The organism is Mesorhizobium sp. M0139, from assembly GCF_040322455.1.
Lineage (GTDB): Bacteria > Pseudomonadota > Alphaproteobacteria > Rhizobiales > Rhizobiaceae > Mesorhizobium.
In genome coordinates this window covers 109,846-223,058 of record NZ_JAMYTN010000001.1, presented here as the reverse complement: position 1 = coordinate 223,058, position 113,213 = coordinate 109,846, and the positions used below count along the sequence as shown (strand labels likewise).

Genomic DNA, 113,213 nt, shown 5'->3' with positions numbered 1-113,213 from the left:
GTCGTGCACCGCCTTCGGCGTCTTGGCCATGGTGTCGTCGAGCTTCAGCGCGGCGAACGAGGCATAGCCGAGCAGCCTGGCCTTTTCGGCGCGCAATTTCAGCATGTCGCGCACCACTGCGGTGTTGTCGCTGGCGCCGCCATTCTGGCCGCGCATGGTGAAGGCGCGGAAAGCGGTCTCGCGCAGATCGCGGCGTTCAGAAAAGGTCGTGAACGGCTCATAGATTGAGCGCGACAAAGTGACGGCGTAGCGGCCCTTCTGGCCGCGCGTCTCGGCGGCTTCGGCCATCGAACTCTTCACGAAGTCCGGAAGGCCGGCAAGATCAGCCTCGTCGAGGAACAGCGCCCAGTCGCGCTCGTCGGCCAGCACGTTCTGGCCGAAAGTGGTGCCGAGCGAGGACAACTCCTCGCTGATGTTGGCCAGCCGCTTCTTGCCGTCGGCGTCGAGTTTTGCGCCCGATCGCACAAAGCCTTTCCAGGTCTTCTCCAGCACCCGCAGCGTCTCGACGTCGAGTTTTAGCGTCTCCCGGCGCTGGTAGAGGTCGTCGATGCGGGCAAACAGTTTCTCGTTCATCGAGATCGCCGAGAAATGCCGCGACATCTTCGGCGAGATCTCACGCTCCAGCGCCTGGATCGCATCGTTGGTGTGGGCGCCGGCCCGGCACCAGAAGATCGACGAGACATGGTCGAGCGGCTCACCGGCGAGCTCGAGGGCTGCCAGCGTATTCTCGATGGTCGGCGCATCCTTGTTGCCGGCGATCGCATCGATTTCGGCCTCATGTGCCTTCAGCGCCGCGTCGAACACCGAGGAGAAATCGTCGTCGCCGATGCTGGCAAAATCCGGCAGGCCGAGCGGCCCTTGCCATTTGGTCAGCGGATGGGCGGCGAGATCGACGGTTTTCGTGGACGGCATGGGGGATCTTTCGGTGATTGGCGGAGCTTGCTGACCGATGTAGGGCGATGACTGGCGCGGCGCAACAGCGCGGCCGTTCAAGCCCGCGTCAGAAGCCGTCGCAATTTTCCGCGATCGCCGCTTGCGAACTGGCGGTGATGCGGTTGCCGGTGACGGCGAACGTTTCCTGCATCAGCATGTCATTGTTGGGGAAATCATAGCAGGCGATGACCGTGGTGACGCCGGCCTCGCTCTTTTCGACGCGATGCCGGATTGCGGCGCCGGCGACCGCGCCCTTCCATTCGTCGATCGACGCGATGAACTCCTGCTTCGACTGTACGACGCCGAGATCGTCGAGCTTGATGCGGACATCGTCGGCGAGCAGGTCCGACAATTCGGTGCGATCGGCGACCAGCAGCGCCGAATACCAGCGGTCGATAATGGCGCCGTCATCGGAGCGGAAGGGACGAGCGAAATCAGCAGCGCCGCTACCGCGAAAGCGATCGCAGGCCAAACCCGCATTCTTGCCTCCTCTTATTTGACCATGCCCTTATCCGAAAACCGGTTCCCACTTTTCGGGATCATGGGTCTACGTCAAATCCGGCCGCTCGAAGTCGCCGGTGTCCTTGTTCATCACCCAGAGCTCGCCGGTCGAGATGTCGAACCAGGCGCCATGCAGCGACAGCCGCCCCTTGCCTTCGAGGATGGAGACGCAAGGGAAGGTCCTGAGATTGGCGATCGAATAGCGGATGGAAATCCGCTCCAGCGCCGTCTGCCGTTCGGTTGCCGTCATGAACGTGCTGGACGAAACGGTTTCGGCCGCCGGCGCGATCAGGCTCATCCATTTGCCGATGAAGTCGCCGGGCGACAGCGGCGCCGAATTGGTGTCGAGCGCGGCGCGGATGCCGCCGCAGCGGCCATGGCCCATCACTACGATGTTTTTCACCTTCAGGCTCTGCACGGCGAATTCGAGCGCGGCCGAGGTCGAGTGGAACTCGCCGTCCGGCGCATAGGGCGGCACCAGATTGCCGACATTGCGCAGGACGAACAGTTCGCCCGGACCGGCGTCGAAGATCGCCTCGGGGGCAGAGCGGGAATCGCAGCAGGCAACGATCATGGTTTCGGGCGCCTGCCCTTCGCGGGCGAGCTCGCGATAGCGTCCGCTCTCGGTGAGATAGCGGCCATTCATGAAGTTGCGGTAGCCGGTCCAAAGATGTTCGGGGAGATGGGGCATGGGCTAGGGATGAAGCCTTTCGGGGTTAGCGACGGCAGCTCATTTCAAGTTAGAAAGGCTCTAACGGCAAATGCCCGTCGCGGGCAATGCCGAATTGCGGATGGCTTCGTCGCAAATCGCCATGCCGCACGCATGGCTCGCCGCTTGCCTCACGCCCAGATCGCCAGGGGAATGCCCAAACGGTCGGCAAGCGGCGGGTCGGGAAACGGCTTTGCCTCGCCGCCGGCAATGCGTCCGGCAATCAGCATCATCGCTGCGGCGTCGAGGAAATCGTCGGCGGCAGCACCGCGTTGCGGCGGCTGGTCGAGGAAAGCTCTGGTATAGCCGTGCCGGCAGAGCAGTGCCTTGCGCTCTTCCATCCCGGCAGGATTGACTGCGCCCTTGATCTTCTTCGGCAGCGTCATCGGTTTTTCGCCGTTCAGCCGGCAGAAGGCCACTTCGGGGTGCGATTCGAAGACGCGGCGGCGCAGTTCCGGACGCATAATCAGCAGCGCGTCGATCTCGCGGATCTTGGCAAAGATGCCGAAGGCTTGGATCGAGACGCCGCGTGGCGGATCGGAGGTCGCCTTGGCCACCTCGCTGGCGCGCCGATGCGCCTCATACCAAGCCTCGACCGTGGTGAAGTCGCTGATGTCGGCGTAGAGGGCCGCGCGGGACGGGATAGAGAAGACGCTGGATTGCCGTGCTCCGAGCATTGGCCGTACCAAGGTCTCCGGCCCGCGCCCGCCTCTTTGCGAGACGTCCGGCAGGCCGATCGGCATGTCGACGGCCACTGTCGCATCGGCGGGCAAGGCGTCGAGCAGGGCCGCAAAGCTGGGAAAGACGCGGACTGACGGCGCGGCATCCAGATCGCGGCGGACGGCGATCCAGCCGGCCTTGCAGCCGTCTACGCCGACGACCACGGTCGAGGTCACGCCCGGCGGTCCCGCCCCGGATGCGTGAGGTGGCGCAGCTGCACCATCGCCATCGGATGCGACAGGCTCTGGGCATCGGTTTCAAGCTGCAACTCGTCGCCGCCACGCTTGGCGGTTCGCGCCAGGATTTCGTAGACGGCGGCGGTGGTCGATTGCAGCGCCTTGATCGGCGGCTGCCCCGACAGGATGCGGGCGAGGTAGACGGCCGCAGTCAGGTCGCCGAGGCCATTCGGCGGCTTGTCGATGAGGCGGTGTTCGGCCAGCAGCGCCTGGGTGCCGTCAAGCAGCAGATTGCCGGTGCCGCCGGTCATCATCGACTGTGCCGACGTCACCAGCATTGTTGACGGTCCGGCATGGAGGGCGGCCGAGATCACCGATTTCAGATCGGGCAAAGGCGCGCCGGCCATCCACTCCAGCTCATAGCGGTTGGGGGTGGCGATGTCGGCGATCGGCATCAGCCGGTCGCGTATCGCGGCGGCCGTCGGCTCGGGCACATAGAGCCCGCCGGAATCGCCCATCACCGGATCGCATATATAGATCGCGTCCGGCGTCTTGGCCTTGACCGCCGCAACCAGCGAGGCGACGGCCTCGGCCTGGCCGGCCTCGCCGAGATAGCCCGACAGCACCGCGCCCACCTCGCCCAGCCAGGGCGCGCGCTCGAGATCGGCCATCAGCGCCTTGAACTGGTCGAGCGGCGGCACGATGCGCGTGGCGCGGCCATGGCCCGGATGCCAGGGCAGGATGACCGTCGGCACCGCCCACACCGGAAAGCCCAGCGTCTCCAGCGCAAACACGGCGGCGCGGTTACCGACCGAGCCGCGGGCGACATGGCTGGAAATGACGATGACCGCGCGCGGCGCGTCGGCTTTTTCGCTGTTCATGGAAAATCCTAGATACGGATAATTTTTCGTTGAATCGTCATCCTAATCTATCTCTTTGGTTGGAGCATGATCTCCGGACAAAACGGTTCCCGCTTGTCCGAGAAAACCGGTTCCCACTTTTCAGGATCATGCTCTAGCTGCCCCGGGAGACGTAGTACACGAGCCAGATCAAAAGGCCGAGGGCGACGATGAGCCCAAGTGCGCGACCGATGCGGGTGCCCCAGACCTCGATCGGATCGGATCGGTCGGCCTCGGCTGCGGTAACATGATCGCGGGCGCCTTTCGCTGCCCGTGACACCAGCGATGCGCCGCCAAGGCCGCCCTCGTTCGCCACGCGCTCAATAATGCGGCGCGATTCGCTGTCATCGTCGCGGCGTTCCGCCATGATCCTGTCCTGTTTGCCGGCAACCATATCGTGTTCGCGCGATCAATCACAGGGCCTCGCCGGCGCATGAATGCGCGCCAGGAATGCGCGCCAGCGGCAGACATTTTCTTGAGCGCGGATTGTGCTAATGCTTCGCATGCAACTTCTGTCGAGGGACCTCACCATGTTTGCCCAGCGCCTTGCCTTCCCTTTCCGCAGTCTGCCGGCCGTGCTGATGATGGCCGTCGTGCTGCCTCTGCTCGCCGGCTGCGGCTTCAACACCATCCCGACGGCGGAGGAAAACGCCAAGGCGGCATGGAGCGAGGTGCTGAACCAGTATCAGCGTCGGTCCGACCTCATTCCCAATTTGGTCGAGACGGTGAAGGGCTATGCCTCGCATGAAAAGGACACGCTCGATGCGGTGGTCGAAGCGCGCGCCAAGGCGACGCAGATCACGGTGACGCCGGAAACGCTGAAGGACCCCGAAGCGCTCAAGAAGTTCCAGGATGCGCAATCAGGGCTGACCAGCGCGCTGTCGCGGCTGATCGCGGTGTCGGAGGCCTATCCCGACCTCAAGGCCAACCAGAATTTCCTGGCGCTGCAGGCGCAACTCGAAGGCACCGAGAACCGTATCGCCGTGGCGCGGCGCGACTACATCCTGGCGGTCAAGGATTACAATCTGACGCTGAGGACCTTTCCGTCGGTGCTATGGGCAACCTTCTGGTTCCGCAGCAACGAGCCCTTCGCCAACTTCACCGTCGAAGAAGACAAGATGCAGCCGCCGAAGGTCGATTTCGGCACGAAGCAGGGCGGGTGATGACGTCTGGGTGAGCTTGGCCTTTGCCAGCCTTGCGTTCCTTCACACCCCCCTCTGTCCTGCCGGACATCTCCCCCTCAAGGGGGGAGATCAGCTGTCTTCTGTCCTTGCGCCAAATATCAGCGTTGCCGGCTGAGCGTCGGCAGCGAGATTGCCAATCTCCCCCCTCGAGGGGGAGATGTCCGGCAGGACAGAGGGGGACGCGAAGGAACGCCAACCTTGGTGTTCTTCTCGCCTTTTTGGCCGTCTTCCTGCCCCTCACCGCCTTCGCCGCCGACCTCCCCGCGCTGACCGGCCGCGTCGTCGACAATGCCGGGATCATCGATGCAGGCACCAAAGCCGCGCTCACCCAGAAACTCGCCGACTTCGAGACCAGAGGCTCCGACCAGATCGTCGTCGCAACCATCCCCAGCCTCGACGGCGAGGAGATTGAGCCTTACGCCAACCGGCTGTTCCGCTTCTGGAAGCTCGGCCAGGCCAAGGAAAACAACGGCGTGCTGCTGCTGGTGGCGCCGAACGACCGCAAGATGCGCATCGAGGTCGGCTATGGGCTGGAAGGCACGCTGACCGATTTGCACACCAAGCTGATCATCGAAAACGACATGGTGCCGGCGTTCCGCGCCGGCGATTTCTCCGGGGGCATTTCCAAGGCCGTCGACGACATGGTGATGGTGCTGGAAGGCAATCCGGAGGAATTGGAGGCGCGCGGCGAGCGCAACCAGAAGCCGCCCATCAATACCGACAATCTGTTCTTCGGCGTCTTCATCAGCATCTGGGCAATCATCTTCTTCGGCAGCATGGCCGCCTCCATCCTGCCGCCGATCTTCGGCCAAAAACTCGGTCCCGGCCGCTATCGCTGGCTCGGCATGACATTCGAGCCGCACAAGCGGTCATCCAGCGGCGGCTGGTCTTCGGGCGGGGGCGGCTGGTCGTCGGGTTCAAGCGGTGGTGGCGGCTTTTCCGGCGGCGGCGGTTCGTCCGGCGGCGGCGGCTCCTCGGGAAGCTGGTGACGAGATGACAACACGCATCGCCAATCCCTGGCATGGCCGCTTCGCCACGATGACCGGCGCTGCCTTGCTGGTCTTGCTCGTCAGCTTCGCGGCGCTGGCGGCGGAACTGCCCGCCCTCACCGGTCGTGTCGTCGACAATGCAGGCATCATCGACGCTGCGACCGAGGCGGCGCTGACGCAGAAGCTGGCCGATTTCGAGACCAAAGGCTCCGACCAGATCGTCGTCGCGACGGTTCCCAGCCTCGACGGCGAGGAGATCGAGCCTTACGCCACCCGGCTGTTCAACGCTTGGAAGCTCGGCCAGAAGGCCAAGAACAATGGCGTGCTTCTGCTGGTGGCCGTGAACGACCGCAAGATGCGCATCGAGGTCGGCTACGGGCTGGAAGCCACGCTCACCAACCAGCACGCCACACGGATCATTGAAGGCATGGTGCCGGCCTTCCGCGCCGGGGATTTCTCCGGCGGTATTTCCAAAGCGGTCGACGACATGATCATGGTGATTGAGGACAGTCATGGTGGTTGAGGGGAACTGGTGACGGCATGACAGTACGCGTCTTCAATCCGCCAAGACCTGGCCGCGCAGCCGCGACGATCGGCATCGCCCTGTTGACGATGCTCACCATGCTGTTTGTAGCCTTGGCGGCAGACCTGCCGGCACTCACCGGGCGGGTGGTCGACAATGCCGGTATTATCGACGCCGCGACCAAGGCGGCACTGACGCAGAAGCTCGCGGATTTCGAGACCAAAGGCTCCGACCAGATCGTCGTCGCCACGATCAACAGCCTCGACGGCGAGGAGATCGAACCCTACGCCAACCGGCTGTTCCGCTTTTGGAAACTCGGCCAGGCCGGCGAAAACAACGGCGTGCTTCTGCTGGTGGCCAAGAACGACCACAAGATGCGCATCGAGGTCGGCTACGGGCTGGAAGGCACGCTGACCGACCTGCACACCAAACTGATCATCGAAAACGACATGGTGCCGGCGTTCCGCGCCGGTGATTTCTCCGGCGGCATTTCCAAGGCCGTCGACGACATGGTCATGGTGCTGGAAGGCAACCCGGAAGAGCTGGAGGCGCGCGGCAAGCGCAACCCGGCCGACCGCAGCACGCCCATCGATCCCGTCGTCGCGGTCTTCCTGATCCTGTGGGCGGCGATGTTCTTCGGCGGCCTGGCGATGGCCTTCCTGCCGCCGATCTTCGGCACCAAGCTGTCGCCGGGCGTGTATAAATGGCTGGGCATGACCTTTCGCTACGGCCAGGGGCCGAGCGGATCGTCCTCGGGCTCCAGCAGCTGGACAACAAGTTCGTCGTCGGGCAGCGGATGGTCATCGGGAAGTTCGGGCAGCAGCTGGTCTTCGGGCTCAAGCAGCGGCGGCGGGTTTTCAGGCGGCGGCGGTTCGTCTGGCGGTGGCGGGTCTTCAGGGAGCTGGTGAGAGAAGATGGCAACACGACCGATCAGCCCACAGGACCATGAGCGCATCGCCACCGCGATCCGCGCGGCCGAGGCCAAAACCGACGGCGAGATCTACTGCGTCGTTGCGCATGCCAGCGACGGCTATTTCTTTCCCGCCGCCTTCATGGCGACATCAGGCATGCTGATTGCCAGCCTCGCCGTCGCTTATGGGCTGGAAGCCTGGTGGCTGTCGATCCGGCTGCCGCATTTCGTCATTGTCCAACTGCTGGCACTGGCCTCGGTGTTGGTGCTTTTGTGGGCGCTGCCGGGCTTGCGCATCCATCTGGTGCCGCGCCGGCAGCGTTATCAGGCGGCACATCACAATGCGCTCAGGCAGTTCCTCGCCCGCAATGTCCACCGCACCACGGCGCGCACCGGCGTGTTGGTCTTCGTGTCGATCGCCGAGCGTTATGCCGATGTGGTCGCCGATTCGGGCATCGACAGCAAGGTCGGCCAGCATGTCTGGGACGGCGTGGTGCGCGATCTCCTGCAGCATGCCGGTGACGACCGGCTCGCCGACGGCTTCGTCAAGGCGATCGGGCAGGTCGGCGCGGTGCTGGCCGAGCATTTCCCGGTGACGTCGGGCGATGCCAATGAACTGGACGATCATCTCGTCGAGATCTGAAAAGCCAGCACGCGCTACCCGGACGGACGCCTGACCGCGCCGGCTGGGTGCGTTTCCAGGCAGGCTTTGCCCATTGTCAGCAGTGTCGCGATCGGCTGTGAGAAAGCGGTCGGCGGGCTGACCTCGACTCTTGCAAATGGCCGATGCGGGTTTATGGTTAACAAATCATGAATACGCTGAGCATCGACATCAGGAAAGCCGAACCGCGCGACGCTGGCGCCATTGCGGACGTGCACCAGCAGGCTTGGGAGGGCGCCTATTCCGGCATCATCCCGCATCGCTCGCTGACCTCGATGATCAACCGCCGCGGCGCCGACTGGTGGGCCAACGCCATCCGCCGCGCCGCCACCGTTCTGGTGGTCGAGATCGGCGGCACCATCGCCGGCTATGCCACGATCGGCAAGAACCGCGCCCGCGAGCTGAAGCAACAGGGCGAAATCTACGAACTTTACCTGCGTCCGGAATATCAAGGCATCGGGCTCGGCAGCCGGCTGTTCAAGGCGGCGCGGGCGCGGCTTGCCGACCACGGGCTGAAGGGAATGGTGGTGTGGGCGCTGGAAGACAACCAGAACGCACTTTCCTTCTATGCCGGCGCGGGTGGCCGTGACGTCGCCGAAGGAGTCGAGATTTTCGAGCAGAGGGCGCTCAAGAAGGTCGCCTTCGTCTGGGAATGACCGGCCTCGGTTACAAATCATCATAAACCGTGCGCTTCCGTTAGCGCTTCGCACCAATCGCCGCATTGCACCATGCCGCGCCGCCCGCTATCGATCTTGGACATCGAGAGAGGGATTTAAGCCATGCGAATCGAAGCCATAGCCATCGGAAAGAACCCGCCCGAGGACATCAACGTCATCATCGAGGTGCCGATCGGCGGCGAGCCGATCAAGTACGAGATGGACAAGGAGGCCGGCACGCTGTTCGTCGACCGTTTCCTACATACGTCGATGCGCTACCCCGGCAATTACGGTTTCGTGCCGCACACGCTGTCGGGCGACGGCGACCCGATCGACGTGCTGGTCTGCAACACGCGCGCGCTGGTGCCGGGCTGCGTCATCAATGTGCGACCGATCGGCGTGCTGGTGATGGAAGACAATGCCGGCCAGGACGAGAAGGTCATTGCCGTGCCGTCGCCGAAGCTGACGCTGCGCTACGAAAACGTCACCGAATACACGCAGCTGCCCGAGATCACCCGCGACCAGGTCCAGCACTTTTTCGAGCACTACAAGGATCTCGAGCCCGGCAAATGGGTCAAGATCGAAGGCTGGCACGATTCCAAATACGCCAAGAAGATGATCGTCGACGCGATCGCACGGGCGAAGGCGGCAAAGTAGCGCCGAGAGAGGCCTGCGTCTCGTTCAAGTAAGCGGCAAACGCCAGCGAGGCACCCCCCTCTGGCCTGCCGGCCATCTCCCCCTCAAGGGGGGAGATCGGATGTCGCAACGGCTTTCGTCAATTTTCAGCGCCGAAAGAAAAAGCGCCGCCAGCGAAGCTGCCAATCTCCCCCCTTGAGGGGGAGATGCCCGGCAGGGCAGAGGGGGGTGCCTTGCACCCACGTGGCTAGTTATCCACCCTGCCAAAAGCCGGGACGTTGCCGATGACGGTGTGCTTGTCCTTGCCACAGGCGAAACTCTTCGCCTTTTCGTCCGCCAGCTTGCGCGCCTGGTCGTTGGCCTGCGGGTTGCCGGTGGCCAGCACGAGGCCGATGGTGCAGCCGTCGCGGGCTTCCATCTGGGCGACCTTGGCGACGAGCAGCACTTCGGTGGGCTTGTTCTCGTCCTCGGGATTGCTGATCGAGCGGCGGTGGATGACGGCAAAGGGAACGGCAACGTCGCCCTTGGTCTCGATGCGCCATTCGACCCTGGCGCCGGACGAGTTGAAGCCGGAAAAGCTCTCCCAGACCGAGGTCATCTCGCCGCCGGGCGGAAACCCGTAGAACAGCGATTCACGCGCATCGTCATAGGCGATCAGCACGGGATAGCCGCGATAGCCGGAGCAGGCGAGTTCGGCCCAGTCGCCGTCACCTTCCTCGGCCTGCGCATAGGTGACGCAATCCTTTTGCGAGTCGAGGTCGGTGTAGACGCTGGATATTCCGTCGGCATGGGCGACCTGGCAGAGGCCGGCAAGGGCAAGCGAGAGCAGAAGAGCGCGCATGGCGAATAATCCCTGTGGTTATTTCGCTATCGGGCTCTGAGCCTCGCAAAAAAATATAGCGCGTACAAAGCGGAAAACGAAGCGGCTGCAACGAACGCCTGGTAGTCCATCCAGCAGATTGCGAGGAGTGACGCGCAGGCGGCAAGCAGGACGACGGGAACAAAAACATCCAGGTATAAAAATACCAAAGCGACTGCGCTTATCGACGCGATCAGAATGCGCGCCGTTTGGGTAATGCCGTGTGCCTTGCCGTCGAAATACATCCCAACATACATCGCAACCGATGCGACCAAAAACAGAAAAAGCACTCTGCGCAGAACGGCCTCCTTGACCCTGTGCTCGTTCAGGTCGAAGACCGTGGCAATATCCCTCTTTTCCTCGTGCGAGATCAACGCCAGGTCGCCCCGCTTCATGTAATTGATCCCGAACATTTTTTTGAGATCGTCCAAAATCGTCTGAGCAATGTTCAAGTCGGTACCTGCGATTCTGTTTTGATCGCTGACATGACAGCGATATTGCTTGCGGTTGGAATGGATCGCAAGAGGTCTATTTCTTCAAGCTCGCCTCGATCAGCAGGTCGGCGTTGCGGGCGACCGCTGCCGCCGGGCCGCCGAGGCCGAAGAGCTGGCCACTGATATAGGCGCCTTCGATCAACAGCAGCAGGCCGTCGCCGAGCGTCTCAGGGTCTTTAGCGCCCATCGCTGCGGCCATCGCGCGCAGGCGGTGGCGCAACTCCTGCTTGTTGGCCTCGCTGACGACGCGCGCCGGATGGCCATGTTCGGGATATTCCACCGCCGCGTTGGTCATGCCGCAGCCGCGATAGTCCGGCCTTTGCGTGCGCTTGCCGACGCGAGTCAGGAAAGCCCTGAGCTGTGCCCGCGGGTCGCCGGGATGGGCAGCCACGGCTTCGTCGAAACGCTCCCAATACTCACGGTCATATTGCCTGAGATAGGAAGCGGCGAGCTCGTCCTTGGAGGGAAAGCTGCGGTAGAGGCTGGGCTTGGTGACGCCGGCGCGCTTGACGATCTCGTCGACGCCGATCGCCCGGATGCCGCGGCGGTAGAACAGGTCGTAGGCCACGTCGAGGATTTTCTTGGCAGCCTTGGGCGGTGCGGCTGCATGACCGTCCTTGATGGTCAGTTCAATATTTTTGTCCGTTGGCATGGTATGACTCGATTGACGTGTTACCGATCGGTACGTATACATGTCCTCACCCTGCAACGTACCGGTCAGTAACATGATAGCTCAATCCCGTCCCTTTGGCCAGCGCTACGCTTTCGTCGTGGTTGGCGTCATCTTCCTTTGCCTGTTGATCGCGGCCGGGCTTCGTTCCGCACCCTCGGTGATGATGCTGCCGTTGGATAAAAGCTTCGGCTGGGGGCGCGATACGGTTTCGATTGCCGCTGCGATCGGCATCTTCCTTTACGGCCTGACCGGGCCGTTTGCCGCCGCATTGATGGAGCGTATCGGCTTGCGCCGCACGCTGCTTGCCTCGCTTGTGATCATGTCGGGCTCGACCGCGCTCAGCCTACTGATGACCGAGCCCTGGCACCTGTTCCTCACCTGGGGCGTGTTTTCAGGCATCGGCTCCGGCGCGGTCGCCACCGTGCTCGGCGCCACCATCGTCAACCGCTGGTTCAAGACCAATCGCGGCTTGGTGATGGGGCTGATGTCGGCCTCCAGCGCCACCGGCCTGTTGGTGTTCCTGCCGCTGCTGGCATCGCTCGCCCAGTCGGGCGGCTGGCAGCCCGTCGCTATCGCCGTCTCGATCGCCACCGCCTGTCTTCTGCCGCTGGTCTGGCTGTTGGTTCCGGAGCGTCCCGCTTCGATCGGCATGGTGCGCTATGGCGCCGGGGCGGATGACGTGCCGCCGGTATCGCCGGCATCGCAAGGCAATTTCCTGGCGCATACGCTGAACACGCTACGCCGCGCTGCCCGCACCCGCGTCTTCTGGTATCTGTTCGCCACGTTCTTCATCTGCGGCTTCACCACCAACGGGCTGGTCGGCACGCATCTGATCTCCTTCTGCGGCGACATGGGCATCCCCGAGGTACAGGCCGCGGGCCTGCTGTCGCTTATGGGCATTTTCGACCTGATCGGGACGACGCTCTCGGGCTGGCTCACCGACCGTTTCGACCCGCGCAAGCTGCTCGGCGTCTACTACGGCATTCGCGGCCTGGCGCTGATCTATCTGCCCTATTCCGGCTTCTCGGCGACCAGCCTGATCATCTTCGCGGTGCTCTACGGTCTCGACTGGATCGCCACCGTGCCGCCGACGCTCAGGCTCGCCAACGAGGCCTTCGGTGACCGCAGCGGCCCGATCGTGTTCGGCTGGATCGTAGCCGGCCACCAAGTCGGCGCCGCCACCGCCGCCGCCTTCGGCGGCACCATGCGCGAATTGCAGGGCAATTACGAACTGGCTTTCCTGATCGCCGGCATGACGGCGATCGTGGCTGCGTGTCTGTCGCTGCTGATCAATACGAGCAGGCCGGCTTTCGATCCGGAGCCGCAAGCGGCGTAGGGCGCGGTACTAATCTCCCCCTGGTGACGCTCGATCCGGTGCGGTCGGCGTAAGCCTTTGGGTCGGTGCGAAGGATCGCTACGCCTGGAATGGGCAGCCGTCAGTCCGGGTAGCAAACCGTCGGAATCTTCGGCCACACCGCGCTGTCGCAGCCGGCAACCTGCTGCCTCTGCTTGAAAGAGGCGCTGACCGGGCCGGTGACCACGGGGTCGACGCCATCAGGGGCGTCGGCAAACATCTGCTCGGCCGTCCGGTCGGACGACGAGGCCGGATTGGCTTCCTTCACCGTGGCGGCCGATTGAGCGGCATTCGCCGCCAGCACGGCAGCGAATGCGACCGAAGCGATGAGGGGCCAAAATCGGTTGAGTTTGTCGGTCATGAATTTCGAACTACCCGGGCCCAGAAAGGTTCCCGCCTTGGTTAACAAAACCATCTCACACCGAGATGCTTAAGATTTGATGAGTATTTGGTGGTGCGCCTCCTCTTTCGCAATTGCGAAAAACCCTGTATGAGCCGCGCAACCGAAAGAGGCGGCGCCTTCTGGCCTGCTGCCTGCAACGCTCCCGAGACCACAAAATGAAAATTCGTAATATCGCGATCATCGCGCACGTCGACCATGGAAAAACCACCCTCGTCGACCAATTGCTGCGGCAATCCGGTTCCTTCCGCGACAATCAGCGCGTCGCCGAGCGCGCCATGGATTCCAACGACCTCGAAAAGGAACGCGGCATCACCATCCTGGCCAAGGCGACCTCGGTCGACTGGAAGGACACCCGCATCAACATCGTCGACACACCCGGCCACGCCGATTTCGGCGGTGAGGTCGAGCGCATCCTGTCGATGGTGGATTCGGCGATCGTGCTGGTCGACGCCGCCGAAGGCCCGATGCCGCAGACCAAGTTCGTCGTCGGCAAGGCGCTCAAGGTCGGCCTGAAGCCGATCGTCGTCATCAACAAGATCGACCGTCCGGACGCCCGTCACGTCGAGGTGGTCAACGAGGTGTTCGACCTGTTTGCAGCGCTTGACGCCACCGACGAGCAGCTCGACTTCCCGATCCTCTACGGTTCTGGCCGCGATGGCTGGGTCTCGGAAAATCCGGAAGGCCCGAAGGACCAGGGCCTGGCGCCGCTGTTCGACCTCGTCATCAAGCATGTGCCGGAGCCGACCGTTCATCCCGGCCCGTTCCGCATGATCGGCACCATCCTGGAAGCCAATCCCTTCCTCGGCCGCATCATTACCGGCCGTATCGAGAGCGGCACGCTGAAGTCCAACCAGGCGGTCAAGGTGCTCCACCATGACGGCACGCAGATCGAAACCGGGCGCATCTCCAAGATTCTCGCGTTCCGTGGCCTCGAGCGCCAGCCGATCGAAGAGGCGCAGGCGGGTGACATCGTCGCCATTGCCGGCCTGTCCAAAGGCACCGTCGCCGACACGTTCTGCGACCTGGCGGTGACCGAGGCGTTGCATGCGCAACCGATCGATCCGCCAACCGTGACCATGTCTTTCCTGGTCAACGATTCGCCGCTCGCCGGCACTGAAGGCGACAAGGTGACCAGCCGCGTCATCCGCGACCGCCTGCTGCGCGAAGCCGAAGGCAATGTCGCGCTCAAGATCGAGGAATCGCCTGACAAGGATTCGTTCTTCGTTTCCGGCCGTGGCGAATTGCAATTGGCCGTGCTGATCGAGACGATGCGCCGCGAAGGCTTTGAAATCGCCGTGTCGCGTCCGCGCGTCGTCATGCAGAAGGGCGAGAACGGTGAATTGCTGGAGCCGGTCGAGGAAGTCGTCATCGACGTCGACGAGGAGCACGCCGGCATCGTCGTGCAGAAGATGTCGGAGCGCAAGGCCGAGATGGTCGAGCTGCGGCCTTCGGGCGGCAACCGTCAGCGCATCGTCTTCCACGCGCCGACGCGCGGACTGATCGGCTACCAGTCGGAACTGTTGACCGACACGCGCGGCACCGCCGTGATGAACCGGCTGTTCCACGCCTACCAGCCCTACAAGGGCGAACTGCCGGGCCGCACCAACGGCGTGCTGATCTCCAACGAACAGGGCGAGGCAGTGGCCTATGCCATGTGGAACCTCGAAGACCGCGGCCCGATGGTCATCGACCCGGGCGTCAAGGTCTATCAGGGCATGATCATCGGCATCCATAGCCGTGACAACGACCTCGAAGTGAACGTGCTGAAGGGCAAGAAGCTGACCAACATCCGCGCCGCCGGCAAGGATGAGGCGGTCAAGCTGACGCCGCCGATCCGCATGACGCTGGAGCGCGCGCTGGCCTGGATCCAGGACGACGAGCTGGTCGAGGTGACGCCGAAGACCATTCGGCTCCGCAAGCTCTATCTCGACCCGAACGAGCGCAAGCGCTTCGAGAAGTCGGCCAAGGTTGTGGGCGCGGCGTAATCGTCTGATTGTCTAAATTCGAGAGGGGCGAAGCACCGGTGCTTCGCCCCTCTTGTCATTCACCCACGGCAGCCGAAATGATGGCTTCACGATCCGGCTCGTCGGCCAGGTCAATGCGAATCGCCGTGCCGTCGCGGGCCGGCTTGCGCAAAGCTCTGGCGCCTTCGGGAACAACAACCAGCAATCGTTTCTCCTCCAGCGCCTGAAGCCTTGATCGGGAGATGCCGAGTTCGCCGGCGAGCAGACGGTCGAGCCGCAGCGATGTCGGCATTTCCAGCCCAAGCCTGATTTCAAGCGCGGCTGCGGGTCGGCCTTCGCCGCCGAGCCGGTGTTTGTGAACGGCGACATCGGGAAACTCCTCGACGCGGCCGACCCGGTTTCGCAAAGCCACGACATCGAAGGCATGGCGGCGGGCGAGGGCCGGATCGTTGCTTTCGAGCGCTGCCAGCAGCGCGGGTTCGATGTCGCGGCGGTTGCAGCGTTCGAAGATGCCGAAATTCCACGAATTGTCGCAGTCGATGCAGCGATAGATCAGCCAGACATCAATGCGTTTGCCATTGGCGTTGACGCGGAATTTGCCGCTGCAGCGATAGGCTTTCACGACGCTGCAGCGGTTGCAGTGGACCAGGGGTCGAGGCGCGATTTCGGGCGTGATTGCCCAGTGGATAGCGAGATGTTGGGACAAGCCGGAAGACCTTCCAGTGTGGAAGTTCTTCAGGTCGGCAATGGCGAGATGCCCATGCGGGCACGGCGTGGCGAGAGCTAGCTATGTCGGAAATCAGCTGTCACGGGCGGCAAAGCGCGCGACAACGGTTCAGCAGTGCCAAACCGGTCTCGAACCGCCGCCTGAGGAACACGTGAAATGGAGCAGGCACCGCTTAATGCGGCGCCCTGCCAAGTGTGATCAGGGGAGTTGGCGAGACCGGCGGTTACTGAGGCAAAATGAAGCTCGAAATGAATGTCGGGACGGTTCTTCTAGCGGCAAGACGCCGAGCGGGCAAGGTTCATAGGGTGTCTCGCCCTGCTCAGGCGAAGGCGATCTGTACCTTCATCGATTTGTTGCGGTCGCCGGCGATCTCGAAAGCCGCAACCGCCTCGTCCATCGGATAGATGCCGGTCAGCAGCGGCTTGACGTCGACGCGACGGTTGTTGATCAGATCGACGGCCAGCGCGAACTCGTCGTGGAAACGGAAGGAGCCGCGCATTTCGATCTCCTTGGCGACGATGAGATTCTGAGGCAGCGACATGTCGCCGCCTAGGCCGAGCTGCACGAGCACCCCGCGCGGCTTCAGCACATCGAGCCCGGCTCGCACCGCGCGCTCATCGCCGGAGCATTCGAACATGACGTCGAAACTGCCCTTCTCGACATTGTAGCCAGCGAGCTTGTCGGCATATGTGGCGACATTGATGGTGCGGTCGGCGCCGATCTCGTTGGCCTTGGCCAGAACCGCGTCCATGACATCGGTGACGACGATCTCACGCGCGCCGTGGACACGTGCGGCAAGGATGCTGAGCGCACCGATCGGCCCGCAGCCGGTGACCAAGACCCGCTTGCCGAGCAGCGAGCCGGCGCGGTTGACGGCATGCAGCGTTACCGCGAACGGCTCGGCAAAGGCGGCTTCGTTGATGGAGACATGGTCGGCGATCTTGTGGCACTGCCAGGCCTCGGCGGCGAGGCACTGGCGGAAGGCGCCCTGTATATGTGGCATCGGCATGGCGCTGCCGTAGAATCGCATGTTGAGGCATTGGTTCTGCACGCCCTGCAGGCAGTACCGGCACGCATTGCAGGGCCGGCTGGGCGAAATCGCAACGCGGTCGCCGACGGCAAGGCTGGAAACGCCGGCGCCAAGCGCCTTCACCGTGCCAGCGACCTCATGTCCCAGAATCATCGGCTCGCGCAGGCGCACCACGCCGAAGCCGCCATGATTGTAATAGTGCAGGTCCGAGCCGCAGATGCCGCCGGCCTCGACCGATATTTCGACCTGTCCGGTGCCCAGCACGCCCGGATCGGTCTCTTCGATGCGCAGGTCTTTTGCCGCGTGGATGACGATTGATTTCATAGCCGCGATCCTTTCTCAAACCACTGGCGCGGGCAAGGTCCGGCCGCTGAAATTTGCCGCGTCGGCTGGCCCATCAGGCTGCAGGATGCCAAATCGCCAGCGATCGGATATCCTTTGCCACCCAACGCTCGAAGGGCTCCGTCATGCACCTCACCTCGCTCCTGATCTTCGCCGCCGCTCTCTTCGTTGCCGCCGGCTCGCCCGGCCCGTCGATCGCAGCCCTTGTCGCCCGCGTCATCTCGAAAGGCTTTCGCGACGTATTCCCGTTCCTGCTCGCCATGTGGATCGGCGAGGCCATCTGGCTGTCGCTGGCGGTGTTCGGGCTGGCGGTCGTGGCGCAGACCTTCCATTTCGCCTTCGTCGTCGTGAAATGGATCGGCGTCGCTTACCTCGCCTACCTCGCCTTCAAGATGTGGACCGCACCTGTCGACGCAAAAGAAGGCGAGATGCCGCGCGAGGATTCGCCGGCAAAACTGTTCTTTGCCGGCATGGCGGTGACGCTCGGCAATCCCAAGATCATGATGTTCTATCTGGCGCTGCTGCCGACGATCATCGACCTCGCTTCGGTGAGTGTCATCGGCTGGGTCGAACTGACGGCGACGATGGCGGTGGTTCTGATCGCCATCGATCTCGCCTGGGTCGTCGCGGCCTCACAGGCGCGCAAGCTGCTCAAAAGCAGGCGCGCCATGAAGATCGCCAACCGAATCAGCGCCACGACGATGGCCGGCGCTGCCGGGGCCATCGCGGCGCGTTGACCTCTCCTACGAGGAGAAGGAAACTTTCACCTCGCCATGGCGTGGTATTCGTCGTTCGGCCGCATGTCGATGGCCGCCGCCACGCGGTTCGACATGTTGAAGAAGGCGGCGGTCGAGGCGATGTCCCAGATGTCGCGGTTGGTGAAGCCGGCGTTGCGCAGTGCTTCCCTGTCCGCCTCGACGATCTTTGCCGGCTCTTCCGTCAGCTTGACGGCTAATTCGAGCATCGCCGTCTGTTTCGGTGAAAGATTGGCAGCGCGGAAGTTCATCACCATCATCTCGCCGAGAGCCGGATCGCCGGAGAGCTGGCGCACCGCCGCGCCATGCGCGGTCAGGCAATAATAGCAGTGGTTGATCGAGGAAACGACGACCGCGATCATCTCCCGTTCCAGCTTCGACAGGCCGGATTCACCCAGCATCAGATCATTGTAGGTGTCGGTAAAGGCGCGCAGCTTCTTCTCGTCGAAGGCATAGGCAAGAAGCACGTTGGGAACCAGGCCGAGCTTTTCCTCGCATTTGGCGAAATAGGCTTTTGTCGCCTCGCTCAGTTCCGCGATACCGAGGTCAAGTGCGCTGATTTTGCCGGACATGGGGTCTCGCTCCTGGTTCACCGCCGCCTGACCGTCGAATTCCTGTAATTCTTATCGAGCCGTCAAACCTTTGTCGCCAAACAGCGGTCATCTGCTACCATAGTCGTAAAAGCATGTGACGGGAGGACAACATGGCGAGCGTGAAATCCGCAGCTAAGCCGAAGAAAACAGCCACTGCCGGGGTGAAACCCGACGGGAAGCCGGCCAGGCTCGCCGACTATCTGCTGGCCCGCGCGCCGGCCGAAGACATTGCCGCCTATGACGCCGCCGACCTGGAGCGCGCCGCCGACCTGGCAGGACGTGCGGTCGCCGCCCACAAGAAGGGCCAAAGTGTCGTCGCCGTCGATGCCGGGTCGGGCGTCTCCCGCGAGGGCCGCCCGATGACGATCATCACCGTCGTCAACGACAACATGCCGTTCCTGTTCGATTCGATCCTCGGCGAGATCACAGAAACTGCCGGCGAACCGACTTTGGTCACCCATCCGGTCATCGTCGTGCGTCACGGCAAGGCCGGCGTCGACGAGATCCTCGGCGACGGCAGCGCCCTCAAGGACGATGGCAATCACGACCGCCTGAGCGTCGTCCATGTCCATATTCCGCGCCTGACGGCGGAGCAGGCCGACGCGCTGGCCGACCGCCTGCGCAAGATGCTCAACCAGGTGCGCGCCGCCGTCAGCGACTGGAAGCCGATGCTCGCCCGTCTCGATCAGGCGATTTCCGAATTCCGCTATTCCGCCGTGCCGCTCGACAAGAAGAGCGTTGCCGAGGCCATCGCCTTCCTTGAATGGCTGCGCGACGACAATTTCACTTTCCTTGGCATGCGCGAGTTCAAATATTCCGGCGGCGCGGAGAGCGGCAATCTGGAGCGCGCCGACAAACCCGGTCTCGGCATCCTCGCCGACCCGGATGTGCTGGTGCTCCGGCGCGGCACCGAGGCGGTGACGACGACGCCCGAAATCCGCGCCTTCCTGCATGGGCCGGAGCCGCTGATCGTCACCAAGGCCAACGCCAAGTCGCTGGTGCACCGCCGCATTTATCTCGATTATATCGGCGTCAAAACCTACACCGCCAAGGGCACGCTTGCCGGCGAGTTGCGCATGGTCGGCCTGTTCACCTCGACTGCCTACACGCGCTCGGTGATGAAAATCCCGTATCTTAGGTCAAAGGCCGAGACCATCATCGCCAAGTCCGGCTTCGACCGGCACGACCATTCCGGCAAGGCACTGATCAACGTTCTGGAGAGCTATCCGCGCGACGAACTGTTCCAGGTGCCGGTGCCGATCCTGAAGAAGCACGCCGCGGCCATTCTCGGCCTGGTCGAGCGGCCGCGGGTGCGGGCGCTGGTGCGCGCCGACCAGTTCGACCGCTTCGTCTCGATCCTCGTCTTCGTGCCGCGCGACCGCTATGACAGCGTCGTGCGCGAGAAGATCGGCACCTATCTCAAGACCGTCTTCGAAGGCCGTTTGTCGGCTTACTATCCGGCTTTCCCCGAGGGCGGGCTGGCGCGTGTGCATTTCATCATCGGCCGCTCCGGCGGCAAGACGCCGAAGGTCGAGCAGGCGGCGATCGAAGCGGCGATCCGCGATATCGTGCGAACCTGGGACGACGCGCTGGCCGAAGCCGCGGAAGCCGTCGGCGGCGATCCATCGCTGAAGGCGATCGCCGCGCGTCTGCCTGAGAGCTATCGCGATTCCTTCAGCGCGGCCGTCGCGCTGAAGGATGCGGGGCGCATCGCCGGCATCAGCACCGCCAACCCGATCGCCATCGACTATTACCGCCATGCCGAGCAGAAACCGCATCAGGCAGCGCTGAAGATCTACCACCACGGCAGCCCGGTAGCGCTGTCGCGTCGCGTGCCGGTGCTGGAAAACATCGGCTTCCGCGTCATCAGCGAGCGCACCTTCGAAGTTGGCGAGGACGGCGGCGACACCGTCTTCGTCCACGACATGGAGTTGGAGAACAGCTACGGCAAGCCGATCGACCTCAGCGATGGCGGCGCGCTGTTCGAGGACGCGTTCCTGTCGGTCTGGCGCGGCGACATCGACAATGACAGCTATAACGGGCTTGCCCAGACCGCCGGCCTGTGGTCGGGCGAAGTCAGCATTCTGCGCGCCTATGGCCGCTACCTGCAGCAAGCCGGTATCCCGCAGAGCCAGGATTTCATCGCGGCCGCGCTCAACCGCTATCCCGACATTGCGCGCGGCCTGCATGCACTGTTCGTCGCTCGTCTCGGCCCGACCGCCGAGACGGAAGGCGTCGTCGCCGCCAAGCACCTCAAGGCCAAGATCAAGGACGCGCTGGAGGAAGTCCCCAACATTGATGACGACACCATCATCCGCCGCTATCTCAACCTGATCGAAGCCTCGTTGCGCACCAACCATTTCGTTGCGGGAACGAAGGAGCGGGGCCAGTCACTGGCGATCAAGCTCGATTCGCAGGCGGTCGAAGGATTGCCGGCGCCGCGGCCGTGGCGCGAGATCTTCGTCTACGGTTCCGAGGTCGAAGGCGTGCATCTGCGCTTCGGCCCGGTTGCGCGCGGCGGCCTGCGCTGGTCGGACCGCGCCCAGGATTACCGCACCGAGGTGCTCGGCCTGGTGAAGGCGCAACAGGTCAAGAACGCCGTCATCGTGCCGGTCGGCGCCAAGGGCGGCTTCTATCCGAAGAAGCTGCCGATGAGCGCCGGCCGCGACGCCATCTTCGAGGCCGGCACCTCGGCCTACAAGAATTTCGTTTCCAGCCTGCTGTCGATCACCGACAACATCGGCCTCGATGGCGTCATACCCCCAGCCGGTGTCGTCAGGCGCGATCCTGACGACCCCTACTTTGTCGTCGCCGCCGACAAGGGCACGGCAACCTTCTCCGACACCGCCAATGCCATTTCGGAGAAACACGGTTTCTGGCTCGACGATGCCTTCGCCAGCGGCGGCTCGGCCGGCTACGACCACAAGAAGATGGGCATCACCGCCAAGGGTGCCTGGGAAGCAGTCAAGCGGCATTTCCGCGAGATCAACCGCGACATCCAGACCACCCCCTTCACCGTCGTCGGCGTCGGCGACATGTCGGGCGACGTGTTCGGCAACGGCATGCTCTTGTCGCCGCAGACCAGGCTGATCGCCGCCTTCGACCATCGCGACATCTTCATCGATCCCGATCCAGACAGGGTGGCGTCGATGGCGGAGCGCGAGCGCATGTTCGCGCTGCCGCGTTCGTCCTGGCAGGACTATGACAAGACCAAGCTGTCGGAAGGCGGCGTCATCGTCTCGCGCAGCCAGAAGTCGATCACGCTGCCTGCGGCAGCGGCGGCGGCGATTGGCCTCGCCAAGACCACCGCGACACCGGCCGAGATCATGACCGCCATCCTCAAGGCGAACGTCGACCTTCTGTGGTTCGGCGGCATCGGCACGTATTTACGGGCCTCGGGCGAAACCAATGCCGAAGTCGGCGACCGCGCCAATGACGCCATCCGCATCACCGCGCTCGATGTGCGGGCCAAAGTGATCGGTGAGGGCGCCAATCTCGGCGTCACGCAGCGTGCCCGCATCGAATTCGGCATGAATGGCGGTCGCTGCAACTCCGATGCCATCGACAATTCCGGCGGCGTCAACTGCTCCGACGTCGAGGTCAACATCAAGATCGCGCTGGCGTCCGCCATGCGCAAGGGATCGCTGACCCGGCCGGCGCGCAACAAGCTGCTGGCCGAGATGACCGACGAGGTCGCCGGCCTCGTGCTGTCCAACAATTACGAACAGACGCTGGCGCTTTCCATCGCCCGCAAGCGCGGCCTTGCCGACATTGCGCACCAGAGCCGGTTCATGGCGGCGCTGGAGGCTCGGGGCCTGCTCGACCGCGCTGTCGAGACGCTGCCGTCGCCGGCCGCCCTTGCCGAGCGCGAGGCGCGTGGCGAGCCGCTGACCCGGGCGGAGCTTGGCGTGCTGCTCGCCTATGCCAAGATCGTGCTGTTTTCCGACATCGTCGCCAGCGACGTGCCTGACGACGCGCATTTCGACCGCGATCTGATGGGCTATTTCCCTGACCGGATGGCGAAGAAATATGCGGCCGAGATCCATGGCCACCGGCTGCGCCGCGAAATCATCGCCCGCGTCGTCGCCAACGATCTCGTCAATCGCGGCGGACCGTCATTCGTCAACCGGCTGCAGGAAGCCACGGGGCGCAGCGCGGCCGACGTGGTGCGCACCTTCGCCGTGGTGCGCGACGGCTTCGCGTTGCCGGCGCTCTATCGGGAGATCGATGCGCTGGACAGCCACATCGACGGCCAGGCGCAGCTCGATCTCTACCAGTCCGTCAGCCGGCTTATCTTCGTGACCAGCGGCTGGTATCTGAAGAACGATGCCGGCACCGCAGCGCTCGGCCAGCGCATTGCCGAACTGCAAGAGGCGCGCATGGCGCTGGAGCCGAAGCTGCTCTCACTGCTGCCGGCCTTCTCGCGCGAGCGGGTCGAGGAGCGGCGGCACGGCCTCTTCAAGGCCGGCGCCCCGGAAAAGCTCGCCGGGCAGCTGGCAATGGCCGATGTGGCGGGACTGATCCCCGACATCGCACTGACGGCGCGGACGGCCAATGCCGACGTCGTCGCCTCGGCCAAGGCGTTCTTCGCCGTCAGCGATGCCTTCCGCATTCCGCGCGTCGAAGAGGCGGCGCGTTCAATCACGCCGTCGGACTATTACGACCAGCTGGCGCTGTCGCGCGCCACCGACACGATCGGCGCGGCGCGGCGCGGCATTGCGGTGGCGGCTCTCGCCGGCCATGCCGGGACGGCGGATCCTGTGGCGGCCTGGCTGGAAGCCGGCGGCGAGCGCGTGGCGCGCATTCGCGAGCGGCTGCAGGCGCTGACCGAAGGCGGGGATATCACCGTGTCCAGGCTGTCGGTGGCTTCGGGGTTGATGAGCGATCTGACGGGGATGTGAACATCTCCGAAACGCCGGCGCCGCCCTCATTGCCCTGCCGGGCATTTCTCTCCGTATAGTGACGAGGAGAAAGGGCGGGCCGTAGCCTTGGCGCCCTTGTTGCAACGCTGGCGACTAGCGAAATCATCGATGAGAGCAACCCTCTCCCCGTCACCATTCGGGGAGAGGATGCTGGCAGGCAGGTGAGGGGCAGCGCGAATCTTTGGCGGTTTGCATGAGCATTCGAAACATGCAGACATGGCATCCGACAAGCGCGGTGTCCCGGGGGAATCATCATGGCGGCGGTAGAAACAGTGCAGCGGGCATCCGGGCGCGGCATCTGGGGATGGATGTTCTTCGACTGGGCGGCGCAGCCGTTTTTCACCGTCGTCACCACCTTCATCTTCGGGCCTTATTTCGTCTCGCGCATGGCGAGCGATCCGGTCTCAGGCCAGGCGGCCTGGGGCTACGGCATCGCTGTTGCGGGCCTGGTCATTGCCGTGCTGTCGCCCATCCTCGGCTCGATTGCCGACCAGACCGGGCCGCGCAAGCCGTGGATTGCGTTCTTCGCCTCGATCAAGATCATCAGCCTTTGCCTGCTATGGTTCGCCGCTCCCGGCTCGAACCTTTTCCTGGTGGTGCTGTTCTTTTCTCTGGCTTCGGTCGCGGCGGAATTCTCGACCGTGTTCAACGATTCGATGATGCCGCGCCTGGTGCCGAAGAGCGAGATCGGCCACGTCTCCAACATTGCCTGGGGACTTGGTTATCTCGGCGGCATGATCGCGCTGATCTTTGTCGTCGCCTGTCTGGCGGGTTCGCCGGAGACCGGCAAGACGATCATCGGCATCGACCCGCTCTTTGGGCTCGACCCGAAACTCGGCGAGGACGCGCGCGCCACCGGGCCGCTGTCGGCCGGCTGGTATTTCCTGTTCATCCTGCCGATGTTCTTCTTCACGCCAGACGCCATCAAAGGCATTCCGATCGGGCCGGCGGTGCGCGAGGGGCTGTCGGAACTGAAGTCGACGCTGACTGAAGTGCGCCGGCGCAAAGGCATCTTCCGCTTCCTTGTCGCCCGCATGATTTATCAGGACGGCGTCAATGCGCTGCTCGCTTTGGGCGGCACCTTTGCGGCAGCGATGTTCCACTGGTCGATCACCGAGATCGGCATGTTCGGCATCATCCTCAACGTCGTCGCCATCGTCGGCTGCCTGGTTGCCGCATGGCTGGACACCGCGCTTGGCTCCAAGACCATCGTGATGATTTCGCTCGTCCTGCTCAGCATCGCCACCATCGGCATCGTTTCGACCGGGCCAGGCTACACGTTGTTCGGCGCCTGGATGATGCCGGGAGCCGATAGTGGCGGCCTGTTCGGCACGGCGGCGGAAAAGGCCTACATTTTCTATGGCCTGCTGATAGGGCTGGCGTTCGGACCGGTGCAGGCGTCGTCACGCTCCTACATGGCGCGCAGCGTCACCGCAGCCGAGTCCGGCCGCTATTTCGGCATCTATGCGCTGGCCGGACGGGCGACGAGTTTCCTGGCGCCGTTCATGGTGGCGTCGATCACGCTCGCCAGCGGCTCGGCGCGGCTCGGCATGGCGGCCATCGTGCTGTTCCTGGGCGTTGGGATCGCGATATTGATCTGGACGCCGTACCCGGCGGATCAGCCGGTGGAATAGCGCCGCACTTTTCCTTCTCCCCTTGTGGGAAAAGGCAGAGGCGCTCAATGCCTGAAATGCCTCACGCCGGTAAACACCATGGCGATGCCATGCGCGTCGGCAGCGGCGATAACGTCGTCGTCGCGCATCGAGCCGCCGGGCTGGATCACCGCCGTGGCGCCGGCTTCGATCGCGGATATGAGCCCGTCGGCGAAAGGGAAGAAAGCGTCGGAGGCGACCACCGAGCCCTTGGTCAACGGCTCCGCGAGGCCAGCTGCTTCCGCCGCGTCGAGCGCCTTGCGGGCGGCGATGCGCGAGGAATCGACGCGGCTCATCTGGCCGGCGCCGATGCCGACCGTGGCGCCGTCCTTGGCGTAAACGATGGCGTTCGACTTGACGTGCTTGGCGATGCGGAAAGCGAATTTGAGGTCGGCCATCTCGGCCGCCGTCGGTGCGCGCCTGGTCACCACCTTCAGTTCGAGATCGTCGACCACCGCGTTGTCGCGGCCCTGGACGAGCATGCCGCCGGCGACGGATTTCACAGTGATGCCGCCGGCGTGCGGATCGGGGAGACCGCCGGTGACCAGCAGGCGCAAATTCTTTTTGGCGGCGACGATGCGGACAGCGTCCTCCGACGCGTTCGGCGCGATGATCACCTCGGTGAAGGTTTTTACGATCTCCTGCGCTGCTTCGGCATCGAGGATGCGGTTCATGGCGACGATACCGCCAAAAGCCGAAACCGGGTCGCAGGCCAGCGCTCTCGCATAGGCAGCAGCCAGCGAAGCGTCCTCGGCGACGCCGCACGGGTTGGCGTGCTTGATGATGGCAACGGCGGCGCAGCGGTTGGGATCGAACTCGCCGACCAGCTCGAAGGCGGCATCGGTGTCGTTGATGTTGTTGTAGGATAGCTGCTTGCCCTGCAACTGGCGAGCCGTGGCGACCCCCGGCCGCTTGTCGCCATTGACGTAGAAGCCGGCGCTCTGATGCGGGTTCTCGCCATAGCGCATGACGCTTTCCAGCCTGCCGCCGAAGGCGCGCCAGGTCGGGTGCTCGATCTCAAGCGTTTCGGCGAACCAGCCGGAGATCGCCGCATCGTAGCTGGCGGTGCGGGCAAAGGCCTTGGCCGCCAGCTTCCGGCGGAAGTCCAGCGACAGCGAGCCGATGTTCATCTCCAGCGCGTTCAGCACCGAGGCGTAGTCGCCGGGATCGGTGACGATGGCGACATAGGCGTGATTCTTGGCCGAAGCGCGGATCATCGCCGGGCCGCCAATGTCGATGTTCTCGACAACAGCGGCATAGTCGGCGCCGGAGCGGCGGACCTCCTCGAACGGGTAGAGATTGGAGACGAGCAGATCGATCGGCTCGATGCCGTGATCGTGCATCGCCTTGGCGTGTTCGGGATCGTCGCGCACGCCGAGCAGCGCGCCGTGCACCGACGGGTGCAGCGTCTTGACGCGGCCGTCCATGATCTCGGGAAAGCCGGTCAGTTCCGAGACGTCACGCACCGCCAGCCCCGCCTCGGCGATCGCCTTTGCCGTGCCTCCGGTCGACACCAGCTCGACGCCGGCCGCGACCAGCCCTTTGGCGAAGTCGATCAGGCCGGTCTTGTCGAAGACGGAAAGCAGGGCGCGGCGGACCGGAACGAGGTCGGGTGCCGGAATGTTCTTAGCGGCGACGGCCATGGGCTGGCGGCCTTTCAGGGCTGATTGGAGAGCGTTGCCGGGCCGTAGCACATGAGGTCAGGAAATCAAGCCGGAAGCTCGATCAAGCCGGCGCCGGCAACGGCGCTCAGCTGTTCTCGGGATAGCCGGCGATGCCGGTGCGCGTGAGCTGCCAATGCACCTCGGCGATCTCCGAGGCCTTGAAGGCGAGCACGATCTGGCGGCTGCGGCGTGGGCCGCCAAGGCCGGCGAAATAGATCGATTCCTCGACCTCCGGCACCACTTCGGTGCAGGTGAACACCCAGGTGTCGGCCTGGTCGGCGGTCAGCACCAGGCGGTCATGCTCGTCCTGCAAAAGGTTGATATCAGGGTGGATGTGGAAGCGCACCACGACGAAGTCGCGGCCATTGTTGCGGATCGCCGCACCGCCCGGGCGGAGGAAGCGATCCCTGCCGGCGAGCACATTGCCCTCGCTCGACAGTTTCAGCTCGCGCTCATGCAGGAAGCCAAAGCGCTGCATATAGCCGTCATGGCGGGCGATGAAGCCTTGCGTGCCCTTCTGGTCGATGCGCTTGCAAGGCACATGCTGCGGGCCGCCGAGCAAGGGTGAGCCGAGCAGGTCGTTGACGCGCAGCGAATGGGAAAACCGCGCCGACGAAGTGTCGTTGATGGTGGCGGTCGAATGCGCTGCGGTGGCACGGGCCAGCGGCCGGAATTCGGCGGCGCCATAGGTGTCGATGCCGGCATTGACGATATAATGCTGGCGGCCGGACGAGAGTTCGAAGGCCAGGCACCCGGCATGCGCGGCGTTGGACACATCGACGGCCGGCGACGGGCCGGTATCGGCAATCACCGTAACGCCGCCCATACACAGCCGCTCATAGCCGGAATGCGGCGCGTGCAGCAGCGGCGCGCCGGCGGTGTCGTCGTGGCGCAAGATGGTGGCTATACGGTCGTGGATGGTGGCGCCCATGCCGTTGAAGCGGGCCAGGCTGCCATCCTGATGGCGGAAGAAGCGCAGCGCCGGCAGCATGCGGTCGATGGCGCCCATCAGGGCTGCCGGTGGCGTTTCGGCCTGGTTAGCATAGGTCTGGCGCAGCGGCAGGAGATCGGCGAGCAGTTCGAGAACCGCCATCGGGTTGCGCGAAATATGGCCGCCGTCGGGAAGGATCTGGCGGTCGAGTTCTTCCGCCAGGTTGCGGGTGGCGCCGCGCAGTGCCGAGGCCGGCGCCGGCAGCGACAGCGCGGCGAAGGCAAGCGCGATGCGAGCGCGCAGCCTGTCCTTGCCGTCCGGCATTTCGCGCGCCATCGAGCGGAGATAGCGGATCTGCACGGCGAGCGATTTCAGGAAGGCGCGATAGAACGGAAATTCGGCCCCTTGTAGGACAACCGAGGAGTGTTGCAACCAGGCAATGACTCGCTTGGCGGTGGTGCCGGGCTCCCAGGCTATGCCGGAAATCTGGTTGCCATGCATGGCGATCCAGTCGGAGACAAGCGCGCGTGCATTGGCGGCGGCCAGCTCGGTGCCGGCGGCGCGCATATGGCGCAGCCAACGAAAGCCGTGCAGCGTCTTCACCCAGCCGCGATTGGCGACATCGATCTGGAATGGCGATTTGCCGCCGGTCTCGACGAGGTGTCCCGACAGCGGATAGCGGCCATAGTAGATCTCGAGCGCGATCTGCGGATCGGCGAGCCTGAGGTCGGGCGGTGCAATCAGGACGCGTTCGGGCGTGCGCCCGGAATAGCGCCAGCGATAAACTGGCCCTGCGCGAAGGCGCCGGCGCGTCTTGCGCCAAAACTCCTTAGCGACAAGCGTCCACAGACGTGTCGTGCTGCCGGCAGCCAGTGCCAAAACCCCTCCTCGTCGCCTGGAGATAGAGCATGCTGTCGTCCGAAAACCGCGTCGCAGGTTTCGGCATCATGTTCCGGTACCCCAGCACAAGCTTATATGATTCAAGAACTTATGCGAAGTCCAATTCCGCCGACGTGAAGCGCCTCACGCTGCCGGCCACCGACCCACCCCGAAAAAAGTCAAGTGCTTCGCGGGGTTAAGCCTGGCAATCCGGCACTCACTTGCGGTTGTGGCGAGACCGAAATTCGCTGGGCGAACAGCTTTCGCGGTCGCGAAACAGACGGGAGAAATAGAAGGCGTCGTGGATGCCGACGGCGGCCGCAATGGACTCGATGGGCGAATCGGAGGCGGCCAGCATCTGTTTGGCGCGGTCGAGCCTCGTGCGCAGTTGGAAGGCCTTGGGCGACATGCCGGCTGCCCGCGCAAATCTGCGCCGCAAGGTTGCCGGCGACATCGAGAATTTCGCGGCGAAGGCATCGAGATCCACCGGGTCGCACGCGCAGCGGCGCAATTCGTCGATGATGGGCTGCATGTCAGCGGCATCCTGGAGGCTGGGGTTTCGTTGACGGTTGTTCCAATCCATTGCCTGGCGGGCGGCACGCACGACGATGCGATGCATCGTGGCGGCGGCTTCTGCCTGGCTCAGCATCGTATCGAGCGACAGCTCACCATGCAGCCTGTCGAACAGCCGCTGCATTTTGCCGAGGTCGCGCAAGGGGACGACAGGGGCGTCCTCGGCAATCAGCCGCAGCCGGGTGAAATCGCGTATCAAGGCGCCGTCGAAGAGCGCCCAGCGTTCGAGCCAGCCCGATGCGTCCGGCCCGTAGGAATGCATCCTCCCGGGAAGCAGCCAGAACAGGGCCGGCGCTTGGATCGTCTGCATGCCGGCAGTCCTGGTTTCAAGCCAGCCTTGACCGTTCTCAATCAGCACCACGGCGAATTCCGGCAATTTGCGCGCTTGGATCGCCTGCGTGACGCGATGCCGACCAATCCCTGTAACCGACAGGCCGCCGGCCGCGGCCGGTGCGGATCTGTAGAGTGCGTAAGAGAGATCGTTCATGAGCGAAAAGTCCATGGCTTCGTTACGTCCATGGGCGAGTGTGCAAACAGTATGGCATTTCCAGCTAAGGATGGAAAATCGCAGGTGGCTGAAATGTCAAGCTCAACAGGTGGCATGCAACGACGGAGTCCTGTTGCGTCAATCGATCTGAACGCCAACGGCAAGACATTATCGATGGCGCCGAACCGGTTGGGTCATCTCGTGCCAACCGACGCCGGGATCGGCATCGATGCCATTCGAGGCCTCCTTGCCGAGCAAGGCTATGTCTGGCTGAAAGGTATCCTGCCGCGCCGCGACGTCATAGATTTTCGCGGCTGGGTGTTTTCGTATCTGGCCGACACCGGCTTGCTGCAGCCCGGGTCCGATCCCGCGCTTGGCCTGGCGGCCGGCACGTTCGACCGTCAGCTCGCCGATCGCCGGTTGATGGCGCTGGTTCGCTCCACCGCCTATGAAGGGTTCTGCGCACAGCCCCGGATGGCCCGGCTGATGGATGCGTTCGTCGGCGGGCTGTCCTATTTGCACAAGCGCAAGATCATGCGCTTCACCCAACCGGGCACCACCGTGGCGACGCCGGCGCATTACGATCTCGTCTATCTTCGCGGCGGCACCAGCCGCATCGTCACGGCCTGGATCCCGATCGGCGACGTTCCCGTCGACATGGGCGGCCTGGTTTATCTCGAGGGATCGCACGCCATCGGCCTCGACATGGAGGCCCGGTTCGCCAGGGACAATGCCGGGCTGAGCCCGCAGGAGCGCATCAGCGCCTACAACAGGAACATGAGCGAGGGCGGCTGGGTGTCGAAGGACCTGCCCGACATGGCGGAGCGGTTCGATACACGCTGGCTGATCGCGGACTTCGAGGCCGGCGATGTCGTCCTCCACTCGCCCTACATGATCCACGCCTCGACGACCAACCAGAGTGCGGAGGGGCGTATCCGGCTCTCCACCGATATCCGCTACCAGAATGTCGATGATGAGATCGATGCAAGGTGGGGGAAGCACTGGTCCCTGGACGACATGCTTTAGGGGGCGCAGCCGTTCGGGATTAGTCGAGGCATTCGCACTTCGTCATCCCAGGGCGAAGCAGGAGCGAAGCTCCGTCGCGGAGGCCCTGGGATCCATTCCGTGACCTTGGCCGTGGGTTGCAGCGGAGCAGAATTCTGCGTCGTAGCGGCGCTCATGTGTCGCGGCATGGCATCCTCGGGTCTGCGCTGCGTCGCTACGCTCCTTGCTCCGCCCGTGGATGACGAAGTCACGAAGGGCTGCGGCTCTGCCGACAAAATCCTAGGCGACACGTCGCATGCGGGCGGCGAAGAAGCCGTCCAGGCCGGAAACCCCTGGCGAACCAAGGTCAAGATCGGCGGGTGTGGTGCGCAGCGTGCCTTGCGGGGTCAGGAAGGCGTCGATGCCAGCGATTTCGCCGGGCTGCAGCGGATCGTCGGCGACGGTCTTGTTGCCGGCCAGAAAGGCGCGATACAGATCCTCGCCTTCGATCGGGTCCAGCGAACAGTTGGAAAAAACAATCCGGCCGCCCGGTTTGACCAAAGTGACGGCGCGGGCGAGCAGCTTTGCTTGCAGATCGGCTAGCTTTTCGACGTCGGCTACCGTCTTGGTCCATGGCACGTCCGGGTGGCGCCGAACCGTGCCGGTGGAAGAGCAGGGCGCGTCGAGCAGGACGGCGTCGAAAAGCTCCGCCGGCTGGTATTTCAGCAGATCGGCCTGCACGATCTCGGCGGACAGCCCAAGCCGTTCGAGGTTCTGCGTCAGCCGCGCCAGCCGGTTCTTCGAGGTGTCCAAGGCGGTGACTTTGGCGCCGGCAAGGATAAGCTGAGCGGTCTTGCCGCCGGGGGCGGCGCAGAGGTCGGCGACGCGTAATCCTTTGACATCGCCGAACAGCCGCGCCGGAAAACTGGCGGCGGCGTCCTGGACCCACCATGCGCCTTCGCTGAAGCCCGGCAGTTCGGTGACGGAGGCGCTGAGCTTTTCCACTCGCACCGTGCCGGTCGGCAGCACGATGCCGCCGAACTTTTCGGCCCACAATTCGGGATCGGCCTTGACCGTGAAATCGACCGGCGCCTCAACGCGATGCGCCGCCAGGATCTGTCTGGTCATCTCGGCGCCATAGGCGGCCTTCAGCCGGTCGGAGAACCATTTTGGCGCCTCGTCGGTGGCGGCAAGAGCTGCCGGCAGTTCGGTCTCCTTGGCGCGCACCAAAGTGCGCAGCACGCCATTAACGAGGCCGGAAAAGCGCTGCGTGCGTGGGTCCGACTTGGCGTGGGTCACAGCCAAATCGACGGCGGCGCTGTCGGGGATGTCGAGGAACAGGATCTGCGCCGCCGCAACATGCAGGATGTGCGACAAAGCTGTGGCGTTGGGCGGCAGCGGCTTTTCAAGGCGGCGGGCGAGGAGCCCGGCAATGGTCATGCGGTAGCGCAGCGCGGTCACCAGTATGGCGCGCACCAGGCCGCGGTCGCGCAGGTCGAGCACCTTGTATTGCGGATGGCCGTTCTCGTGGTCCGTCAGCCCGTCGAGCGGCGTTTTGGCGTCGATAACGGCGGCCAGGAGCCGCGCCGCTGCCTTGCGCGCGGCGAGGCCGGCGACGAATTCGTCCGAGCTGTTTTCGCGAACGCCTGAATGTGCGGGCCGGGGTCTGGCGCCGCTCACGACCACGGACCTTTGGGTCCGGTCGGGTTGCGGCCCCACGGATTGGCTTTCGGCTTGGCCGGTTTGGTCGGCGGCGTGGGTTGTGCTGCCTTGCCCCACGGGCCTTGCTCGACATCGGCCGGGAATTCTTCTGTTTGCTCTGGCGTCGGCGCCTGGCGCGGCGCCGGCTGGCGGCCTGCCATGTCGCGCGCCATCGCCTGCAGCGCGGCGATGCGGTTGTCGGTATTCGGGTGGGTCGAAAACAGGCTGTCCATGCGCTCGCCGTGAAGGGGATTGATGATGAAGAGATGCGCGGTCGCGGGATTGCGTTCGGCATCCTGGTTGCGGATGCGTTCGGCGCCGCGGGCGATCTTGTCAAGCGCCGATGCCAGCCAAAGCGGATTTCCAACGATTTCGGCGCCGCGCCGGTCGGCCTCGTATTCGCGCGTGCGGCTGACCGCCATCTGCACGATCATGGCGGCGAAGGGTGCGACCAGCATCGCCACCAGCACGCCGACAAAGCCGAACGGGTTGTTGTTGTCGCGGCTGCCGCCGAAGAAGAAGGCGACATTGCCGAGCATCGAGATGGCGCCGGCGAGTGTCGCGACAATGGTCATGGTCAGCGTGTCTCGATGCTGGATGTGGGCCAGCTCATGCGCCATGACTGCCGCCACCTCCTCATGCGACAGGCGCTCCAGCAGCCCGGTCGAGGCCGCGACCGCGGCGTTCTCGGGATTGCGGCCGGTGGCGAAGGCGTTCGGCTGCGGATTGTCGATCAGATAAGTCTTGGGCATCGGCAGGCCGGCCTGCTTGGCCAACGCCTCGACGATGGCGTGGAATTCGGGCGCGTTCTTCGCGTTGACCTCGACGGCGCGGTTCATCGACAGCACCATCTTGTCGGCATTCCAGTAGCTGAACAGATTGGTGCCCGCGGCGACCAGGAAGGCGATCATCATGCCGCCGGTGCCGCCGATCAGAAAGCCGACGCCCATGAACAGCGCCGTCATCGCGGCCAGAAGCATGGTGGTGCGTAGCGTGCTCATCATCTGCTCCCTGTGCGGCCGTGGCAAAAAAAGGTCGATCGGGGTGAACTCATGGCTATATGATGGGAAACGCCGCCCTTCGTTTCAATCCGCCCGGACTATCGCATGACCGACCAACCCAGCAAAGCCGATGCCGACCGGGAGAAGGACCTGACGCCGGCGGCCAGCCGAGCGCTGGCTGAAGCCGAGGCGCGCCGTGAAGCGTATCGCCAGAAGGAAGCTGCGCTGCCGAAGGAAATCGGCGGCCGCGGCGGCAAGGAACCCGGCCGCTACGGCGACTGGGAAGTGAAGGGACTGGCTAGCGATTTCTAGGGGTTCAGGAACGGAAGAACTGGGGAACTGGTGAACTGAAGAGTTGAAGAAAAAGGCGCATAGCAGTTCTCCAGTCCTCCAGTCCTCCAGTCCTCCAGTCCTCCAGTCCTCCAGTCCTCCAGTTCCTCAGGCCGCGCTGTGCTGTGCCCCCAGCGTCATCCAGCCGCTGTCATCGATGGCGATGGAGACGGTTTCGTAGCCGCCAATCGAGTTGTGCTGAGTCGTCATTGGATGCTGGTGAGTGGCGCTGATCACCATCACCGACGCGCCCGCTGCTTCCGCCGCCGCGATACCGGCCGGTGCGTCCTCGAAGACCAGACAGTCGCCGATGTCGACGCCGAGCCGTTTTGCCGCCAGCAGGAAACAGTCGGGCGCCGGTTTGCCGTGCGACACATCCTCGGCCGCGACCACCAAGGCGGGAACCGGGATGCCGGCGGCCCGCATGCGCAGCAGCGCCAACGGGCGCGGCGCGGAGGTGACGATCGCCCAGCGCTCGGCCGGCAGCGCGTTGAGAAACCGTACTGCGCCGGCGATCGGCAGCACGCCTTCGACATCGTCCGACTCGGCCTGCAACAGCACAAACGCCTCATGAACAGGGTCGACGCCGGGAAGCGCCAGCCTGGTGATGGTCTCGACCGCCCGCACGCCATGGATCGTCGGCAGGAAGGCTTCGACGTCGAGACCGTGCTTAAGCGCCCACGCCGCCCAGACGCGCTCGGCCGAGGCGATCGAATTGAGCACCGTGCCATCCATATCGAACAGGAACGCGGCGAATTTTCTGCCTGCAAACATCAGATTTTCCACGGGGTTAGGGATCGTTTCGGGAGGGTCGAAACATGTCGGGCGACCGTAACGTCGCCACGCCTGCCTGGGAAGCCGCGGGAGAGCCTTTTCGATAGTTCCAGGGAACCATGGTCCCGCCTCTGGCGTTTTGAGCATACTGTTTTCCACGGGATCGAAGGGGCAATCATTGTGCTGATCCGGCTCGGCTACGAAATCGCCATTGAATGCGTCGGCGCCACGCCGGTCATCTCGCTGCTTGATATCCACAGGGATCGTCAGGCCGACATCAAACGGCAGACGCGCGTGCTGACGTCGCCTTCAGTGCCGAGCAAGGTCTATCACGATCTGTTCGGCAATACCTGCCGCCGCTTCACCGCACCCGCCGGCAGTTTCCGCATTCTCTATGACGCAGCCGTCGAGGACAGCGGCGAGCCTGACGCGGTCAACACGCTGGCCAGGGAGGTGCCGGTGGCGGAACTGCCGGACGATGTGCTCGGCTACCTCCTCGGCAGCCGCTATTGCGAGACCGATCATCTGAGCAGTCTGGCCTGGCAGCTTTTCGGCCATGTTCCCTCTGGCTGGGCGCGGGTGCAGGCGATCGTCGACTATGTCCACAACCGGCTGTCCTTCGGCTATGGCTATGCGCGGTCGACGCGCACCGCGGCCCAGGCGCATGAGGAGCAGGTTGGCGTATGCCGCGACTTCGCCCATCTGGCGATCACGCTCTGCCGCTGCATGAACATCCCGGCCCGCTACGTGAACGGCTATCTCGGCGACATCGGCGTGCCGGCAGATCCGGCGCCGATGGATTTTTCAGCCTGGATGGAAGTGTTCCTCGAGGGCAAATGGTATACGTTCGACCCGCGTCATAATCGTCCGAGGATAGGCCGCGTCGTCATCGCGCGGGGTCGTGATGCCACGGATGTGCCGCTGCTGCACAGCTTCGGCCCGCATCAGCTCTCGCTGTTCAAGGTCTGGACCTATGAGCAGGAAGGCAATCTGTTCAACCCGCCCTATCACGGCGTCGACAAGACCGTCAGTGCGCGGATGCTGGCGTGACCGGATTCTGATCCGCTTCGACACACAATCCGGAAATGGAAAAGGCCGCCGCTTCTTGACGAAGCCGGCGGCCTTCCGTGTTTCCGTCCGTGGCGCGGCCAATGGCGGCGACCGAGGTCACCCGCCGCGCTTATCGCGCCTTAACGGGAAGACTGCTTCCCGAAAGTGCAATCCGCTGAGGCCACGTTCTGGAAAACGAAATCACTCGACATCGGATCACCTCCTTTCGATTTGTTGAACACGTCCAGATGATGGGGTGCGTTGCAGCAAAAAACAAGATGCCGATTTGAAATAGCTGGCGAGCCGCCTTTTGCGCCGGGTTGCGAAGAGCCGCGAGGGCGGGCAAAATCCATGCAAGGTGGATTGTCAGGACTCGGGAGGATTGCCATGGAGGCAGCCGAGAAGGCCGCGCGCATCGTGCGAACGGTGATCGAAACGCTGAAGCCGGGTTTTGCGGTCAAGCTGTGGACCGGCGAGCGGATCGGTCCCGCCACCGGGCCCGTGCTCACCATCAACGACCAGGACATCGTCTGGCAGGTGGTGAAGCGGCCATCGTTGTCGACGCTGATCGAGATGTGGATCTCCAAGACGATAGACATCGAAAATGGGACGATTTTCGATTTCTACGCACTGCCGTCGCAAGGCAAGCTCAGGACCAAGCTCAAGTCGCTGCCGAAGCTGGCGATCCTGCGCGACCTGCCGGCGGTGCTCCTGTCACGCAAGCAGATGAGTGCACGCACCGATCTGTCGGGTCGCAACCCCTATGTCAGCGGGTCGAGCCAGGAGGCGATCCAGCATCACTACGACATTTCGAATGCCTTTTACCGGCTCTTCCTCGACGAGCGCATGGTCTACAGCTGCGGCTACTTTAAGGATTTCGCCGATGGCATCGACCAGGCGCAGGCCGACAAGCTCGACCATATCTGCCGCAAGCTCAGGCTGAAGCCGGGCGAAAAGCTGCTGGACATCGGCTGCGGCTGGGGTGCCATGCTGATCCATGCGGCCAAAAATTACGGCGTCGTCGGCCATGGCGTGTCGCTGTCGCAGGCGCAGACCGATCTCGCCCGCGAGCGCATCCGCGCCGAAGGGCTGCAGGACCGCATCACCATCGAAATCAAATCCTATACGGAGCTCAAAGGCTCCTTCGACAAGATATCGTCGATCGGCATGTTCGAGCATCTCGGCCTCGCCAACCACGCCACCTATTTCAAGACCATCCATCGCTTGCTGAAGCCCGGCGGCATCTATCTGCACCACGCCATCACCAGGCGCAGCAAGGGCGACTTGAAGAAAACCTTGCGCAAGGGGCCGGAGTTCAAGGCGCTGCTCAAATACATTTTCCCAGGCGGCGAACTCGACACGATCGGCATGACGCTGGGCAATCTGGAGGCGCATGGCTTCCTGGTCTACGACGTCGAGAATCTGCGCGAGCACTATGCGCGCACCTGCCGGCTGTGGGCCGAGCGGCTACAGGCTCGCTTCGACGAGGCGGTCGCCGAAGTCGGCGAGGCCAAGGCACGGCTGTGGCTGCTTTATCTCACCGGCTGCTCGATCACCTTCGAGCGCGCCTCGGCGCAGATTTTTCAGACCGTCGTCACCAAACGCGCACGCGGGCCGAGCGGGCTGCCGCCGACACGGGCGGATCTGTATCGGTAGAGATAGGATTCGGGGCCGAACCCCACGCTTTCCAAGGTCTGCGATTCGCTGCCTCGCGGTAGAGGCCTACACGAACCGCATCGGCGCGCCGATCTCGACGCGGGCAGGCCTGTCCACAGTGCAATAGACGCCAAGATTGTGCGCGTTGTGGCGGACCAGATTGCGCAGGATGCCGGGATCGTGGTCGAAGCCGTCCTGGCTGATGATGGTGAAGCCGCAGCGGCGGCACGGCTCCGAGACGGTCACCAGCAGATCGCCGATGGCGAGCTTGCGGCCAATCCATTCGGTCTCGGGAAACGAGCCTTTGACCGCCGCCATGTCGACGACGATGTTGGGGCGGAAGCGGCGCGGATCGGGAATGCCTTCGGGGTGCAGCGCCTTGAGCCGCGCCAGCGATGCGGTGGTCAAGAGATGGATCGGCGCTTTGCGGTAGCGCGCCGCGGTGAGCGGGCCGGTGTAGCCGGGAGCGTTGTCCTGGCTGAACGGCCTGATCGAGGCGGCGAAGCCGAGATAGGCCGAGATGGCTTGGTCGCATTCCACACCCGGCACTGCCAGCCAGTCGCCGTCGGGAACGGCGATCTCCAGCTTGCGGTCCTTGCTCAGCCGGGTGCGGATGCGCGGCACCTTGTGCCACTTGGCGTCGCGGTCGGGCCGCGCGATCTCATTGTCCGAGACATCGACAAGGCCGAACAGCCGGTCGCCGTCGATGGTTTCAAGGCCGACCGAAATGGCGTCCTGGCGTTCGCCGGCAAGCGAACTTGCGGGGTAACGCCAGAGCTCCGTGACTGCGCCCAGTGCAGCCATCAAATCCCCTCAGCCCTTCTTGTTCTGGCGGTTGGCGATCAGATCATCGACCACGGCCGGATCGGCCAGTGTCGAGGTATCGCCGAGCGCGGAAAAATCGTCCTCGGCGATCTTGCGCAGGATACGGCGCATGATCTTGCCGGAGCGGGTTTTCGGCAGTCCGGGCGCGAATTGCAGCTTGTCGGGCGAGGCGATGGCGCCGATCTCCTTGCGGACATGGGCCACGAGCTCCTTGCGCAGTTCCTCGCTCGGCTCCACGCCTTTCATCAAGGTAACGTAGCTGTAGATGCCCTGGCCCTTGATGTCGTGGGGATAGCCGACGACAGCTGCTTCCGACACCTTCTCATGGCTGACGAGCGCCGATTCGACCTCGGCCGTTCCCATGCGGTGGCCGGAAACGTTGATGACGTCGTCGACGCGGCCGGTGATCCAGTAATAGCCGTCGGCGTCGCGGCGACAGCCGTCACCGGTGAAGTATTTGCCCTTGTAGGTGGAGAAATAGGTCTGCACGAAGCGGTCATGATCGCCATAGACCGTGCGCATCTGGCCGGGCCAGGAATCGGCGATGCAGAGATTGCCGTCGGCCGCCCCTTCCAGCACCCTACCTTCGCCGTCGACCAGCTGCGGCCTGATGCCGAAGAAGGGCCGCGTCGCCGAACCAGCCTTGAGGTCGGTGGCGCCGGGCAGCGGCGTGATCAGGATGCCGCCGGTCTCGGTCTGCCACCAGGTGTCGACGATCGGCACCTTGCCGTTGCCGACGATGTTGAAATACCACTCCCAGGCTTCCGGATTGATCGGTTCGCCGACCGAGCCCAGCACGCGCAGCGACTTGCGCGAGGTCTTCTTCACCGGTTCGTCGCCGGCGCCCATCAGCGCGCGCAGCGCCGTCGGCGCGGTGTAGAAGATGTTGACCTTGTGCTTGTCGATGACTTCCCAGAAGCGCGACTGCGAGGGGTAGTTCGGCACGCCCTCGAACATCAGCGTGGTGGCGCCGTTGGCGAGCGGGCCATAGACGATATAGCTGTGGCCGGTGACCCAACCGACATCGGCGGTGCACCAGTAGATATCGCCATCATGGTAGTCGAAGACATATTGGTGGGTCATCGCGACATAGACGAGATAGCCGGCGGTGGTGTGCAGCACTCCCTTCGGCTTGCCGGTCGAGCCTGAGGTATAGAGGATGAACAGCGGATCCTCGGCCTTCATCTTCTCCGGCTTGCAGTCGCCTTTCACCGTGGCGATCTCGTCATGGTACCAGATGTCGCGTCCCTGGACCCAGCCGGTCTTGCCGCCGGTGCGACGAACGACGACCACCTTATCGACCTTGGTGCCGGCCTTGGCGGCGATTTCGATCGCTCTGTCGGTGTTTTCCTTCAGCGGGATCGGCTTGCCGCCGCGCAGGCCTTCGTCGGCGGTGATGACGAAGGTCGACTTGCAGTCATCGATGCGGCCGGCCAGCGCGTCCGGTGAAAAGCCGCCGAAGACGATCGAGTGGATGGCGCCGATGCGGGTGCAAGCCAGCATCGCGTAGGCCGCTTCCGGGATCATCGGCATGTAGATGGTGACGCGGTCGCCCTTCCTGACGCCGTGCTTCTTCATCACATTGGCGAGCCGGCAGACATGCTCGTAGAGCTCGTTATAGGTGATCTTCTTGTCGTCGTAGGGATTGTCGCCTTCCCAGATGATGGCTGTCTGGTTGCCGCGCTTCTTCAAATGGCGGTCGATGCAGTTGTAGGAGACGTTGGTTTCGCCGTCCTCGAACCATTTGATCGAGACCTTGCCCTCGAAGGAGGTGTTCTTGACCTTGCTGAACGGCTTGAACCAGTCGATGCGCTTGCCGTGCTTGCCCCAGAACTTGTCCGGATTCTTCACGCTGTCGGCATACCATTTGAGGTAGGTGTCGTTGTCGATCAGCGCATTCTTCTTCCACGCCGGCTGGACGCGGTGGATCTTCACCTCGGACATGTCTTCACTTTCCTCCCAAACCACCCCGCCGGCTTGACCACAGCCAAGATCACGGCGACGCAGCCGCGAATTCGGCGGCATTATTAACAGTTCCGCGCTGACGGCAACATTAGACGTTGGATTCGCGTGGCGCGATGCCGCAGCTCCCGTTTCGGTTGTATCAGCACTCGGCAGCGGTCGCTGCTAACTGCATGTTTTCGTGCATAAAACCCGACTGGGATCAGGAAAATCATAGACAGTTAAGGAACGGCGCGCACAATTCGGTGTTGGGAGGAATGGAGAATCAACTAGGCCAAGGGGCTGTCATGCGCGATCATTCCGAAATGGACCTGATGCTCAAGGGGTATGGCCTGACCACGGCCAAGATTCTGTACCATTTTCCCGACCACCCGCATCTGCTGCAGAGCTTCATCTGGCAGGATTACGATCTGGCGCCGAAGTTTCCGGTGCTGATCAAGTTCATCGAGTTCTGGAAGGCCAGGCTCGACGGGCCGCTGCATTCGATCAGCTACACGCACCAGAAGCTGATCGCGCCGAACGAATGGCGGAAGGTGGATGGGGAGTTCGTGCTGCACTGAGCGGCAGTATAGCTGATCTCCCCCGCAAGGGGGGAGATTGGCAGCTTCAACGTCGTGCGATCACACCGCAGGCGGGTTCAGTCGGGCGAAACCTTCCTGGCGGCGATAAGGGAAGTACGGGTAGGGCGCGGTCACTTCGCTTGCGGCGTCGAGCTTTTTGACCTGCTCCGGCGTCAATGCCCAGCCGACGGCGCCGAGGTTCTGGCGCAGCTGTTCCTCGTTGCGGGCGCCGATGATGACCGAGGACACGGTCGGGCGCCGCAACAGCCAGTTGATGGCGATCTGCGGCACGGTCTTGCCGGTCTCTTCAGCCATCGCATCAAGCGCATCCATGACCCGGTAGAGATGTTGGTCCGCGACCGGCGGGCCGAAATCGGCGGTGTCGTGCAGCCGGCTCTTTTCCGGCAGGGGCTGGCCGCGGCGGATCTTGCCGGTCAGGCGGCCCCAGCCGAGCGGGCTCCACACCAGCGCGCCGATGCCCTGGTCGATACCGAGCGGCATCAGCTCCCATTCATAGTCGCGACCGACCAGCGAGTAGTAGACCTGATGCGCGGCGTAGCGCGGATAAGCATGCTTGTCAGCTTCCGCCAGCGATTTCATCACCTGCCAGCCGGAGAAGTTGGAGACGCCGACATAGCGCAGCTTGCCGGCGCGCACGAGGTCGTCCAGCGTCGACAACACCTCCTCGATCGGCGTGCCGGCATCGAAGGCGTGCAGCTGCAACAGGTCGATGTAATCGGTGCCCATGCGCTTCAGGGCGGCGTCGACGGCTTTGATCAGCCGCGAGCGCGACGAGCCGTAGTCGGCCGGTCTGTCGCCCATCGGCAGCGAAGTCTTGGTCGAGATCAGCACCGCGTCGCGGCGGCCTTTGATGGCTTCGCCAAGCACTTCCTCGGAGGCGCCGTTCGAATAGACATCGGCGGTGTCGAACAGATTGACGCCGGCCTCGAGGCAGATGTCGATCAGCCGCCGCGCTTCCTTGGCATCGCTGTTGCCCCAGGCCCCGAACAGCGGCCCGGAGCCGCCGAAAGTGCCGGCGCCGAAAGAGAGTGCGGGCACTTTCAGGCCCGATGCGCCGAGACGTCGATAATCCATTTTATGCTCCTTGATGATGTCGAAGAAGGATTGCGCGTGATGCTCATGACTGGGCGCAGACCGGCACCCCGATTGTGGGGGCGCGATCGAGGCGCAGCGCCAGGGCAGCGACGCCAAGAGCCGCGACCGGCAGCAAAGCGGCGATCCAGGTTAGTGAGCCGAGGCCGAGGTCATGGGCAATCACCGCGCCGCCAAGCCAAGCGCCGGCGGCATTGCCGAGGTTGAAGGCGGCGATGTTGAAGGACGAGGCGAGGCTCTGGCCCGCGCCTTGCGCCTTTTCCAGCACCCACATCTGCAGCGGCGCCACGGTGGCGAAGGCGGCGGCACCAAGCAGGCCGACATAGATGACGGCCAGGATTTGGCTGTGGACGGCGAAGGTCATTGTGGCCAGCACCAACGCCAGCACCACGAGGCTGCCGAGCACCGCCGGCACCAGCCAGCGGTCGGCGACCTTGCCGCCAAGCAGATTGCCGGCGATAAGACCGCCACCGAAGACGAGCAGGATCGGCGACACGGCGGCTTCCCCAAAACCGGTGATCTCGGTGAGCAGCGGGGCGATGTAGGTGAAGACGGCGAAGACGCCGGCATAGCCGAGCACGGTGGTGGCGAGGCCGAGCAGCACCGGCGTGCGGCGCAGCACTGCGAGGTCGGCGCGCAGATTGGTCTTCTCGGGCGCTTCCTTGCTGCGCGGCACCAGAAGCAGGATGACGGCAAAGGCTGCCAAGCCGACCAGGGTTACGGCCCAGAAGGTGGCGCGCCAGCCGAAGGTCTGGCCGAGCCAAGTGCCGAAGGGCACGCCGAGGATGTTGGCGATAGTCAGGCCGGTGAACATCAGCGCGATCGCCGAGGCTTTCTTGTTGGGCGCGACCAGGCCGGTGGCGACCACCGAGCCGACGCCAAAGAAAGTGCCATGGGCAAAGGCGGTGATGATGCGGGCGCCCATCAGCGTCCAGTAGTCGGGGGCGATCGCACAGGCGAGGTTGCCGAGCGTGAAGATCGCCATAAGGGCCAGAAGGACGGTCTTGCGGGGCCAGTTGCCGGTGGCGATGGTCAAAAGCGGCGCGCCGATGACGACGCCCAACGCGTAGCCCGAAATCAACTGGCCGGCGGCCGAGATCGAGACTCCGAGATCTTTGCTGACATCGATCAGCAGCCCCATGATGACGAATTCGGTGACACCGATGCCGAAGGCGCCGGCAGCGAGGGCGTAGAGAGCAAGAGGCATGGCGGTTTCCAGTTCGAACTCGATGAACGCGACCAGACCCGCGCCCCGACCGCAGAGATCGTGTTGCCATGCCTTGTGAACCAGACTTGCCTTGGGCATATTTCCTGTGAAATAGATTCACAAATGGCCAGACCCGATATCAACCGTTCCGGCGAGATCGAAGTGTTCGTCCGCGTCGTCGAGGCGGGCAGTTTCTCGGCTGCGGCTCGTTCGCTGCGTATGACACCGTCGGCGGTGAGCAAGCTGATCGCGCGACTGGAGGCAAGGCTCGGCGCGCGGCTGGTCACGCGCTCGACGCGCAAGCTGCAGCTGACGCCGGAAGGGACGGCGTTCTATGACAGCGGGGTGCGCATCCTGGCCGATATGGCGGCGGCCGAGCGCGAGGCGGCCGTGGGTGCCGCGCCGCGCGGACGGCTGCGCGTCAACTCCTATGTGCCCTTCGGGGTGCATCGGCTGATCCCGCTGCTGCCTGATTTCCTCGAACGCTACCCCGGGATTTCGGTCGATCTGGTGCTGACCGACAGCGTCATCGATTTGATGGCTGAGCGTGCCGACGTCGCCATCCGCGCCGGGCCGCTCGGCGAGTCGCGGCTGGTGGCGCGCAAGCTCGGGCAAAGCCGGATGACAGTCGTTGCCGCACCGTCCTATCTCAAGACGCATGGCACGCCGCTGGTTCCAGCAGATCTCGACCGGCACAATCGCATGGCTTTCGGCTTTGTCCGGCATGTCGATGGCTGGTCGTTTGTCGATGCAACCGGGAACGCCGTCATGGTGCCGATCACCGGAAACACGCTGGTCGGCGATGGCGAGTCGATGCGGTTGATGGCGGTCGGCGGCGCCGGCATCGCCCGGCTGGCACACTGGCATGTGGCCGATGACATCGCGGCGGGGCGGCTGACGGCGCTGCTGGAGGATTTCAATCCGGGCGACGAGGAGCCTACCCACGCCGTCTATGTCGGCCAGGGCCGGCATTTGCCCGCACGGGTGCGGGCGTTTCTCGACTTTCTGGTCGAGAGCGTGCGGATGAGCTGAAAAGACGTTGGGGAGCCAGATGACCCCCCAAGCATCAGGCGACAGCGATGACTATTTCTTCGGGGTGAACGGCGCCGGGCGGCGACCGGCGCCCTGACGCTCCAGCATCCAGCCGGGATATTCGGCCGGCAGCGCGCTGACCTCATCCAGTTTGGCGAGATCGTCGGCGTCGAGCTTCACCTCGGCCGCGGCTAGGTTCTGCTCGAGCTGCTCCATGCGGCTGGCGCCGATGATGACGCTCATGACGAAAGGTTTGGCCAGGACATAACCGAGCGCGACCGTAGCGACGCTGACATCGTGCTTTTTGGCGATGTCGCGCATGACGGCGACGGCTGCCCAGGCGCGGTCCTCATCGACCGGCGGGAAGTTGAAGGCGGCGCGGCGGCCCTCGCCATTGCCGGGCGCGCCGGGACCGTATTTGCCCGACAGCAGGCCGCCGGCCATCGGCGACCAGACCATCAGGCCGAGCTTTTCCTCGTTGATGAGCGGCACGATCTCACGCTCGAGATCGCGGCCGGCGATCGAGTAATAGGACTGGATGGTCTCGAAGCGGGAGAACCCCTTGCGCTCGGCAATGCCCAGAGCCTTGGCGATGCGCCATGCCTGCCAGTTGGAGACGCCGACATAGCGAACCTTGCCGCTGGCAACCAGGTCATCAAGTGCCCGTAGCGTCTCGTCGATCGGCGTCACCGTATCGGTGCCGTGCAACTGATAGAGGTCGATATGGTCGAGCTGCAGCCGCTCCAGGCTGCCCTCGACCGAATCCATGATGTGGCCTCGCGAAGAGCCGCGCTCGTTCGGGCCCTGGCCCATGGCGCCATGCACCTTGGTGGCAATGACGACGTCCGAGCGCTTGACGCCGAGATCCCTGAGCGACTGGCCGAGCAGGCGCTCGGACTGGCCGAAGGAGTAGACGTCGGCGGTGTCGAAGAAATTGACGCCGGCGGCGATCGAACGGCCAACGATGTCGTTGACGCCCTTCTGGTCGAGGCTGGCGATCAGACCCCATTGGGCATTCTCGCCGGCGGCGCCGAAGGTCATTGTGCCGAGGCAGAGTTCGGAGACGAACATCCCCGTATTTCCGAGTTGATTGTAGCGCATGGTGGCAGCTCCAGAAGATTTGGTGATTACGCAAAGCAAATAGGAACGGTACGTTTCGTTTCCAGTGGTGGCGTAATCGACCGAATGCATCTGGCCCCATAGAACTCGTCAACCGTGGCGAGATGCGCGAGGCGATGTTTGTGTCGAAAATCTATCAGAATTCCACGGGTCGGATCATCGTCTCTGAGCGGCGGTTGACCTCCTCGACGAAATCGTCGTCCCATGCGGGACCGGAGAGGAGATATTCCGCAAGCGAAGGCTTTGCGCCGATCAGTTGGTCATAGTCATCAGGAGACAACACGACGGCAGCTGGCTTTCCGCGCAAGGTGATGGTTTGCGGCCCTTCTTCGCGCGCCTGTCGCACAAGCTTCGAAAGATTGTTTCGTGCGTCCCTGAGGTGCCAGTCCAAGAAGAATAGTCCTCGCTAACTCGGCCGGATGTGCTCGATACATTAGCTCGAAAAATCGGGGATCGACAGGTGTCTCGCGAAGCCGACGACTACCGGCTCCCAAAAATCGCCGAGCCGACCCGGACGCTGGTGGCGCCGAAGGCGATCGCGGTCTCGTAGTCGCCGGACATGCCCATCGACAGTTTGGCGACGCCGGCCTCCTTGCCGAGCTTTTCCAGCAGGGCGAAATGCGGGCCGGGATTCTCGTCCGCCGGCGGGATGCACATCAGGCCTTCGATGGCGAGGCCGTGGACATCGCGGCAGCGGGCAACGAAGGCAACGGCGTCGCGCGGCTCGATGCCGGCCTTTTGCGGCTCCGAGCCGGTATTGACCTGGACATAGAGTTTTGGTGCACGGCCTTGCCTAGCGATCTCCTTGGCGAGTTCGGCGGCGATCTTCTCGCGGTCGACGGTCTCGATGACGTCGGCGAGCGCGACGGCTTCCTTCGCCTTGTTCGACTGCAGCGGGCCGATCAGATGCAGCTCGATGTCGGGGAATTCAGTTTTCAGCGCCGGCCATTTGCCTTGCGCCTCCTGCACCCGGTTTTCGCCAAAGACGCGCTGGCCGGCCTCGATGACCGGGCGGATGGCGTCGGCCTCAAAAGTCTTCGACACAGCAACCAGCGTCACGGAGCCGGCGTCGCGGCCGGCCTCGCGCTCGGCGGCAGCGATCCTCGTCCTGACGGCGAAAAACTGTTCGACGGCGCTCGCCATGCCTATATCCTGCCTGTCTTTCTAGCCCTCGCCGGCTCACCGCAGTTGACGGGTCCGGCAATCCATGGTGAACACCGCCACGACATTTACCTTGGCCACCGGGCCTTGTCCGGCGGTCTGCGCCTGCTTTTAAGTGAAAATCATCCGATGGCAACCGAACGATACAATCCGCGCGCGTCAGAGCCCAAATGGCAGAAGGCCTGGGCCGAAAAGAAGCTGTTCGAAGCGCAGAACGACGACCCGAAGCCGAAATACTACGTGCTGGAGATGTTCCCCTATCCCTCGGGGAAGATCCATATCGGCCACACCCGCAACTACACGATGGGCGACGTGGTGGCGCGCTACAAGCGGGCCAAGGGTTTCAACGTGCTGCACCCTATGGGCTGGGACGCTTTCGGCATGCCGGCCGAAAATGCGGCGATGCAGAACAAGGTCCATCCCAAGGAATGGACCTACGCCAACATCGCCGCCATGCGCGAACAGCTCAAGATGATGGGCCTGTCGCTGGACTGGACGCGTGAGTTCGCCACCTGCGACGTCGACTATTACCACCGCCAGCAGATGCTGTTCCTCGATTTCGTCGAAAAGGGGCTGGTGACGCGCAAATCCTCCAAGGTCAACTGGGACCCGGAGGACATGACGGTGCTCGCCAACGAGCAGGTCATCGACGGCCGTGGCTGGCGCTCGGGCGCGCTGGTCGAACAGCGCGAGCTGACGCAGTGGTTCTTCAAGATCACCGACTACGCGCAGGACCTGCTGGACTCGCTGAATGGTCTCGGCGAGTGGCCGGAAAAGGTCAAGCTGATGCAGCAGAACTGGATCGGCCGCTCGGAAGGGCTGCTGATCCGCTGGCCGCTGGCCGCTCCGGTTGGCGATGCGAAGGAACTGGAGGTCTACACGACCAGGCCCGACACCATTTTCGGCGCGTCGTTCATGGCGGTTGCCGCCGACCATCCGCTGGCCAGGAAGGCCGCCGAGACCAATCTCGATCTGGCCAAGTTCATCGACGAAATCAGGCATATGGGCACGTCGGTGGCCGCACTGGAGACGGCCGAGAAGAAAGGTTTCGACACCGGCATCCGCGTCGTGCATCCGTTCGACGACTCGTGGACCCTGCCGGTCTATGTCGCGAATTTCGTTTTGATGGAATACGGCACCGGCGCCATATTCGGCTGCCCGTCGGGCGACCAGCGCGACCTCGACTTCGCCAACAGATACGGCCTGCCGGTGATCCCGGTGGTGATGCCGGAAGATGCCGACGCCAAGACCTTCCATATCACGGAAGAGGCCTATGTCGATGACGGCGTGATGATCAATTCGCGCTTTCTCGACGGCATGAAGCCGGAGCAGGCGTTCGACGAGGTCGCAAAGCTGCTGGAGCAGAAGACCATCGGCGGTCGGCCAATGGCGGAGCGCAAGGTGAACTTCCGCTTGCGCGACTGGGGCATTTCGCGTCAGCGCTACTGGGGCTGCCCGATCCCGATGATCCATTGCGAGGATTGCGGCGTCGTGCCGGTGCCGAAGGCCGACCTGCCGGTCAAGCTGCCCGACGACATCGAGTTCGACCGTCCCGGCAATCCGCTCGACCGCCACCCGACCTGGCGGCATGTGAAGTGCCCGCAATGCGGCAAGGATGCGCGCCGCGAGACCGACACGATGGACACGTTCGTCGATTCGTCCTGGTATTTCGCGCGCTTCACCGCGCCCTGGGCCAATGAGCCGACGGAGCCGAAGGCTGCCGATGACTGGCTGGCCGTCGACCAGTATATTGGCGGCATCGAGCACGCGATCCTCCATCTGCTCTATTCGCGCTTCTTCACCCGCGCCATGCGCGCGACCGGGCATCTCGACCTGGCCGAGCCGTTCAAGGGCCTGTTCACGCAAGGCATGGTGGTGCATGAGACCTACCGCGTCGGCGGAGCGTCGAACAATGGCCGCTGGCTGTCGCCGGCTGAGGTCAGGATCGAGGATGTCGGCGGCAAGCGCCGCGCCATCGAGATCGCCACCGGCGAAGAGGCGGCGATCGGCTCGCTCGAAAAGATGTCGAAGTCGAAGAAGAACACGGTGAGCCCGGAAGACATCACCGATGGCTACGGCGCCGATACAGCGCGCTGGTTCATGCTGTCGGATTCGCCGCCAGAGCGAGACGTGGAGTGGACCGACGACGGTGCCGCCGGCGCGCATCGCTTCATCCAGCGCATCTGGCGCCTGGTGTCGATCGCCGCCGAGACGCTCGACGGTGTCAAGCCGCAGGCGGCGAAGGAGGGCGAGGCGAGTGCCGTTTCCAAGGCCGCGCACAAGATCCTGAAGGCCATCGGCGAGGATATCGAGAAGCTCGGCTTCAACCGCGCGATCGCGCGCATCTACGAACTGGCCAATGCGCTGACCACGCCGCTCAACGACGTCGCCGAGGGCAAGGCCGACGCCGCGCTCAAAGGCGCCTGCCGCGAGGCGGTGGAGATCCTGGTGCATGTCGTCGCGCCGGTCATGCCGCATCTGGCTGAAGAGTGCTGGCACACGCTCGGCGGCACCGATCTGGTCGCCGAACGGCCATGGCCGGTCTACGACCCGGCGCTGGTGGTCGACAACGAGATCGTGCTGCCGGTTCAGGTCAACGGCAAGAAGCGCGGCGATTTGACAATTGCCCGCGACGCGGACCAAGGTGCGGTCGAAAAAGCGGTTCTGGCTCTCGACTTCGTGCAGAAAGCGCTGGAAGGTAAGGCGCCCCGCAAGGTGATCATCGTGCCGCAGAGGATCGTCAATGTCGTTGCCTGATTTCAAAAAGACGGGGCTTGACTTCGGAAAGACGACGCATGTGCTGCGCCGCACCGCGCTCTGCGGGCTGGTGGCCTCGATGACGCTGGTTTCGGCCTGCACGGTCAGGCCGCTCTATTCGAGCGCGCCGCTGACGGCAGGCTCGACTGTCAGCGCGTCGGCGGAGCTCGCCTCGATTGCGGTCAAGCCGGTCAAGACCCGCTATGCCCAGCAGGTCCGCAACAATCTGATCTTCGCCTTCGGCCAGGGTGCCGGCGAGACGACGGCACCGGTCTACATGCTCGATCTCGGTGTCACCGAACTGGTCGAATCGGCCGCGGTGGTGCAGATTCAGACCGACGAAGACGAGCCGACGGCAGGCACGGTGACGCTGACCGCAAACTATGTGCTGACCGATGCCAGGACCGGCGTGGTGATCGCCACCGGCAAGCGGTCGATCCCATCATCTTTCGACAAGCCGACGCAGGAGTTCGCCTCCTACCGGGCGCAGCTCGACGCCGAGAACCGCGCCGCACGCGAACTGGCTGAAATGGTGAGCCTGTCGGTCGCCCAGGACTTGGTCAGGCACGTCAAGAAGGCCTGAGCGTTTCCTAGCCTTGCCAACTCGACTTTAGCAGTCCGCAATAAAAAGGCCGGTTTCCCGGCCTTTTTGTATCGAACCCGATCTCAGCCGATCTTCTGGCCGGTCTTGGCCCAGTCGGCAGCGAACTGATCCAGGCCCTTGTCGGTCAACGGGTGCTTGACCAGCGCCTTCAGCGTCGCCGCCGGTGCGGTAACGACATCGGCGCCGATCAGGGCTGCCTGCTTGACGTGGTTCACGGTGCGAACCGATGCGACGAGGATCTCGGTGTCGAAATCGTAATTGTCGTAGATCTGCCGGATCTCCTGGATCAGCTCCATGCCGTCCGCGCCGGTATCGTCGACGCGGCCGACGAAGGGCGAGATGAACGAGGCGCCGGCCTTGGCCGCCAGCAGCGCCTGGTTGGCCGAGAAGCACAGCGTTACATTGACCATGCGGTTCATCTCGGTGCGGATCGTCTTGCAGGCGCGCAGGCCGTCGAGCGTCAGCGGCACTTTGATGCAGACATTGTCGGCGATCTTGGCCAGGATGTTGGCCTCGGCCATCATGTCCTTGTATTCGACCGCAACAACCTCGGCCGAAACCGGGCCCCTGACGATGTCGCAGATCTGCTTGGTGACCTCGGCGATCTTGCCGCCGGATTTCAGGATCAGCGAGGGATTGGTGGTCACGCCGTCGAGCAGCCCCAGGTCGTTCAGTTCCTTGATGTCCTTGATGTCAGCGGTGTCGACAAAAAATTTCATGGGGGTCTCCTGAAAGATTTCCATGTGCATGCCATGCACATTCGGGTTGCCCTTTGATCTAGACCAAAGTCGGGGCAAGGTCACGCCCGATGATCGAAGATTCGCCCTTTGTCGCAGCCGCGCCGGTGCTGGTGCCGATGCCCGCCGAACGGCCCTACACCTACGCTGTGCCTGCCGGCGTGCGCGTGGTGCCGGGCTCGATCGTGCGCGTGCCGCTCGGTCCGCGCCAGGTTGCCGGCATCGTCTGGGATGGTGCGGTCGAGAATATCGACGCCAAAAAGCTGCGCCCGATCGAACAGGTCTTCGACTGCCCGCCGATCGACCGCGGCATGCGCCGCTTTGTCGACTGGCTGGCGCAGTACACGCTGTCGCCGCCCGGCATGGTGGCGCGCATGCTGTTGCGTGCGCCGGAGGCGTTCGATCCCGAACCATGGATCGAGGGCCTGCAGCGGACCCTCGTCACGCCCGACCGGATGACGGATGCCAGGACGCGCGTGCTGGAGACGGCGGAAGGGGGGCTTGCCTGGACGCGATCCGGCCTGGCGCACGCGGCGGGCGTGTCGTCGACGGTGGTCGAGGGGCTCAAGGCGCAAGGCGTGTTCGAGACGGTGATGATCCCGCCTCGACCGGTGGTCGCCGCGCCCGATCCCTCCTACGCCATGCCGGAGCTGATGCCGGACCAGGCAGACGCGGCCGCCATGCTGCGCGCCAATGTCGCGGCCGCTGCTTTCAACGTCACGCTGCTCGACGGCGTCACCGGCTCGGGCAAGACGGAAGTTTATTTCGAGGCGGTGGCGGCAGCCCTCGACCAGGGCAGGCAGGTGTTGATCCTGCTGCCGGAGATCGCGCTGACGCATGCCTTCCTCGAACGCTTCCAGCAGCGTTTCGGCGCCAAGCCGGCGGAATGGCATTCCGACCTGCCGCCCCGAATGCGCGAAAAGGTCTGGCGACAGGTGGCGGAAGGCGGCGTGCGCGTCGTTGCCGGGGCGCGTTCGGCGCTGTTCCTGCCGTTCCGCGAGCTCGGGCTGATCGTCGTCGACGAGGAGCACGACCCCGCCTACAAGCAGGAGGATCGCGTCTTCTACAATGCGCGCGACATGGCGGTGGTGCGCGGCCATATCAGCGGCTTCCCGGTGGTGCTGGCGTCGGCGACGCCATCGGTCGAAAGCCGGGTCAATGCGCAGCAGGGCCGCTACAGCAGGGCGGTGCTGTCGGCGCGCTTTGCCGAAGCCGCGCTTCCCGATCTCAAGACGATCGACATGCGGCGCGCGCCGCCGGCCCGCGGCGGCTTTCTGTCGCCGCTGCTGATCGACCAGATGCAACGTACGCTGGAGAAGAAGGAGCAGTCGCTGCTGTTCCTCAACCGGCGCGGCTATGCGCCGCTGACGCTGTGCCGTGTCTGCGGCCACCGCTTCGGCTGCCCGGTTTGTTCGGCCTGGCTGGTCGAGCACCGCTTTCGCGGCCAACTCGTCTGCCATCATTGCGGGCACAATGAGAAGCGGCCGGAGGCTTGCCCGGAATGCGGCACGCTCGACCATCTGGTCGCCTGCGGGCCTGGCGTCGAGCGGATAGCTGAAGAAGTCGTGGCGCATTTCCCCGACGCGCGCACGATCGTCCTGTCATCCGATTTGATGGGTGGAGTGCGCCGGCTGCGGCTGGAGCTCGAGGCCATTGCCAATGGCGAGGCCGACATCGTCATCGGCACGCAGCTGGTCGCCAAGGGCCATAACTTTCCCAACATGACGCTGGTCGGTGTCGTCGATGCCGATCTCGGCCTCGCCAATGGCGATCCCCGCGCCGCTGAGCGCACCTTCCAGTTGCTCAGCCAGGTGACCGGCCGCGCCGGCCGCACCGGCAAGAAGAGCCTCGGCCTGCTGCAGACTTTCCAGCCGGACCATCCGGTGATGCGGGCGATCGTCTCGGGCGATGCCGAGGCCTTTTACGAACGCGAGATCACTGAGCGCGAACGGGCAGCCCTGCCGCCCTTCGGCAGGCTTGCCGGCGTCATCGTCAGTGCGGTGACGCGGGCCGAGGCCGAAGGCCACGCGCGCGGCCTGCGCCGTGCAGCACCCCAGGCCAGCGACCTGTTCGTGCTCGGTCCGGCCGAGGCGCCGCTGTCGCTGCTCGGTGGGCGCCATCGTTTCCGTTTGCTGATCCAGGGTGAAAAGCGCGCCGACATCCAAGGCTTCATCCGCACCATGCTGGCCGAAGGGCCGAAGCAGCGCGGCTCGGTCCGCGTGCAGGTCGACATCGATCCGCAGAGCTTCTTGTAAGCACAAAGGCTGACGCCGCCGCCGGCCGCCCGTAAGCCGTTTGTCAAGAAAACTCAGCATCTTAGTGCCGGCTAAAATGCGCGCCGTTCATGTACCCGGCTCTCATCGGTTCGCTGACTAATCCTGATTTGAAAAGCCACAAAATAAATGTTGACTCGTTTTATCATGAATTATAACTGGGCCTTTCCGCTCTGGCGCTGGGGACCAGGGCATGGATGGGGACAGCATGCGCAGATTTTTCAGTACGCTTCTTTGGTCATCGGCTTTGGGTTCGTCGATTATGGCAGGCGCGGCATTTGCCCAGGAAGCCGCTCCGACGGACCAGCAGGGAGCCACCGTGCTCGATCAGATCCTGGTCACCGGCCGCAATGAAAGGTCCATTTCCAGCGTTGCCCAGTCCGTTCAGGTCGTGGAACGGCAACAGGTCGAGGAAGCCGCGCAGGAAAACATCGACGCCGCGACCCTGATCAGCCGCATCGTCCCCGGCTACGCGCCACGCAACCAGACCATTTCGGGCGCCTCGGAAACCTTCCGCGGCCGCAGCGTGCTGATCATGGTCGACGGTGTGCCACGCAACACGCCGCTGCGGGACGTGTCACGCATCCTGTCGATGATCGACCTGAATTCGGTCGAGCGCATCGAAGTCATCAACGGCGCTTCCAGCCTTTATGGCGCCGGCGCCACCGGCGGCACGATCAACTTCATCACCAAACGCGGCGACAGCGACAAGCCGAAGGTGACGGTGCGCACCGGCGTCACCGCCTTCACCGAGAACCCCGGCAAATCGGCCGAGCCAAGCACCAGTGTCTCGGTCGAGGGCAAGAAAGGCGATTTCGACTATTTCTTCTCGGCGTCCGGTGATCTGTCGCGCCGCACCTATGACGGCCACGGCAACGAGATGGCTTCGGACGCCATGCTTGGGCAAGGCGGCGGCGACCGCACCGGCACGGGCAATCTCTTCGGCGTGGCCGGCTACCAGTTCGATTCCAGGCGCTTCGAGGCCAGCGTCGACTGGACCTATGCCAACCAGAAGCCGGACTGGTTCACCGATTACACGACCAATCCCGTCTCCCCGGATTTCGGCGATCCCTATGAAGGCAAGCCGCTGAAGGAAGATTCGAAATATCTGACCGCCAAATACACCGACAGCGACTTCGCGCTCGGAAACCTCGAGGTCAAGGCGTTCTACAACGACATCTTCAAGCAGTCGCCCTTTACCAAATTCTCGGCCGTCAACAGCCAGGTGTATTTACCGACGAACCCGACGCGGCCGGTGATCCTGCCGCCGGGTACGGACCCGACCGCCGACTTCAACCAGACGGCGCTGCAATCGCGGCGCAGCGGCGTCAACCTGACCGTCAACACGCCGATGAACTTTATCACTCAGGGCAGCACGCTGACCTGGGGCGCCGACTACGTCTTCGATGCCACCGATCAGCAGCTGACCAACGGTCAGGACGCCATCTCGCCCACGACCCAGAACTCGGTTGCCTTGTTTGCGCAAGGCGAAATTCCGGTGACGGATCGCTTTCGCATCAGCGGCGGCGCGCGCTACGACCAGTTTTATCTCAATGTTGAAGACTTCACCCGGCCTGCCGCTGCCGTTCTGCTCGGCCGCAACATTATCGGCCTGCCGGCGATCCGGGTGACCGGCGGCTCGTTCGACTACGACGCCGTCACCTTCAACGCCGGCGCCGTCTACGACCTGACCGAAAGGATGCAGCTTTTCGGCAATTTCTCGCAAGGCTACAGCCTGACCGACATTGGCGGCTTCACCCGCCGGGCCGGGTTGAACTCCAACGCCGAAACCTGCGACGCCTATGGCACCGCCATCCGGCCGCTGCTGCCATGCACCAACGCGCCGGATTACGCGATCAGCTATGCCGATATCGCGCCTGAACCCCAGCTGGTGAACACCTGGGAAGCCGGTCTGCGCGGCGATTGGGGCGACTATCGCGGCGGCGTCAGCACCTATCTGTCGACCTCGGACAACGGCGTCAGCTACGACATCTTCAACAACCGGGTATCGCAGCAGAAGGAACGTATCTGGGGCGTCGAAGCCAATCTCGAGGCAGACCTCAGCGGCATGTTCACGCTGGGCGGATCGGTCGGCTATATCGAAGGCAAATACGATGCGGATCACGACGGCCACATCGAAGCTAACGAATATCTGCCCAACAACCGTGTCCCCTCGACCTACAAGGGCCTGGTCTATCTCACCACCCGTTTCGAGAACGAGCTGACCCTGCGCAGCGAGTTGGAGCTGTTTTCCGGACGCGACCGCATCGCCACCCAGGAACTGGACGGTGCAGCACTGGTCAATCTCGCCGTCTCGACGACGTTCGGCAATGAAAGCGTGCTGAACCTTGCCGTGCGCAATGTGTTCGACACCTACTACATCAACCCTTCCGCATCGGCGACCCGCGGCGCCGACGTTCCGGGTCTGGGACGTTCGGTTGCGTTGTCCTATCAGATCACATTCTGAGGGGCGGCGGTGGCGGTGTCTCTCCAACGAAACGGTGCATTAGTCTCGCTGCTGGCAGAAGCGCCAGCCGATCCGGCGGATGGCGCGCGCTATATCGAGGCGCTCGGCCGCCTTTCGCAGGAACGGGAGCCGTTCGTGCTCCTGGTCGATATCCGCATCGAGATCGCGCTGAGCGACGCCCAGCGCAAGGCGCAAAACCTCTGGTACAAGGCGGAACGCGAGCAGCTCGAAAAAGCCTGCCGCGCCTGTGCGCTGGTGCGCACCGCCGTCGACGAGAACATGCAGCGCATCTGGCAAAGCCTGTTCGGCTTTCCAGTGCTCGTCACCCGCAGCCGGGCGGAGGCCGGCGCCTTCCTGAACGGTTACGCACCGAAGGACTATGTCAAATGAGCGCCGACGCAGACCGGCCGGCGCCCGCCGGGCTTTCGCGCCTGCGGCTTTTCGTCGTTCTCGCCTGCCTTTATCTGGCGCAGGCCATCCCGAGCTATCTGTTTGCCGCGGCGATCCCGCCGATCCTGCGCGAGCAGGGCGTGTCGCGCACCGCCATTGGCTTGATGGCGCTGCTGATGCTGCCGCTGGTGCTGAAATTCCTATGGGCGCCGCTGGTCGACCGCTTTCGGCCAATGGCCCGCGCCCATCGCGCCGGCTGGGTCATCATCACCCAGATCGGCGTCATCGCCGGCATCGCCGCCATGCTTTGGATCGAGCCGACCGATGTCGCCGGTATCTTTGCCGTCGGCCTTGTCGTGAGCCTGTTGATGTCGACCCAGGACATCGCCACCGACGGCTACGCGGCCAAATATCTCGACCCGAAGGACAGGCCGATCGGCAATGCGATCCAGGGCGGCGCCGTCGCGCTCGGCGTCGTTCTCGGCGGCACGCTCGGCCTGTTGGTTTATCATCATGCCGGCTGGCAAACCATGGTGGCCATGGTGGCCGCGCTGTCCGTCATCCCGCTGTTTGCTGCCTTCGCCATGCGCGAGACCGATCCCGTCGCCAGCGCGCTGCAGGCGGCCATCGACCGCCCCTCGATCCTGCGTTTCCTGCGCCGGCCCGAGGCACGCCAGATCCTGTGGATCGCGCTCATCTACCGCGCCAGCGAGGGGCTGGTGAAGTCGATGGAAGGCTCCTATCTCGTCGATGCCGGCGTGCCGCTCGACATCATCGGTTATCTCTCGGGCGGCGCCGCGCTCACCGTCGGGCTCGGCGGCTCGGCGCTGGCGGCATGGCTGCTGCACAAAAGGGGCGCCGCCTCGGTGCTCGGCCTGCTCGGCGCGCTGCGCACCATCTGCTTCCTGATCTTTGCACTGCATGCTTTCGGCGCTATCGCCGGCTTCTGGCCGATCTTCGGCGCCTCGTTCCTGCAGACGCTGGTGCGCTACATGGAGATCGTGGCGCTCTACAGCCTGTTCATGGCCGTGACGTCGTCGGACCAGCCGGGCACCGACTTCACCATCCTGTCCTGCGCCCAGCTTATCGTCTACCTCGTCGGCTCCATGCTTGCCGGGCGCCTCGCCGACATGCTCGGCTACTCCGCGCTGTTCACCCTGGCGACCGTGCTGTCGGGCATAGCCGTGGTGGCGACCTATCGCATGTTGAATGCCCATTTCTCCGATACCGCAAAAGCCCAACCGGGTACTCCGATGCCGCCATTGCCGGAGGTCGCCGAATGAGCGCGGTCTTCCTAACGCCCGGTCTCACGAACCATGGCAGCGAGACAGGCGGCGGCCAGCGCCAACGCCGCGCAGCCAGCCAGTGGCGCAAAAGGCCAGAGCGTGAAGGCGAAGCCGCCGGCCAATGCGCCGATGCTCTGGCCGAGCACATGGGTGCTGGTGAGCCAGCCGGCCGCCGCGCCCTGCTCGCCGGGCTCCAGGCGCTTCATCAGCCAGGCGGTGTAGCCGGGTGTCGCCAGGGCAATGCCGGCCGCCGCCACCACCAGAGACACTGCCGAGGCAACATGGCTGGCCGTGACGGCCAGCGCCGTCATGCCGACGCAAACCATGAGACAGCCGACGACGACGCTGTTGCGCTCCGCCAGCCGCAGGCGCGCCATGAGCAGTCCCTGGACCAAAACCATGACGATGGCGACCAGCATCAGGGCCAGGCCGGTCACCGTCGTGGCCTGCGTCGCACCAAGGCCAAAACGCTGCTGGGCCATCGGGCCGAGCATCATCTGCACCTGTCCGAAGCCGAGCGTCAGGCACAAGCCCATCGCCAGGCAAGGCAGAGCGCGGCGATCGAAGGGCGATATTCCACGGCCGACGTCGGCTGCCTTGCCGTCGCTCCGTCCGCCGGCTTCCCCTTTGCCCGGCGCGAGCCACAGCAACAGCGGGCTGAACAGGAACAGGATGGGCGGCAGCAGCGGCGACAGGACGGCAGCCGTTGCCGCCAGCGCACCGGCCAGCCGCCCCATGCTGACGCCGGCTCCAAGCAGTCCCAGCGCCGCCTGTCGCCTGTCATCGGCAACCGAGCGGCTGGCCCAGACCTGCGCCGTCGGCATGACGCCGGACGCGGCAAAACCGTACACGGTTCGCGAAAGCATCAGCAAAGCGATGCCGAGCGCGGCTCCCATGCCGGCTATCAGCAGAATGGCGAACACCGTCTGGCCGGCCAGCATGGCGAGGCCGAGCAAGCGCAGCAGCCTGGCATGGCCAAGCCGCTCGCCCATGCGACCCCACAGCGGCGAGCCGACCAGAAAGGCCGCCGCGCCGACAGCAGTTGCCGCGCCGATAGCAAACGTGTCGAGCCTCAGCCGCTCCATCACCAGGGGAACGAGCGATACGAAGGCCGACTGGCCGAAGCCGATTGCCGAGACCGCGATCGCCAGGCGGCGCAGAAGCGAAGATCGATTTTTCATACCGGTCGTCATAAGACCAAGCTTATTTCTTGTTTAGAACAGTTAATCAACACAAATGTTTAAAGACGACAATGTATAAACGTAAATGCATTCAGTATTATTAGGATTTATGGGGATGCACATGGAACAAGTAAAACCTGAATCTTCCTCAGCATTAAGCCCGTTACTCAACGCGTTGCTGCGTGAATGGGATGGCTGGGAATTCGTCAACGCCAGGCAAACCGGGCTGTTTCGGCCGCAGGCAGCCGTGCTGCGTCTGAATTTCCCTGCCTCGCGCGCGGCGGTGCTCGTCGAGGCGCGGCATCGCTCGAAGGTTGGTTACCACGATTTAGCGATGCCGCTCTGGCGCCTCGATATTAGTAACGAGGGGGCCGATTGCGAAGCGACCGAGATCGACCTTTTCAGCCTTTTGGCGCCCTGGCGGATCCCGACATTGCCGGCCGGGCGACAGCGAAAAGCCGACTGACCTTCCTGCGCCGCAGCCTGGCCAGCATCGCCGCAATCGCTGACGCGACTGCGGCGCGTGGATCGTCGCGGCCCTTCTCCGAAGGCGATCCTGATTTCATCGACGCCGAAAGCGCCCTGCGCTTCGGCCATGCCGTGCATCCGGCGCCGATGAGTCGCGAAGAGTTCACGCACACGGATTCCGCGCGCTTCGGGCATGAATACTGCAATGCGTTCAAACTGCGCTGGTGGGCCGTCGACCCGACCATCCTCACTGGGGGCAGCGTCGAGCCACTAGATGTCACCGAGATGGTCCGCGGGCTTGCCGCCAGCGATCCGCAGCTGCTTGCTCGGGCTGGCAAGCAACAGGGCAAGGTTCTCGTTCCGATGCATCCGTGGCAGGCCGTACGGCTCATGCTGGAAGACCGCGTCGAGCGCCTGTTTTGCGCCGGCCGTATCGTCGATGTTGGGCTCGGCGGACCAGCGTGGCAGGCCACGACCTCGCTGCGCACGGTTCATTCAGCTGAAGCCGAGTGGATGCTGAAATTCTCGCTCAGCCTGCGCCTGACCAATTCCAGGCGCATCGTCGAGGAGCATGAGTGCCGGCGCGGCCTTTCGGTCCACCGGCTGGTCAAGGGCAAGCTTGGCGATGCCTTGCAGCGGCGCTGCCCGACCATGACGGTGCTGGGTGAGCCGGCCTGGTTCGGCTTGCGCGACGAAGACGGCCGGCTGATGACGGACACCATCGTCTCGTTCCGCGAAAACCCGTTTCGCGGCACGGGCAGTCCGCCGGCTGCCGTTCTCGGCGCGCTTTGCGAGCGCCATCCCGGCCGTACCGAAAGCCATCTGTCCGACCTGGTCCACCGTATCGCCCGCGACGAGAAGCGACCTGTCGAGGAAACGGCGCGTTTCTGGTTCGAGCGTTTCCTCGAAACTGCCATCGTGCCGTTTATTGTGGCCTTCTCGGAATTCGGCCTGTTGTTCGGCGCCCATCAGCAAAACCTCGTCGTCGGCCTCGCCGGCGGCTGGCCGAATGCGCTCTATTTTCGCGACTGCCAGGGCACCGGTTATGTCGAGGAATTCCTGCCCAGGCTGCGCGAATTCGTGCCCGAGGCTGGTCAGGCGGGCGATCATGTCTTCCCAGCGGAAGCGGCCGCGAAGCTGTTCGGCTACTATCTGGTCGTCAATGGCGCTTTCGCCGCCGTCGCAGCCCTTGCGGCCGCTGGCCTCACCAACGAAAACGATCTGCTGGCGATATTCCGCCGCTCGCTCGAGCGGCTGGCCGCCACGCCGATGGCTGACCGGTCCTGCGTCGACTATTTGCTCAACGCGCCGACGCTCGCCGCCAAGGGCAATTTCCTGATCGCGCTGCGCGACATCAATGAGAACACCGAAGTGACCGACCCGCTGGCAGGTTACGTCGAGCTTCCGAACCCCCTGCATGTGAGAGAATACGCATGAACATCGAGGCTGCGAAAAACTGGTCACCCGCCACCGTCGCCGGCAACGAAGGATGGCAGCATCTGGCCTCGGCCGCGGAGCCGCTCGCCATCCGTGCCGGCGATGGCCATGTCAGCCTGGTCAACGCTGAGGGAACAGCGGTGGGACAGGCCCGCATCTCCGACGCGGATGGCCGCCTGCTCATCGACGATGTCGCGTTCATTGGCGGCCGCCTCGACCAACCGCAAATCCTGGCAGGTCTCGTCGACGCCGCGCTGCGCCTGCATCCTTCCTTCGACTGCGCCTTCCTGCCGGCGGCCAAGACGCTGTGGCCGGTTTCGGCGCTGGCCACCGAAACGGTTCCGGGTGAACCGGAATGCGCCGTCATCCATCGGTCGGTCCTGCGCCAGCTGCCGCTGCTGTGGCGCAGCCAGGCCTCGCATGTCACCTATCCGGCATTGACGACCGCTATCGGCCCGGAAGACCGGCTGCCGCCATTGCGCCAACCGCGCCCCTGCGGCCCGATGTACGAACGCTGGATTCCGGAAATCGGCCTCACCGTGTCGCTGCGGCCGATCGACCGCCGGACCGATCTCGACCTCTTCCATCGCTGGATGAACGATGGCCGCGTCGCCTTCTTCTGGGAACTTGCCCAGAGCCATGAGGATCTCGACAAATATCTCGCCGAGCAGGAAAGCGATCCGCATATTTTCGGCGTCATCGCCAGCTTCGACGGCGAGCCGACCGGCTATTTCGAGTTCTACTGGGCCAAGGAGGACCGGCTCGGGCCCTATTATGAGCCGCTCGACTGGGACCGCGGCTGGCATGGGCTGATCGGCAATATGCGCCATCTCGGCCGGCCGAAGACGCTGTCACTGTTCCGCTCCGTCACCCACTATCTGTTCCTCGACGAGCCGCGCACGCAGCGCGTCGTCGGCGAGCCACGCGCCGCGCACCAGAAGATGCTGAGCTATTGCGCCGGCGCCGCCTACGACAAGGTCAAGGAGTTCGACTTCCCGCACAAGCGCGCGGCGCTGGTCTGCTGCGAACGCGAGCGCTTCTTCCGCGAGGTGCCGCTGTGACGGTGCAGCAACCGATTGCCAAAGCGGGGGAGGCGACACGCTGGGCCGCGATCAACCGCGACGCCGTCGCCAAGGCCATTTCCGAACTGACCTTCGAGGAGTGCCTGTCGCCGCGCGAGCTTTCGCCCGGCCGATGGGAGCTGACGCCCGGCCCCGGCGTGACCTATCGCTTTGCCGCGACGCGGCGCCTGTGGGGCCAGATCGCCGTCCGTCCGGAGACGCTGACTCGCGACGCCGGCATCGAGCTGCCGGTCGACGATGCGGTCGCCTTCTTCGCCGACGCGCGCGAGACGCTCGGCATGTCGCCGGCAACATTCTGCACCTATGCGAAGGAGCTTTACAACACGCTGATGGCCGACATGCGGATCGCCAAGGCACGCGGCAATCGACCGGCCGCCGATCTAGCCGCGCTGCCGGATACCGAGTTGCAGGCATTGCTCGACGGCCATCCGAAGGCCCCTGCCAACAAGGGACGGCTTGGCTGGGGACGGGACGACTTCGAGCGCTACGCGCCAGAATCGGCCACCGCATTCCAGCTCTTCTGGCTTGCCGCCGCCAGCGATCGCTGCCTGCTGGCGCTTGACTGCGGGCTCGACGAAGAGGCGCTGCTGCAGGCCGCACTCGGCGACTACGAGCGCGCAAGGCTCGAAGCGGCTTTCAGCGCCGCCGGGATCTCGCGATCGACGCATAGGCTGCTGCCGGTCCACCCCTGGCAGTGGCAGGCGATGATCGCCTCGCAATATGGTAGCGAGATCGCCGCCGGCCGGCTGGTGCCGCTTGGCCAGTTCGGCGATCCGTTCCTGCCCTTGCAGTCGCTGCGCACGCTTGCCAATGTGGCACGGCCCGAGGCGCTGCACGTCAAGCTGCCGCTGACCGTCCTCAACACCTCAGCGTGGCGCGGCGTGCCGGGCAAATACATGGCGATCGGCGCCGATCTGTCGCGCTGGCTGGCCACGGTGGCGGCCGCGGACCCGGTGCTCAAGGACGTCAAGGTGCTGAAGGAAGTCGCCGGCGCCTTCTATCCGCATCCGCACTATACCGGCGTTGAAGGCGCGCCCTATCAGTTTTGCGAGATGCTGGGCGCCATATGGCGCGAAAGCCCCGAAAAGGATCTGACAGCGGGCCAGCGGCCGATGATGATGGGCGCCCTGCCGCAGCGCGACGCCCACGGCAGGCCGATCGCCAGCGCCCTGATGGAGCAGTCCGGCCTTGGTCCGGAGGCATGGCTCGATCGCCTGTTCTCCACGGCCTTCGTGCCGCTCTACCACTTCATGTGCCGTTACGGCGTCGGCTTCATCGCCCATGGCCAGAACGTCACCATCATCCTCGACGGAGCGACGCCTCTCGGCGTGGCGGTCAAGGATTTCCAGGGCGACCTCGATCTCGTCGACCAGCCGTTTCCCGAACTGGCCGGCCTCGACCCCAAAATCCTGTCGACGCTGAAGCGCCGGCCCCCGGCACATCTTCTCCAGCATCTGCAAACGGGACACATCGTCAGCGTTCTGCGTTTCCTGTCCGAGGCGCTGGCCGCCTATGACCGCTTCGACGAGAGGACTTTCTACGCCATCCTGGCCGGCGCCATCCGGCGCTACCAGGCGCAGAACCCGGATCTGTCGGAACGGTTCGCGCTCTTCGATCTGTTTGCTCCGAAGATCCCACGCATCGCCATCAACAAGGTGCGCTTCGCCATCGGCTACGGTGACAGCGGCGAACGCCCTCTGCCCGACCTCGGCACACCGCTCGACAATCCGCTTAACCCCGAGTCAGCCCGGCGATCTCCCATCAGCCCAGCCAGCTCCATAAGGAGTTCGCCATGACCCATACGCTTGACCTCGCAGGCATCGGCATCGGGCCGTTCAATCTCAGCCTCGCCGCCCATCTCGATGCGGTGGACGGCGTCGAAGCGCGCTTCTTCGATCGGGCGACGCGGCTCGAATGGCACCCGGGTATGATGCTGCCGGGCGTCGAACTGCAGACATCCTTCCTCAAGGATCTCGTCACCGCGACGCATCCGACCAGCCCATGGTCGTTCATGTCCTATCTGGTCGCGCAGAAGCGGTTCTATGAATTCCTCAACGCGGATTTCTCAGCCATCCCGCGGCCGGAATTCGCCCGCTATCTTGGATGGGTCGGCGAGAACTTGTCTTCGCTGCGCTTCGCCAGCGCCGTCGACCGGATCGACTTCGACGGAACGAATTTCAGGCTGCGTATCGGCCGCGAGCAGGTGAACGCGCGCAATCTCGCCATTGCCGTCGGGCTGGTGCCCAACATCCCCGCCTGGGCGCGGGCGGCGGCCTCCGATCAATGCTTCCACAACGCCCAGGCCGCCAACCGCCTCGATCGCCTGAGCGGACAGCGTGTCGCCGTGATCGGCGGTGGCCAGAGCGGCGCCGAAGTGCTTCTGCATCTGATCTCCTCCGACCGCTTCGCCGGCCGCGAAATCGAGTGGATCTCGATGCGGCCGAATTTCCTGCCACTGGACGACTCGCCTTTCACCGACGAACTCTTCACGCCGGGCTATGTCGAAAACTTCCATCGGTTGCCGCAAGGGCGGCGCGAGACGATCCTGGAACAGCAACTGCTTGCCGGTGACGGCGCATCGACGAGCACGCTGAAGGCGATCTATCGCCAGCTTTACACGCTGCGGCACCTCTCGGAGGAAACGACGGCGGTCAACATGACGCCGCACCGCGAAGTGCTGAACGTGACGCGGGAAGGCAGCGAATACCGGCTGATCATGCGCAACGGCTTCGACGGCGCCATCGAGACGCGCACCGTCGATGCGGTGGTTCTGGCCACCGGCTATGCCTTTGCCATTCCTGATTGCATGGCACCGCTCATGAACAGGATCGCGCTGGACGAGCGCGGTCATTACAGGCTCAACGCCAGCTTCGAGGTCGAATGGGACGGGCCCGACGACCGCCGGATCTACGCACTCAATGCCGGCCGGCTCAGCCATGGCATAGCCGAGCCGCAGCTCAGCCTGATGGCTTGGCGCAGCGCCAAGATCGTCAATTCGCTGCTCGGGCGGGCACAGTTCGATCTCGATCTGCCCGATCCGCCGGTTGCCTGGAGTTCAAGGCACACGACACAAAGCCTGCATCATCTCGGCGCCAATGCGAGGATGACCGAATCGGGCGCGCGGTGATGTTTGTGGAGGCGGGCCGAAGAGCGTGGTACGGCGCGCGTTAAGATTGACATCGACCCGTAAAGCTTTTCTGTGAGAGAGATCGTTCGGTCCTGCTGGAGGCTCAGCGCATGAAAACCCTTGGCCTTATCGGCGGCATGAGCTGGGAATCGACGGCGATCTATTATCGCCTGCTCAACGAGATCGTGCGCGAGCGGCTGAGCGGGCTGCATTCGGCAAAGCTGTTGCTCTATTCCTTCGACTTCGCCGAAATCGCCGACCGGCAGCATCATGGCGACTGGGACAGTGCGGGCGTGCTGCTGGCGGATGCGGCGCGCAAGCTGGAGGCGGGCGGCGCAGAGGGGCTTTTGATCTGCACCAACACCATGCACAAGCTCGCCGACCGGGTGCAGGCGGCGGTGTCGATCCCGCTTATCCACATTGCCGACGCCACGGCCGTCGCGGTCAAGGGCGCCGGCGTCAAGCGGCCGGCGCTGCTGGCGACCCGCTTCACCATGGAGCAGGATTTCTACAAGGGCCGGCTGACGGAGAAATACGGGCTGCAGCCCGTGGTGCCGGACCAGGCCGGGCGCGACATGGTGCACCAGGTAATCTACGACGAGCTCTGCCGGGGCATCGTCAACGCGGCATCGAAGGCGGCCTATATCGACGAGGTCGCCCGTCTGCGGCGCGATGAGAAGATCGATGGCGTCATCATGGGCTGCACCGAGATCACCATGTTGATTGGCGAGCGCGATTTCGACATTCCGGTGTTCGACACCACGCGCATCCATGCCGAGGCGGCGGTCGCATTCATGCTGCCCTGAAGGGTCAAAAAAAGCATCAGGGCTGGGCAGCCACGGCGACATTGCCGCTGCCGGCCACTTTCAGCTTCCATCGATCTGCTTCCGTGCCGGCCAGATTGAGGTGCTTGGTCAGGAAATAAAGGCGATCGGTGTCGGGGCCTTTGGCTGTGCAAAACCGGTCCTGCAGATAGGAGGGAGGCGTCGCCTGATAATACAGGTTGGCCACGATGCTGGCCGGACGCGCGCGCGGCCTAAACAGCCTTCCGCTCCTTCACGAATTGCGTGCCAAAACTGCCGCGCGCTTGACTTCTTTTTGCAGCGACATTCAATACATCCGGCATTGCTGTGAGGGGATGAAAGCAAGATGGAATTTGCGTTTCCGTGGCCGACCAGCCAGGGCGAATGGCTGGCTTGGTCTAGCGCCGTCGTCACCTTGGCGCTCGGTCTGCTGTTTTTCCTCGCGCCAGGGCTGGCATTTCGGATTCTGCGGCTGCAGGTCCGGCCCGAAAGGGCAGCGGCAATCGCGGAAGGGCGCGGCCGCATGTCGGGCTTCTATCTCGGCGTCAGCCTGTGCTGCATTCTGTTGGCGCAGCCGTGGCTCTATATGGCACTCGGCTTTTCCTGGCTGTTCACCGCTTTTGGCCGTTTGCTGTCGATGATGTCGGACGGCGCCAACACGCCTTTCAACTGGGCGTCGATCGTCGTCGAACTCGTCCTGGCCGCGTTGCCGCTTGCCTTCGTCTTCGGCTTTCTGCCCTGAATCGGCAGCCAATCCAAAGGCTTCAGTTGAACTCTGCGGCCGGATGCGACAATAGTGCCCGAAAAGCATGCGGGACGACGCATTGCGGTCTTAAAATGCCTGTGCTAGACGGCAATCGACTTTCGGCCGGGGATAGCGGAAGCCGCGCCTCCGTGCTTGGAAAAACTTAGTAAGGTCAAAGATTTAGCCAGAGTTTTTGCTCGCGCCAACAATCTGCGGCCCCTCAGACAAGAGAAAAGACGGTCCGTGGCTCAATCGTCATCGCCAATCTCAGGTGTCGCAGAACGCTACGCGGGTTCGCTGTTCGAACTTGCGCGGCAGTCGAATTCGGTGGCCAAGGTCGAGGCCGACCTCAACAGTTTCGCCAAGATGCTGGATGACAGCGCCGACCTGACGCGCCTCATCAACAGCCCGGTGTTCTCCAGCGAGGACCAGGCCAAGGCAATCGCGTCGATCGCCGACAAAGCCGGCATCACCGGCCTGACCGGCAATTTTCTGCGCGTCGTCGCCCGCAACCGCCGGCTCTTCGCGGTGCCCGGCATGATCAAGGCTTTTCGCAAGATCGCCGCCGAACAGCGCGGTGAGACATCAGCCGAGGTCACTTCGGCGCATGAACTGACGGCTGCCCAGCAGACCGAACTCAAGGCCGCGCTGAAAGGCGTCGCCGGCAAGGACGTGGCCATCACTGTTACCGTCGATCCGTCGCTGCTCGGCGGGCTGGTGGTCAAGATGGGCTCGCGCCAGATCGATACGTCGCTCAAAACCAAACTCAATTCGCTCAAGCTTGCACTGAAAGAGGTCGGCTGATGGACATCCGCGCCGCGGAAATTTCCGCAATTCTCAAAGACCAGATCAAGAATTTCGGCAAGGAGGCCGAGGTCTCCGAAGTCGGCCAGGTGCTGTCCGTCGGTGACGGTATCGCTCGCGTCTACGGCCTCGACAATGTCCAGGCCGGCGAAATGGTCGAATTCCCCGGCGGCATCCGCGGCATGGCGCTCAACCTCGAAGCCGACAATGTCGGCGTCGTCATCTTCGGCGCCGACCGCGACATCAAGGAAGGCGACATCGTCAAACGCACCGGCGCCATCGTCGATACGCCTGTCGGCATGGGCCTGCTCGGCCGCGTCGTCGACGCGCTCGGGAATCCGATCGACGGCAAGGGCCCGATCAAGGCGACCGAACGCAAACGCGTCGACGTCAAGGCGCCAGGCATCATCCCGCGCAAGTCGGTCAACGAGCCGATGTCGACCGGCCTCAAGGCCATCGATGCGCTGATCCCGGTTGGCCGCGGCCAGCGCGAGCTGGTCATCGGCGATCGCCAGACCGGCAAGACCGCGATCATCCTCGACACGATGCTCAACCAGAAGGCCGTGCACGACAACGGGCCAGAAAAGGAAAAGCTCTACTGCGTCTACGTCGCCATCGGGCAGAAGCGCTCGACGGTCGCGCAGTTCGTGAAGGTTCTCGAAGAGCGCGGCGCGCTTGAATATTCGATCATCGTCGCCGCCACCGCTTCCGATCCGGCGCCGATGCAGTTCCTGGCGCCGTTCACCGGCGCCACCATGGGCGAATATTTCCGCGACAACGGCATGCATGCGCTGATCAGCTATGACGATCTGTCGAAGCAGGCCGTCGCCTATCGCCAGATGTCGCTCTTGCTGCGCCGCCCGCCGGGTCGCGAAGCCTATCCGGGCGACGTGTTCTACCTGCATTCGCGCCTGCTCGAGCGCGCCGCCAAGCTCAACGACGATCTGGGTGGCGGTTCGCTGACCGCGCTGCCGATCATCGAGACGCAGGCCAACGACGTGTCGGCCTACATCCCGACCAACGTGATCTCGATCACCGACGGCCAGATCTTCCTCGAAACCAACCTGTTCTTCCAGGGCATCCGTCCGGCGGTCAACGTCGGCCTGTCGGTGTCGCGCGTCGGTTCGTCGGCGCAAATCAAGGCGATGAAGCAGGTCGCCGGCTCGATCAAGGGCGAGCTCGCGCAGTACCGCGAAATGGCTGCGTTCGCGCAGTTCGGCTCCGATCTCGACGCCGCCACGCAGCGCCTGCTCAACCGCGGCTCGCGCCTGACCGAACTGTTGAAGCAGCCGCAGTTCTCGCCCCTCAAGGTCGAGGAGCAGGTCACGGTGATCTTCGCCGGCGTCAACGGCTATCTCGACAAGCTGGCGCTGAACCAGGTCGGCAAGTTCGAGCACGGCCTGCTCAGCCATATGCGCTCGGCCGGCAAGGACGTGCTGGACGGCATCCGCAAGGAAAAGGCGCTGTCGGACGATCTGCGCGCCAAGCTGAAGGCCGAGATCGACGCCTTCGCCAAGACCTTCGCTTGAGAAGAAGCCGGACGCTCGGGATCAGGTTTGAAGCATGCCTTCATTAAAAGACCTTCGTAACCGTATCGCCTCGGTCAAGGCGACGCAGAAGATCACCAAGGCGATGCAGATGGTCGCCGCGGCGAAGCTGCGCCGCGCGCAGGAAGCAGCGGAGGCGGCGCGTCCCTATTCCGAGCGGATGGGTGCGGTGCTGGCCAATATCACGCAGGCGATCGGCGGCGGCGGCGATGCCCCGGCGCTGATGACCGGCACCGGCAAGGACGATGTGCATCTGCTCGTCGTCTGCACCGCCGAGCGCGGCCTGTGCGGCGGCTTCAACTCGCAGATCGCACGTCTGGCCCGCGACCATATCCGCCGGCTTCTGGCCGACGGCAAGCAGGTCAAGATCATCTGCGTCGGCAAGAAGGGTTTCGACATTCTGCGCCGAGACTATGCCTCGCTGATTATCGACCGCGTCGACCTGCGCGATGTCAAGAAGCTCGGCTTCGTCAATGCCGATGCGATCGCCCGTAAGATCATCCATCTGTTCGGCGAAGGCGGCTTCGATATCTGCACGCTGTTTTATTCGCAGTTCAAGTCGGTGATCAGCCAGATTCCGACCGCGCAGCAGATCATTCCTGCCGGCGTGGCTTCCGCTCCCGCCGAAGCGACCGCCGGTGGCAATGCCGTCTACGAATACGAGCCGGAGCCGGGCGAGATCCTCACCGACCTCATTCCGCGCAACATCTCGGTCCAGGTCTTCCGCGCGCTGCTCGAAAACGCAGCCGGCGAGATGGGCGCCAAAATGAGCGCCATGGACAATGCAACGCGCAATGCCGGCGACATGATCAACAAACTGTCGATCACCTATAACCGCCAGCGGCAGGCGCAGATCACCAAGGAACTGATCGAAATCATTTCGGGCGCCGAAGCGCTCTAGGCGCGACCGCCAGGAGGTCATCGACCTTCTGATGGAGCGTGAGAAACAAAGGACGAGAAGGGTAAAGACGATGGCGAAAGCAGCGACCCCCGCGAAGACGGCCCCCAAGGCGGCCGCAAAGGCTCCGGCAGCAGCGGCGAAGGCCGCTCCGGCCAAGAAGGCGGCCGCGCCCGCCAAGGCCGCGGCCCCGGCAGTGAAGACGACGAGCGTTGCCGTCAAGAAGACCGGCGCCATCGGCAAGGTTCGCCAGGTCATCGGCGCCGTCGTCGACGTGCAGTTCGGCGATCATCTGCCGGCCATTTTGAACGCCATCGAAACCTCCAATGTCGGCAACCGCCTGGTGCTCGAAGTTGCCCAGCATCTGGGCGAAAACACCGTGCGCTGTATCGCCATGGATTCCACCGAAGGCCTGGTTCGCGGCCAGGACGTCTATGACACCGGCGCGCCGATCACCGTTCCGGTCGGCCCGGGCATGCTCGGCCGCATCATCAACGTCATCGGCGAGCCGGTCGACGAAGAAGGCCCGGTCGACGGCATCGAGATGCGCGCCATCCACCAGCCGGCGCCTACCTATGTCGAACAGTCGACGGAAGCGCAGATCCTGATCACCGGCATCAAGGTGCTCGACCTTCTGGCGCCCTACGCCCGCGGAGGCAAGATCGGCCTGTTCGGCGGCGCCGGCGTCGGCAAGACGGTTCTGATCCAGGAGCTGATCAACAACGTCGCCAAGGCGCATGGCGGCTTCTCGGTCTTCGCCGGCGTCGGCGAGCGCACCCGCGAGGGCAACGATCTTTATCACGAGTTCATCGAGTCCGGCGTCAACAAGAAGGGCGGCGGCGAAGGCTCCAAGGCGGCACTGGTCTATGGCCAGATGAACGAGCCGCCGGGCGCGCGTGCCCGCGTCGGCCTGACCGGCCTGACGGTCGCCGAATATTTCCGCGACCAGGGCCAGGACGTACTGTTCTTCGTCGACAACATCTTCCGCTTCACGCAGGCCGGTTCTGAAGTGTCGGCGCTGCTCGGCCGTATTCCTTCGGCCGTGGGTTACCAGCCAACGCTGGCCACCGACATGGGTGCGCTGCAGGAACGCATCACCACAACGACCAAGGGTTCGATCACTTCGGTGCAGGCGATCTACGTGCCGGCCGACGATTTGACCGACCCGGCGCCTGCGACCTCGTTCGCCCACCTGGACGCGACGACCGTGCTCAACCGCGCGATCTCGGAAAAGGGCATCTACCCCGCCGTCGATCCGCTCGACTCGACCTCGCGCATGCTCGATCCGCTGGTCGTCGGCGAGGAGCACTATGCCGTCGCCCGCCAGGTGCAGTCGATCCTCCAGCGCTATAAGTCGCTGCAGGACATTATCGCCATCCTTGGCATGGATGAGCTGTCGGAAGAGGACAAGCAGACGGTGGCCCGCGCCCGCAAGATCGAGCGCTTCCTGTCGCAGCCGTTCTTCGTCGCCGAAGTGTTTACGGGTGCGCCGGGCAAGCTGGTCGACCTCGCCGACACAATCAAGGGCTTCAAGGGCCTCTGTAACGGCGACTACGATCACCTGCCGGAAGCCGCCTTCTACATGGTCGGCGGCATCGACGAAGCGGTCGAGAAGGCTCAGCGCCTGGCGGCTGAAGCAGCGTAATCAAGGCAATAGGGAGTAGTCAGTAGTCAGTAGTGAATAGCGGCCGGGTGATCAGGACAGCTGTCCTCTCCCTACTCCCTACTCACTATTCCCTACTCACTAAATTGACATGGCTGAAGCTTTCAAGTTCGAACTGGTCTCGCCGGAGCGCCTCCTGGTTTCCGAGCAGGTCGAGTCCGTCGTCATTCCAGGCGCCGAAGGTGAAATGACAGTCATGGCGCACCATGCGCCGGTCATGACCACGATCAAGCCGGGCGTCGTCACGCTGAAGACCGCCGGCGGCAAGGAAGAGCGCTATGTGGTGTTCGGCGGCTTTGCCGACATCGTTCCGGCCGGTTGCACGCTGCTGGCCGAATCGGCGGTTGCTGTCGGCGATATCGACCGCGCCGATCTCGCCCGCCGCATCCAGGAAGCCAAGGAAGACGCCGCCGACGCCAAGGACGATCAGTCCCGCAGCAAGGCGGAGCAGTTCCTTAGCCAGCTTACCACGCTCGAAGGCGCGCTGCTGCCGGCGTAAGCCGCAGAATGACTTGAAGAAAAGGCCGGGCTCAGCCCGGCTTTTTTGTTGCGGCCGCCATCCTGGATCGTCTCGCATAGGCGCAGGGCCTTGGCGGGATTTCAGGGCGGGCAGCCAGCATGATCAGATCGGGTGGCGGCATGCCGGCTGCCAGTCAGGGCGAGATGAGCTTGTATTAGGCGATGGCGCCGGCGGAACCGCGATTTGGCTGCGGCGGTACAGTCGGATCGGGGCTTGCCCCTGCTTTCTGGTTGTTCGACAGTCCGGCTGTCTATCGATTTGGGGTGGCCGATGACGGAACAGACAACGCAACCGGAAGCGGCCTCGCGATCCCGGTGGACGACGGCGCTGATCGCGGCCTTTGGCGGTCCGTTCGGCGGGTTCCTTTGGATCGGCGCCGGCCGGCCGGCGGTTGCCAGCCTGGTGGTGATCAGCGCCATAAGCATTGCGCTGACATATGAGGGATTCCCGGTTCTGCCGGGGGTCGATCTCGCCTGGCTGGTGGATCTCTCCAGTTTAGGTCTCATGGTCCTGTGGGTAGCGCTCGTCGTGCCTTTCGCGTCACGATACAGACCGAACCGGTGGTATTCACACGGCCTTTCGGTGCTGCTGTTGGCCGTGCTGACCTCCTACGGAGCCGCGTTAGCGATCCGCACATTCCTCTTCCAGCCGTTTTCGACCCCGGCAGGCAGCATGACACCAACGCTGGAACTCGGCGACTATTTCTTCGTCTCGAAGTTTGCCTATGGTTACAGCCGCTACAGTGTTCCTCTTGGGCTGCTGCCCTTCGAAGGCCGGATCTTTGCCGCCGAGCCGAAGCGCGGAGATATTGTGGTGTTCAAATTTCCAGCGGATCCGAGCATCGACTACGTCAAGCGGGTCGTTGGACTGCCGGGCGACAAAATCCAGATGGTCGACGGAATCCTTCGCATCAATGGTGTGGCGGTCAAACTCGAGGATGTTGGTCCGTACAGCTCCGAGGACTCTCCCCAAAGCGCCAGACTGCAACGTGAAACCCTCCCCAACGGCGTTTCCTATTCCGTCATCAGTCTTACGGACAATTCAACAACCGACAACACACGGGTGTTCGACGTGCCCGAAGGCCACTATTTCGCGCTTGGCGACAACAGGGATAATTCCTCCGATAGCCGGCTCAGTGTCGGCTTCGTTCCTGCCGAAAACCTGGTCGGCAAGGCAGTGCGACTGTTCTGGAATTCGCAAGGCACGGAGTATTCGTCGCGGCAGAGGCTGGACGCTCCGGCGGGACAATAGGCTTGAAATGGGCGGTTCCGGACCAGCTTCAGCCTACGTTTGTCGGCTCCGGTATGCCGAGCGCTGAGAGCGCAAGCACGATCCCGCCTTGCAGGATATGCTCGCGATGAGCGGCGACCAGTTCGATCAGCGTCTGCCGCTCGGGCTTGCCACTGGCGAAGCCGGCCCAGTCGAACACCGCCGCTACTCGTTCCAGCATCCGTCGTTCGTCGAGCGCCGCCAGCGCCGCGTCGAGCGGATCGGTAAAGTGGGCTTCCGGCAGGTCCTTGCCGCGCGCCTCGCAGGCGGCGATCCAGGCGGCGATCACCAGCGTCAGATGCTCCGGGACCAGGCCGGCCTGGATGCACTCGATGGCGGTAGCGACAATGCGCTGCGGCAATTTCTGGCTGCCGTCATTGGCGATCTGCGCGGTGCGGTGGGCCAGCGCGGTGTTGGAGAAACGTTCGGCAAGTTCGGCCGTATAGGCTGACGTGTCGAGCCCGGCATCCCCAGGCAATGTCGGGATGGCCTCGGCCCAGAGCCGGTCGACGAACGCGCGGATCGCGGGATCCGCGAAGGCGCGGTCGACGGTGACGTGGCCGCTGAGCAGGCCGATATAGGCGATGCCCGAATGGGCGCCGTTGAGCAGCCGAAGCTTCATGTCCTCGAACGGCCGGACATCCTCGACCATGGTGACGCCGAATTTCTCCCAGGCCGGGCGGCCGGCTGGAAACCTGTTTTCGATCACCCATTGCCGGAACGGTTCGGTCATCACCGGCCAGGCGTCCTCGAGGCCGAGTTCGACCGCGATGCGCGCCCGGTCGGCATCGGTGGTTGCCGGCACGATGCGGTCGACCATGCTCGATGGGAATGCAACGTCATCGGCTATATGACCGGCGAGGGCAGCGTCGCCTGAAGCAGCAGCGCCGGCATCGCGCAGTTTTGCAAACCCGACCAGCAGCCGGTGCAGCGTGGCGCCATTGGCCGGAAGGTTGTCGCAGCACAGCACGGTGAAGGGCGGCGTGCCGGCGGCCCGGCGTCGCACCAGCGCTTCCGCCAGGAATCCATGCGCTGTCCTGGGAGATCCGGGATTGCCCAGATCGTGGACGATATCGGGATGGTTTTCGTCGAGGCTGCCGTCGGCGGCCCTGAGATAGGCCTTTTCGGTGATGGTCAGGGTGACGATGCGGGTGCGCGGGTCGGTCAGCGCGGCCAGCACCGCGCCGGGGTCTTCCGGCGCGACCAGCATCGACTGGATCGAGCCGATAATGTGCAGCGCTTCGCCATCGCTGCCGCGCACCGCCAGCGTGTAGAGCCCGTCCTGTGGCGTCAGCGCATGGCGCGTGTCGGGGCTGCGCAGCGAGACGCCGACAATGCCCCAGCCGGTCTCGCCGGCCGCTAGGCAGTCATCGACATAGGCGGCCTGATGGGCACGGTGGAAGGCTCCAACGCCGAGATGGACGATGCCTGGGGCGACACTGGCGCGATCATAGGGGGGGACCGCGACCGAGGCCGGCAAGGATTGCACTGTTGCGTTGGAAAGGCGTCTGCTGGTCATGGCGCGGCTTGTCGCTGGATGGTGAGCGGGGCGGGATCTGCTAGCGGCCTAACATCCGCTCTTCCGCCGCACAATGACCTGACGCCGGTTAAAAGTCATCATACAACAATCCAGTTTTTGTATGTTGACATTATTTCTTTCCAATCCTACCGATATCGCCCCTGGGAGGAACGACGTGGCGGGACTGACCGATCCGGATCTGCTTTTTGCCGCCGAAGGGCGCGCGCTGTCGATCGCGCGCGATCTCCATGCCGGCATCAAGGACCTGCCGATCATCAGCCCGCACGGCCACACCGATCCGCGTTGGTATGCGCTCAACGAGCCATTCCCCGATCCCGCGCAATTGCTGGTGGTGCCCGACCACTACATTTTCCGTATGCTGTTCAGCCAGGGCGTGCGGCTGGAAGATCTCGGCGTCCCGACCCTCGACGGCTCGCCGGTCGAGACCGATCCCAGGGCGATCTGGCGGCGCTTCGCCGAGCACTATTACCTCTTCCGCGGCACGCCGACGCGGTTGTGGCTCGACCATGTGCTCGAGCATCTGTTCGGCATCGAAGAGCCGCTCAACGCCAGCACCGCTAGCCGCCATTACGACACCATCGCGGCGCTTTTGCAGCGCGACGATTATCGCCCACGCGCGCTGTTCGAGCGCTTCAACATCGAGGTCATCGCGACGACCGAGGGCGCACTCGACGATCTCCAATGGCACAAGACGATCCGCGACAGCGGCTGGCAGGGCCGCGTCATCACTGCCTACAGGCCGGATGCCGTCGTCGATCCCGACTTCGAAGGATTTTCGGCCAATCTCGATCGTCTGGGCGAGATCACCGGCTGCGACACCGGCACATGGGCCGGCTATCTCGACGCGCATCGCAATCGCCGCGCTTTCTTCAAAAGCTTCGGCGCAACCTCATCGGACCACGGCCATCCGACGGCCGAGACCGCCAATCTTTCCGATGCGGCGGCGGAAGAGCTGTTCAACCCCATCCGCCGCGGCTCGGACGACGAGCGCGAGCGCAAGCTGTTTCGCGCCCAGATGCTGACCGAGATGGCCAAGATGAGCCGCGACGACGGGCTGGTCATGCAGATCCATCCCGGCTCATGGCGCAACCATTCCCCCGGAATTTTTCAGAGATTCGGCCGCGACAAAGGCTTCGATATTCCGACCCGCACCGACTATGCCGCGGCGCTCAAACCCTTGCTCGACTGCGTCGGGTTGGAGCGCGACCTCTCCATCATTCTGTTCACGCTCGACGAGACCAGCTACGCGCGCGAACTGGCGCCGCTGGCCGGCGTCTATCCGGCGCTGAAGCTCGGGCCTGCCTGGTGGTTCCATGACAGTCCGGAAGGCATGCGCCGGTTCCGCGAGATGACCACCGAGACCGCCGGCTTCTACAACACTGTCGGTTTCAACGACGACACCCGCGCCTTTCCATCCATACCCGCCCGCCACGATGTGGCGCGCCGGGTTGACTGCGCCTTTCTCGCCCGTCTCGTCGCCGAGCACCGGCTGCGTGAGGACGAGGCGCATGAGCTGGCGCGGGAGCTTGCCTACACGCTTGCCAAGAAGGCGTACCGGCTGTGAGCCGGGCGCGTGGAATTTTAAAAGGGAGGAAGACAGTCATGTTTCATTTTTCAAAACTGATGGCAGCCACATTCGCCTTCGGCTCGCTGATGATCGGCGTTGCCGGCGCCCAGACCGTACTGCGCTCGGCCGACACCCATCCGGACGGGTATCCGACCGTCGAGGCGGTCAAATATCTCGGCGAGCTCATCAAGGAGCGCACCGCCGGCCGCTATTCGGTCGAGGTCTATCATTCGGCGCAGCTCGGCGAGGAAAAGGACACGATCGAACAGACGCAGACCGGCGTCATCGATCTGAACCGCGTCTCGATGGGTCCGTTCAACGGCATCGTGCCGGAAACCGCGGTGCCGTCGCTGCCCTACATGTTCCGTTCGGTCGAGCACATGCGCCATGTCATGGACGGGCCGATCGGCGACGAGATCCTCAAGGCCTTCGAGACGCATGATCTGGTCGGCCTTGCCTTTTACGATTCCGGCGCCCGTTCCTTCTACAACACCAAGAAGGACATCACCTCGATCACCGATCTGAAAGGCATGAAGTTCCGCGTCATCCAGTCCGACGTGTTCGTCGACATGGTCAACGCGCTTGGCGCAAATGCCACGCCGATGGCCTATGGCGAGGTCTATTCGGCGCTCGAAACCGGCGTCATCGACGGCGCCGAGAACAACTGGCCCAGCTTCGAATCCGCCAAGCACTACGAAGTCGCCAAGCACTACACCGTCGACCAGCACCAGATCGTGCCGGAAGTGCTGGTAATGTCGAAGTCGAGCTGGGACAGACTGACGCCGGAAGACCAGGCGATCGTCAAGCAGGCGGCCAAGGACAGCGTCGTCAAGATGCGCGAATTGTGGGACGCGCAGGAGAAGAAGTCGCGAGAGATCGTCGAGAAGGCCGGCGTCAAGGTCAGCGAGATCGACAAGCAGCCGCTGATCGATGCGATGAAGCCGGTCTACGACAAGTATCTGAAGACGCCGGAGCTCAAGGACCTCGCGACGCGCATCCAGGCGACCAAGTGATTTTCTGGCGGCGCGGCATGGCGCCGCCCCGCCAATCGCTTTTAGGGGACGGAAAGACCGGGAGGATCGGATGACTGCGGGAACGGCCAGGAGCGGAGCGCCACCGCGCTTCAGCGCGGTGCTTTCGAAGATTTGCGACGGTGCGCTCTATCTCGCGGGCATCGGGATGGTCGCCATGACCGCGCTTGTTGCCTACCAGGTGTTTTCCCGCTTCGTGCTCAACGCGTCACCGAGCTGGACCGAAGTCACCGCCATCATGCTGATGAACTGGTTCATTTTCCTGGGCGCTGCCGTCGGCGTGCGCGAGAATTACCATATGGGCTTCGACGTGCTGCTCTATATCCTGCCCAAGGGCAGCAAATGGGCGCTGCGCACCCTGTCCGACCTGATCGCGTTCGGCTTCGGCTTCGGCATGGTCTGGTACGGCTGCAAGCTGGTCGGGCTGACCTGGCGGACCATCATCCCGGCGCTCGAGCTTCCCGGCGGTTTCGACTATCTGCCGCTGGTCGCCGGCGGCTTTCTGATCTGCCTGTTCTCGGCCGAACGCATCGTGCTGCGCTGGTCCGGCGCCGACATCGACAAGGATATCAATCTCGAGGAAGTGCCGGAAATGCCGGCCGTGCAGGAGGCCTAGATGGAACTCTGGATCCTGTTTGGCGTCTTCACGCTTTTGATGTTTGCCGGCACGCCGATCGCCTTTTGCCTGGGTGCGGCGTCCTTCGCCACCGTGCTTTATCTCGGCCTGCCGCCCCTGGTGGTGTTCCAGCAATTGAAGTCGGGCATGTCGGCGTTCTCACTGATGGCGATCCCGTTCTTCATCTTTGCGGGTGATCTGATGGTGCGCGGCGGCATCGCGCAGCGCATCGTTTCCTTTGCCGGCTCGCTGGTCGGTCATGTCCGCGGTGGGCTCGGTCAGGTCAACATCATCGCCGCGACGTTGTTCGGCGGCATTTCCGGCTCGGCTGTGGCGGAAGCCGCTGCCGTCGGCGGGCTGATGATCCCGCAGATGAAAGCGCGCGGCTACGGCGCCGACTACGCCGTCAACGTGACCTCGATGGCGGCGCTGATCGCGCTGCTTCTGCCGCCGTCGCAGAACATGATCATCTATTCGATCGCCGGCGGCGGCAAGATTTCGATCGCCGACCTGTTCACCGCCGGCATCCTGCCCGGTCTGCTGTTCGCCGCTTCGCTGATGGTCACCGCCTATTTCGTCGCCCGCAGCCGAGGCTACCCGGTCGAGGCCTTTCCCGGCTTCTCGCGTGTCGGCGAGCTGGCGGTCATCGCCATCCCCGGACTTCTGCTTATCGGTATCATCTTCGGCGGCGTTCGCTCGGGCGTTTTCACGGCGACGGAAAGCTCCTGCATCGCCATCATCTACGCCTTGCTGGTCACCGTCTTCGTCTACCGGTCGATGGCCTGGGGCGATTTCGTCCATGCCACAAAGGGCGCGGTGCGTACGACCTCGATGGTGCTGCTGATCATCGGCACGGCGGCCTCGTTCAGCTGGCTGATGGCCTATCTCAAAGTGCCGGTGCTGCTGATCGCGGGCATGAATGCCATCTCCACCGACCCGCTGGTGGTGCTGCTTCTGCTCAACGTCCTGATGCTGCTGCTCGGCACCTTCATGGACATGGGGCCGATGATCATCATCTGTACGCCGATCTTCCTGCCGCTGGTCACCCATTACGGCGTCGATCCCGTGCATTTCGGCGTCATCACCATCCTCAATCTCGGCATTGGCCTCAACACACCGCCGGTCGGCACGGTGCAGTTCGTCGCCTGTGCCGTCGGCAAGATTACGGTCTGGGAAGCGATGCGCTCGATCTGGCCGTTCTATGGCGCGGGCATCGTGGTCCTGGGGCTGGTGACCTATATTCCGGCGATTTCGCTCTGGTTGCCGAGCGTGTTCAAATAGGGCGTCTTCAAACAGGGGTGCGATATGGCATCGGATAGCGCTGTTGATCTCAGGGTCGAGAGAAAACCCAAACTGTCGGAGACCGTCGTCGCTGCGATCCGCAAGCAGCTGCAGGCGGGCGAGATCCTGCCCGGCTACAAATTGCCGACCGAAGGACAACTGACCGGGACCTTCGGCGTCAGCCGCACCGTCATCCGCGAAGCGCTGGCCAAGCTCGCCGCCGACGGGCTGGTCGAGGCGCGCCAGGGCGCAGGCGTGTTCGTCACCGAGCACATCTCAACGATGTTCGGCGCGCTCGCCGCCGATATGGGCAGCAAGGATTCCATCGCGCTCAATGTGCTCGAAGTGCGCCTGGCCGTCGAAATCGAATCGGCCGGGCTCGCCGCCATTCGCCGCAACGCCGCGCAGGAAGCAGCGATCCAGGAAGCGTTCTTCGAATTCGAACGGCTGCTTCTTAACAGCGAGCCGACCGGTCCGGCCGATCTCGCCTTCCACCGGGCAATCGCCAGCGCCACCAACAACCCGTTCTATGTCGAGATGCTCGATGTGCTCGGACGCCGCGCCATTCCTTGCGACGTGACCTCGCCCTGGTCGACCGAACTGGTGCAATCCGACAGCTATCAGCGAGGGCTGCAACGCGAGCATCTGGTGATCCTGAATGCGATCACCTCAGGCGACGCCGAAGCCGCGCGCGAGGCGATGCGCGCTCATCTCACCGCCAGCCAAGAGCGCTACCGCGAGCGGCTGCACGCCCGCCAGGTCTACTACGCCGACTCGGTCAAGGCGTCGGCAACCAAATAGCCATTCATTCAGCTGGAGCAGCAATGACTCAAAGTCACCCGCATACCGATTTCACCTCGCGTTTCGCCATCGACCCGGTCGCCGCTGCTTCCATGGGCACCGACGAACTGCGTCACAACTTCCATATTGACGACCTGTTCCAGCCGGGACGCGTCAGCCTGACCTACACCCACTATGACCGCATGATCGTCGGCGGCGCCGTGCCGGCGGCAGCGCCGCTGCCGCTGGAAGCGATCAAGCCGACGGGCACCAAGAATTTTCTCGACCGCCGCGAGCTGATCATCGTCAATATCGGCGGCGCCGGCTCGGTGACGGCAAATGGCGAGACCCACCAGTTGCAGGCGCGCGACATGCTCTATCTCGGCATGGGCAGCACCGACGTTTCGTTCGCATCGGCCGATGAGGGCGCACTGGCCAAATTCTATCTGCTCAGCGCGCCTGCGCATCACACCCATCCCAACCGGCTGATCCGCATTGGCGACGCCAAGCGCCTCGATCTCGGCAGCAAGGAAACCTGCAACGAACGCTCCATCTTCCAGTTCATCCATGCCGATGGCGTCAAGACCTGCCAACTGGTGGTCGGCATGACGCAGCTGGCGCCGGGCTCGGTGTGGAACACCATCCCTTGCCATGTGCATGACCGGCGCATGGAGGTCTATCTCTATTTCGACCTGCCGGAGACGGCGCGCGTCTTCCATTTCATGGGCGAGCCGGACGAAACCCGCCACATCGTCATGGCCAATGAGGAGGCAGTGCTGTCGCCGGGTTGGTCGATCCATTCCGGGGCCGGCACCTCGAACTATGCCTTCATCTGGGCGATGGCCGGCGACAATGTCGACTACACCGATGTCGACCCGGTGCCGCTGGGTGAATTGCGTTGAGCGGCCCTTCCTCCTTCAGCCTGGCCGGCAAGCGTATCCTGGTCACCGGCGCGAACACCGGCATCGGCCAAGGCATCGCCGTCTCGATCGCGCGCGCCGGCGGCATCGTCATCGGTGTCGGCCGCTCTGTGATGGACGACACGGAAAGGCAAGTCGCGGAAGCCGGCGGCCAGTTCGAGACTGTGCGGTGCGATCTCGCCGATCATGTTGCCGCCAAGGCCATGCTCGACCAGGTGTGGGAGAAGACCGGCCCGATCGACGGCCTGGTCAACAATGCCGGCATCATCCGCCGCGCCGATGCGGTCGATTTCTCCGAGGCCGATTGGGACGACGTCATCGACGTCAATCTGAAGACGCTGTTCTTCCTCAGCCAGGGTTTTGCCAGGCGCGTGCTGGCCGATTCCGGGCAGCGCGGCAAGATCGTCAACATCGCCTCGGTGCTGAGTTTCCAGGGCGGTATTCGTGTCGTGTCCTACACCGCGTCGAAACATGGCGCGCTCGGCATAACCCGGCTGCTGGCCTGCGAATGGGCGGCAAAAGGCATCAACGTCAACGCCATTGCGCCCGGCTATATTGAAACCAACAACACCGAGGCGTTGCGCGCCGATCCCGACCGCAGCGCCGCTATATTGGCGCGCATCCCGGCCGGGCGCTGGGGCGGACCGGAAGACATAGGCGACGCCGCTGTCTTCCTGCTGGCCCCCGCATCCGACTATATGCACGGCGCCGTGATCCCGGTGGATGGCGGCTGGCTGGCGCGATGAGGAGATGGTCATGATTGAAGCCAAGATTTTCGCACAGCCCGGCGAGAGCGCCTGGACGCCGACGCCGGACGGCAACAGACGCCGCGTTCTCGTCTCCACCGATGAGCTGATGATGGTCGAGTTCGGCTTCGACAAGGGCGGCGTCGGCGCACTGCATTCGCACCCGCATGTCCAGGCCAGCTATGTCGCCGAAGGTCGCTTCGAGGTGACCATCGACGGCCGCACCGCGACCATCGAGACCGGCGGCAGCTTCATCGTGCCGTCCAATCTGGTGCACGGCGTCAAGGCGCTGGAGGCCGGGCGCCTGGTCGACAGCTTTACCCCGCACCGCGCCGATTTCCTGGCCTGAACCTTTTTCGGCAATTCCAGAAACAGGAAACCCGCGCCTCCTGGGGAGGCGCGGGCTGTTGCCTGTGCGCTCGTGGCGCAGCGGTACTCGAAACATCGCCGCAGGGTTGGACGGTGCCGCAACATGGTGAAGATAGGTTTAACGATGCCAATCAGGTAGATCGCCGGTAGGGTGTTGCTGCTGCTTGTTGTGGTCACGCAGGGGCTGCGCTAATCGTTCTGTCCACGCCGCTGCTTCGGGCGGCCGATCGCAAAAACATCAGTGATGCAGATATCGACGACAAGCGTGCCGACGCACGATCCCAAACGGCGCGTCCTCAAGGACGTGTTCGGCTTCGACGATTTCCGTCCCGGACAGGCCGCGGTGATGGAGGCGCTGCTTGGCGGCCGCCATGTGCTGGCCGTCATGCCAACGGGTGCCGGCAAATCGCTGTGCTACCAGGTTCCGGCGCTGGTCAAGGGTGGGCTGACCATTGTCGTTTCGCCGCTAGTGGCGCTGATGCAGGATCAGGTCGCGGCACTGCGCCTCGCCGGCGTCGCCGCCGATACGATCAATTCCTCGATCGACCGTGATGCCAATGTCGCGGCATGGCGCCGCGTCGCGTCGGGCCAGACGCGGCTGCTCTACCTCGCGCCGGAACGGCTGATGACCGAGCGGATGCTGGATGCGCTTGCCAGGCTCGATGTCAGCCTGATCGCCATCGACGAGGCGCATTGCATTTCGCAGTGGGGGCCGGCGTTCCGGCGCGAATATGAAGACCTTTCGCAACTGCGTGGCATCTTTCCCGACGTACCGATCATTGCGGTGACGGCGACGGCGGACGAGACGACGCGGGCAGACATCGAGAGACGGCTGTTTGGCGGGCGTGTCGAAACGCAGGTGCTTGGCTTCGACCGACCCAACATCAAGCTTGCCATCGAGCCCAAACAGGACAGCAAGCGGCAGTTGCTCAATTTCATCGGGCGCCATCAGGGACGCAGCGGCATCGTTTATTGCCTGTCGCGCAAGAAGACCGAAGAGATGGCGGCGTTTCTCGAAAAGAACGGCGTGACCGCGCTCGCCTATCACGCCGGGATGAGCAAGGAGGCGCGCGATGCGAATCAAAACGCCTTCATGACCCTGTCGGGCGTCGTCATGGTGGCGACCATCGCCTTCGGCATGGGGATCGACAAGCCTGATGTCGCCTATGTCTTCCACACCGATCTGCCCGGCAGCCTGGAAGCCTATTACCAGGAGATCGGCCGTGCCGGTCGTGACGGGCGGGCGGCTGAGGCGCATATGCTTTACGGCCTCGGCGATATCCGCATGCGCCGCATGTTCATCGACGACGAGGACGCAGCCGTTGAGCACAAGCGCCGCTCGCATGGCCGGCTCGATACGCTGATCGGCTATTGCGAGACGGCCGAGTGCCGCCGCCAGGTGCTGCTCGGTTATTTCGGTGAAGAGGCGGTCCCTTGCGGCAATTGCGACAATTGCCTGGAACAGGCGCCGCGCACCGACGGCACCGCCGAGGCGAGCCTCATCCTGGCGGCGGTGGCGCAGAGCGGCGAGCGCTTCGGCGCCGGCCATGTCATCGACATCCTCATCGGCCACGAGACTGAAAAGATCGCGGCAAGGGGGCATCACAGGCTGGCAGCCTTTGGCAATGGCACCGCGCACAAGAAGGATTTTTGGCAATCTATGATTCGCCAGCTGGTCGCGAACGGTTTCCTGATGCCGGACCCGGCCGGCCATGGCGGGTTGGCCATCGCGGACAAGGGCCACGCACTCGGCCGGGGCGAGGTGCCGTTCCAGTATCGGGTCGAGATGCGCACGCGCGCCGCGCGCCGCGCGGCTCGCGCCGGGCAGAGCCCCCAGAGCGAAAATGTAGATGCGTCGCTGCTCGCGGCGCTCAAGACGCTGCGGCTGCGTCTGGCCAAGGAACGCCAGGTGCCGGCCTATGTGGTGTTTTCGGATCGTACACTGATCGACATGGCCGAGCGTCGTCCGCAAGACCTCCACGATTTCGCCGAAGTGAATGGCGTCGGTGCGGCCAAGCTCAAGGAGTTCGGCAAGGTTTTTCTGAGCGCCATTGCCGCGCACTTTTCCGAGGCGTCAGGCTGAGAGGCTTTTGCTGGACCAAAGCCCGATCCGGCATCAGTACGCCTTCAAACTGCCCGCCCGCTTATCCTTTCATTTTGGCGCTACCCTGCCGTAGGGGAATGGCCTTCCAAATTGTATGGAACCGTGACGACAACACACATTCCTGAATCTATGCGGTCGATTCTTCGGATGTAGCCGTGACTATGGAACCCGCTGTTGCGCGCGGATGGCGGTTTTCTTGGCCTTGGAGACGCTACGTCGGCAGCCGCTATCCGCTAACCCGAATGGTATGATTCAGACCATCTTTGTTGTTGAAAACCCGCTTTCGACGGGAGTATAAAACTCGAGGTTACCATTGCTTTTCGTATAGAGGCTGTGGTGGAAACGTGGGTCCAATCCGCAAAGCATTGCCTTGCGTGGAAGTGGTCGAAGCCGGCGGCGAATGGTCCGTTCCTGTGGCCAAGGAAGACCAGGAAATTACCCGAATCATTCGTGATTGAACCGTTTGCGCTGTCCTATGCTGAGGGCCAGCGGATACGCCTGCATCTCGACAAGTTCGTTCGTCTGTAGAGAGGCTAAGCCCGACGAAAGACCGGTGGGAACCTGACCACCAGTTCATTGAAAGCGCCCGCCGTAGCCAGCTCCGAGCGGAGAGCCAACTGGACTCCCTGCAATCGACCATCGCCGAAACGCGACGCGTCCTAGAGGCTTCACGGAAGCTCTTGGAAAAGATTGCCGAGCGCGAAGACCATACCCAGCCATAGGGAATGGCCGGTGCAGGTTGGGCATGCTTGTGGGGCTTCACCGCACCGGCCACTGCGGGGAGATATGAGGCCCCCTGCGCTGCTTAAGATATAGGCATATTAGCAGCCGCGCAATTAACCGTATTGCGCTACCCAGCCGTAGGGGCATGGAAATCGGAGAAGTTTGTGCCGGTTACCGCCAGCACGCGAGCAAGTCATTCTGGAAGCATGGAAACAGCGATTTTGCTCGTGCCATTGTGCGTCTGAAATCTAGTTCCTGCTGCCGATTATCCCTACGTTAACTGGAATACTTATATTCCCGAAGGGTTGCGAATCAGTCGATTGTCAAGCGCATGCCATGGAGCAAGCAAGGGATCGATCTGAGCAGAAGGGCCGCAGCGGTCGAAGCGCGCTGGGAAATCCGAGCGGCTTCGGCAATTGTCCGCTCTGGCTCGCCCGCTACAACTCGACTCGCGCAGTGTGGACGGAATCACCGGCCATGTGGACGAGAACCATCTGGCGATGTCGTTCACCGAGTTTCGTTCGCGCTTCAGCCTTTAAGGGCAAGGTGATCAAGGCGATCGGATCGCCGCCTCAGGCGGCTTCGCGTTCGGCCTGCGCAGTCAGGTCCGGCTCCCGGCGGCTGTACTGCCGCGGCGAACAGCCCATGACGCGCTTGAATGCCGTGCTGAAGGCGCTTTCGGATTCGTAGCCGAGCGCCAGCGCGATGACGGAGACCGGATCGCCGGAATGCATCAGTCGGTCGCCGGCCAGCATCATGCGCCAGCGCGTCAGATAATCCAGGGGTGAGGCCCCGACCGTCTGCTTGAATCTGAGCGCAAAAGTCGATCGCGACATGCCCGCGCGCTCCGCCAGTTGCTGCAATGTCCAGCCATGCGCCGGGTCCTCGTGCATGGCGCCGATCGCCGCGCCGATCTGCCTGTCGGTAAGTGCGAACAGCCAGCCGACATTGCCTTGCGCGGTCATATGCAGGCGCAAGGCCTCGATCAGGATCATGTGGGCGAGGTGCTCGACGATGAGAAAGCCGCCGGGACGCCGCTGGCGCAATTCCTGCATCATCCGCTCCACCGGCCAGCGAAGCGCCGAATGGTCGCTCTCGCCGCGGATGTGGACGATGGGCGGCAGCATCCGCAAGAGGATGCCGGCATGGTCGCCGGACAGCGTGAAGCGACTGCTGACCAGGAGGAAATCGCCGCCGCCATTATGGACGGTGATGCCGCCGGTCCGCGCCGGTGAAAAGATCGTTCGCGCATCGACCGTCGGCAGGCCAAGATCGCTGGCAAGACGGAAAGGCCGGCCGCGCGGCAGCAGAAAGCAGTCGCCGGCGTCAAGGCGCACCGCCTCAGCGACGCTCTCGACCGACAGCCAGCATCGGCCGGACACCACGGCGCCGCATTTGATGGCGGCCTGCTGGTCAGGGAACTGGATCGCCCAGTCGCCACCGGTTTCCAGCCCGGCCGACAGGTAATTGCGCGGCTTCAGCAGCGACAGCACGTCTGACAGCGGATCCATGAGCGTTCTCGGACGATTGCGAAGATATCTCGGATTTTACAGTATAGATCGTATGATCGCAACCTTCTATCTCCTTCGGCAACGGGCTGCCTGTACGGCCTTCGCCGAAAACCAAGGAGAAATGATCATGCGTGTGTTCGTTACCGGGGCTACCGGTTTTGTCGGTTCGGCTGTTGTGCGGGAATTGCTCGGGGCGGGCCATCAGGTGCTTGGCCTCGCGCGGTCGGAAGCAGGTGCGGAGTCGATCGTGGCCGCGGGCGCCGAGGCGCATCGCGGCGATATCGAGGATTTCGAGAGCCTGCGCAGCGGCGCTGCCCAATCGGATGGCGTCATCCACACGGCCTTCAACCACGACTTTTCGAGATTCGCCGCCAGTTGCGCAGTTGACCAGCGCGCCATCGAAACGCTCGGCGCGGCGCTCGAGGGTTCCGAGCGGCCGCTGCTTGTCACCTCCGGACTCGCCGGTTTTGCTCAGGGAAGGCCGGCAACCGAAGACGACAAACCTGCGCCTCCATCGGTCTCCATGCCGCGCGCTTCGGAAGCAACGGCCGTGGCGCTCGCAGCGCGCGGGGTGCGCGCATCGACGGTGCGGCTGGCGCCGACCGTCCATGGCGAGGGCGATCACGGTTTCGTGCCGATGCTGATTGCCATTGCGCGTGAAAAGGGCGTCTCGGCCTATGTCGGCGACGGCGCAAATCGCTGGGCGGCGGTGCACCGGTTCGACGCCGCCACCCTGTACAGGCTGGCGCTGGAGAAGGGGGCGGGCGGCGTCAGCTATCATGCGGTTGCCGAACAGGGCGTGGCGAGCAAAGAGATCGCCGAGATCATCGGCCGCCGGCTCGGCCTGCCGGTCGTTTCCATAGGCCCCGAGGAGGCGGCTGCGCATTTCGGCTTTCTCGGGCATTTCATCGGCAGGGACTTGTCGGCGTCAAGTGAGCAGACCCGCACTGCGCTGGGATGGCAGCCGACCGGGCTTGGGCTCATCGCCGATCTCGACCGTCCCGGCTATTTCGAGGCCTGATCAGGCCGGCCAGTCGCGTTGCATTGCACGACCGACAGCCTGGCGATCAGCGGCAGTGCCAGCAACACGGCCAGACGCAGCCCGCCGAGCGGGCAGCACCGTCGTGCTGCTGGAACCGCCGCCACATCTGTATGGCGGCAAGCAGAACGAACACGGCGTAGGCCGCCCGCAGCCCGGACGACCTGCTCGCCCGTCGCCGGAAAGCCGGCGAAGGCATGGCCTCGTCATGGCAGACCTACCTTGTTACGGGGATGCGCGCGCGATTCCCGCGCCTAGTTAGAGATCGCCCTTCCTCACCTTGCCGTAAACGATATTCCGGTTCGAGCCATAGTAGACTTTCGCGTCGAAAGGACTCCCGCCGAGGGCGGCATTGATGATGTCCCACATATCGTCGGCCGAACGTAGGATGAGCGGCCAATCCATGAAAGTCTCCATGTAACCATCCGTCGTTATCTCGTCGCTGAAATTGGCAAACAGGAATTCGCCACCGGGCTTGACGAGTTCCATGGCTCTTTGAAGCAGGCGGACGCCGATGGCACGCGGCAGGTAATCGTAAAGCCCCGATGCGTAGACGAGATCGAATGTGCCAAGGGCGTAGGCGCGGCGCAGGATGCCGCGTACGGAACCCTGGACTGCCTCGACTGCCGTGCCGGCAAAGTCGTGGTTCACCGTGGCTACGCTGACGGGGTCCTGATCCAGGCCGATCCAACGTTGCAGTTTATGCCTGGCCAACGCATCGGAGCGTTCGGCTTCCCTGAGGTGGCCGCAGGCAATCGCCAGCACCTCAGCCTTTTCCACACTGCTGGCCGTCTCGTCCACGGTCCTGGCCAGAATATCCCGCCGCTCGCGCCCCGCCACCGAACTGGCAGCTTCACTGGTGTACGCATAAATTTGCCGACCAAGTAAGGTCGACGAGGCCACGATCTCGTCGGCGATCGGATGCTTGTAGTAAATATCCAGCAGGCCTGCATCGCCTGAATACCCGCGCGGTTTTTCGACCGACCACCGCGTGAACGGGTCTTGGAGCAAATATTCCGCGACCCGATGCTGCTGAGCCAAAGGAACGAGTTTCTGCCAGACCGCGGGAGCAACCTGCCGGCGGAGCTTGTGGAGTCGCCCCGCCAAACGATGGACGACGGGGGCGGCCGGTTTGTTTCGCGCAAAGGCTTGATGAGCAAGGTCCAGTATCAGGGCGAGCTGGGCCGTGCTGTCCCTCAACTCGTCGGAGTCAGCCGCCTCTTCGGAGGTCGCAACATGTTTCTTCATCAGCCTGGTGGTGACCAGGCTGTATTGGTCGAGCTGCAGTTTTGGCTTGATAGGCATGCCGTTTACTCTCCGGTTTACCGCCCCGGTCCCCGGCCAGCAGCATAGGTGCGCCGCCAACCAATGCTAACAATTTTAATAAAATTTTAATCAACGGAACGGCCATCAATCCTGCAAACTGGCTAAATCCGAACCGCCCGTTTACCCTCGGTTAGCGACATCTGACTTTTCTTGCGGACAGGGACGTCTTCATTCCCCAACCGCAGGCGACGTCGGCTGTTGCATTCGCTACTGCAGATCGCGGAGGAGCGTTGCGATGCAACTGAGCGAGGACGTTGCCCAGAAGGTGGCGGCAGCGATTGGACGTCCGCGGTGGCATTCCGCCGATCCGGAACTCCTGACACTGTTCCTGCAGAAGGATGCCGATGAGAATCGCAGCCTTGTGCGATGGGGTATTGCGGCTGCTGTATTCAGCTATGTGGCCTATGGCCTTTTCGATTGGTTTCTCTTTCCGGATGTCGCCGGCCGGCTTGTTTTGACGCGCGTTACGCTAGGGATCACTTCCCTGGCGCTTGTCGAATTTGTCGCCCGACGGGGCTTTGCCCTTGCCACCTTGCACCTTGTAGCAGCGCTGGCGATTGTCTCCGGTGCCCTTGGGTGGCTCGTCTCCGCTGTTGGAACAGAGCATCAGGATGCCCTCTCCCATTTCATGGTTTTTGGCACAGTGTTCATCCTGGGTGCGAATCTGTTCTTCAACTTCCGTTTTTGGCTTTCAGCCCTTGCCTCCGCGACGGTCGCCGCAAGCTTTGTGTACGCCGCGATGTTCTCCCTTCAGGCCGACATCGCCGGCCGCATCGTGCTGTCGGCCTATTTCGTGAACTGCCTCGTCTTGTCGCTTTATCTTTCGTGGCGGCTGAGCCTGGAGCGGTACCAGACTTTCCTGCACGCGCTTCGGGCGCAGTTCCAGGAGCAGGCTGCTATCAAGAAGGGGCAAAAGCTAACCGAAATCGCCGACACCGATCCGCTCACGGGAATGAAGAACCGCAGGGCGATCATTCGAGAATTCTCGGAGCTGCGCGAAGACTGGGCCGCGGACGACGACGAGATAGGGCTCATTCTGATCGACGTCGACTACTTCAAAAGGTTCAATGACGGACTTGGTCATCAGGCCGGCGACGATTGCCTGATCAAACTCGCCCATGTCCTCTCCGAGATGGCGGCTGCCAACAACGCCATCGCGGCCCGCTATGGCGGAGAAGAATTCGTCATTCTCTGCAAGGTCACCGGGCGGGCTCACCTTCATGAGATAACGAAGAAATTCTGTCGCGCTGTAGAGGATTTGGATATCTATCACCCTGACCGGGGCGACAAGCTCAACATCGTCACGATCAGTGCCGGAGCGTCGTTGACGCGCGCCGATCAGAGCATAGAGCTTAGAATCCTGCTGCAGGAAGCTGACCGCGCACTCTACGCGTCCAAGTTTGCCGGTCGGGCTACGTTCACGATTTACGACCCACACGCCACCAGCCAGGATCGCTCGGGCGAAAATCTTTCAGAACTGCTGAAGGTGGCAGTTTCCAACCAGCTCGTTTCTGTCGCCTACCAGCCAATTCGCGAGCTGGCGTCGGGACGCGTGCTGGGCCACGAGAGTCTGATGCGGGTATGCGACTTCGACGGCACCATGATCAGTCCGTCCGTATTCATACCCGTTGCCGAGCAGACCGGAGCGATCGTGGAACTGGGTACGTGGCTGATCGATCGAGCCTGCGGTGACATGACGGAATACGGATTGGGCTCGGTCGTGACGGTGAACGTCTCCGTTCTTCAGCTCAAGGCTCCCAACTTTTCGCTCCGGATCACCGAAATCCTTGGCAGGCACGGCCTTGCGCCCCAGAAACTGGCCATCGAAATCACCGAAGGCAGTGACATCTTTCTGGAGGCGCAAGCGGTAAGAAACGTGGAGCGGTTGCGAAAACTCGGCGTTCAGATCTGGCTGGACGACTTCGGAACGGGATTTGCCGGCCTGACATGGCTCCGCCGCTTCAAATTCGACGTGGTCAAGATCGATCGCAGCTTCCTCCACGATTGCCAGACGTCTCGTGGCTTGAGCCTGTTGCGGGACATGGTCGGGCTGCTTCGCAATCTCGGCCATGTCGTGCTCGCCGAGGGCGTCGAAACCGAAGAGCAGTACATATTGCTGCAGCGCCTGGGGGTAAATTTGATGCAGGGCTTCCTCACCGGGCATCCAGTCCCGATCGAAGAGGTAAACCAAATGAGGCAAGGCCTTGTTGCCTAGCGGCAGCCCCTTCGCTGAAGCTTCGGAGGGCATCCTGCTTCGTTCCGGTCCCCCTACGCTACTTCGTAGCTTCGGGCGACACTCCTACGCCCAGATGCGGTTCCGGGTGGCCTGCCACCCGAAGCCCGCAGGGCGTAGGGTGGCGGAGAGGGAGGGATTCGAACCCCCGATGGGCTTGCACCCATGCCGCATTTCGAGTGCGGTGCATTCGACCACTCTGCCACCTCTCCGCGGTCATGGTCGGCCGTTGCCGGCGCGGCGCACTAGATAACGGCTGGGCGGGCAGGTTACAAGGCCAAATCCGCGGGGGAATTCAGCTTCCTGTGCGGGCTCTGTCTGGAGGGCTGCGCCGCGGCCACGTCGGCAGATAGGCCAACCGGTCTCGACCGGAGAGATCGGGGGCGGCAAGGAGGCGGCGTGGCCAAGGATTCCGCCCGTTTGCCTTGACTCGTACCGAACCTTCGGTTAGGGGAAGCGCGCAATCGGCGTGGAGGGTTCTTCCACGCCGCTTGTTTTTCGAACCCGCAGACTGACAAAAAGACGGCCGAACCGCGTGACGCGGCTCATCGAGGCCGACCGAACAGCGAAAGGCAAAAAATGTTCGCAGTCATTAAAACGGGCGGTAAGCAGTATCGCGTTGCCGCCAACGATCTCCTGAAGATCGAGAAGCTCGAAGCCAATGTCGGCGATATCGTCGAAATCGGCAGCGTCCTCGCCCATGGCGAAGGCGAAAATGTCACCTTCGGCGCCCCGTTCGTCGATGGCGCTCTGGTCACGGCGGAAGTCGTCGAGCAGGGCAAGAACCGCACCGTCATCGCTTTCAAGAAGCGCCGCCGGCAGAATTCGCGCCGCAAGATCGGCCACCGCCAGCTTCTGACCACCGTGCGGATCGCCGAGATCCTGCTGGGTGGCGCCAAGCCTTCCAAGAAGGCCGCAGCCAAGGTGGAAGCCAAGGAAGTCAAGGCTGACGTAGCGCCCGAGGCGAAGGCCGAGGCCGCGCCGAAGGAAGCCAAGGCGAAGAAGGAAGCCAAAGCCGAGGCTGCTCCGAAGGATGAAGCCAAGACGGAGACCGCCGTCGCCGCGCCGCTGTTCAAGGCGCCGAAGGGCGAGCCGGACGATTTGGCCGTGATCAAGGGCATCGGCCCGGTTGCCGCCGGCCAGCTGCACGAGCAGGGCATCACCACCTTCGCCCAGCTTGCCAAGCTGTCGGACAAGGACGTGGCCAAGATCGACGCGCACATGCCCTTCAGCACCGACCAGATCAACGACTGGCGCGAGCAGGCCAAGGAACTGGCGAAGAAGTAAAACGAACCGGCGACAAGGTCGCCGGATCGGACTTGAAACGGAACGCGAACGCGTTCATAAGACCATTCAAGCGCCCCAGGGCGCATCGGAGTTAGTTAGATGGCACACAAGAAAGCTGGCGGCTCGTCGCGCAACGGTCGCGACTCGCATTCCAAGCGTCTGGGCGTGAAGAAGTTCGGCGGCGAAGCCGTCATCCCGGGCAACATCATCATCCGTCAACGCGGCACCAGCTGGCATCCCGGCGTCAATGTCGGCATGGGCACGGACCACACCCTTTTTGCGCTCGAGACCGGCGCAGTCACCTTCAACAAAAAAGCCAACGGCCGAACCTACGTATCGGTCAACCCGATTACCAAAGCCGCGGAGTAGCCGGTTCCGCACTATAAAACCGGCGCCCATCTCGGGAACCGGTGTCTGGCCAAACCAGTGAATGGAGCCAGGAAAAGGATCAGGGGAGATGGGTTTTCCATCTCCCCTTTTTCTTGCCTGGAGGACGTCGAATGGTTGCCGAAGCGGAAGACACCGAAGACGAAAGTTACGCGATAGATTGCCCGGTGCTGGCCACGGAGCGGCTGGTGATGCGCGCCCCGTGTGAAGCCGACATCGCGCAACTGGTCGAGCTTGCCGACAACCGTCATGTCGCCGAGATGCTGGCCCGCATGCCGCACCCCTATGGCGAGGCCGAGGCACGCGCCTTCCTGGCCATGACCCGGTCGCGCCGGGCCGGCATCGCCTACGCCCTGACGCTCGCCGGCACCGACATTTTCGTCGGCTGCGCCGGCCTCAACATGACCGATCGCGGGCTGGAACTCGGCTACTGGATCGGCGAGCCCTATTGGAAGCGCGGCTATGCGACGGAGGCCGCGCACGCGTTGGTCGACCTCGCCTTCCAACGGACGTCGATCCAGGTGCTGCAGGCTTCGACGCGGGTGATCAATCCGGCCTCGCGCCGGGTCATCCACAAATGCGGCTTCCAGTATGCCGGCCAGGGCATGCTGAACTCGATCGTCGCCGGCCAGGTGCCGGTCGAGCGGTACCGGCTGGACAGAAAGACCTGGATCAGCCTGCGCAACTGGGTCCACTTCTGATGGTTTGTTCCGATCAAGCCGATGGCCGATTATAGCAACCATATCGAAGCAGTCACGATTGCGCCGATGACGCCGCGCGATGTCGAGAGTTTTCACCAGGCGCTCGACATCGTTGCGCGTGAGCGGAAGTACCTGTCTTTCCTGGAAGCGCCGCCGCTCGATCAAACCCGAACATTCATAGTGGACCGCATCGGGAGAGGCGACCCAGGGTTCGTGGCGGTTGTTCGTGGCGAGGTTGTCGGTTGGTGCGATATCTCACGGCATGACCGGCAGATACATGCTCATCGCGGCACCCTTGGAATGGGAATTGTGCCGGACTATCGAGGACGTGGTCTGGGACTGCGGCTTATCAATGCCGCCTTGACGGAAGCACGCAACATCGGCTTCGTCCGCATCGAGCTTTCCGTGCATTCCGACAATGCCCGCGCCATCTCCCTCTACTACAAGGTCGGGTTTGTCACCGAGGGTGTGCAGCGTGACGCGGTCAAGATCGACGGCCGATACGTCGATGCGATCATGATGGCGATCGTCGACCGCAAAAACGCCGGCAGATGAACAATCGCCGGTCAGCCCATCTCGACCCAAATCGGGAGATGGTCCGAGCCGACCGCTTCACGGTCGACCCACAGGCGCTTCAGCGATCCGGCGAGCGAGGCCGAGGTGAAGATGTAGTCGATGCGTTTGTGGCGGCTTGTGTCTTCGGGTCGCGTGGGATCGACCCAGGTGACGACGTCTGGTGTGTTCAGGCGCTGGGCGACGTCGACGGCGAGATCGGCGGTCAGCGGCATGCCGAATTCATGGTCCGGGCGGCCGACGAGTTCGACATATTCGGGCGAGCCGGGCAGCATGTTGAAGTCGCCCATGACTATGAAGGCTTCGGGATAGGGCAGGTCCGGCAGGCCGATCTCGGGAATGCCGGAGAGACCGCCGCCCTCGAAGGCATAGTTCAACAGGCGCTGGCGCAGGAACCGGATCTGGCTGGCGCGCTCAACCGGACTGCGATGGTCAAGATGCGTGGAATAGAAGCGGATGAAGCCGAGCGGGGTCTCGACCAGCGCCTCGAGTGCGCCGCGCTGGAAGTTCATCGCCTCAAGGCTGCGGCTGCGCGGCAAAAGCAGATTGCGCGACAGATGGATCGGCGTCTTCGACAGCACCATGTTGCCGAGCTGGAAAGTGGTGGTGATGGCGCGGCCGGCCTCTAGGCGCGAGCCGACATTGACCTCGAAATTGCTGCCGTAGGCGGCAAAATATTCGGGCAGCGCCTCGCCGATCTCGGCGACCATGTCGCGGTTGCCGTTCCTCGGATTGTTGCGGGTCACTTCCTGCAGCGCGATCACGTCGGCGCCGCGAACCGCCGCGGTGATGCGGCCGAGATCGTAGCGGCCATCCAGACCGATACCGTACTGGATGTTGTAGCTTACAACCTTCATTCCCGCGCCCCTCAAGCTCCGTCCGCGAACACTGCTACCGCGTCCCCGGCAAAAGGGCATCCGGCGCTTTAGTCGCAAAACGGCCTCGCCCTTGGCCGCGCCTTGGTTTAGAGCAAGGCGCAAGATCTAAAGCAAAGCCGCAAGGCCAACAGAAACTGCGTAGTCCAATGAAATTTCTCGATCAAGCCAAGGTTTATATCCGCTCCGGCGACGGTGGCGCCGGCTCTGTGTCGTTCCGGCGCGAAAAATTCATCGAGTTCGGCGGCCCGGATGGCGGCGACGGTGGCCGCGGCGGCGATGTCTGGCTGGAAGCGGTCAATGGGCTGAACACGCTGATCGACTATCGCTACCAGCAGCACTTCAAGGCCAAGACCGGTGTCCACGGTATGGGCCGCAACATGACCGGCGCCAAGGGCGCCGATGTGACGCTCAAGGTGCCGGCCGGAACCCAGGTGTTTGCCGAGGACAATGAGACGCTGATCTGCGACCTGACCGTGGTCGGCCAGCGCTTCTTGCTGGCCAAGGGCGGCAATGGCGGTTTCGGCAACCAGCATTTCAAGACCTCGACCAACCAGGCGCCTCGCCGCGCCAATCCCGGCCAGCCCGGCGAAGAGATGAATGTCTGGCTGCGGCTGAAGCTGATTGCCGACGCCGGCCTGGTCGGGCTGCCCAATGCAGGCAAGTCGACTTTTCTGGCAACCGTCACCGCGGCCAAGCCGAAGATCGCAGACTACCCCTTCACCACGCTGCATCCCGGCCTCGGCGTTGCCCGCATCGATGCGCGCGAATTCGTCATCGCCGACATTCCGGGCCTCATCGAGGGCGCGCATGAGGGTGTCGGCATCGGCGACCGCTTCCTCGGCCATGTCGAGCGCACGCGTGTACTTCTACACCTGGTCTCGGCGCAGGAGGAAAACCCGGGCAAAGCCTACAAGACCGTGCGCGCCGAGCTCGACGCCTATGGCAATGGGCTGATCGAGAAGGTCGAAATCGTCGCGCTCAGCCAGGTGGATATCCTTGACGCCGATGAGCGCAAGAAGAAGGTTGCGTCCCTCAAACGCGCTGCCGGCCGCGCGCCGATGCTGCTGTCGGCGGCCACCGGCGAGGGCGTCGAAGCGGTGCTGCGCGCGCTGATGGCGGTTGTCGGCGAAGCGCGCGACAGGGCTGCCGCTCCCGTCGAGACCCGCTGGGACCGATAGCGATGACGGCGCAGTCGCTGACAAAATACCGGCGCATCACGGTCAAGATCGGTTCGGCCTTGCTGGTCGACCGCACCAGCGGCCTGAAGCGCGACTGGCTGGCTTCGCTTGCCGAGGATATTGCGGTGCTGGCCAATGGCGGCGCCGAGATCCTGGTCGTGTCGTCCGGCGCCATTGCGCTCGGCCGCACCATTCTCGGTCTCGGAAAACGGGCGCTGAAGCTCGAGGAGAGCCAGGCGGCGGCCGCCGTCGGGCAAATTGCGCTCGCCGGCGCATGGTCGGATGCGCTGGGCAAGGGTGCGCTGAAATCGGGCCAGATCCTGCTGACGCTCGGCGACACCGAGGAGCGCCGACGCTATCTGAATGCCCGCGCAACGATCTCGACGCTGCTCAAGATGAAGGCGGTGCCGGTCATCAATGAGAACGACACGGTGGCGACCTCCGAAATCCGCTATGGCGACAATGACCGGCTGGCGGCACGCGTGGCGACCATGATGGGCGCCGACCTGCTGGTGCTGCTCTCCGACATTGACGGGCTCTATACGGCGCCGCCGGCGCGCGATCCCGATGCAAAATTCATTCCGGTGGTCGACCGCATCACGCCCGATATCGAGGCGATGGCGGGGGCGGCCGCATCCGAACTGTCGCGCGGCGGCATGCGCACCAAACTCGACGCCGGCAAGATCGCCACCGCCGCCGGCACCGCCATGATCATCACCTCGGGCACCAGGCTGTCGCCGCTGATGGCGATCGAGCGTGGCGAGCGCGCCACCTTCTTCAGGCCGAGCGCCAATCCGGTGAAAGGCTACAAGAGCTGGATCGCCGGCCAGCTCGAACCGGCGGGGCGGCTCACCGTCGACGCCGGCGCCATCGGTGCGCTGCTGTCCGGCAAATCTTTGCTGCCGGCCGGCGTCAGGCTGGTCAGCGGCAATTTCTCGCGTGGCGACACGGTGGCGATCCTGTCGCCCGAGGGCCGCGAGATCGCGCGCGGGCTGGTTGCCTATGATGCCGCCGATGCCGTAAGGATCGCAGGCCTGAAGACCGCCGAGATCGAAACCGTGCTCGGCTACGAGGCGCGCTCGGCGATGATCCACAGGGACGATCTGGTAGTGAGCGGCGCGGCCGAGTGAGGCGCGGCCCTGCGATTGACGGCGCGCTACTTGTCAGGTTCACGCGGCCATTTGGGCGGGTTGCGGTACCTCTCCTGAACGTCCCGTTGAATTTTCAGAAGCTTGCTGCAACCTCCCAACTGTCCTTCAATGATAGCCTTGGCACGTTTATCCATTTCGGCTTGGGGGAGGTCCGTCCCGTCTGCGATGAGGTCGTGCATGACTGAGTCGGCCATCATTGCGTCTGTCGCTTTTTCCTCCTCCATCTTTTTCTTGAATTCTGCTTCAAGCCTCACACGCGGCCCACATCCATGTCCCTCCTCAACTACGACGTAGATTTGGGAAAACGGCGTCGGTAGCGCGCCGCAATAGCGCTCAGCGAGTACGAGGGACATCATCGAACCTACCATGGTCATGGCCAGGCCATCGGGGCTCTCGCCGAGTTCGATCTTGTCATCGCAGTAATCGGCTGCGCGAAGGCCGGTGGGCGCCAGCATCGTGGCCAAAGCAAACAAGACTGCGGCGCTCTTCATTCTGCTCTCCCGAATTTGCGGCCATTGCCGCGAAGGCCGGCCGCGTGTAAATCCACCAGGCTTCACCGGAGCGGTCAGATGTTGAACAAACACCAAGGCGAAGATGTAGCCAGTTTGATGGCACGGATAGGCCGCAATGCGCGCGCCGCCGCCCGACCGCTGGCTATCGCCACGACCAACGCCAAGAATGCCGCACTCGTCGCCATGGCCGACGCGATCATTTCGCGTGAGCAGGACATTCTCGACGCCAACGCCATCGATGTCTCGAATGGCCACGAATCGGGATTGTCCGGCTCGTTCATGGACCGGCTGAAGCTCGATCCGGCGCGCACCCGTGCCATGGCGGATGGCATCCGTGAAATCGCCGAGCTCAGGGACCCGGTCGGCGATGTGATCGCGGCCTGGGATCGCCCCAACGGCCTGCAGATCGAGCGCGTGCGCACGCCGCTCGGCGTTGTCGGCGTCATTTATGAAAGCCGGCCGAATGTGACGGCGGATGCCGGCGCACTCTGCCTCAAGGCCGGCAATCCGGTGATCCTGCGCGGCGGCTCGGACTCGCTCAATTCATCCGCCGCCATCCATGCCTGCCTGGTCGAGGGCCTGAAGGCCGCTGGTTTGCCTGAGGATGCCATCCAGCTGGTGCCGACCACCGATCGCGCCGCCGTCGGTGAGATGCTGAAAGGGCTTTCCGGCAATCTCGACGTCATCATTCCGCGGGGCGGCAAGAGCCTGGTCGGGCGCGTCCAGAGCGAGGCGCGGGTGCCGGTCTTTGCCCATCTTGAAGGCATCTGCCATCTCTACATCGACCGCTCGGCCGATCTTGACATGGCGGTCAGGATCGCCGTCAACGCCAAGATGCGGCGCACCGGTGTCTGTGGCGCTGCAGAGACTTTGCTGGTCGACCGCATGGTGGCCTCCACGCATCTGGTGCCGATCCTCGACGCGCTACGCGCCGCCGGCTGCGAGATCCATGCCGATCAGGAAGTGATGAAGCTGTTCTTCGACGCCAAGCCGGCGACCGATGCCGACTGGGTGACCGAATATCTCGACGCCATCATCGCGGTAAAACTGGTCGACGGGATTGCCGGCGCCATCGACCATATCGAGACGTTCTCCTCACACCACACAGAGGCGATCATCGCCGAGGATGCAAAGGCTGTGCAGCGCTTCTTCAGCGAGATCGACTCGGCGATTCTCCTGCACAATGCCTCCACCCAGTTCGCCGATGGCGGCGAGTTCGGCATGGGCGCCGAGATCGGCATCGCCACCGGCAAGATGCACGCGCGCGGACCGGTTGGTGTCGAGCAGCTGACCTCGTTCAAATACCGCGTGCGCGGGTCGGGACAGGTGAGGCCTTGAGCGCTGGCCTTACCCTCCCCCTTGTGGGGAGGGTGGCGAGCGCAGCGAGCCGGGTGGGGGTACGACGCTGAATTCTGCAATCCCCCCACCCCGCTCCGCTTCGCGGATCGACCCTCCCCACAAGGGGGAGGGTGGGGCGCCTCTTTCCTCGCACTACCTCCGCATGCCGCATGCCGAAAAGGGCCTTGCCGTCGGCCTGTTCGGCGGCTCGTTCAACCCGCCGCATGCCGGTCATGCGCTGGTGGCGGAAATCGCGCTCAGGCGGCTGGCGCTCGACCAGCTATGGTGGATGGTGACGCCAGGCAATCCGCTGAAGAGCACCAGGGAATTGGCGCCGCTGAGCGACCGGCTGCTCCAGTCGGAGCAGGTCGCCAAGAACCCGAAGATCAAGGTCACCGCCTTCGAGGCGGCGCATCATATTCGCTTCACCGCCGACACGCTGGCTCTGGTCAAGGCGCGCAATCCCGGCGTCGACTTCGTCTGGATCATGGGCGCCGACTCACTTCGCGATTTCCATCGCTGGCAGCGCTGGCGCCAGATCGTCATGACCTTCCCGATCGCCGTCATCGACCGCCCGGGCGCGACGCTGTCCTTCCTGTCCTCGGTCGTGGCCAAGACCTTCGACTATGCCCGCGTCGACGAGGGTGACGCGCCCCGGCTCGCCCGCATGAAGGCGCCGGCCTGGACCTTCATCCACGGCCCACGCTCGTCGCTGTCATCGAGTGCTATTCGCCAGCAAGCCAAGGTAACTCCGTAAGACCAGATCGCCGATGTCGCTTTTACGGCGGCCTTTCGCGATTGGCTGGGCGATGCTGCGCTGGATATGGCCACTTCAGTGAACCAGACCGACATCGGCCCCGATCATGGCACCCCGCCGGCGCCCGTGATCGCCATTGCCAGCGTAATCGTGTCGATGGCGCTGATTGCGGTCGGGAATGGGTTGATGTTCGCCTATATCCCGGTCCGGCTTGGCGTCGAGCGCTTCGATCCGACCTGGGCCGGGCTGATCATCACCGGCCTGTCTGCCGGCGGACTTGCCGGCTGTATCCTGACCGGGCCGCTGGTGCGCCGCGTCGGGCACGCCCGCGCCTTCATGGTGCTGTCGGCGCTGATAGCGCTGTCGAATGCTGCCATTGGCGCCGGCACCTACCCGCTGCTGTGGATCGCGGCGCGCGCGCTTTACGGTTTTGCAATATGCGGCCTGTTCATCGTCGCCCAGAGCTGGCTCAACGATGCCGTCGCAAACGCCATTCGCGGCCGGGTGATGGCGGTGTTTTACGTCGCCTATGTCGCCGGACTTGGCGTCGGCTATGCCCTGCTGGCGGCGGTCGACATCGCGACGGCGCAGGCGCCGCTGATCGGCATTGCCTTCACCGCGGTGTCGATCCTGCCGGTCGGCATGACGCGGTTGGCTCAACCGCCGCCACCTCGCGCAGCCTCCGTGGCGCTTGGCCGCGCCTGGCGGATCTCGCCGGTCGGCGTGGCCGGCATGCTGGCCGTCGGCGGCCTGTCGATGGCGATCGCCGGGTTCGCACCGATCCATGCCACGGCCAAGGGCTACAGCCAGGCCGATGTGGCGCTGCTTTTGTCGGCGATGCCCGTCGGCACGCTGATCCTGCAGATACCGCTCGGCTGGATTTCCGACCGTACCGATCGCCGTTACGTGCTGGCCGGCGCTGCGGCACTGGCCATCGTCGCCGGTATTCTGGCCATCGGCTTCGACGGCGGCGCGCTGATGGTGCTCGTGGTGATCTACATCGTCTGGGACGGCGCCTCGGAATCGATCTATTCGCTGGCCAGCGCGCATGCCGCCGACCGCGCCGGCAAGGACGACATGGTGGCGCTGTCGAGTTCGTTGCTGTTTGCCTGGTCGCTGTCGGGGTTCATCGTGCCGGGTATCGTGACGGCCCTGTCGGCTGTCTATGGCACGCAGGCCTTCATTTATGTGGCCATCGTCATCGCCACTGTCTTCTGCCTGTTCGTGCTGTGGCGAGTGGCCACCACGCGCGCCGTCCCCGCTACGGAGACCAGCAGTTTCGCGCCGATGTCGGCGCAGGCGCCGCTGCCGGTGGAGCTCGCCTACGCCCCGGAAGATAAGCGCTGAACGGTTTCACAGCTCCTACTGCCTGGTAGCGGCAGTTTCCTGTCGAGCCTCCGGCGGAGGTGCGGGAACCGAAATGGCTTCGGCGTCGAACGCCTGCTTGACGCGTTTGGTGAGATCGATCTGGGTGGCGAAGAAATCCGCCGCCGTGGTCCAGTAGCGCAAGGTGATGGCGACGCTGGCATCGCCCACCGTGGCGACGAAGGCGATCGGCGCCGGCTCTCGCTTGACGCGGCGCTCGCCGCCGGCAACGCCCAGCATGGTTTTCTGCGCCAGGTCGATGTCGTTCCAGGAGCCGATGCTCAGCGTGATGTCTCCGCGGCGCACACCGTTGCGAGTAAAATTGCGCACCGGCTGGTTCCACAGCGTCGAATTGGGCGCCAGCACATAGACGCCGTCTGTCGTGCGGAGCTTGGTGGCGAACAGGCCGATTTCCTCGACGGTGCCGGAAATGGCGCCGACCTCGACATATTCGCCGATGCGGAATGGCCTGAGCGCCAGAAGCATGATGCCTGCGGCGATGTTCTGCAGCGTGCCTTGCAGCGCCAGGCCGATTGCCAGCCCGATGGCGCCGATGGCGGCGATGATCGAGGCCGTCTGAACGCCGAACTGGCCGAGCACCATGATGACCACCAGGATCAGGATGGCGTAGCGCACGATCTTCGAGAAGAAATGGCGCAGCGTCGCGTCGAAACCATGGATATGGCCGAGGCCGGCTGAGATCGATCGTTCTGCGAGCCCGGCGACGAGATAGCCGACGACCAGCAGGATGATGGCGCCGATGGCGGAGAAGGAATAGGAAACGATCAGTGTGCTGAGTTGCGCAAGGCCAGCCTGCACGGTGAGCAGCGTGTTCTGGGGGTCGATTGGCATCAGGAAAATCCGTTTGGGGGGTGTGTCGATAACCCCTGCCGCGGCCATGGGTTCCGATTTTTCTCAAGGCTCCGGAACCGGAAGTCGTGCACTGCGTTCGCGGTGGCAGGGCCTCCCGTCTTGAAACTGCAAGGGAACTCTGCCTATCTATAGGGTGTCACCTGATTTCGTGGGTGATTTGGTTGTTCTTGCTGCGAAAGGAAATACACTGAGAACAGCATTGCGGAAGAAGGCTGACGTCATGCCTTCGCCGGCCAGGATCAGCGTAGATGACGCCGTGTCCCGTGCCATCAAGACAGTCCTTGCCAGTCTGGAAGACTCCAAGGCCGAAAATATTGTCTCAATCGACATTCAGCGGAAATCGAGCCTCGGCGACTATATGGTCATCGCGTCGGGCCGGTCGCACCGTCATGTCTCGGCTGTCGCCGACCACCTGCTCAAGGCGCTCAAGGATGCCGGTCTCGGCACGGCGCGCGTCGAGGGGCTGTCCGGCGCCGACTGGGTCCTGATCGATTCAGGCGACATCATCGTCCATGTCTTCCGCCCAGAAGTCCGCGAATTCTACAATCTTGAAAAGATGTGGCAGGCGCCGGACCTTGAGGAAGAGACCTTGCACTGAGCTCCGTCTCATGTCGTAACCATCCGGGGTGCGACATGGATTGAAAGCTCGCCGAGGCAGGGATGAAGATAGCAGTTCATGCCGTGGGCCGGATGAAGGCCGGCCCCGAGAGAGAACTCGCCGACCGCTATTTCGAGCGTTTCGCCAAGAGCGGCCCGGCGATCGGGTTCGAATTCTCTGGTGTCGCCGAGATCGCCGAGGGACGAGCCCAGAACGCCAATGAGCGCCGCCGCGAGGAAGGCCAGAAGCTGCAGGCACAGCTGCAGCCGGGCACGGCGCTGTTCCTGCTCGACGAACGCGGCAAAAACCTGTCCTCAGACGATTTCGCCAGCCGTATCGGCCAGCTGCGCGATGGCGGACGCAAGGCGTTGGTCATCGCCATTGGCGGCGCCGACGGGCACGACCAGTCGATTCGCGATCAGGCTGAGCTGATAGTCTCGTTCGGCGCGGCGACCTGGCCGCACCAACTGGTGCGCGTCATGCTGGGCGAGCAGCTCTATCGGGCGGCAACGATTCTTTCGGGACATCCCTACCACCGTTCGTAAATCAGTGGGTCGAGGATCAATCGTCCGGATTTCCGCCCCAATGCGCGGCTGTTTTGTGCTAGGCTTCGGTTCGATCATGGTTGATGGTTCGTTAACGAAGCCACGCATAGAGTCGGGCTTCAATGGCTGACAACGGGAAATCACGAACGGGCTTCCGGCACGCGCGCTGCGGCATCGCTGCAGCAGTGGTTTTGCTGTCGCTCGGGCTTGCGCGGGCCGAAAATACGCTGGACGTGGCGCCCGACCCCGATCTGAGCCGTGCCGAATATGAGAAGGTGTCGGCCGAGATCACGCTGTCGTCCGAACGGCTGGCCAAGCTCGCCGCCGACATTGCTTCGGTCAAGAAGGACCATGCCTCGATCACCGCGGCGCTTATCCAGTCGGCGATGACCGAGCAGAAGCTCGGCCAGGACATCGAGGATATCGGCGCCAGGCTCGAAGGACTGAAGGGCGAGGAACAGAAGATCCGTGTCTCGCTGGCGGCGCGGCGCGACGTGCTGGCCGAGGTGCTGGGGGCGCTGCAGCGCATGGGGCTCAATCCGCCGCCGGCGATCCTGGTCAAGCCGGAAGACGCACTGTCGTCGGTGCGCAGCGCCATCCTGCTCGGCGCAGTGGTGCCGGAACTGCGCCAGCAGACCGACAAATTGCTGGCCGACCTCAGGGAACAGACCCGGGTGACGGCCTCGATCGAGGCCGAGCGGACGCGGCTGACAGCGGCGGTCGGCGAGCAGACGGCGGAAAAGAAACGCCTCTCCATGCTGCTCGAAGCCAAGCAGAAGCTCGAGGCGGACACCTGGACGGCGATGGCCGCTGAAAAGCAGCGGTCCCAGGCGCTTGCGGCCAAGGCCGGCAGCCTGAAAGAGCTGATCGCTTCGCTTGAAGCCGACAAGAGCCGCAAGGCGGCGGATGCCGTCAAGGCAGGCGAACAGAAAGCGGCCGACAGCGATAAGCCGGACGCCGATAACGCCGATGCAGGCACAACCGCGTCGACGGAGCTGGCTTCGCTGCCCGTGCCGGAAGGCAACCGCCTCACCGCCGCCGCGCCGTTTTCGGCACTTCAGGGACAAGTCTCGCTGCCGGTCACCGGCAAGATCAAGCTGCGTTTCGGGGCCGATGACGGTAACGGCGCGGTGATGCTTGGCGACATGGTTGCGACACAATCGGGAGCCATCGTCACGGCACCGGCGGACGGAAATGTGCTTTATGCGGGGCCTTTTCGCTCCTATGGTCAACTCTTGATCCTCAATGCGGGAGACGGCTATCATGTCGTCCTGGCGGGGATGAGCAGAATCAGCGTCGCGTCTGGCCAGTCGGTGCTCGCAGGAGAGCCGGTCGGCGCGATGGGAGAGGCCCGGGTGGCAAGCACCTCGGCCTCGAAGAATGGAAATGCCACGCCGGAACTCTATGTCGAGTTCCGCAAGGATGGAAAACCCGTCGATCCGACCCCATGGTGGGCGGACCGCTTCTCTGGAAGGACGTGAAATGATGCGGAAACTGTCGCTTCTTATTGCCGGTGCGCTGATGGGCGCGTCAGCGATGAGCCTGGTCTATGGCGCCCCCGGCTCGACGGCGAACGCTGCAGGCTCCGAGACCTACAAGCAACTGGCGATCTTCGGCGACATCTTCGAGCGCGTGCGGGCGCAGTATGTGACGCCGCCGGACGACAAGTCGCTGGTCGAAAACGCCATCAACGGCATGCTCACCTCGCTCGACCCGCACTCCTCCTACATGAATGCCGAGCAGGCGCAGGACATGCGCGTGCAGACCAAGGGTGAGTTCGGCGGCCTCGGCATCGAGGTCACCATGGAGAACGACCTGGTCAAGGTGATCACGCCGATCGACGACACCCCGGCTGCCAAGGCAGGCGTGCTGGCCGGCGACTATATCGCCAAGATCGACGGCCAAGAGGTTCGCGGCCTGACGCTCAACGATGCAGTCGAAAAGATGCGCGGCCTGGTCAACACGCCGATCAAGCTGACCATCCTGCGCCAAGGCGCCGACAAGCCGATCGAGCTGACGGTGGTGCGCGATATCATCAAGGTCAAGGCGGTCAAGTTCCGGGTCGAGAACGACATCGGCTACATGAAGATCACCTCCTTCACCGAAAAGACCTATGACGACCTCGAGAATGCCATCGACACCATCAAGAAGCAGGTGCCGAACGACAAGCTCAAGGGCTATGTGCTCGATCTCAGGCTCAACCCGGGCGGCCTGCTCGACCAGGCGGTGAGCGTGTCCGACGCCTTCCTCGACCGTGGCGAGATCGTCTCGACCCGCGGCCGCGACCCGAAGGACGTCACACGCTTCGACGCCAAGGCAGGCGACGACATCGGCGCCAAGCCGCTGATCGTGCTCGTCAATGGCGGTTCGGCCAGCGCCTCCGAGATCGTCGCCGGCGCGCTTCAGGACCTGCGCCGCGCCACAGTGGTCGGCACGCAGTCGTTCGGCAAGGGCTCGGTGCAGACCATCATCCCGCTTGGCGAGAACGGCGCGCTGCGCCTGACGACGGCGCTCTATTACACGCCGTCCGGCAAGTCGATCCAGGGCAAGGGCATCACGCCCGACATCAAGGTCGACCAGCCGCTGCCGCCCGAACTGCAGGGCAGGGACCTGACGCGCGGCGAATCGGACCTCAAGGGCCATATCAAGGGCGCCGACGAGAGCGATACCGGCTCGGGCTCGGCTGCCTATGTGCCGCCGGATCCGAAGGACGATCTGCAGCTGATCTATGCCGAACAGCTGCTGCGCGGCCAGAAGACCGATCCGGCATTCCCGCCGAATCCGGAGAAGGCAGTGCTCAACCAGTAAAATCGACAGGTAGCTCTGGCTGCCCAATCGAAGCGATGCAATGCTGCCGGGACCGTGAGGTTCCGGCAGTTTGATTCGGGGACCGCTGGGCGCTGCGCCTCAAAAGGCGCAGGGGACGCGCCGTCAGTTTTGGATCTGCGCATGGCGAAAAGATTTCGCTGATCACGCGCCCGGGGGATGCGGCTTGGCTGACGTCGGCAAGGACATCGAACGCCCGCTCGGACAGACCGTCCGACCGCGTGCCGCGTCGCGCGGGATCAGCGCTGGCGCCGTCGCGGCGACGCTGGTCGTGCTGGCCGCGGTCGGCATCTCCGGTGCGATCGCGCTGCGCGAGAAGCCGTTCCGCAAACCGGAAGCAATCGCGCTCTCGACGCCGAAGGTGACGGCGGCGGCCGAGCCCGCGGCCGCAGCGCCCACTGCTCAAGCGACGGCGGCAGCGCCGAAGGCGGAAACGCCCAAGGCCAGCGGTCCGCAGATCATCCATGTGCAGTCCCAGGAGGGTGATGGCCCGCCCAATGCAGCCATCGTCATCCACGACCCGTCGACGATCGGCCAGAACCTGAAGATCGCGCATATCCCCGACAGGGCGCTGATCGAGGCCAGCGACACCGGCCCGTTGCCGGTTCGCGCCGCTGACGGCCGGCGGCCGTTCGATGTCTATGCGCGGCCGTGGTCGGGTTCGCGTGGCGCTCGAGTGGCAATCGTCATCGGCGGGCTTGCCGTGTCGCAGACCGGCACGCAGGCCGCGATCGCCAAGCTGCCGGCCGAAGTGACGCTGGCTTTTGCGCCGCAAGGCAACAGCATCGGCCGCTGGATGCAGGCGGCACGGCAGAGCGGGCATGAGGTGGTCATGCAGGTGCCGCTCGAACCGTTCGACTATCCCAACGTCAATCCCGGCCGCAACACGCTGACGGTGGCGGCAAGCCCGGACGACAATCTGAAGAATCTGCGCTGGGCGCTGTCGCGGACCACCAACTATACCGGCGTCATGAACTATATGGGGGCGCGCTTTTCGGCCGACGCGACGGCGATGGGGCCGTTCATGGCCGAGCTTGGCAAGCGCGGCCTTGCCTATGTCGATGACGGCTCGTCCGCGCGGAGCCTGGCGTCCGATCTCGCCTTGAAGGACGGTGTGCCATTCGTCGCCGGCGATACGGCAATCGACGCCGTGCAGGACCGCGGCGCCATCCTGAAAAAGCTCGACGCGCTGGAAGCGACCGCGCGTGCCAAAGGCTCCGCCGTCGGCATCGGCTCGGCCTTCGACCTCACCGTCGATACCGTGGCGTCCTGGGTGGTCGAAGCAAAAAAGCGCGGCATCGAGATCGTGCCGATCTCGGCGGTGGCCATCGACCCGGAAAAAGGCTGATCATGACGAAGAAACCTGTCGACCCCGAGACGCTGCCTTACCGCCCTTGCGTAGGACTGATGATCCTCAATGGCGACGGGCTGGTCTGGGTCGGGCACCGCATCGCCGAACCGGACAGCGAATTTGCCGGGACCACGCAGCTCTGGCAGATGCCGCAAGGCGGCATCGACGAGGGCGAGGAGCCGCTGCAGGCGGCCGGGCGCGAGCTCTATGAAGAGACCGGCATGCGCTCGGTCACGCTGCTCGACGAGGCGCCGCACTGGATCAACTACGACCTGCCGCGCGATCTGGTCGGCATCGCCCTCAAGGGCCGCTATCGCGGCCAGACGCAGAAATGGTTCGCCTACCGCTTTCACGGCGAGACCAGAGAGATCCAGATCAATCCGCCGCCGGGCGGCCACACCGCCGAATTCGATGAATGGGCATGGCGGCCAATGCAGGACCTGCCCGATCTGATAGTGCCGTTCAAACGCAAGGTCTATGAGGACGTGGTGACGGCGTTCCGGCATTTGGCTTAGGCGGCTCGCTGTTGCGACGTCCATGATCTGTCCTTACTGATAGGGTTTGTTTCGTGCTCTGGTCAGGAGCGGGGATGAGCAGCGCCTCAGGGAAGTCATTGCATTCTGCACCGGAAGCCGGCTTGCAGCCGATCAGCGAAGCGGCGGCCGGCGCCGTTCTCACCATCGATCTCGGCGCTATCCGAGAGAATTACCGGCGGCTGAAGGCAAAGCTCGGCGGCGTGCGCTGCGCCGGCGTCGTCAAGGCCGACGGTTACGGGCTCGGCGCGCGGCAAGTGGCGGCGGCACTGGTTGCCGAAGGCTGCGACAGCTTCTTTGTCGCGCATCTCACCGAGGGTGTCGCGCTGCGCGACGCACTCGGACCGAAGCTGGAAATCCATGTGCTGAACGGCCTGCCGCCGGGCTCGGAACCTGAAGCGGTGGCCGCCGACCTTGTTCCCGTCATCAACAGCACCGGGCAACTGAAGGCGTGGAGCGAGGCAGGCCAAAAGGCCGGCCGCAAGCTCAAGGCCGCCATCCAGGTCGACAGCGGCATGTCGCGGCTGGGCATGGCGCCGGCAGAGGTCGAGGCGCTTACGGCCGATGCTTTCGCCGGCGTCGATGTCGTCCTCGTCATGAGCCATCTGGCCCGCGCCGACGAACCGACCAATGCGGCCAATGACGCGCAACTTCGGGAATTCGAACGGCTGCGCAAAATGCTGCCCAGGGCGCCGGCGTCGCTCGACAATTCCTCCGGCATCTTTCTTGGGCCGCGCTATCAGTACGACCTCGCGCGTCCTGGCGCTGCGCTCTACGGCATCAATCCGACGCCTGATGAGGCGAACCCGATGCTGCCGGTCGTGCGGCTCGAGGCAAAGATCATCCAGACACGCGGCATCGATAAGGGCGCGGGCGTCGGCTACGGACATGCGTTTCTGGCCAGCGGTCCCTTGCGCGCGGCCACGATCTCGCTCGGCTATGCCGATGGCTGGCACCGGCGCGCGGCTTCGGCTGCCTGGCTCGACGGCGTGCGACTGCCCTTTGTCGGGCGGGTGTCGATGGATTCGATCATACTCGACATCTCGGCCCTGCCGGCCGGCCGGCTGCGCGAGGGCGACCTTGTCGAACTCCTAGGCCCCTCGCAGAGCGTCGATGACGCCGCCGGTCATGCCGGCACGATCGGCTATGAAATCCTGACCAGTCTCGGCCCCCGCTTCCACCGCCGCTATGTCAACTCATAGAGCCGCGACACGCCGCCCCTTGGCGGACGCCGCAGAATCCGGCAGACAGGAGGCGGCGGCCCTCTGACGGAAGTCGTCGTGGAGAGTGATGCGATGAAGATCTTCGTGTTGGGCGGCGGCGTTATCGGGGTCACCACTGCCTATTATCTCGCTGAGGCCGGCCACGAGGTGACGGTGTTCGACCGCCAGAAAGGGCCGGCGCTGGAAACCAGCTTCGCCAATGCCGGCGAGATCTCGCCGGGCTATGCTTCGCCCTGGGCCGGCCCCGGCATTCCGCTGAAGGCAATCAAGTGGCTGTTGATGAAGCACGGCCCGCTGGTGGTGCGGCCGGCCTTCGATCCGTATATGTGGACATGGCTCATCAAGATGCTGCGCAATTGCACCGCGGATCGCTACGCCATCAACAAGGCGCGCATGGTGCCGCTCGCCGAATACAGCCGCGACACGCTGAAGGCGCTGCGCGAGGCGACCGGCATCGCTTATGATGAGCGGACCAAGGGCACGCTGCAGCTGTTTCGCACGCAAAAGCAGCTCGACGGCACCGGCGGCGATGTCGAGGTGCTGAAGAAATATGGCGTTCCCTACGAGTTGCTCGATCCCGAAGGCTGCATTGGGGCCGAGCCGGCGCTGGCCGGCGTGCGGGAAAAGTTTGTCGGCGGGCTGAGATTGCCCGGCGACGAAACTGGCGACTGCAAGATGTTCACCGATCGGCTGGCCGAGCTCTGCGTGGCGCGCGGCGTCACGTTCGAGTACGGTACGCAGATCCGGCGCTTCTCCAAGAACCGCAATCGCATCGTCAGCGTCGGCACCGACCAGCGCTCGCGCGCGGCCGACGCTTATGTGCTGGCGCTGGGCAGCTATTCGGCGCGCTTCATGCGCCTGCTCAGGCGCCCGATCCCGGTCTATCCGGTCAAGGGCTATTCGATCACCGTTCCGATCAAGGACGCGGTCGCCGCCCCGGTGTCGACGGTAATGGACGAAACCTACAAGGTGGCGATCACCAGGCTCGGCGACCGCATCCGCGTCGGCGGCACGGCGGAGATTTCCGGCTTCGATCTCAGGCTGCATGAATCGCGCCGGCGCACCCTCGAACATTCGGTCGGCGATCTGTTTCCGGATGGCGGCGACCTCAAGGCGGCGTCCTTCTGGTGCGGGCTGCGGCCGATGACGCCGGACGGGCCGCCGCTGGTCGGCCGCACCGAGTTCTCCAACCTCTATCTCAACACCGGGCACGGCACGCTTGGCTGGACCATGGCCTGCGGCTCGGCCAAGGTGCTGTCCGACATCATCTCCAGCAAGGTGCCTGATATCGATGTGCGGGAGCTGGGGCCGGAGCGGTATTTGAGGTAGGGGTGCTTTCTAAAGCTCGCGGGCCAGCACCCCCTCTGTCCTACCGGACAGAGGGGGTGTAAAGGATCGCTACAGAACGGCATTCCTTCAGCCTCGCCAGCCTCTCAAAACGCCTCCTTCACCCAGCCCTTCGAGAACAGCCACCGGTAGGCCCAGGGGATCATTACCTTGGTCGATACCGGATTCGAATGGGCGACATAGTCGTCGTAGACCGGCTGCATCCTGGCGTAGAAGGCAGGGTCGAGCACCGTCATGCCGTTCTCCAGATCGTGGAAGAAACTGCGGTTGTTGAGATTGACCGACGAGATCGTCACCAGCCTTTCGTCGATCATCATGATCTTGGAGTGCAGCACGACATCGGGCGCCTTGAATTCGCGGATGTTGATGCGGTCGCCATATTTCTCGACGAACAGCTTGTTGAGCGCGGTCAGCAGCTTGCCGCCAATATCGCCCTTGAGGTCGATGCGGCCGACAATGTCGATCCTGACGCCGCGCGCCAGCGCCCGCTCGATGGCCAGGCTGAGCTTCGGCGTCAGATTAAGGTAGGGATTGACGATCTCGATATGGTGCCGGGCAGTGTCGATCAGCTCGACGAAATAGGTCTCGAGCGCATGGTTGTCCTCGTAGGGCACGGAAATGAAATGGCGCACCGTGCCCGGCGGGCGCCGGCTGTCGGAGCGCACCGGAATGGAGAAGGGCCTTGCGATGTTGGTGTCGGCGTCGCGCAGCCACAATGTCGAGAGATGCGCGGCCAGCGTCTCGACCGTGGCCGGGTCGGCAAACTCGATGTCGAAATCGCTCCAGTTCGAATAGTAGTTGAGCGAGAGGCCGTCGGTCTTGCCGTATTGCTCGAGGTTCGGATAGCGCGACAGGTCGATCGGCTTGTGGAACAGGAAGCCGTCATGAATGTTGCGGCCGCCGATGATGACGCGCGAGCGGGCGGGATCCTCGGCAAGTGTCGCCAGCATCTTGACGTGATGGGTCTTGTGCAGCTGTGACAGTTGCTCGTCGACCGGCGCGCCGTGGTCGGCCCGCCAGCGATATTCCTGCAACTCGACATTGGGATAATCGGCCGCCAGCCGGTGCAGCAGCGCGTCGTCCTTGTCGCGCTCCAGCACGTCTGTGACCATGATGCGCACTTTGGTGCCGAGGCCTGCGTGATGGCGGATCAGCCGCTCGATGACGCGGCCGGAAAAATCGGCCTTGAACTCCAGCGACGACAGATAGACCAGCTTGAGTTTCGGCGCGCGCGAGAAATCGAGCGGCAGTTCGGGGTCGGCCTTGTCGAAGGCGCTGTCGGGTAAAGGCGCGCCGAGCAGCGCTTCGACCTTGGCGTTAAAGCCGTCGCGCGACTTGCGTAACAGGCGCGGTGACCCGAGCGGCAGCGAACAGCTCTGCGACAGCCAGCGGCCGGCGTAAAAGACGCTGGCAAGCTTATCCAGGCGGGATGGATCGGGCACTGGACAACGCTCGTAGCGGCTGTCGAGCGCGGCTATCGCCGGATAGGCAACCTCTTCGCGCAGGATGGTGAGCGGGGCGCCTGCCGGCGCCAGACTGGAGCTGAGCTTGAGGCTGCAACGGTTCAAACCATCGCTGGGGAACAGGCTGGCGGTTTGCCCGGCCGACAGGCGGAGGCGGAAGGCGGCACCGCTCGCCACGCTGCGCGAGCCACCGCCGGCGCGAATCGCCAGCGCCCCGTCGCAGGCGCCAGATATCTCAACCGGCTGCTTTCCCGCCTGGCGCATCACGATCTCGATCGAGCGCGCCTGCAGGCCGGAAAAGCTGAACGTCTTTGGCGCGGAGGGCCGCGCGGCGGCGTTGACATAGAGCGTCTGCCGCGACACGCGCCAACGGCCGTTGAAATGGCCTTCGCCGGTGCCCCTACCTGCCGGCATCTGTTCGGCGCTAACCGGCTTCGCCAGCTGTTCCAGCGTCCGGTAGGTGGCCTGGAAATCGCGGTTGGCGATGGCGTGGCGGTCATGGCCGAACGGACCGGTGCCGTTCGCCCTGTCGATGGCGCCGATCTGGTTGTGGGCGAGCAGCGCCAGGAACTGCCTTTCATAGTCGCTGGCACCGGCATCGCCGAAAAACGCTGCTGCTGCAGTCTGCGGTCCGGGCGTGCCGGCCGATACCGACGGCCGGCCGCAATCCTTCGCATCGGGGAAGAAATCGCAGCTGTGCCGGATCGGGGCGGCGCAACCGACAAGGGCCGCCAGCCCCAGCCCGGCCAGAGCCAGGCAGATGGCGCGGTTCATCCCGTGGCCCCGTTCATCGTCTTCAGCTCAGCCGGGTCGCGCGGCGGCATAAAGCCTTGCGGAAAGACCTTGCAGACGGGAAGTGCGAAAGTGGCGATCAAAAGCTCGGCCTCGCCGCGCACCTTTTTCGGCGCTGTCTTGTCATCACGGATCGCCTTTGCCGAGGCGACGAGCGCGCCGTCGCAGTCGCAATGATTATGGCGCGCGATGTAGCAGGCGTCATGGATTTGGCAGGCGCTGTCGAGGCGATTGACAGGGCGAGCCGAGAGGTCGCCGGTGCGGGTGCCGGGACCGCAGTAATTGCCGAAGACGAAAGGCGACGGGCGGGCCATTGCGATACGGACCGGCTTGGGCAGTTCGGCTTCCGGAACTTCGGTCCATGGATTGGCGCAGGCGGAAAGCGCGACAAGCGGCAAGATGGCGAGCACCGCTCGCATTTTGATCCGCACCAGCTTTGCAAAAAAGTGTCCCACCCGGCGCAGCCAATCCTTGATAATAGGCGACATCGCGCTTGTTGCCACACTGGCCGATTTTGTGGCGAGGGCAAGGCGGCGCGGCCATCAGACAAACAGCCCGCGCTCTCTCTCGACTGCCTTGGTGATGAAGTTGGCGACGATCTGCACGCGGCGCAGAGGCCGGACCGATTCATGATAGACCAGCCAGTAGGCGCGGCGGATCGGCGTCACGATGTTGACGGGGATCAGCTCCGGCATCGAGCGGGCGACAAAGGTGTGCAAGATGCCGATGCCGGCGCCCGACCGCACCGCTTCGGCCTGGCCCAGTGCTGAGGAGATGGCGAAGCTGGTGCGCCAGTCCGGGCTGAACTCCGCCGCATAGTCGAGCGAAGGGCTGACGATCAGGTCTGGGACGTAGCCGATTAGTGTATGGTGGCCGAGTTCGGCAGCGGTCTCGGGTAAGCCGTGCGCCTGTGCATAGTCGCGCGAGGCAAACAGGCCGAGCGTGTAGTCGACCAGCTTTCCCGCCACCAGCCTGCCTTCGCTCGGCCGCTCGACGGTGATGGCGATGTCGGCCTCGCGCCGCGACAGCGAGAAGGAACGCGGCACCGGCACCAGTTGGATGGTGAGTTCGCGGTGCAGCGCGGTCAGCGCGCCAAGACGCGTGGCGAGGAATGCAACGCCAAACCCGTCGGGGGCGCCGATGCGCACAGTGCCTGAGATATCGTCGCCTTCGCCCGACACGGTGGAGCGTGCGGCGATCATGTCGGCTTCCATGCGCTCGGCAATGTCGAGAAAGCGCTGGCCGGCCGGCGTCAGCTCGCTGCCGGTGGTAAGCCGGCGAAACAGTTTTGTCCGTAACGCATCCTCAAGCGCTGCGATGCGGCGCGAGACGGTGGCGTGATTGAGTTCCAGCCGCTTGGCGGCGCCAAGGATCTGCCCGGCGCGGGCCACGGCGAGGAAGATGCGGACATCATCCC

At 63.8% G+C, this 113,213-nt stretch carries 101 protein-coding genes, 1 tRNA gene and 2 pseudogenes (2 of these 104 only partly in view); 65 read left to right on the top strand and 39 right to left on the bottom strand.

From position 1 onward, the window contains the following. The 6 genes and pseudogenes from NKJ58_RS01080 to NKJ58_RS01055 form a co-directional block, all read right to left on the bottom strand. A protein-coding gene (locus NKJ58_RS01080) for a M3 family metallopeptidase (RefSeq protein ID WP_023681439.1) crosses the window boundary here: on the bottom strand, positions 1-912 show its 5' portion. 1,143 nt of this gene lie to the left of the window's left edge; only the first 912 of its 2,055 coding nucleotides appear in the window; the start codon lies at positions 910-912; its stop codon lies off the left edge, out of view. Positions 913-1,000: 88 nt separating this feature from the next. Continuing rightward, positions 1,001-1,413, bottom strand: a pseudogene (locus NKJ58_RS01075) (nuclear transport factor 2 family protein). A 67-nt stretch (positions 1,414-1,480) separates the two neighbouring features. After that, positions 1,481-2,125, bottom strand: coding sequence for a carbonic anhydrase (locus tag NKJ58_RS01070; RefSeq protein ID WP_023681438.1), 645 nt, complete (start codon positions 2,123-2,125; stop codon positions 1,481-1,483). Positions 2,126-2,274: 149 nt separating this feature from the next. Next, positions 2,275-3,039, bottom strand: a complete 765-nt coding sequence (locus tag NKJ58_RS01065; RefSeq protein ID WP_023681437.1) for a DUF429 domain-containing protein — start codon at positions 3,037-3,039, stop codon at positions 2,275-2,277. Continuing rightward, positions 3,036-3,920, bottom strand: a complete 885-nt coding sequence (gene pdxY, locus NKJ58_RS01060) for a pyridoxal kinase PdxY (protein ID WP_023681436.1) — start codon at positions 3,918-3,920, stop codon at positions 3,036-3,038. Before pdxY ends, NKJ58_RS01065 begins: the two co-directional genes overlap by 4 nt. A 133-nt stretch (positions 3,921-4,053) precedes the next feature. Further along, a complete protein-coding gene (locus NKJ58_RS01055) occupies positions 4,054-4,305 on the bottom strand; it encodes a hypothetical protein (RefSeq protein WP_023681435.1) in 252 nt (83 codons plus the stop codon). Between the two features lie 163 nt (positions 4,306-4,468). Here NKJ58_RS01055 and NKJ58_RS01050 point away from each other — a divergent pair, with 163 nt between their 5' ends. From NKJ58_RS01050 to ppa, 7 genes and pseudogenes are all read left to right on the top strand, one after another. Beyond that, positions 4,469-5,101: a LemA family protein gene (locus tag NKJ58_RS01050; RefSeq protein ID WP_023681434.1), complete on the top strand. Its 633-nt coding sequence runs from the start codon at positions 4,469-4,471 to the stop codon at positions 5,099-5,101. A 239-nt stretch (positions 5,102-5,340) separates the two neighbouring features. Next, entirely contained in the window at positions 5,341-6,111 is a 771-nt protein-coding gene (locus NKJ58_RS01045) for a TPM domain-containing protein (RefSeq protein ID WP_198018627.1), read from the top strand. A gap of 49 nt (positions 6,112-6,160) precedes the next feature. Then, a pseudogene (locus NKJ58_RS01040) lies at positions 6,161-6,616 on the top strand (TPM domain-containing protein); the annotation flags it as partial. A 35-nt stretch (positions 6,617-6,651) separates the two neighbouring features. Further along, positions 6,652-7,542, top strand: coding sequence for a TPM domain-containing protein (locus tag NKJ58_RS01035; RefSeq protein WP_023681431.1), 891 nt, complete (start codon positions 6,652-6,654; stop codon positions 7,540-7,542). A gap of 6 nt (positions 7,543-7,548) precedes the next feature. Then, the gene (locus NKJ58_RS01030) at positions 7,549-8,187 is read left to right on the top strand and encodes a TPM domain-containing protein (RefSeq protein WP_023681430.1); all 639 of its coding nucleotides are present in this window, start codon (positions 7,549-7,551) and stop codon (positions 8,185-8,187) included. 167 nt (positions 8,188-8,354) lie between these two features. Beyond that, positions 8,355-8,861: a GNAT family N-acetyltransferase gene (locus NKJ58_RS01025; RefSeq protein WP_023668622.1), complete on the top strand. Its 507-nt coding sequence runs from the start codon at positions 8,355-8,357 to the stop codon at positions 8,859-8,861. 123 nt (positions 8,862-8,984) lie between these two features. Then, positions 8,985-9,518: an inorganic diphosphatase gene (gene ppa / locus NKJ58_RS01020; RefSeq protein ID WP_023668623.1), complete on the top strand. Its 534-nt coding sequence runs from the start codon at positions 8,985-8,987 to the stop codon at positions 9,516-9,518. 226 nt (positions 9,519-9,744) lie between these two features. Here ppa and NKJ58_RS01015 read toward each other — a convergent pair whose 3' ends face one another. The 3 genes from NKJ58_RS01015 to NKJ58_RS01005 form a co-directional block, all read right to left on the bottom strand. Further along, positions 9,745-10,338 (bottom strand): hypothetical protein, encoded by a 594-nt coding sequence (locus NKJ58_RS01015; protein WP_023681429.1) that lies wholly within the window; start codon positions 10,336-10,338, stop codon positions 9,745-9,747. Between the two features lie 26 nt (positions 10,339-10,364). Continuing rightward, positions 10,365-10,808: a hypothetical protein gene (locus tag NKJ58_RS01010; protein WP_023681428.1), complete on the bottom strand. Its 444-nt coding sequence runs from the start codon at positions 10,806-10,808 to the stop codon at positions 10,365-10,367. A 76-nt stretch (positions 10,809-10,884) separates the two neighbouring features. Next, positions 10,885-11,502: a TetR/AcrR family transcriptional regulator gene (locus tag NKJ58_RS01005; RefSeq protein ID WP_023681427.1), complete on the bottom strand. Its 618-nt coding sequence runs from the start codon at positions 11,500-11,502 to the stop codon at positions 10,885-10,887. 73 nt (positions 11,503-11,575) lie between these two features. Between NKJ58_RS01005 and NKJ58_RS01000 the strand changes: the two genes are divergently transcribed. Further along, positions 11,576-12,859: an MFS transporter gene (locus NKJ58_RS01000; protein ID WP_031198487.1), complete on the top strand. Its 1,284-nt coding sequence runs from the start codon at positions 11,576-11,578 to the stop codon at positions 12,857-12,859. Between the two features lie 100 nt (positions 12,860-12,959). Here the strand turns inward: NKJ58_RS01000 and NKJ58_RS00995 are convergent, their stop codons facing one another. Further along, positions 12,960-13,238, bottom strand: coding sequence for a hypothetical protein (locus NKJ58_RS00995; protein WP_023753187.1), 279 nt, complete (start codon positions 13,236-13,238; stop codon positions 12,960-12,962). 197 nt (positions 13,239-13,435) lie between these two features. Here NKJ58_RS00995 and typA point away from each other — a divergent pair, with 197 nt between their 5' ends. After that, positions 13,436-15,265 (top strand): translational GTPase TypA, encoded by a 1,830-nt coding sequence (gene typA / locus NKJ58_RS00990; protein WP_023681424.1) that lies wholly within the window; start codon positions 13,436-13,438, stop codon positions 15,263-15,265. A 55-nt stretch (positions 15,266-15,320) separates the two neighbouring features. Here the strand turns inward: typA and NKJ58_RS00985 are convergent, their stop codons facing one another. Together NKJ58_RS00985 and NKJ58_RS00980 are read right to left on the bottom strand one after the other, a co-directional pair. Further along, entirely contained in the window at positions 15,321-15,950 is a 630-nt protein-coding gene (locus NKJ58_RS00985; protein WP_023681423.1) for a DUF1062 domain-containing protein, read from the bottom strand. 340 nt (positions 15,951-16,290) lie between these two features. After that, the gene (locus tag NKJ58_RS00980) at positions 16,291-17,325 is read right to left on the bottom strand and encodes an L-idonate 5-dehydrogenase (protein ID WP_352519148.1); all 1,035 of its coding nucleotides are present in this window, start codon (positions 17,323-17,325) and stop codon (positions 16,291-16,293) included. A gap of 143 nt (positions 17,326-17,468) precedes the next feature. Here NKJ58_RS00980 and NKJ58_RS00975 point away from each other — a divergent pair, with 143 nt between their 5' ends. Then, on the top strand, positions 17,469-18,080 hold the full coding sequence (locus NKJ58_RS00975) for a LysE family translocator (protein ID WP_023681421.1): 612 nt from the start codon (positions 17,469-17,471) through the stop codon (positions 18,078-18,080). 26 nt (positions 18,081-18,106) lie between these two features. Here NKJ58_RS00975 and NKJ58_RS00970 read toward each other — a convergent pair whose 3' ends face one another. Then, entirely contained in the window at positions 18,107-18,670 is a 564-nt protein-coding gene (locus NKJ58_RS00970; RefSeq protein WP_352852712.1) for a peroxidase-related enzyme, read from the bottom strand. A 131-nt stretch (positions 18,671-18,801) separates the two neighbouring features. Between NKJ58_RS00970 and NKJ58_RS00965 the strand changes: the two genes are divergently transcribed. Then, entirely contained in the window at positions 18,802-23,592 is a 4,791-nt protein-coding gene (locus NKJ58_RS00965; protein ID WP_352852711.1) for an NAD-glutamate dehydrogenase, read from the top strand. A 275-nt stretch (positions 23,593-23,867) separates the two neighbouring features. Further along, on the top strand, positions 23,868-25,247 hold the full coding sequence (locus NKJ58_RS00960) for an MFS transporter (RefSeq protein ID WP_352741766.1): 1,380 nt from the start codon (positions 23,868-23,870) through the stop codon (positions 25,245-25,247). Positions 25,248-25,291: 44 nt separating this feature from the next. On the opposite strand, the gene purH is transcribed toward NKJ58_RS00960, so the two are convergent. The 3 genes from purH to NKJ58_RS00945 form a co-directional block, all read right to left on the bottom strand. Beyond that, positions 25,292-26,908: a bifunctional phosphoribosylaminoimidazolecarboxamide formyltransferase/IMP cyclohydrolase gene (purH, locus tag NKJ58_RS00955; protein WP_352519146.1), complete on the bottom strand. Its 1,617-nt coding sequence runs from the start codon at positions 26,906-26,908 to the stop codon at positions 25,292-25,294. A 106-nt stretch (positions 26,909-27,014) separates the two neighbouring features. Then, positions 27,015-28,739 (bottom strand): heparinase II/III family protein, encoded by a 1,725-nt coding sequence (locus tag NKJ58_RS00950; protein ID WP_023732954.1) that lies wholly within the window; start codon positions 28,737-28,739, stop codon positions 27,015-27,017. A gap of 217 nt (positions 28,740-28,956) precedes the next feature. Next, positions 28,957-29,814, bottom strand: coding sequence for a helix-turn-helix transcriptional regulator (locus NKJ58_RS00945; RefSeq protein ID WP_502902260.1), 858 nt, complete (start codon positions 29,812-29,814; stop codon positions 28,957-28,959). Between the two features lie 159 nt (positions 29,815-29,973). Here NKJ58_RS00945 and NKJ58_RS00940 point away from each other — a divergent pair, with 159 nt between their 5' ends. After that, positions 29,974-30,825 carry a phytanoyl-CoA dioxygenase family protein gene (locus tag NKJ58_RS00940; protein ID WP_460221630.1) on the top strand — a complete coding sequence of 284 codons (852 nt, stop codon included), beginning with the start codon at positions 29,974-29,976 and terminating at the stop codon, positions 30,823-30,825. A 258-nt stretch (positions 30,826-31,083) separates the two neighbouring features. On the opposite strand, the gene NKJ58_RS00935 is transcribed toward NKJ58_RS00940, so the two are convergent. Further along, on the bottom strand, positions 31,084-32,469 hold the full coding sequence (locus NKJ58_RS00935; protein ID WP_023698250.1) for an RsmB/NOP family class I SAM-dependent RNA methyltransferase: 1,386 nt from the start codon (positions 32,467-32,469) through the stop codon (positions 31,084-31,086). Beyond that, positions 32,460-33,485 (bottom strand): zinc metalloprotease HtpX, encoded by a 1,026-nt coding sequence (htpX, locus tag NKJ58_RS00930; protein ID WP_352519145.1) that lies wholly within the window; start codon positions 33,483-33,485, stop codon positions 32,460-32,462. The genes NKJ58_RS00935 and htpX overlap by 10 nt, the downstream gene beginning before the upstream one ends. A gap of 105 nt (positions 33,486-33,590) precedes the next feature. On the opposite strand from htpX, the gene NKJ58_RS00925 reads away from it, so the two are divergent. Then, positions 33,591-33,797 (top strand): DUF1674 domain-containing protein, encoded by a 207-nt coding sequence (locus NKJ58_RS00925; protein ID WP_023688862.1) that lies wholly within the window; start codon positions 33,591-33,593, stop codon positions 33,795-33,797. Positions 33,798-33,923: 126 nt separating this feature from the next. Here NKJ58_RS00925 and NKJ58_RS00920 read toward each other — a convergent pair whose 3' ends face one another. Further along, entirely contained in the window at positions 33,924-34,589 is a 666-nt protein-coding gene (locus tag NKJ58_RS00920) for an HAD-IA family hydrolase (RefSeq protein WP_352852710.1), read from the bottom strand. Positions 34,590-34,769: 180 nt separating this feature from the next. Here NKJ58_RS00920 and NKJ58_RS00915 point away from each other — a divergent pair, with 180 nt between their 5' ends. After that, the gene (locus NKJ58_RS00915; RefSeq protein ID WP_023831801.1) at positions 34,770-35,639 is read left to right on the top strand and encodes a transglutaminase-like domain-containing protein; all 870 of its coding nucleotides are present in this window, start codon (positions 34,770-34,772) and stop codon (positions 35,637-35,639) included. Positions 35,640-36,026: 387 nt separating this feature from the next. Then, a complete protein-coding gene (locus tag NKJ58_RS00910; RefSeq protein ID WP_352852709.1) occupies positions 36,027-37,295 on the top strand; it encodes a class I SAM-dependent methyltransferase in 1,269 nt (422 codons plus the stop codon). Between the two features lie 66 nt (positions 37,296-37,361). On the opposite strand, the gene NKJ58_RS00905 is transcribed toward NKJ58_RS00910, so the two are convergent. Then, the gene (locus tag NKJ58_RS00905) at positions 37,362-38,099 is read right to left on the bottom strand and encodes an MOSC domain-containing protein (RefSeq protein WP_023688865.1); all 738 of its coding nucleotides are present in this window, start codon (positions 38,097-38,099) and stop codon (positions 37,362-37,364) included. 9 nt (positions 38,100-38,108) lie between these two features. Continuing rightward, the gene (gene acs / locus NKJ58_RS00900) at positions 38,109-40,064 is read right to left on the bottom strand and encodes an acetate--CoA ligase (protein ID WP_023688866.1); all 1,956 of its coding nucleotides are present in this window, start codon (positions 40,062-40,064) and stop codon (positions 38,109-38,111) included. A gap of 305 nt (positions 40,065-40,369) precedes the next feature. Between acs and NKJ58_RS00895 the strand changes: the two genes are divergently transcribed. Beyond that, positions 40,370-40,642, top strand: a complete 273-nt coding sequence (locus tag NKJ58_RS00895; RefSeq protein ID WP_023668649.1) for an usg protein — start codon at positions 40,370-40,372, stop codon at positions 40,640-40,642. A gap of 60 nt (positions 40,643-40,702) precedes the next feature. Here the strand turns inward: NKJ58_RS00895 and NKJ58_RS00890 are convergent, their stop codons facing one another. Together NKJ58_RS00890 and NKJ58_RS00885 are read right to left on the bottom strand one after the other, a co-directional pair. Next, a complete protein-coding gene (locus tag NKJ58_RS00890; protein ID WP_023688867.1) occupies positions 40,703-41,737 on the bottom strand; it encodes an aldo/keto reductase in 1,035 nt (344 codons plus the stop codon). A 43-nt stretch (positions 41,738-41,780) separates the two neighbouring features. After that, complete coding sequence (locus tag NKJ58_RS00885) at positions 41,781-42,962, bottom strand: MFS transporter (protein ID WP_286458483.1); 1,182 nt, start codon at positions 42,960-42,962, stop codon at positions 41,781-41,783. A 123-nt stretch (positions 42,963-43,085) separates the two neighbouring features. Between NKJ58_RS00885 and NKJ58_RS00880 the strand changes: the two genes are divergently transcribed. Further along, positions 43,086-43,994: a LysR family transcriptional regulator gene (locus NKJ58_RS00880; protein WP_023700207.1), complete on the top strand. Its 909-nt coding sequence runs from the start codon at positions 43,086-43,088 to the stop codon at positions 43,992-43,994. Positions 43,995-44,045: 51 nt separating this feature from the next. On the opposite strand, the gene NKJ58_RS00875 is transcribed toward NKJ58_RS00880, so the two are convergent. The 3 genes from NKJ58_RS00875 to NKJ58_RS00865 all read right to left on the bottom strand — a co-directional run bounded on the left by NKJ58_RS00875 (position 44,046) and on the right by NKJ58_RS00865 (position 46,256). After that, positions 44,046-45,095, bottom strand: coding sequence for an aldo/keto reductase (locus tag NKJ58_RS00875; RefSeq protein ID WP_023700208.1), 1,050 nt, complete (start codon positions 45,093-45,095; stop codon positions 44,046-44,048). Positions 45,096-45,249: 154 nt separating this feature from the next. Then, entirely contained in the window at positions 45,250-45,504 is a 255-nt protein-coding gene (locus NKJ58_RS00870) for a type II toxin-antitoxin system Phd/YefM family antitoxin (protein ID WP_023700209.1), read from the bottom strand. An 89-nt stretch (positions 45,505-45,593) separates the two neighbouring features. After that, positions 45,594-46,256 (bottom strand): YggS family pyridoxal phosphate-dependent enzyme, encoded by a 663-nt coding sequence (locus NKJ58_RS00865; protein WP_023700210.1) that lies wholly within the window; start codon positions 46,254-46,256, stop codon positions 45,594-45,596. 147 nt (positions 46,257-46,403) lie between these two features. On the opposite strand from NKJ58_RS00865, the gene leuS reads away from it, so the two are divergent. Then, positions 46,404-49,031 carry a leucine--tRNA ligase gene (gene leuS / locus NKJ58_RS00860; protein WP_352852708.1) on the top strand — a complete coding sequence of 876 codons (2,628 nt, stop codon included), beginning with the start codon at positions 46,404-46,406 and terminating at the stop codon, positions 49,029-49,031. Then, positions 49,018-49,614: an LPS assembly lipoprotein LptE gene (locus NKJ58_RS00855; protein ID WP_352852707.1), complete on the top strand. Its 597-nt coding sequence runs from the start codon at positions 49,018-49,020 to the stop codon at positions 49,612-49,614. Before leuS ends, NKJ58_RS00855 begins: the two co-directional genes overlap by 14 nt. Positions 49,615-49,697: 83 nt before the next feature. Here NKJ58_RS00855 and fsa read toward each other — a convergent pair whose 3' ends face one another. Continuing rightward, a complete protein-coding gene (gene fsa / locus NKJ58_RS00850; protein WP_023698236.1) occupies positions 49,698-50,354 on the bottom strand; it encodes a fructose-6-phosphate aldolase in 657 nt (218 codons plus the stop codon). Between the two features lie 89 nt (positions 50,355-50,443). Here fsa and NKJ58_RS00845 point away from each other — a divergent pair, with 89 nt between their 5' ends. The 4 genes from NKJ58_RS00845 (at position 50,444) to NKJ58_RS00830 (ending at position 56,785) form a co-directional block, all read left to right on the top strand. Continuing rightward, entirely contained in the window at positions 50,444-52,627 is a 2,184-nt protein-coding gene (locus NKJ58_RS00845) for a primosomal protein N' (RefSeq protein ID WP_352852706.1), read from the top strand. A 280-nt stretch (positions 52,628-52,907) separates the two neighbouring features. After that, on the top strand, positions 52,908-55,112 hold the full coding sequence (locus tag NKJ58_RS00840) for a TonB-dependent receptor (protein ID WP_352519138.1): 2,205 nt from the start codon (positions 52,908-52,910) through the stop codon (positions 55,110-55,112). Positions 55,113-55,127: 15 nt separating this feature from the next. Continuing rightward, positions 55,128-55,502: a hypothetical protein gene (locus NKJ58_RS00835; protein ID WP_156939278.1), complete on the top strand. Its 375-nt coding sequence runs from the start codon at positions 55,128-55,130 to the stop codon at positions 55,500-55,502. Beyond that, complete coding sequence (locus NKJ58_RS00830) at positions 55,499-56,785, top strand: MFS transporter (protein WP_352852705.1); 1,287 nt, start codon at positions 55,499-55,501, stop codon at positions 56,783-56,785. Before NKJ58_RS00835 ends, NKJ58_RS00830 begins: the two co-directional genes overlap by 4 nt. Before the next feature lie 11 nt (positions 56,786-56,796). Here the strand turns inward: NKJ58_RS00830 and NKJ58_RS00825 are convergent, their stop codons facing one another. Next, on the bottom strand, positions 56,797-57,969 hold the full coding sequence (locus tag NKJ58_RS00825) for an MFS transporter (RefSeq protein WP_023752656.1): 1,173 nt from the start codon (positions 57,967-57,969) through the stop codon (positions 56,797-56,799). Positions 57,970-58,090: 121 nt separating this feature from the next. Between NKJ58_RS00825 and NKJ58_RS00820 the strand changes: the two genes are divergently transcribed. The 6 genes from NKJ58_RS00820 (at position 58,091) to NKJ58_RS00795 (ending at position 64,889) form a co-directional block, all read left to right on the top strand. Next, positions 58,091-58,435 (top strand): hypothetical protein, encoded by a 345-nt coding sequence (locus NKJ58_RS00820; RefSeq protein WP_352852704.1) that lies wholly within the window; start codon positions 58,091-58,093, stop codon positions 58,433-58,435. Further along, positions 58,345-59,874: an IucA/IucC family protein gene (locus NKJ58_RS00815; RefSeq protein ID WP_352852703.1), complete on the top strand. Its 1,530-nt coding sequence runs from the start codon at positions 58,345-58,347 to the stop codon at positions 59,872-59,874. The genes NKJ58_RS00820 and NKJ58_RS00815 overlap by 91 nt, the downstream gene beginning before the upstream one ends. Beyond that, the gene (locus NKJ58_RS00810; RefSeq protein WP_023684094.1) at positions 59,871-60,935 is read left to right on the top strand and encodes a GNAT family N-acetyltransferase; all 1,065 of its coding nucleotides are present in this window, start codon (positions 59,871-59,873) and stop codon (positions 60,933-60,935) included. Before NKJ58_RS00815 ends, NKJ58_RS00810 begins: the two co-directional genes overlap by 4 nt. Then, positions 60,932-62,752 (top strand): IucA/IucC family protein, encoded by a 1,821-nt coding sequence (locus NKJ58_RS00805; RefSeq protein ID WP_352852702.1) that lies wholly within the window; start codon positions 60,932-60,934, stop codon positions 62,750-62,752. The genes NKJ58_RS00810 and NKJ58_RS00805 overlap by 4 nt, the downstream gene beginning before the upstream one ends. After that, positions 62,749-64,083, top strand: coding sequence for a lysine N(6)-hydroxylase/L-ornithine N(5)-oxygenase family protein (locus NKJ58_RS00800; RefSeq protein WP_023684096.1), 1,335 nt, complete (start codon positions 62,749-62,751; stop codon positions 64,081-64,083). Before NKJ58_RS00805 ends, NKJ58_RS00800 begins: the two co-directional genes overlap by 4 nt. A gap of 110 nt (positions 64,084-64,193) precedes the next feature. Beyond that, a complete protein-coding gene (locus tag NKJ58_RS00795; protein ID WP_023684097.1) occupies positions 64,194-64,889 on the top strand; it encodes an aspartate/glutamate racemase family protein in 696 nt (231 codons plus the stop codon). A 16-nt stretch (positions 64,890-64,905) separates the two neighbouring features. Here the strand turns inward: NKJ58_RS00795 and NKJ58_RS00790 are convergent, their stop codons facing one another. After that, positions 64,906-65,094 carry a hypothetical protein gene (locus tag NKJ58_RS00790; RefSeq protein WP_023684098.1) on the bottom strand — a complete coding sequence of 63 codons (189 nt, stop codon included), beginning with the start codon at positions 65,092-65,094 and terminating at the stop codon, positions 64,906-64,908. 138 nt (positions 65,095-65,232) lie between these two features. Between NKJ58_RS00790 and NKJ58_RS00785 the strand changes: the two genes are divergently transcribed. The 7 genes from NKJ58_RS00785 to lepB all read left to right on the top strand — a co-directional run bounded on the left by NKJ58_RS00785 (position 65,233) and on the right by lepB (position 72,314). Beyond that, positions 65,233-65,628, top strand: a complete 396-nt coding sequence (locus tag NKJ58_RS00785) for an AGROH133_08824 family phage infection protein (RefSeq protein WP_023684099.1) — start codon at positions 65,233-65,235, stop codon at positions 65,626-65,628. A gap of 246 nt (positions 65,629-65,874) precedes the next feature. After that, on the top strand, positions 65,875-66,435 hold the full coding sequence (locus NKJ58_RS00780) for a F0F1 ATP synthase subunit delta (RefSeq protein ID WP_023684100.1): 561 nt from the start codon (positions 65,875-65,877) through the stop codon (positions 66,433-66,435). Then, complete coding sequence (atpA, locus tag NKJ58_RS00775) at positions 66,435-67,964, top strand: F0F1 ATP synthase subunit alpha (RefSeq protein WP_023684101.1); 1,530 nt, start codon at positions 66,435-66,437, stop codon at positions 67,962-67,964. The genes NKJ58_RS00780 and atpA overlap by 1 nt, the downstream gene beginning before the upstream one ends. Positions 67,965-67,998: 34 nt before the next feature. Continuing rightward, positions 67,999-68,883, top strand: a complete 885-nt coding sequence (locus NKJ58_RS00770) for a F0F1 ATP synthase subunit gamma (RefSeq protein ID WP_023668672.1) — start codon at positions 67,999-68,001, stop codon at positions 68,881-68,883. A 70-nt stretch (positions 68,884-68,953) separates the two neighbouring features. Continuing rightward, positions 68,954-70,525, top strand: coding sequence for a F0F1 ATP synthase subunit beta (gene atpD, locus NKJ58_RS00765; protein WP_023698224.1), 1,572 nt, complete (start codon positions 68,954-68,956; stop codon positions 70,523-70,525). A gap of 109 nt (positions 70,526-70,634) precedes the next feature. Continuing rightward, the gene (locus NKJ58_RS00760; protein ID WP_023668674.1) at positions 70,635-71,042 is read left to right on the top strand and encodes a F0F1 ATP synthase subunit epsilon; all 408 of its coding nucleotides are present in this window, start codon (positions 70,635-70,637) and stop codon (positions 71,040-71,042) included. A gap of 525 nt (positions 71,043-71,567) precedes the next feature. Next, positions 71,568-72,314: a signal peptidase I gene (gene lepB / locus NKJ58_RS00755; RefSeq protein WP_032886549.1), complete on the top strand. Its 747-nt coding sequence runs from the start codon at positions 71,568-71,570 to the stop codon at positions 72,312-72,314. A 28-nt stretch (positions 72,315-72,342) separates the two neighbouring features. Here lepB and NKJ58_RS00750 read toward each other — a convergent pair whose 3' ends face one another. Further along, positions 72,343-73,851, bottom strand: a complete 1,509-nt coding sequence (locus NKJ58_RS00750; protein ID WP_023715908.1) for a mannitol dehydrogenase family protein — start codon at positions 73,849-73,851, stop codon at positions 72,343-72,345. Between the two features lie 175 nt (positions 73,852-74,026). On the opposite strand from NKJ58_RS00750, the gene uxaC reads away from it, so the two are divergent. The 9 genes from uxaC (at position 74,027) to recQ (ending at position 83,265) form a co-directional block, all read left to right on the top strand. Next, the gene (gene uxaC, locus NKJ58_RS00745; RefSeq protein ID WP_023715909.1) at positions 74,027-75,436 is read left to right on the top strand and encodes a glucuronate isomerase; all 1,410 of its coding nucleotides are present in this window, start codon (positions 74,027-74,029) and stop codon (positions 75,434-75,436) included. A 38-nt stretch (positions 75,437-75,474) separates the two neighbouring features. Further along, positions 75,475-76,452, top strand: coding sequence for a TRAP transporter substrate-binding protein (locus tag NKJ58_RS00740; RefSeq protein WP_352852701.1), 978 nt, complete (start codon positions 75,475-75,477; stop codon positions 76,450-76,452). Between the two features lie 70 nt (positions 76,453-76,522). Continuing rightward, the gene (locus NKJ58_RS00735; RefSeq protein WP_023688890.1) at positions 76,523-77,086 is read left to right on the top strand and encodes a TRAP transporter small permease; all 564 of its coding nucleotides are present in this window, start codon (positions 76,523-76,525) and stop codon (positions 77,084-77,086) included. Then, the gene (locus NKJ58_RS00730) at positions 77,087-78,367 is read left to right on the top strand and encodes a TRAP transporter large permease (protein WP_023693176.1); all 1,281 of its coding nucleotides are present in this window, start codon (positions 77,087-77,089) and stop codon (positions 78,365-78,367) included. 24 nt (positions 78,368-78,391) lie between these two features. After that, a complete protein-coding gene (locus tag NKJ58_RS00725; RefSeq protein ID WP_352852700.1) occupies positions 78,392-79,168 on the top strand; it encodes a FadR/GntR family transcriptional regulator in 777 nt (258 codons plus the stop codon). A 23-nt stretch (positions 79,169-79,191) separates the two neighbouring features. Beyond that, entirely contained in the window at positions 79,192-80,049 is an 858-nt protein-coding gene (gene kduI / locus NKJ58_RS00720; protein ID WP_352852699.1) for a 5-dehydro-4-deoxy-D-glucuronate isomerase, read from the top strand. Then, entirely contained in the window at positions 80,046-80,813 is a 768-nt protein-coding gene (gene kduD / locus NKJ58_RS00715) for a 2-dehydro-3-deoxy-D-gluconate 5-dehydrogenase KduD (protein WP_352852698.1), read from the top strand. The genes kduI and kduD overlap by 4 nt, the downstream gene beginning before the upstream one ends. 10 nt (positions 80,814-80,823) lie before the next feature. Beyond that, complete coding sequence (locus NKJ58_RS00710; RefSeq protein WP_023684110.1) at positions 80,824-81,162, top strand: cupin domain-containing protein; 339 nt, start codon at positions 80,824-80,826, stop codon at positions 81,160-81,162. Positions 81,163-81,426: 264 nt separating this feature from the next. Next, positions 81,427-83,265 carry a DNA helicase RecQ gene (gene recQ / locus NKJ58_RS00705; RefSeq protein ID WP_352852755.1) on the top strand — a complete coding sequence of 613 codons (1,839 nt, stop codon included), beginning with the start codon at positions 81,427-81,429 and terminating at the stop codon, positions 83,263-83,265. 1,316 nt (positions 83,266-84,581) lie between these two features. On the opposite strand, the gene NKJ58_RS00700 is transcribed toward recQ, so the two are convergent. Beyond that, on the bottom strand, positions 84,582-85,520 hold the full coding sequence (locus NKJ58_RS00700; protein ID WP_352638471.1) for an AraC family transcriptional regulator: 939 nt from the start codon (positions 85,518-85,520) through the stop codon (positions 84,582-84,584). Between the two features lie 127 nt (positions 85,521-85,647). Between NKJ58_RS00700 and NKJ58_RS00695 the strand changes: the two genes are divergently transcribed. After that, the gene (locus tag NKJ58_RS00695; protein WP_023704933.1) at positions 85,648-86,541 is read left to right on the top strand and encodes an SDR family oxidoreductase; all 894 of its coding nucleotides are present in this window, start codon (positions 85,648-85,650) and stop codon (positions 86,539-86,541) included. Between the two features lie 276 nt (positions 86,542-86,817). Here NKJ58_RS00695 and NKJ58_RS00690 read toward each other — a convergent pair whose 3' ends face one another. After that, the gene (locus NKJ58_RS00690; RefSeq protein ID WP_023668687.1) at positions 86,818-87,864 is read right to left on the bottom strand and encodes a class I SAM-dependent methyltransferase; all 1,047 of its coding nucleotides are present in this window, start codon (positions 87,862-87,864) and stop codon (positions 86,818-86,820) included. A 256-nt stretch (positions 87,865-88,120) separates the two neighbouring features. Between NKJ58_RS00690 and NKJ58_RS00685 the strand changes: the two genes are divergently transcribed. Continuing rightward, entirely contained in the window at positions 88,121-90,100 is a 1,980-nt protein-coding gene (locus NKJ58_RS00685; RefSeq protein ID WP_352852697.1) for a putative bifunctional diguanylate cyclase/phosphodiesterase, read from the top strand. A gap of 140 nt (positions 90,101-90,240) precedes the next feature. On the opposite strand, the gene NKJ58_RS00680 is transcribed toward NKJ58_RS00685, so the two are convergent. After that, a tRNA-Ser gene (locus NKJ58_RS00680) sits at positions 90,241-90,330 on the bottom strand. Positions 90,331-90,697: 367 nt separating this feature from the next. On the opposite strand from NKJ58_RS00680, the gene NKJ58_RS00675 reads away from it, so the two are divergent. The 4 genes from NKJ58_RS00675 to NKJ58_RS00660 all read left to right on the top strand — a co-directional run bounded on the left by NKJ58_RS00675 (position 90,698) and on the right by NKJ58_RS00660 (position 93,048). After that, positions 90,698-91,405 (top strand): 50S ribosomal protein L21, encoded by a 708-nt coding sequence (locus tag NKJ58_RS00675; protein ID WP_023700236.1) that lies wholly within the window; start codon positions 90,698-90,700, stop codon positions 91,403-91,405. Between the two features lie 99 nt (positions 91,406-91,504). Further along, complete coding sequence (gene rpmA / locus NKJ58_RS00670) at positions 91,505-91,774, top strand: 50S ribosomal protein L27 (protein WP_352852696.1); 270 nt, start codon at positions 91,505-91,507, stop codon at positions 91,772-91,774. Positions 91,775-91,905: 131 nt separating this feature from the next. Then, positions 91,906-92,493: a GNAT family N-acetyltransferase gene (locus NKJ58_RS00665; RefSeq protein ID WP_023688901.1), complete on the top strand. Its 588-nt coding sequence runs from the start codon at positions 91,906-91,908 to the stop codon at positions 92,491-92,493. 21 nt (positions 92,494-92,514) lie between these two features. Continuing rightward, complete coding sequence (locus tag NKJ58_RS00660) at positions 92,515-93,048, top strand: GNAT family N-acetyltransferase (RefSeq protein ID WP_023744951.1); 534 nt, start codon at positions 92,515-92,517, stop codon at positions 93,046-93,048. Between the two features lie 11 nt (positions 93,049-93,059). Here the strand turns inward: NKJ58_RS00660 and NKJ58_RS00655 are convergent, their stop codons facing one another. Next, entirely contained in the window at positions 93,060-93,923 is an 864-nt protein-coding gene (locus NKJ58_RS00655) for an endonuclease/exonuclease/phosphatase family protein (protein ID WP_023728671.1), read from the bottom strand. A gap of 167 nt (positions 93,924-94,090) precedes the next feature. Here NKJ58_RS00655 and obgE point away from each other — a divergent pair, with 167 nt between their 5' ends. Next, positions 94,091-95,122, top strand: coding sequence for a GTPase ObgE (gene obgE, locus NKJ58_RS00650; protein ID WP_023668691.1), 1,032 nt, complete (start codon positions 94,091-94,093; stop codon positions 95,120-95,122). 2 nt (positions 95,123-95,124) lie between these two features. After that, the gene (proB, locus tag NKJ58_RS00645; protein ID WP_023822430.1) at positions 95,125-96,252 is read left to right on the top strand and encodes a glutamate 5-kinase; all 1,128 of its coding nucleotides are present in this window, start codon (positions 95,125-95,127) and stop codon (positions 96,250-96,252) included. A gap of 26 nt (positions 96,253-96,278) precedes the next feature. Here proB and NKJ58_RS00640 read toward each other — a convergent pair whose 3' ends face one another. After that, the gene (locus NKJ58_RS00640; protein WP_023668693.1) at positions 96,279-96,764 is read right to left on the bottom strand and encodes a hypothetical protein; all 486 of its coding nucleotides are present in this window, start codon (positions 96,762-96,764) and stop codon (positions 96,279-96,281) included. 78 nt (positions 96,765-96,842) lie between these two features. On the opposite strand from NKJ58_RS00640, the gene NKJ58_RS00635 reads away from it, so the two are divergent. The 3 genes from NKJ58_RS00635 (at position 96,843) to NKJ58_RS00625 (ending at position 100,227) form a co-directional block, all read left to right on the top strand. Continuing rightward, a complete protein-coding gene (locus NKJ58_RS00635; protein WP_023732983.1) occupies positions 96,843-98,123 on the top strand; it encodes a glutamate-5-semialdehyde dehydrogenase in 1,281 nt (426 codons plus the stop codon). A 163-nt stretch (positions 98,124-98,286) separates the two neighbouring features. Next, on the top strand, positions 98,287-98,880 hold the full coding sequence (locus tag NKJ58_RS00630; protein WP_352512182.1) for a nicotinate-nucleotide adenylyltransferase: 594 nt from the start codon (positions 98,287-98,289) through the stop codon (positions 98,878-98,880). Positions 98,881-98,946: 66 nt separating this feature from the next. Continuing rightward, positions 98,947-100,227, top strand: coding sequence for an MFS transporter (locus NKJ58_RS00625; protein WP_352519124.1), 1,281 nt, complete (start codon positions 98,947-98,949; stop codon positions 100,225-100,227). 15 nt (positions 100,228-100,242) lie between these two features. Here NKJ58_RS00625 and NKJ58_RS00620 read toward each other — a convergent pair whose 3' ends face one another. Next, complete coding sequence (locus NKJ58_RS00620) at positions 100,243-101,097, bottom strand: mechanosensitive ion channel family protein (protein ID WP_023736854.1); 855 nt, start codon at positions 101,095-101,097, stop codon at positions 100,243-100,245. A gap of 241 nt (positions 101,098-101,338) precedes the next feature. Here NKJ58_RS00620 and rsfS point away from each other — a divergent pair, with 241 nt between their 5' ends. The 8 genes from rsfS to NKJ58_RS00580 all read left to right on the top strand — a co-directional run bounded on the left by rsfS (position 101,339) and on the right by NKJ58_RS00580 (position 109,523). After that, positions 101,339-101,716: a ribosome silencing factor gene (gene rsfS, locus NKJ58_RS00615; RefSeq protein ID WP_023668698.1), complete on the top strand. Its 378-nt coding sequence runs from the start codon at positions 101,339-101,341 to the stop codon at positions 101,714-101,716. Positions 101,717-101,778: 62 nt separating this feature from the next. After that, positions 101,779-102,261, top strand: a complete 483-nt coding sequence (gene rlmH / locus NKJ58_RS00610) for a 23S rRNA (pseudouridine(1915)-N(3))-methyltransferase RlmH (protein ID WP_023684125.1) — start codon at positions 101,779-101,781, stop codon at positions 102,259-102,261. A 122-nt stretch (positions 102,262-102,383) separates the two neighbouring features. Then, positions 102,384-103,742 carry a murein hydrolase activator EnvC family protein gene (locus tag NKJ58_RS00605; RefSeq protein ID WP_023668700.1) on the top strand — a complete coding sequence of 453 codons (1,359 nt, stop codon included), beginning with the start codon at positions 102,384-102,386 and terminating at the stop codon, positions 103,740-103,742. 1 nt (position 103,743) lies between these two features. Beyond that, positions 103,744-105,069 (top strand): S41 family peptidase, encoded by a 1,326-nt coding sequence (locus NKJ58_RS00600; protein ID WP_023668701.1) that lies wholly within the window; start codon positions 103,744-103,746, stop codon positions 105,067-105,069. 184 nt (positions 105,070-105,253) lie between these two features. Then, positions 105,254-106,435, top strand: coding sequence for a divergent polysaccharide deacetylase family protein (locus tag NKJ58_RS00595; protein ID WP_023737901.1), 1,182 nt, complete (start codon positions 105,254-105,256; stop codon positions 106,433-106,435). A 2-nt stretch (positions 106,436-106,437) separates the two neighbouring features. Then, positions 106,438-106,953: an RNA pyrophosphohydrolase gene (locus tag NKJ58_RS00590; RefSeq protein WP_023737900.1), complete on the top strand. Its 516-nt coding sequence runs from the start codon at positions 106,438-106,440 to the stop codon at positions 106,951-106,953. Positions 106,954-107,027: 74 nt separating this feature from the next. Continuing rightward, positions 107,028-108,173 (top strand): alanine racemase, encoded by a 1,146-nt coding sequence (gene alr / locus NKJ58_RS00585; RefSeq protein WP_023737899.1) that lies wholly within the window; start codon positions 107,028-107,030, stop codon positions 108,171-108,173. Positions 108,174-108,266: 93 nt separating this feature from the next. Then, positions 108,267-109,523 (top strand): D-amino acid dehydrogenase, encoded by a 1,257-nt coding sequence (locus NKJ58_RS00580; protein ID WP_023668705.1) that lies wholly within the window; start codon positions 108,267-108,269, stop codon positions 109,521-109,523. A 104-nt stretch (positions 109,524-109,627) separates the two neighbouring features. Here the strand turns inward: NKJ58_RS00580 and NKJ58_RS00575 are convergent, their stop codons facing one another. From NKJ58_RS00575 to NKJ58_RS00565, 3 genes are all read right to left on the bottom strand, one after another. Then, a complete protein-coding gene (locus NKJ58_RS00575) occupies positions 109,628-111,778 on the bottom strand; it encodes a phospholipase D-like domain-containing protein (protein ID WP_352497648.1) in 2,151 nt (716 codons plus the stop codon). Beyond that, entirely contained in the window at positions 111,775-112,215 is a 441-nt protein-coding gene (locus tag NKJ58_RS00570) for a phospholipase A2 family protein (protein WP_352519122.1), read from the bottom strand. Before NKJ58_RS00570 ends, NKJ58_RS00575 begins: the two co-directional genes overlap by 4 nt. Positions 112,216-112,338: 123 nt before the next feature. After that, positions 112,339-113,213: the 3' portion of a LysR family transcriptional regulator gene (locus NKJ58_RS00565; RefSeq protein WP_023715963.1), read on the bottom strand. It continues 7 nt past the right edge of the window; the window shows 875 of its 882 coding nt (coding positions 8-882); the start codon falls outside the window, past its right edge; it ends in the stop codon at positions 112,339-112,341.

What these genes read in the sequence shown, in the direction of transcription:
- NKJ58_RS01070 (WP_023681438.1), bottom strand. Translation starts at nt 2,125, where the DNA reads ATGCCCCATCTCCCCGAACATCTTTGGACCGGCTACCGCAACTTCATG.
- pdxY (WP_023681436.1), bottom strand. Translation starts at nt 3,920, where the DNA reads ATGAACAGCGAAAAAGCCGACGCGCCGCGCGCGGTCATCGTCATTTCC.
- NKJ58_RS01055 (WP_023681435.1), bottom strand. Translation starts at nt 4,305, where the DNA reads ATGGCGGAACGCCGCGACGATGACAGCGAATCGCGCCGCATTATTGAG.
- NKJ58_RS01050 (WP_023681434.1), top strand. Translation starts at nt 4,469, where the DNA reads ATGTTTGCCCAGCGCCTTGCCTTCCCTTTCCGCAGTCTGCCGGCCGTG.
- NKJ58_RS01035 (WP_023681431.1), top strand. Translation starts at nt 6,652, where the DNA reads ATGACAGTACGCGTCTTCAATCCGCCAAGACCTGGCCGCGCAGCCGCG.
- NKJ58_RS01030 (WP_023681430.1), top strand. Translation starts at nt 7,549, where the DNA reads ATGGCAACACGACCGATCAGCCCACAGGACCATGAGCGCATCGCCACC.
- NKJ58_RS01025 (WP_023668622.1), top strand. Translation starts at nt 8,355, where the DNA reads ATGAATACGCTGAGCATCGACATCAGGAAAGCCGAACCGCGCGACGCT.
- ppa (WP_023668623.1), top strand. Translation starts at nt 8,985, where the DNA reads ATGCGAATCGAAGCCATAGCCATCGGAAAGAACCCGCCCGAGGACATC.
- NKJ58_RS01015 (WP_023681429.1), bottom strand. Translation starts at nt 10,338, where the DNA reads ATGCGCGCTCTTCTGCTCTCGCTTGCCCTTGCCGGCCTCTGCCAGGTC.
- NKJ58_RS01005 (WP_023681427.1), bottom strand. Translation starts at nt 11,502, where the DNA reads ATGCCAACGGACAAAAATATTGAACTGACCATCAAGGACGGTCATGCA.
- NKJ58_RS01000 (WP_031198487.1), top strand. Translation starts at nt 11,576, where the DNA reads ATGATAGCTCAATCCCGTCCCTTTGGCCAGCGCTACGCTTTCGTCGTG.
- NKJ58_RS00995 (WP_023753187.1), bottom strand. Translation starts at nt 13,238, where the DNA reads ATGACCGACAAACTCAACCGATTTTGGCCCCTCATCGCTTCGGTCGCA.
- typA (WP_023681424.1), top strand. Translation starts at nt 13,436, where the DNA reads ATGAAAATTCGTAATATCGCGATCATCGCGCACGTCGACCATGGAAAA.
- NKJ58_RS00980 (WP_352519148.1), bottom strand. Translation starts at nt 17,325, where the DNA reads ATGAAATCAATCGTCATCCACGCGGCAAAAGACCTGCGCATCGAAGAG.
- NKJ58_RS00975 (WP_023681421.1), top strand. Translation starts at nt 17,469, where the DNA reads ATGCACCTCACCTCGCTCCTGATCTTCGCCGCCGCTCTCTTCGTTGCC.
- NKJ58_RS00970 (WP_352852712.1), bottom strand. Translation starts at nt 18,670, where the DNA reads ATGTCCGGCAAAATCAGCGCACTTGACCTCGGTATCGCGGAACTGAGC.
- NKJ58_RS00965 (WP_352852711.1), top strand. Translation starts at nt 18,802, where the DNA reads ATGGCGAGCGTGAAATCCGCAGCTAAGCCGAAGAAAACAGCCACTGCC.
- NKJ58_RS00960 (WP_352741766.1), top strand. Translation starts at nt 23,868, where the DNA reads ATGGCGGCGGTAGAAACAGTGCAGCGGGCATCCGGGCGCGGCATCTGG.
- purH (WP_352519146.1), bottom strand. Translation starts at nt 26,908, where the DNA reads ATGGCCGTCGCCGCTAAGAACATTCCGGCACCCGACCTCGTTCCGGTC.
- NKJ58_RS00945 (WP_502902260.1), bottom strand. Translation starts at nt 29,814, where the DNA reads ATGGACTTTTCGCTCATGAACGATCTCTCTTACGCACTCTACAGATCC.
- NKJ58_RS00940 (WP_460221630.1), top strand. Translation starts at nt 29,974, where the DNA reads ATGGCGCCGAACCGGTTGGGTCATCTCGTGCCAACCGACGCCGGGATC.
- htpX (WP_352519145.1), bottom strand. Translation starts at nt 33,485, where the DNA reads ATGAGCACGCTACGCACCACCATGCTTCTGGCCGCGATGACGGCGCTG.
- NKJ58_RS00925 (WP_023688862.1), top strand. Translation starts at nt 33,591, where the DNA reads ATGACCGACCAACCCAGCAAAGCCGATGCCGACCGGGAGAAGGACCTG.
- NKJ58_RS00920 (WP_352852710.1), bottom strand. Translation starts at nt 34,589, where the DNA reads ATGTTTGCAGGCAGAAAATTCGCCGCGTTCCTGTTCGATATGGATGGC.
- NKJ58_RS00910 (WP_352852709.1), top strand. Translation starts at nt 36,027, where the DNA reads ATGGAGGCAGCCGAGAAGGCCGCGCGCATCGTGCGAACGGTGATCGAA.
- NKJ58_RS00905 (WP_023688865.1), bottom strand. Translation starts at nt 38,099, where the DNA reads ATGGCTGCACTGGGCGCAGTCACGGAGCTCTGGCGTTACCCCGCAAGT.
- acs (WP_023688866.1), bottom strand. Translation starts at nt 40,064, where the DNA reads ATGTCCGAGGTGAAGATCCACCGCGTCCAGCCGGCGTGGAAGAAGAAT.
- NKJ58_RS00895 (WP_023668649.1), top strand. Translation starts at nt 40,370, where the DNA reads ATGCGCGATCATTCCGAAATGGACCTGATGCTCAAGGGGTATGGCCTG.
- NKJ58_RS00890 (WP_023688867.1), bottom strand. Translation starts at nt 41,737, where the DNA reads ATGGATTATCGACGTCTCGGCGCATCGGGCCTGAAAGTGCCCGCACTC.
- NKJ58_RS00885 (WP_286458483.1), bottom strand. Translation starts at nt 42,962, where the DNA reads ATGCCTCTTGCTCTCTACGCCCTCGCTGCCGGCGCCTTCGGCATCGGT.
- NKJ58_RS00880 (WP_023700207.1), top strand. Translation starts at nt 43,086, where the DNA reads ATGGCCAGACCCGATATCAACCGTTCCGGCGAGATCGAAGTGTTCGTC.
- NKJ58_RS00875 (WP_023700208.1), bottom strand. Translation starts at nt 45,095, where the DNA reads ATGCGCTACAATCAACTCGGAAATACGGGGATGTTCGTCTCCGAACTC.
- NKJ58_RS00865 (WP_023700210.1), bottom strand. Translation starts at nt 46,256, where the DNA reads ATGGCGAGCGCCGTCGAACAGTTTTTCGCCGTCAGGACGAGGATCGCT.
- leuS (WP_352852708.1), top strand. Translation starts at nt 46,404, where the DNA reads ATGGCAACCGAACGATACAATCCGCGCGCGTCAGAGCCCAAATGGCAG.
- NKJ58_RS00855 (WP_352852707.1), top strand. Translation starts at nt 49,018, where the DNA reads ATGTCGTTGCCTGATTTCAAAAAGACGGGGCTTGACTTCGGAAAGACG.
- fsa (WP_023698236.1), bottom strand. Translation starts at nt 50,354, where the DNA reads ATGAAATTTTTTGTCGACACCGCTGACATCAAGGACATCAAGGAACTG.
- NKJ58_RS00845 (WP_352852706.1), top strand. Translation starts at nt 50,444, where the DNA reads ATGATCGAAGATTCGCCCTTTGTCGCAGCCGCGCCGGTGCTGGTGCCG.
- NKJ58_RS00840 (WP_352519138.1), top strand. Translation starts at nt 52,908, where the DNA reads ATGGCAGGCGCGGCATTTGCCCAGGAAGCCGCTCCGACGGACCAGCAG.
- NKJ58_RS00830 (WP_352852705.1), top strand. Translation starts at nt 55,499, where the DNA reads ATGAGCGCCGACGCAGACCGGCCGGCGCCCGCCGGGCTTTCGCGCCTG.
- NKJ58_RS00825 (WP_023752656.1), bottom strand. Translation starts at nt 57,969, where the DNA reads ATGAAAAATCGATCTTCGCTTCTGCGCCGCCTGGCGATCGCGGTCTCG.
- NKJ58_RS00820 (WP_352852704.1), top strand. Translation starts at nt 58,091, where the DNA reads ATGGAACAAGTAAAACCTGAATCTTCCTCAGCATTAAGCCCGTTACTC.
- NKJ58_RS00810 (WP_023684094.1), top strand. Translation starts at nt 59,871, where the DNA reads ATGAACATCGAGGCTGCGAAAAACTGGTCACCCGCCACCGTCGCCGGC.
- NKJ58_RS00800 (WP_023684096.1), top strand. Translation starts at nt 62,749, where the DNA reads ATGACCCATACGCTTGACCTCGCAGGCATCGGCATCGGGCCGTTCAAT.
- NKJ58_RS00795 (WP_023684097.1), top strand. Translation starts at nt 64,194, where the DNA reads ATGAAAACCCTTGGCCTTATCGGCGGCATGAGCTGGGAATCGACGGCG.
- NKJ58_RS00785 (WP_023684099.1), top strand. Translation starts at nt 65,233, where the DNA reads ATGGAATTTGCGTTTCCGTGGCCGACCAGCCAGGGCGAATGGCTGGCT.
- atpA (WP_023684101.1), top strand. Translation starts at nt 66,435, where the DNA reads ATGGACATCCGCGCCGCGGAAATTTCCGCAATTCTCAAAGACCAGATC.
- NKJ58_RS00770 (WP_023668672.1), top strand. Translation starts at nt 67,999, where the DNA reads ATGCCTTCATTAAAAGACCTTCGTAACCGTATCGCCTCGGTCAAGGCG.
- atpD (WP_023698224.1), top strand. Translation starts at nt 68,954, where the DNA reads ATGGCGAAAGCAGCGACCCCCGCGAAGACGGCCCCCAAGGCGGCCGCA.
- NKJ58_RS00760 (WP_023668674.1), top strand. Translation starts at nt 70,635, where the DNA reads ATGGCTGAAGCTTTCAAGTTCGAACTGGTCTCGCCGGAGCGCCTCCTG.
- lepB (WP_032886549.1), top strand. Translation starts at nt 71,568, where the DNA reads ATGGTCCTGTGGGTAGCGCTCGTCGTGCCTTTCGCGTCACGATACAGA.
- NKJ58_RS00750 (WP_023715908.1), bottom strand. Translation starts at nt 73,851, where the DNA reads ATGACCAGCAGACGCCTTTCCAACGCAACAGTGCAATCCTTGCCGGCC.
- NKJ58_RS00740 (WP_352852701.1), top strand. Translation starts at nt 75,475, where the DNA reads ATGTTTCATTTTTCAAAACTGATGGCAGCCACATTCGCCTTCGGCTCG.
- NKJ58_RS00735 (WP_023688890.1), top strand. Translation starts at nt 76,523, where the DNA reads ATGACTGCGGGAACGGCCAGGAGCGGAGCGCCACCGCGCTTCAGCGCG.
- NKJ58_RS00730 (WP_023693176.1), top strand. Translation starts at nt 77,087, where the DNA reads ATGGAACTCTGGATCCTGTTTGGCGTCTTCACGCTTTTGATGTTTGCC.
- NKJ58_RS00725 (WP_352852700.1), top strand. Translation starts at nt 78,392, where the DNA reads ATGGCATCGGATAGCGCTGTTGATCTCAGGGTCGAGAGAAAACCCAAA.
- kduI (WP_352852699.1), top strand. Translation starts at nt 79,192, where the DNA reads ATGACTCAAAGTCACCCGCATACCGATTTCACCTCGCGTTTCGCCATC.
- NKJ58_RS00710 (WP_023684110.1), top strand. Translation starts at nt 80,824, where the DNA reads ATGATTGAAGCCAAGATTTTCGCACAGCCCGGCGAGAGCGCCTGGACG.
- recQ (WP_352852755.1), top strand. Translation starts at nt 81,427, where the DNA reads ATGCAGATATCGACGACAAGCGTGCCGACGCACGATCCCAAACGGCGC.
- NKJ58_RS00700 (WP_352638471.1), bottom strand. Translation starts at nt 85,520, where the DNA reads ATGGATCCGCTGTCAGACGTGCTGTCGCTGCTGAAGCCGCGCAATTAC.
- NKJ58_RS00695 (WP_023704933.1), top strand. Translation starts at nt 85,648, where the DNA reads ATGCGTGTGTTCGTTACCGGGGCTACCGGTTTTGTCGGTTCGGCTGTT.
- NKJ58_RS00690 (WP_023668687.1), bottom strand. Translation starts at nt 87,864, where the DNA reads ATGCCTATCAAGCCAAAACTGCAGCTCGACCAATACAGCCTGGTCACC.
- NKJ58_RS00685 (WP_352852697.1), top strand. Translation starts at nt 88,121, where the DNA reads ATGCAACTGAGCGAGGACGTTGCCCAGAAGGTGGCGGCAGCGATTGGA.
- NKJ58_RS00675 (WP_023700236.1), top strand. Translation starts at nt 90,698, where the DNA reads ATGTTCGCAGTCATTAAAACGGGCGGTAAGCAGTATCGCGTTGCCGCC.
- rpmA (WP_352852696.1), top strand. Translation starts at nt 91,505, where the DNA reads ATGGCACACAAGAAAGCTGGCGGCTCGTCGCGCAACGGTCGCGACTCG.
- NKJ58_RS00665 (WP_023688901.1), top strand. Translation starts at nt 91,906, where the DNA reads ATGGTTGCCGAAGCGGAAGACACCGAAGACGAAAGTTACGCGATAGAT.
- NKJ58_RS00660 (WP_023744951.1), top strand. Translation starts at nt 92,515, where the DNA reads ATGGCCGATTATAGCAACCATATCGAAGCAGTCACGATTGCGCCGATG.
- NKJ58_RS00655 (WP_023728671.1), bottom strand. Translation starts at nt 93,923, where the DNA reads ATGAAGGTTGTAAGCTACAACATCCAGTACGGTATCGGTCTGGATGGC.
- obgE (WP_023668691.1), top strand. Translation starts at nt 94,091, where the DNA reads ATGAAATTTCTCGATCAAGCCAAGGTTTATATCCGCTCCGGCGACGGT.
- proB (WP_023822430.1), top strand. Translation starts at nt 95,125, where the DNA reads ATGACGGCGCAGTCGCTGACAAAATACCGGCGCATCACGGTCAAGATC.
- NKJ58_RS00640 (WP_023668693.1), bottom strand. Translation starts at nt 96,764, where the DNA reads ATGAAGAGCGCCGCAGTCTTGTTTGCTTTGGCCACGATGCTGGCGCCC.
- NKJ58_RS00635 (WP_023732983.1), top strand. Translation starts at nt 96,843, where the DNA reads ATGTTGAACAAACACCAAGGCGAAGATGTAGCCAGTTTGATGGCACGG.
- NKJ58_RS00630 (WP_352512182.1), top strand. Translation starts at nt 98,287, where the DNA reads ATGCCGCATGCCGAAAAGGGCCTTGCCGTCGGCCTGTTCGGCGGCTCG.
- NKJ58_RS00625 (WP_352519124.1), top strand. Translation starts at nt 98,947, where the DNA reads ATGGCCACTTCAGTGAACCAGACCGACATCGGCCCCGATCATGGCACC.
- NKJ58_RS00620 (WP_023736854.1), bottom strand. Translation starts at nt 101,097, where the DNA reads ATGCCAATCGACCCCCAGAACACGCTGCTCACCGTGCAGGCTGGCCTT.
- rsfS (WP_023668698.1), top strand. Translation starts at nt 101,339, where the DNA reads ATGCCTTCGCCGGCCAGGATCAGCGTAGATGACGCCGTGTCCCGTGCC.
- rlmH (WP_023684125.1), top strand. Translation starts at nt 101,779, where the DNA reads ATGAAGATAGCAGTTCATGCCGTGGGCCGGATGAAGGCCGGCCCCGAG.
- NKJ58_RS00605 (WP_023668700.1), top strand. Translation starts at nt 102,384, where the DNA reads ATGGCTGACAACGGGAAATCACGAACGGGCTTCCGGCACGCGCGCTGC.
- NKJ58_RS00600 (WP_023668701.1), top strand. Translation starts at nt 103,744, where the DNA reads ATGATGCGGAAACTGTCGCTTCTTATTGCCGGTGCGCTGATGGGCGCG.
- NKJ58_RS00590 (WP_023737900.1), top strand. Translation starts at nt 106,438, where the DNA reads ATGACGAAGAAACCTGTCGACCCCGAGACGCTGCCTTACCGCCCTTGC.
- alr (WP_023737899.1), top strand. Translation starts at nt 107,028, where the DNA reads ATGAGCAGCGCCTCAGGGAAGTCATTGCATTCTGCACCGGAAGCCGGC.
- NKJ58_RS00580 (WP_023668705.1), top strand. Translation starts at nt 108,267, where the DNA reads ATGAAGATCTTCGTGTTGGGCGGCGGCGTTATCGGGGTCACCACTGCC.
- NKJ58_RS00575 (WP_352497648.1), bottom strand. Translation starts at nt 111,778, where the DNA reads ATGAACCGCGCCATCTGCCTGGCTCTGGCCGGGCTGGGGCTGGCGGCC.
- NKJ58_RS00570 (WP_352519122.1), bottom strand. Translation starts at nt 112,215, where the DNA reads ATGCGAGCGGTGCTCGCCATCTTGCCGCTTGTCGCGCTTTCCGCCTGC.